This window comes from Kingella sp. (in: b-proteobacteria), from assembly GCF_030527935.1.
Classification (GTDB): Bacteria; Pseudomonadota; Gammaproteobacteria; order Burkholderiales; family Neisseriaceae; genus Kingella_B.
Window position 1 is genome coordinate 1 of record NZ_JAUMZV010000001.1, and the last position, 110,029, is coordinate 110,029.

128 protein-coding genes and 2 tRNA genes (1 of these 130 cut by a window edge) are annotated in these 110,029 nt (G+C 53.6%); 83 read left to right on the top strand and 47 right to left on the bottom strand.

The features are described 5' to 3' along the window. Positions 1-34: 34 nt before the first annotated feature. Entirely contained in the window at positions 35-235 is a 201-nt protein-coding gene (locus tag Q4A85_RS00005; RefSeq protein WP_303106880.1) for a hypothetical protein, read from the bottom strand. Here Q4A85_RS00005 and Q4A85_RS00010 point away from each other — a divergent pair. Together Q4A85_RS00010 and hemB are read left to right on the top strand one after the other, a co-directional pair. Beyond that, complete coding sequence (locus Q4A85_RS00010; RefSeq protein WP_303106881.1) at positions 210-572, top strand: hypothetical protein; 363 nt, start codon at positions 210-212, stop codon at positions 570-572. The two genes, Q4A85_RS00005 and Q4A85_RS00010, sit on opposite strands and share 26 nt — an antisense overlap. Positions 573-688: 116 nt before the next feature. After that, positions 689-1,696, top strand: a complete 1,008-nt coding sequence (gene hemB, locus Q4A85_RS00015) for a porphobilinogen synthase (RefSeq protein WP_303106882.1) — start codon at positions 689-691, stop codon at positions 1,694-1,696. Between the two features lie 508 nt (positions 1,697-2,204). Here hemB and Q4A85_RS00020 read toward each other — a convergent pair. Further along, on the bottom strand, positions 2,205-3,695 hold the full coding sequence (locus tag Q4A85_RS00020; protein ID WP_303106883.1) for a YifB family Mg chelatase-like AAA ATPase: 1,491 nt from the start codon (positions 3,693-3,695) through the stop codon (positions 2,205-2,207). A gap of 497 nt (positions 3,696-4,192) precedes the next feature. On the opposite strand from Q4A85_RS00020, the gene Q4A85_RS00025 reads away from it, so the two are divergent. The 9 genes from Q4A85_RS00025 (at position 4,193) to Q4A85_RS00065 (ending at position 12,625) form a co-directional block, all read left to right on the top strand. After that, positions 4,193-5,221, top strand: coding sequence for an SPOR domain-containing protein (locus Q4A85_RS00025; RefSeq protein ID WP_303106884.1), 1,029 nt, complete (start codon positions 4,193-4,195; stop codon positions 5,219-5,221). 19 nt (positions 5,222-5,240) lie between these two features. Further along, positions 5,241-5,951 carry a thiol:disulfide interchange protein DsbA/DsbL gene (locus Q4A85_RS00030; RefSeq protein ID WP_303106885.1) on the top strand — a complete coding sequence of 237 codons (711 nt, stop codon included), beginning with the start codon at positions 5,241-5,243 and terminating at the stop codon, positions 5,949-5,951. Between the two features lie 267 nt (positions 5,952-6,218). After that, positions 6,219-6,383 carry a GNAT family N-acetyltransferase gene (locus Q4A85_RS00035; RefSeq protein WP_303106886.1) on the top strand — a complete coding sequence of 55 codons (165 nt, stop codon included), beginning with the start codon at positions 6,219-6,221 and terminating at the stop codon, positions 6,381-6,383. Positions 6,384-6,505: 122 nt separating this feature from the next. After that, positions 6,506-9,130, top strand: a complete 2,625-nt coding sequence (gene alaS, locus Q4A85_RS00040; protein WP_303106887.1) for an alanine--tRNA ligase — start codon at positions 6,506-6,508, stop codon at positions 9,128-9,130. Positions 9,131-9,205: 75 nt separating this feature from the next. Beyond that, the gene (locus Q4A85_RS00045) at positions 9,206-10,105 is read left to right on the top strand and encodes a hypothetical protein (RefSeq protein WP_303106888.1); all 900 of its coding nucleotides are present in this window, start codon (positions 9,206-9,208) and stop codon (positions 10,103-10,105) included. Positions 10,106-10,107: 2 nt separating this feature from the next. After that, complete coding sequence (locus Q4A85_RS00050; protein WP_303106889.1) at positions 10,108-10,563, top strand: hypothetical protein; 456 nt, start codon at positions 10,108-10,110, stop codon at positions 10,561-10,563. A gap of 249 nt (positions 10,564-10,812) precedes the next feature. Continuing rightward, positions 10,813-11,049, top strand: coding sequence for a DUF6429 family protein (locus tag Q4A85_RS00055; RefSeq protein ID WP_303106890.1), 237 nt, complete (start codon positions 10,813-10,815; stop codon positions 11,047-11,049). 408 nt (positions 11,050-11,457) lie between these two features. After that, positions 11,458-12,330 (top strand): alpha/beta hydrolase, encoded by an 873-nt coding sequence (locus tag Q4A85_RS00060; protein WP_303106891.1) that lies wholly within the window; start codon positions 11,458-11,460, stop codon positions 12,328-12,330. Then, positions 12,314-12,625, top strand: a complete 312-nt coding sequence (locus Q4A85_RS00065; RefSeq protein ID WP_303106892.1) for a hypothetical protein — start codon at positions 12,314-12,316, stop codon at positions 12,623-12,625. Before Q4A85_RS00060 ends, Q4A85_RS00065 begins: the two co-directional genes overlap by 17 nt. Here Q4A85_RS00065 and Q4A85_RS00070 read toward each other — a convergent pair. Beyond that, on the bottom strand, positions 12,622-12,843 hold the full coding sequence (locus Q4A85_RS00070; RefSeq protein ID WP_303106893.1) for a DUF1653 domain-containing protein: 222 nt from the start codon (positions 12,841-12,843) through the stop codon (positions 12,622-12,624). The genes Q4A85_RS00065 and Q4A85_RS00070 overlap by 4 nt on opposite strands. Positions 12,844-13,038: 195 nt before the next feature. Here Q4A85_RS00070 and rsmI point away from each other — a divergent pair, with 195 nt between their 5' ends. After that, positions 13,039-13,908, top strand: a complete 870-nt coding sequence (gene rsmI / locus Q4A85_RS00075) for a 16S rRNA (cytidine(1402)-2'-O)-methyltransferase (protein WP_303107094.1) — start codon at positions 13,039-13,041, stop codon at positions 13,906-13,908. Between the two features lie 208 nt (positions 13,909-14,116). On the opposite strand, the gene murJ is transcribed toward rsmI, so the two are convergent. After that, positions 14,117-15,601 (bottom strand): murein biosynthesis integral membrane protein MurJ, encoded by a 1,485-nt coding sequence (gene murJ, locus Q4A85_RS00080; RefSeq protein WP_303106894.1) that lies wholly within the window; start codon positions 15,599-15,601, stop codon positions 14,117-14,119. A 123-nt stretch (positions 15,602-15,724) separates the two neighbouring features. Then, entirely contained in the window at positions 15,725-15,865 is a 141-nt protein-coding gene (locus Q4A85_RS00085; protein WP_303106895.1) for a hypothetical protein, read from the bottom strand. Between the two features lie 53 nt (positions 15,866-15,918). On the opposite strand from Q4A85_RS00085, the gene pyrH reads away from it, so the two are divergent. From pyrH to frr, 3 genes are all read left to right on the top strand, one after another. Next, a complete protein-coding gene (gene pyrH / locus Q4A85_RS00090; RefSeq protein WP_303106896.1) occupies positions 15,919-16,635 on the top strand; it encodes a UMP kinase in 717 nt (238 codons plus the stop codon). Between the two features lie 61 nt (positions 16,636-16,696). Next, on the top strand, positions 16,697-17,011 hold the full coding sequence (locus Q4A85_RS00095; RefSeq protein ID WP_303106897.1) for a DUF2185 domain-containing protein: 315 nt from the start codon (positions 16,697-16,699) through the stop codon (positions 17,009-17,011). A 76-nt stretch (positions 17,012-17,087) separates the two neighbouring features. Further along, positions 17,088-17,645: a ribosome recycling factor gene (gene frr, locus Q4A85_RS00100; protein WP_303106898.1), complete on the top strand. Its 558-nt coding sequence runs from the start codon at positions 17,088-17,090 to the stop codon at positions 17,643-17,645. A 76-nt stretch (positions 17,646-17,721) separates the two neighbouring features. On the opposite strand, the gene ribBA is transcribed toward frr, so the two are convergent. The 3 genes from ribBA to Q4A85_RS00115 all read right to left on the bottom strand — a co-directional run bounded on the left by ribBA (position 17,722) and on the right by Q4A85_RS00115 (position 20,873). Continuing rightward, positions 17,722-18,816, bottom strand: a complete 1,095-nt coding sequence (ribBA, locus tag Q4A85_RS00105; RefSeq protein WP_303106900.1) for a bifunctional 3,4-dihydroxy-2-butanone-4-phosphate synthase/GTP cyclohydrolase II — start codon at positions 18,814-18,816, stop codon at positions 17,722-17,724. A gap of 258 nt (positions 18,817-19,074) precedes the next feature. Beyond that, entirely contained in the window at positions 19,075-19,365 is a 291-nt protein-coding gene (locus tag Q4A85_RS00110) for a hypothetical protein (RefSeq protein WP_303106901.1), read from the bottom strand. Positions 19,366-19,463: 98 nt separating this feature from the next. Beyond that, positions 19,464-20,873, bottom strand: a complete 1,410-nt coding sequence (locus Q4A85_RS00115; protein WP_303106902.1) for a leucyl aminopeptidase — start codon at positions 20,871-20,873, stop codon at positions 19,464-19,466. A gap of 71 nt (positions 20,874-20,944) precedes the next feature. On the opposite strand from Q4A85_RS00115, the gene Q4A85_RS00120 reads away from it, so the two are divergent. Together Q4A85_RS00120 and Q4A85_RS00125 are read left to right on the top strand one after the other, a co-directional pair. Further along, on the top strand, positions 20,945-21,088 hold the full coding sequence (locus Q4A85_RS00120) for a hypothetical protein (protein ID WP_303106903.1): 144 nt from the start codon (positions 20,945-20,947) through the stop codon (positions 21,086-21,088). A 68-nt stretch (positions 21,089-21,156) separates the two neighbouring features. Beyond that, positions 21,157-22,116, top strand: coding sequence for a beta-ketoacyl-ACP synthase III (locus Q4A85_RS00125; RefSeq protein WP_303106904.1), 960 nt, complete (start codon positions 21,157-21,159; stop codon positions 22,114-22,116). A gap of 658 nt (positions 22,117-22,774) precedes the next feature. On the opposite strand, the gene hscA is transcribed toward Q4A85_RS00125, so the two are convergent. Further along, positions 22,775-24,631 carry a Fe-S protein assembly chaperone HscA gene (gene hscA, locus Q4A85_RS00130; RefSeq protein WP_303106905.1) on the bottom strand — a complete coding sequence of 619 codons (1,857 nt, stop codon included), beginning with the start codon at positions 24,629-24,631 and terminating at the stop codon, positions 22,775-22,777. Positions 24,632-24,942: 311 nt separating this feature from the next. Between hscA and Q4A85_RS00135 the strand changes: the two genes are divergently transcribed. After that, on the top strand, positions 24,943-26,154 hold the full coding sequence (locus Q4A85_RS00135; protein WP_303106907.1) for a hypothetical protein: 1,212 nt from the start codon (positions 24,943-24,945) through the stop codon (positions 26,152-26,154). Positions 26,155-26,233: 79 nt separating this feature from the next. Here the strand turns inward: Q4A85_RS00135 and Q4A85_RS00140 are convergent, their stop codons facing one another. The 7 genes from Q4A85_RS00140 to Q4A85_RS00170 all read right to left on the bottom strand — a co-directional run bounded on the left by Q4A85_RS00140 (position 26,234) and on the right by Q4A85_RS00170 (position 30,894). Beyond that, positions 26,234-27,118 carry an ABC transporter permease subunit gene (locus Q4A85_RS00140; RefSeq protein ID WP_303106908.1) on the bottom strand — a complete coding sequence of 295 codons (885 nt, stop codon included), beginning with the start codon at positions 27,116-27,118 and terminating at the stop codon, positions 26,234-26,236. After that, complete coding sequence (locus Q4A85_RS00145) at positions 27,115-28,071, bottom strand: ABC transporter permease subunit (protein WP_303106909.1); 957 nt, start codon at positions 28,069-28,071, stop codon at positions 27,115-27,117. The genes Q4A85_RS00140 and Q4A85_RS00145 overlap by 4 nt, the downstream gene beginning before the upstream one ends. A 15-nt stretch (positions 28,072-28,086) precedes the next feature. Further along, on the bottom strand, positions 28,087-29,196 hold the full coding sequence (locus Q4A85_RS00150) for an ABC transporter ATP-binding protein (RefSeq protein ID WP_303106910.1): 1,110 nt from the start codon (positions 29,194-29,196) through the stop codon (positions 28,087-28,089). A gap of 297 nt (positions 29,197-29,493) precedes the next feature. Beyond that, positions 29,494-29,832, bottom strand: coding sequence for an accessory factor UbiK family protein (locus tag Q4A85_RS00155; RefSeq protein ID WP_303106911.1), 339 nt, complete (start codon positions 29,830-29,832; stop codon positions 29,494-29,496). A 70-nt stretch (positions 29,833-29,902) separates the two neighbouring features. Beyond that, positions 29,903-30,598, bottom strand: coding sequence for a Sir2 family NAD-dependent protein deacetylase (locus Q4A85_RS00160; protein WP_303107095.1), 696 nt, complete (start codon positions 30,596-30,598; stop codon positions 29,903-29,905). A gap of 141 nt (positions 30,599-30,739) precedes the next feature. Then, positions 30,740-30,811: transfer RNA gene (locus Q4A85_RS00165), tRNA-Glu, on the bottom strand. A gap of 6 nt (positions 30,812-30,817) precedes the next feature. Next, positions 30,818-30,894, bottom strand: a tRNA-Arg gene (locus Q4A85_RS00170). Between the two features lie 109 nt (positions 30,895-31,003). Here Q4A85_RS00170 and Q4A85_RS00175 point away from each other — a divergent pair. Further along, positions 31,004-32,380: a 3'-5' exonuclease family protein gene (locus Q4A85_RS00175; RefSeq protein WP_303106913.1), complete on the top strand. Its 1,377-nt coding sequence runs from the start codon at positions 31,004-31,006 to the stop codon at positions 32,378-32,380. A 140-nt stretch (positions 32,381-32,520) separates the two neighbouring features. Further along, a complete protein-coding gene (locus tag Q4A85_RS00180; RefSeq protein WP_303106915.1) occupies positions 32,521-32,832 on the top strand; it encodes a YqjD family protein in 312 nt (103 codons plus the stop codon). 11 nt (positions 32,833-32,843) lie between these two features. On the opposite strand, the gene Q4A85_RS00185 is transcribed toward Q4A85_RS00180, so the two are convergent. Next, positions 32,844-33,005 carry a hypothetical protein gene (locus Q4A85_RS00185; RefSeq protein ID WP_303106917.1) on the bottom strand — a complete coding sequence of 54 codons (162 nt, stop codon included), beginning with the start codon at positions 33,003-33,005 and terminating at the stop codon, positions 32,844-32,846. Between the two features lie 10 nt (positions 33,006-33,015). Between Q4A85_RS00185 and Q4A85_RS00190 the strand changes: the two genes are divergently transcribed. The 12 genes from Q4A85_RS00190 to Q4A85_RS00245 all read left to right on the top strand — a co-directional run bounded on the left by Q4A85_RS00190 (position 33,016) and on the right by Q4A85_RS00245 (position 43,536). After that, a complete protein-coding gene (locus Q4A85_RS00190; RefSeq protein WP_303106918.1) occupies positions 33,016-33,240 on the top strand; it encodes a hypothetical protein in 225 nt (74 codons plus the stop codon). 247 nt (positions 33,241-33,487) lie between these two features. After that, positions 33,488-33,928: a phage holin family protein gene (locus Q4A85_RS00195; protein ID WP_303106919.1), complete on the top strand. Its 441-nt coding sequence runs from the start codon at positions 33,488-33,490 to the stop codon at positions 33,926-33,928. Beyond that, on the top strand, positions 33,918-34,208 hold the full coding sequence (locus tag Q4A85_RS00200; protein WP_303106920.1) for a hypothetical protein: 291 nt from the start codon (positions 33,918-33,920) through the stop codon (positions 34,206-34,208). Before Q4A85_RS00195 ends, Q4A85_RS00200 begins: the two co-directional genes overlap by 11 nt. Before the next feature lie 471 nt (positions 34,209-34,679). After that, positions 34,680-35,630, top strand: coding sequence for a D-glycero-beta-D-manno-heptose-7-phosphate kinase (gene rfaE1 / locus Q4A85_RS00205; protein WP_303106921.1), 951 nt, complete (start codon positions 34,680-34,682; stop codon positions 35,628-35,630). A gap of 258 nt (positions 35,631-35,888) precedes the next feature. Next, the gene (locus Q4A85_RS00210) at positions 35,889-36,179 is read left to right on the top strand and encodes a hypothetical protein (RefSeq protein WP_303106922.1); all 291 of its coding nucleotides are present in this window, start codon (positions 35,889-35,891) and stop codon (positions 36,177-36,179) included. Positions 36,180-36,185: 6 nt separating this feature from the next. Next, positions 36,186-36,320: a hypothetical protein gene (locus tag Q4A85_RS00215; protein WP_303106923.1), complete on the top strand. Its 135-nt coding sequence runs from the start codon at positions 36,186-36,188 to the stop codon at positions 36,318-36,320. A gap of 87 nt (positions 36,321-36,407) precedes the next feature. Further along, entirely contained in the window at positions 36,408-37,409 is a 1,002-nt protein-coding gene (gene rfaD / locus Q4A85_RS00220) for an ADP-glyceromanno-heptose 6-epimerase (protein WP_303106924.1), read from the top strand. A gap of 408 nt (positions 37,410-37,817) precedes the next feature. Then, the gene (locus Q4A85_RS00225; RefSeq protein ID WP_303106925.1) at positions 37,818-40,142 is read left to right on the top strand and encodes an MMPL family transporter; all 2,325 of its coding nucleotides are present in this window, start codon (positions 37,818-37,820) and stop codon (positions 40,140-40,142) included. Between the two features lie 221 nt (positions 40,143-40,363). Next, positions 40,364-41,608 carry an NAD(P)/FAD-dependent oxidoreductase gene (locus Q4A85_RS00230; RefSeq protein ID WP_303106926.1) on the top strand — a complete coding sequence of 415 codons (1,245 nt, stop codon included), beginning with the start codon at positions 40,364-40,366 and terminating at the stop codon, positions 41,606-41,608. 27 nt (positions 41,609-41,635) lie between these two features. After that, a complete protein-coding gene (locus Q4A85_RS00235) occupies positions 41,636-41,770 on the top strand; it encodes a hypothetical protein (protein WP_303106928.1) in 135 nt (44 codons plus the stop codon). A gap of 23 nt (positions 41,771-41,793) precedes the next feature. After that, positions 41,794-42,324 (top strand): hypothetical protein, encoded by a 531-nt coding sequence (locus Q4A85_RS00240; protein ID WP_303106930.1) that lies wholly within the window; start codon positions 41,794-41,796, stop codon positions 42,322-42,324. A 3-nt stretch (positions 42,325-42,327) separates the two neighbouring features. Next, positions 42,328-43,536: a beta-ketoacyl-ACP synthase gene (locus Q4A85_RS00245; RefSeq protein WP_303106931.1), complete on the top strand. Its 1,209-nt coding sequence runs from the start codon at positions 42,328-42,330 to the stop codon at positions 43,534-43,536. A gap of 69 nt (positions 43,537-43,605) precedes the next feature. Here the strand turns inward: Q4A85_RS00245 and Q4A85_RS00250 are convergent, their stop codons facing one another. The 7 genes from Q4A85_RS00250 to Q4A85_RS00280 form a co-directional block, all read right to left on the bottom strand. Beyond that, a complete protein-coding gene (locus tag Q4A85_RS00250) occupies positions 43,606-43,842 on the bottom strand; it encodes a hypothetical protein (protein WP_303106933.1) in 237 nt (78 codons plus the stop codon). 24 nt (positions 43,843-43,866) lie between these two features. After that, entirely contained in the window at positions 43,867-44,403 is a 537-nt protein-coding gene (locus Q4A85_RS00255) for a hypothetical protein (protein ID WP_303107096.1), read from the bottom strand. A gap of 238 nt (positions 44,404-44,641) precedes the next feature. Beyond that, positions 44,642-44,989, bottom strand: coding sequence for a hypothetical protein (locus Q4A85_RS00260; protein WP_303106934.1), 348 nt, complete (start codon positions 44,987-44,989; stop codon positions 44,642-44,644). Between the two features lie 161 nt (positions 44,990-45,150). Further along, positions 45,151-45,432, bottom strand: coding sequence for an acyl carrier protein (locus Q4A85_RS00265; RefSeq protein ID WP_303106935.1), 282 nt, complete (start codon positions 45,430-45,432; stop codon positions 45,151-45,153). A 9-nt stretch (positions 45,433-45,441) separates the two neighbouring features. Continuing rightward, positions 45,442-45,708 (bottom strand): phosphopantetheine-binding protein, encoded by a 267-nt coding sequence (locus Q4A85_RS00270; protein WP_303106936.1) that lies wholly within the window; start codon positions 45,706-45,708, stop codon positions 45,442-45,444. Next, positions 45,705-46,463: a 1-acyl-sn-glycerol-3-phosphate acyltransferase gene (locus tag Q4A85_RS00275; RefSeq protein ID WP_303106937.1), complete on the bottom strand. Its 759-nt coding sequence runs from the start codon at positions 46,461-46,463 to the stop codon at positions 45,705-45,707. The genes Q4A85_RS00270 and Q4A85_RS00275 overlap by 4 nt, the downstream gene beginning before the upstream one ends. Further along, the gene (locus Q4A85_RS00280; protein ID WP_303106938.1) at positions 46,460-47,200 is read right to left on the bottom strand and encodes a beta-ketoacyl synthase chain length factor; all 741 of its coding nucleotides are present in this window, start codon (positions 47,198-47,200) and stop codon (positions 46,460-46,462) included. The genes Q4A85_RS00275 and Q4A85_RS00280 overlap by 4 nt, the downstream gene beginning before the upstream one ends. Before the next feature lie 109 nt (positions 47,201-47,309). On the opposite strand from Q4A85_RS00280, the gene Q4A85_RS00285 reads away from it, so the two are divergent. From Q4A85_RS00285 to Q4A85_RS00300, 4 genes are all read left to right on the top strand, one after another. Further along, entirely contained in the window at positions 47,310-47,795 is a 486-nt protein-coding gene (locus Q4A85_RS00285) for a thioester dehydrase (RefSeq protein WP_303106939.1), read from the top strand. A 219-nt stretch (positions 47,796-48,014) separates the two neighbouring features. Next, complete coding sequence (gene fabG, locus Q4A85_RS00290; RefSeq protein ID WP_303106941.1) at positions 48,015-48,743, top strand: 3-oxoacyl-ACP reductase FabG; 729 nt, start codon at positions 48,015-48,017, stop codon at positions 48,741-48,743. Then, entirely contained in the window at positions 48,743-49,996 is a 1,254-nt protein-coding gene (locus Q4A85_RS00295; protein WP_303106942.1) for a beta-ketoacyl-ACP synthase, read from the top strand. Before fabG ends, Q4A85_RS00295 begins: the two co-directional genes overlap by 1 nt. A 354-nt stretch (positions 49,997-50,350) precedes the next feature. Continuing rightward, positions 50,351-50,557: a hypothetical protein gene (locus tag Q4A85_RS00300; protein WP_303106943.1), complete on the top strand. Its 207-nt coding sequence runs from the start codon at positions 50,351-50,353 to the stop codon at positions 50,555-50,557. 51 nt (positions 50,558-50,608) lie between these two features. Here the strand turns inward: Q4A85_RS00300 and Q4A85_RS00305 are convergent, their stop codons facing one another. Further along, a complete protein-coding gene (locus Q4A85_RS00305; protein ID WP_303106944.1) occupies positions 50,609-51,247 on the bottom strand; it encodes a 4'-phosphopantetheinyl transferase superfamily protein in 639 nt (212 codons plus the stop codon). A gap of 57 nt (positions 51,248-51,304) precedes the next feature. Further along, positions 51,305-51,838: a hypothetical protein gene (locus tag Q4A85_RS00310; protein WP_303106945.1), complete on the bottom strand. Its 534-nt coding sequence runs from the start codon at positions 51,836-51,838 to the stop codon at positions 51,305-51,307. Between the two features lie 364 nt (positions 51,839-52,202). Between Q4A85_RS00310 and Q4A85_RS00315 the strand changes: the two genes are divergently transcribed. The 6 genes from Q4A85_RS00315 to Q4A85_RS00340 all read left to right on the top strand — a co-directional run bounded on the left by Q4A85_RS00315 (position 52,203) and on the right by Q4A85_RS00340 (position 58,379). Continuing rightward, positions 52,203-53,855 carry an AMP-binding protein gene (locus Q4A85_RS00315; protein ID WP_303106946.1) on the top strand — a complete coding sequence of 551 codons (1,653 nt, stop codon included), beginning with the start codon at positions 52,203-52,205 and terminating at the stop codon, positions 53,853-53,855. A gap of 336 nt (positions 53,856-54,191) precedes the next feature. Further along, the gene (locus Q4A85_RS00320; protein WP_303106947.1) at positions 54,192-55,283 is read left to right on the top strand and encodes a methyltransferase; all 1,092 of its coding nucleotides are present in this window, start codon (positions 54,192-54,194) and stop codon (positions 55,281-55,283) included. Then, positions 55,280-55,999, top strand: a complete 720-nt coding sequence (locus Q4A85_RS00325; protein WP_303106949.1) for a glycosyltransferase family 2 protein — start codon at positions 55,280-55,282, stop codon at positions 55,997-55,999. The genes Q4A85_RS00320 and Q4A85_RS00325 overlap by 4 nt, the downstream gene beginning before the upstream one ends. Continuing rightward, a complete protein-coding gene (locus Q4A85_RS00330) occupies positions 55,996-56,988 on the top strand; it encodes a glycosyl transferase family 2 (protein WP_303107098.1) in 993 nt (330 codons plus the stop codon). The genes Q4A85_RS00325 and Q4A85_RS00330 overlap by 4 nt, the downstream gene beginning before the upstream one ends. 189 nt (positions 56,989-57,177) lie before the next feature. Beyond that, positions 57,178-57,615 carry a thioesterase family protein gene (locus Q4A85_RS00335; protein WP_303106951.1) on the top strand — a complete coding sequence of 146 codons (438 nt, stop codon included), beginning with the start codon at positions 57,178-57,180 and terminating at the stop codon, positions 57,613-57,615. Positions 57,616-57,788: 173 nt separating this feature from the next. Then, the gene (locus Q4A85_RS00340; protein ID WP_303106952.1) at positions 57,789-58,379 is read left to right on the top strand and encodes an outer membrane lipoprotein carrier protein LolA; all 591 of its coding nucleotides are present in this window, start codon (positions 57,789-57,791) and stop codon (positions 58,377-58,379) included. Between the two features lie 86 nt (positions 58,380-58,465). Here the strand turns inward: Q4A85_RS00340 and Q4A85_RS00345 are convergent, their stop codons facing one another. Further along, positions 58,466-58,609, bottom strand: a complete 144-nt coding sequence (locus tag Q4A85_RS00345; RefSeq protein WP_303106953.1) for a hypothetical protein — start codon at positions 58,607-58,609, stop codon at positions 58,466-58,468. 404 nt (positions 58,610-59,013) lie between these two features. On the opposite strand from Q4A85_RS00345, the gene Q4A85_RS00350 reads away from it, so the two are divergent. The 7 genes from Q4A85_RS00350 (at position 59,014) to Q4A85_RS00380 (ending at position 66,213) form a co-directional block, all read left to right on the top strand. Further along, positions 59,014-59,928 (top strand): dialkylrecorsinol condensing enzyme, encoded by a 915-nt coding sequence (locus tag Q4A85_RS00350; protein WP_303106954.1) that lies wholly within the window; start codon positions 59,014-59,016, stop codon positions 59,926-59,928. Positions 59,929-60,028: 100 nt separating this feature from the next. Next, positions 60,029-61,171: a beta-ketoacyl-ACP synthase III gene (locus Q4A85_RS00355; RefSeq protein ID WP_303106956.1), complete on the top strand. Its 1,143-nt coding sequence runs from the start codon at positions 60,029-60,031 to the stop codon at positions 61,169-61,171. A 165-nt stretch (positions 61,172-61,336) separates the two neighbouring features. Continuing rightward, positions 61,337-62,113: a DUF3800 domain-containing protein gene (locus tag Q4A85_RS00360; RefSeq protein WP_303106957.1), complete on the top strand. Its 777-nt coding sequence runs from the start codon at positions 61,337-61,339 to the stop codon at positions 62,111-62,113. Positions 62,114-62,125: 12 nt separating this feature from the next. Beyond that, positions 62,126-62,518: a hypothetical protein gene (locus Q4A85_RS00365; protein ID WP_303106959.1), complete on the top strand. Its 393-nt coding sequence runs from the start codon at positions 62,126-62,128 to the stop codon at positions 62,516-62,518. A gap of 293 nt (positions 62,519-62,811) precedes the next feature. Further along, positions 62,812-63,810, top strand: coding sequence for a BtrH N-terminal domain-containing protein (locus tag Q4A85_RS00370; RefSeq protein WP_303106961.1), 999 nt, complete (start codon positions 62,812-62,814; stop codon positions 63,808-63,810). Positions 63,811-63,867: 57 nt separating this feature from the next. After that, positions 63,868-64,761 carry an ABC transporter ATP-binding protein gene (locus Q4A85_RS00375; RefSeq protein WP_303106963.1) on the top strand — a complete coding sequence of 298 codons (894 nt, stop codon included), beginning with the start codon at positions 63,868-63,870 and terminating at the stop codon, positions 64,759-64,761. A 201-nt stretch (positions 64,762-64,962) separates the two neighbouring features. Further along, positions 64,963-66,213 (top strand): ABC transporter permease, encoded by a 1,251-nt coding sequence (locus tag Q4A85_RS00380; RefSeq protein WP_303107100.1) that lies wholly within the window; start codon positions 64,963-64,965, stop codon positions 66,211-66,213. Between the two features lie 26 nt (positions 66,214-66,239). Here Q4A85_RS00380 and Q4A85_RS00385 read toward each other — a convergent pair whose 3' ends face one another. Beyond that, positions 66,240-66,869 carry a nitroreductase family protein gene (locus Q4A85_RS00385; RefSeq protein ID WP_303106964.1) on the bottom strand — a complete coding sequence of 210 codons (630 nt, stop codon included), beginning with the start codon at positions 66,867-66,869 and terminating at the stop codon, positions 66,240-66,242. A 150-nt stretch (positions 66,870-67,019) separates the two neighbouring features. Here Q4A85_RS00385 and Q4A85_RS00390 point away from each other — a divergent pair, with 150 nt between their 5' ends. From Q4A85_RS00390 to Q4A85_RS00420, 7 genes are all read left to right on the top strand, one after another. Further along, positions 67,020-67,343, top strand: a complete 324-nt coding sequence (locus Q4A85_RS00390; RefSeq protein ID WP_303106966.1) for a helix-turn-helix domain-containing protein — start codon at positions 67,020-67,022, stop codon at positions 67,341-67,343. Between the two features lie 86 nt (positions 67,344-67,429). Beyond that, a complete protein-coding gene (locus Q4A85_RS00395) occupies positions 67,430-67,720 on the top strand; it encodes an acyl carrier protein (protein ID WP_303106968.1) in 291 nt (96 codons plus the stop codon). Next, the gene (locus tag Q4A85_RS00400) at positions 67,717-68,754 is read left to right on the top strand and encodes a beta-ketoacyl synthase N-terminal-like domain-containing protein (protein WP_303106970.1); all 1,038 of its coding nucleotides are present in this window, start codon (positions 67,717-67,719) and stop codon (positions 68,752-68,754) included. The genes Q4A85_RS00395 and Q4A85_RS00400 overlap by 4 nt, the downstream gene beginning before the upstream one ends. Beyond that, complete coding sequence (locus Q4A85_RS00405) at positions 68,736-69,461, top strand: hypothetical protein (protein ID WP_303106971.1); 726 nt, start codon at positions 68,736-68,738, stop codon at positions 69,459-69,461. The genes Q4A85_RS00400 and Q4A85_RS00405 overlap by 19 nt, the downstream gene beginning before the upstream one ends. A 140-nt stretch (positions 69,462-69,601) precedes the next feature. Continuing rightward, positions 69,602-69,973 carry a hypothetical protein gene (locus Q4A85_RS00410; protein ID WP_303106972.1) on the top strand — a complete coding sequence of 124 codons (372 nt, stop codon included), beginning with the start codon at positions 69,602-69,604 and terminating at the stop codon, positions 69,971-69,973. Positions 69,974-69,993: 20 nt separating this feature from the next. Beyond that, on the top strand, positions 69,994-70,194 hold the full coding sequence (locus Q4A85_RS00415; protein ID WP_303106973.1) for a hypothetical protein: 201 nt from the start codon (positions 69,994-69,996) through the stop codon (positions 70,192-70,194). 83 nt (positions 70,195-70,277) lie between these two features. Beyond that, positions 70,278-70,712 carry a hypothetical protein gene (locus tag Q4A85_RS00420; protein ID WP_303106974.1) on the top strand — a complete coding sequence of 145 codons (435 nt, stop codon included), beginning with the start codon at positions 70,278-70,280 and terminating at the stop codon, positions 70,710-70,712. A 128-nt stretch (positions 70,713-70,840) separates the two neighbouring features. Here the strand turns inward: Q4A85_RS00420 and Q4A85_RS00425 are convergent, their stop codons facing one another. The 6 genes from Q4A85_RS00425 to Q4A85_RS00450 form a co-directional block, all read right to left on the bottom strand. Beyond that, a complete protein-coding gene (locus Q4A85_RS00425; protein WP_303106975.1) occupies positions 70,841-71,113 on the bottom strand; it encodes a hypothetical protein in 273 nt (90 codons plus the stop codon). A gap of 69 nt (positions 71,114-71,182) precedes the next feature. Continuing rightward, the gene (locus Q4A85_RS00430) at positions 71,183-71,365 is read right to left on the bottom strand and encodes a hypothetical protein (protein WP_303106976.1); all 183 of its coding nucleotides are present in this window, start codon (positions 71,363-71,365) and stop codon (positions 71,183-71,185) included. A gap of 141 nt (positions 71,366-71,506) precedes the next feature. Continuing rightward, positions 71,507-72,181 (bottom strand): methionine ABC transporter permease, encoded by a 675-nt coding sequence (locus Q4A85_RS00435; protein WP_303106978.1) that lies wholly within the window; start codon positions 72,179-72,181, stop codon positions 71,507-71,509. 161 nt (positions 72,182-72,342) lie between these two features. Further along, positions 72,343-72,624, bottom strand: coding sequence for a hypothetical protein (locus Q4A85_RS00440; RefSeq protein ID WP_303106979.1), 282 nt, complete (start codon positions 72,622-72,624; stop codon positions 72,343-72,345). 29 nt (positions 72,625-72,653) lie between these two features. Next, positions 72,654-73,205: a hypothetical protein gene (locus Q4A85_RS00445; protein WP_303106981.1), complete on the bottom strand. Its 552-nt coding sequence runs from the start codon at positions 73,203-73,205 to the stop codon at positions 72,654-72,656. 118 nt (positions 73,206-73,323) lie between these two features. Beyond that, the gene (locus Q4A85_RS00450; protein WP_303106982.1) at positions 73,324-74,061 is read right to left on the bottom strand and encodes a methionine ABC transporter ATP-binding protein; all 738 of its coding nucleotides are present in this window, start codon (positions 74,059-74,061) and stop codon (positions 73,324-73,326) included. 373 nt (positions 74,062-74,434) lie between these two features. Here Q4A85_RS00450 and Q4A85_RS00455 point away from each other — a divergent pair, with 373 nt between their 5' ends. The 4 genes from Q4A85_RS00455 to trpA all read left to right on the top strand — a co-directional run bounded on the left by Q4A85_RS00455 (position 74,435) and on the right by trpA (position 78,559). Beyond that, a complete protein-coding gene (locus Q4A85_RS00455) occupies positions 74,435-75,184 on the top strand; it encodes a glutathione peroxidase (RefSeq protein ID WP_303106983.1) in 750 nt (249 codons plus the stop codon). Positions 75,185-75,419: 235 nt separating this feature from the next. Then, positions 75,420-75,857, top strand: a complete 438-nt coding sequence (gene dtd, locus Q4A85_RS00460) for a D-aminoacyl-tRNA deacylase (RefSeq protein WP_303106984.1) — start codon at positions 75,420-75,422, stop codon at positions 75,855-75,857. Between the two features lie 298 nt (positions 75,858-76,155). After that, a complete protein-coding gene (pyk, locus tag Q4A85_RS00465) occupies positions 76,156-77,628 on the top strand; it encodes a pyruvate kinase (RefSeq protein ID WP_303106985.1) in 1,473 nt (490 codons plus the stop codon). Positions 77,629-77,776: 148 nt separating this feature from the next. Beyond that, complete coding sequence (trpA, locus tag Q4A85_RS00470; RefSeq protein WP_303106986.1) at positions 77,777-78,559, top strand: tryptophan synthase subunit alpha; 783 nt, start codon at positions 77,777-77,779, stop codon at positions 78,557-78,559. A 467-nt stretch (positions 78,560-79,026) separates the two neighbouring features. On the opposite strand, the gene Q4A85_RS00475 is transcribed toward trpA, so the two are convergent. From Q4A85_RS00475 to minC, 4 genes are all read right to left on the bottom strand, one after another. Beyond that, a complete protein-coding gene (locus Q4A85_RS00475; protein WP_303106988.1) occupies positions 79,027-79,944 on the bottom strand; it encodes a hydrogen peroxide-inducible genes activator in 918 nt (305 codons plus the stop codon). Then, positions 79,941-80,243: a cell division topological specificity factor MinE gene (gene minE, locus Q4A85_RS00480; protein WP_303106990.1), complete on the bottom strand. Its 303-nt coding sequence runs from the start codon at positions 80,241-80,243 to the stop codon at positions 79,941-79,943. Before minE ends, Q4A85_RS00475 begins: the two co-directional genes overlap by 4 nt. 3 nt (positions 80,244-80,246) lie before the next feature. Then, positions 80,247-81,059 carry a septum site-determining protein MinD gene (gene minD / locus Q4A85_RS00485; RefSeq protein ID WP_303106992.1) on the bottom strand — a complete coding sequence of 271 codons (813 nt, stop codon included), beginning with the start codon at positions 81,057-81,059 and terminating at the stop codon, positions 80,247-80,249. Positions 81,060-81,384: 325 nt separating this feature from the next. Further along, entirely contained in the window at positions 81,385-82,308 is a 924-nt protein-coding gene (gene minC, locus Q4A85_RS00490; protein WP_303106993.1) for a septum site-determining protein MinC, read from the bottom strand. A gap of 174 nt (positions 82,309-82,482) precedes the next feature. On the opposite strand from minC, the gene Q4A85_RS00495 reads away from it, so the two are divergent. Both Q4A85_RS00495 and Q4A85_RS00500 read left to right on the top strand, forming a co-directional pair. Beyond that, entirely contained in the window at positions 82,483-83,625 is a 1,143-nt protein-coding gene (locus Q4A85_RS00495; RefSeq protein WP_303106994.1) for an extracellular solute-binding protein, read from the top strand. 128 nt (positions 83,626-83,753) lie between these two features. Then, on the top strand, positions 83,754-84,290 hold the full coding sequence (locus tag Q4A85_RS00500) for a TIGR00645 family protein (protein ID WP_303106995.1): 537 nt from the start codon (positions 83,754-83,756) through the stop codon (positions 84,288-84,290). 206 nt (positions 84,291-84,496) lie between these two features. Here the strand turns inward: Q4A85_RS00500 and Q4A85_RS00505 are convergent, their stop codons facing one another. The 9 genes from Q4A85_RS00505 to cysK all read right to left on the bottom strand — a co-directional run bounded on the left by Q4A85_RS00505 (position 84,497) and on the right by cysK (position 91,537). Then, a complete protein-coding gene (locus Q4A85_RS00505; protein ID WP_303106996.1) occupies positions 84,497-84,679 on the bottom strand; it encodes a hypothetical protein in 183 nt (60 codons plus the stop codon). Beyond that, complete coding sequence (locus tag Q4A85_RS00510; protein ID WP_303106997.1) at positions 84,679-85,899, bottom strand: NAD(P)/FAD-dependent oxidoreductase; 1,221 nt, start codon at positions 85,897-85,899, stop codon at positions 84,679-84,681. The genes Q4A85_RS00505 and Q4A85_RS00510 overlap by 1 nt, the downstream gene beginning before the upstream one ends. A gap of 332 nt (positions 85,900-86,231) precedes the next feature. Beyond that, entirely contained in the window at positions 86,232-87,014 is a 783-nt protein-coding gene (yaaA, locus tag Q4A85_RS00515; protein ID WP_303106999.1) for a peroxide stress protein YaaA, read from the bottom strand. Between the two features lie 240 nt (positions 87,015-87,254). Further along, a complete protein-coding gene (locus tag Q4A85_RS00520) occupies positions 87,255-87,380 on the bottom strand; it encodes a hypothetical protein (RefSeq protein ID WP_303107000.1) in 126 nt (41 codons plus the stop codon). Beyond that, entirely contained in the window at positions 87,367-88,785 is a 1,419-nt protein-coding gene (locus Q4A85_RS00525) for an ATP-binding protein (protein WP_303107102.1), read from the bottom strand. Before Q4A85_RS00525 ends, Q4A85_RS00520 begins: the two co-directional genes overlap by 14 nt. Before the next feature lie 134 nt (positions 88,786-88,919). Continuing rightward, positions 88,920-89,396, bottom strand: coding sequence for a transcription elongation factor GreA (gene greA / locus Q4A85_RS00530; protein WP_303107001.1), 477 nt, complete (start codon positions 89,394-89,396; stop codon positions 88,920-88,922). A gap of 175 nt (positions 89,397-89,571) precedes the next feature. Further along, positions 89,572-90,036: a hypothetical protein gene (locus tag Q4A85_RS00535; RefSeq protein WP_303107002.1), complete on the bottom strand. Its 465-nt coding sequence runs from the start codon at positions 90,034-90,036 to the stop codon at positions 89,572-89,574. A gap of 264 nt (positions 90,037-90,300) precedes the next feature. Then, entirely contained in the window at positions 90,301-90,426 is a 126-nt protein-coding gene (locus Q4A85_RS00540; protein WP_303107004.1) for a hypothetical protein, read from the bottom strand. Positions 90,427-90,604: 178 nt separating this feature from the next. Next, positions 90,605-91,537, bottom strand: a complete 933-nt coding sequence (cysK, locus tag Q4A85_RS00545) for a cysteine synthase A (protein ID WP_303107006.1) — start codon at positions 91,535-91,537, stop codon at positions 90,605-90,607. 201 nt (positions 91,538-91,738) lie between these two features. On the opposite strand from cysK, the gene Q4A85_RS00550 reads away from it, so the two are divergent. From Q4A85_RS00550 to Q4A85_RS00650, 21 genes are all read left to right on the top strand, one after another. Further along, on the top strand, positions 91,739-92,221 hold the full coding sequence (locus tag Q4A85_RS00550; RefSeq protein ID WP_368500158.1) for a DUF2069 domain-containing protein: 483 nt from the start codon (positions 91,739-91,741) through the stop codon (positions 92,219-92,221). 17 nt (positions 92,222-92,238) lie between these two features. Beyond that, positions 92,239-94,119 (top strand): PglL family O-oligosaccharyltransferase, encoded by a 1,881-nt coding sequence (locus Q4A85_RS00555; protein WP_303107007.1) that lies wholly within the window; start codon positions 92,239-92,241, stop codon positions 94,117-94,119. A gap of 119 nt (positions 94,120-94,238) precedes the next feature. Further along, positions 94,239-94,829, top strand: a complete 591-nt coding sequence (locus tag Q4A85_RS00560; RefSeq protein WP_303107008.1) for a plasmid pRiA4b ORF-3 family protein — start codon at positions 94,239-94,241, stop codon at positions 94,827-94,829. 13 nt (positions 94,830-94,842) lie between these two features. Next, entirely contained in the window at positions 94,843-95,631 is a 789-nt protein-coding gene (locus Q4A85_RS00565; protein WP_303107010.1) for a hypothetical protein, read from the top strand. Next, a complete protein-coding gene (locus Q4A85_RS00570) occupies positions 95,631-98,552 on the top strand; it encodes a hypothetical protein (protein WP_303107011.1) in 2,922 nt (973 codons plus the stop codon). Before Q4A85_RS00565 ends, Q4A85_RS00570 begins: the two co-directional genes overlap by 1 nt. Further along, a complete protein-coding gene (locus Q4A85_RS00575; protein ID WP_303107012.1) occupies positions 98,549-99,922 on the top strand; it encodes a hypothetical protein in 1,374 nt (457 codons plus the stop codon). The genes Q4A85_RS00570 and Q4A85_RS00575 overlap by 4 nt, the downstream gene beginning before the upstream one ends. Beyond that, entirely contained in the window at positions 99,915-100,487 is a 573-nt protein-coding gene (locus Q4A85_RS00580; RefSeq protein ID WP_303107013.1) for a hypothetical protein, read from the top strand. Before Q4A85_RS00575 ends, Q4A85_RS00580 begins: the two co-directional genes overlap by 8 nt. 102 nt (positions 100,488-100,589) lie before the next feature. After that, a complete protein-coding gene (locus tag Q4A85_RS00585; protein WP_303107015.1) occupies positions 100,590-100,925 on the top strand; it encodes a DUF4298 domain-containing protein in 336 nt (111 codons plus the stop codon). 143 nt (positions 100,926-101,068) lie between these two features. After that, positions 101,069-102,172, top strand: a complete 1,104-nt coding sequence (recA, locus tag Q4A85_RS00590) for a recombinase RecA (RefSeq protein ID WP_303107016.1) — start codon at positions 101,069-101,071, stop codon at positions 102,170-102,172. A gap of 207 nt (positions 102,173-102,379) precedes the next feature. Continuing rightward, positions 102,380-102,679, top strand: coding sequence for a hypothetical protein (locus Q4A85_RS00595; protein WP_303107017.1), 300 nt, complete (start codon positions 102,380-102,382; stop codon positions 102,677-102,679). Positions 102,680-102,683: 4 nt separating this feature from the next. Further along, on the top strand, positions 102,684-102,944 hold the full coding sequence (locus tag Q4A85_RS00600; RefSeq protein ID WP_303107018.1) for a hypothetical protein: 261 nt from the start codon (positions 102,684-102,686) through the stop codon (positions 102,942-102,944). Continuing rightward, positions 102,941-104,473 carry a replication initiation factor domain-containing protein gene (locus tag Q4A85_RS00605; protein WP_303107019.1) on the top strand — a complete coding sequence of 511 codons (1,533 nt, stop codon included), beginning with the start codon at positions 102,941-102,943 and terminating at the stop codon, positions 104,471-104,473. The genes Q4A85_RS00600 and Q4A85_RS00605 overlap by 4 nt, the downstream gene beginning before the upstream one ends. Positions 104,474-104,497: 24 nt before the next feature. Continuing rightward, positions 104,498-104,818 carry a hypothetical protein gene (locus Q4A85_RS00610; protein ID WP_303107021.1) on the top strand — a complete coding sequence of 107 codons (321 nt, stop codon included), beginning with the start codon at positions 104,498-104,500 and terminating at the stop codon, positions 104,816-104,818. A gap of 93 nt (positions 104,819-104,911) precedes the next feature. After that, complete coding sequence (locus Q4A85_RS00615) at positions 104,912-105,235, top strand: hypothetical protein (protein ID WP_303107023.1); 324 nt, start codon at positions 104,912-104,914, stop codon at positions 105,233-105,235. A 201-nt stretch (positions 105,236-105,436) separates the two neighbouring features. Next, a complete protein-coding gene (locus Q4A85_RS00620) occupies positions 105,437-105,679 on the top strand; it encodes a hypothetical protein (RefSeq protein WP_303107025.1) in 243 nt (80 codons plus the stop codon). Between the two features lie 18 nt (positions 105,680-105,697). Then, positions 105,698-106,009: a hypothetical protein gene (locus Q4A85_RS00625; RefSeq protein WP_303107026.1), complete on the top strand. Its 312-nt coding sequence runs from the start codon at positions 105,698-105,700 to the stop codon at positions 106,007-106,009. Positions 106,010-106,137: 128 nt separating this feature from the next. Next, positions 106,138-106,467: a hypothetical protein gene (locus Q4A85_RS00630; protein WP_303107027.1), complete on the top strand. Its 330-nt coding sequence runs from the start codon at positions 106,138-106,140 to the stop codon at positions 106,465-106,467. Continuing rightward, the gene (locus tag Q4A85_RS00635) at positions 106,464-107,885 is read left to right on the top strand and encodes an IgG-binding virulence factor TspB family protein (protein ID WP_303107028.1); all 1,422 of its coding nucleotides are present in this window, start codon (positions 106,464-106,466) and stop codon (positions 107,883-107,885) included. Before Q4A85_RS00630 ends, Q4A85_RS00635 begins: the two co-directional genes overlap by 4 nt. Before the next feature lie 35 nt (positions 107,886-107,920). Further along, positions 107,921-108,187, top strand: a complete 267-nt coding sequence (locus tag Q4A85_RS00640) for a DUF2523 domain-containing protein (RefSeq protein WP_303107105.1) — start codon at positions 107,921-107,923, stop codon at positions 108,185-108,187. 21 nt (positions 108,188-108,208) lie between these two features. Further along, a complete protein-coding gene (locus Q4A85_RS00645; protein ID WP_303107030.1) occupies positions 108,209-109,357 on the top strand; it encodes a zonular occludens toxin domain-containing protein in 1,149 nt (382 codons plus the stop codon). Positions 109,358-109,610: 253 nt separating this feature from the next. Beyond that, on the top strand, positions 109,611-110,029 hold the 5' portion of the coding sequence (locus Q4A85_RS00650; protein WP_303107032.1) for an IS110 family transposase. It continues 553 nt past the right edge of the window; 419 of the gene's 972 nt are visible here — the first part of the coding sequence; the start codon lies at positions 109,611-109,613; its stop codon lies beyond the right edge, outside the window.

A 110,029-nucleotide genomic window follows, 5' to 3' on the forward strand; every position in this document is an offset into this window, starting at 1 on the left:
GAAATTCTAACTTAATGTGAATTTCCTGAGTTATCTAGGACAGCCCCAAAAATAATGAACCGCTGATAGGCAGCCTGAAAACAGATTTCAGGCTGCTTTTGATTAAAGCCGTATAAGCAGCCTGAAACCTTTGCCAAACCCGCAACCGATGGAGCGTCAGCGGCTCGCCGACATCTTGGCAAATCATCCAGTTCTTTTGAATACACCATTTGGCGACGAGCCGTCGCCGCTCCATTTTAGATTTCAGGCTGCCCATGCACACCACCTGCACCCATTGCCACACCACCTTTACCCTTTCCGACGAAGCGCAAGACTTCGTTGTCCGAATGCAATCCACAGGCTTGCAACTGGTGATGATTGGATGCCCACATTGCCAGCAGAACACAGGCTACACAGAAAACCCCAATCTCACCGCCTCGCCTGATGATGGCTTTCGCCAGCTCTGCCCCAAACCCGATTGCGGCAGCATTGTGTGCCATGTGTTTAACGACACAGAAGATTTTTACGGCTGCGGCGAATGCGGCAATATTTGGGCAACGCTACCCGATTTTCAGGCTGCCCAATCGCGTTAGGCAGCCTTATCCATTTGTCCAAATCTTTGATTTGGATACAAATGGTTATACCGAAGCGCAACGCGCAAGGTTGAAAACGCCCCCTAATCCAATCAACAAACAAAGGAAACGAAAAAATGAACTTCCCCCCACGCCAAGCCCCCATCAGCCGTATGCGCCGTATGCGCCGCGACGATTTCAGCCGCCGCCTGATGCGCGAGCACACGCTCACGCCCGATGATTTGATTTACCCCGTGTTTGTGCTAGAAGGGCAAAACCGCGAAGAAGCCATCGCATCCATGCCCAAAATCAAACGCCAAAGCATTGATTTATTGCTAAAAACCGCCGACCGCGCTTGCCAGCTGGACATTCCCATGCTCGCGCTGTTTCCCGTGGTTACGCAAAACAAAACCGCCGATGCCCGTGAAGCCTACAACCCCGCAGGTTTGGTGCAAACCGCCGTCCGCGCCCTGCGCCGCGAATTTCCCGAGCTGGGCATCATGACCGATGTCGCGCTAGACCCCTACACACTCAGCGGGCAAGATGGCTTAACCGATGCCACAGGCTATGTGCTCAACGATGAAACGATAGAAGTGCTGGTTAAACAAGCATTAAGCCACGCCGAAGCAGGCGCGCAAGTGGTCGCCCCATCCGACATGATGGACGGGCGCATCGCCGCCATCCGCGTTGCGCTGGAAAACGCAGGACACATCCACACGCGCATCATGGCGTATTCCGCCAAATACGCTTCCGCGTTCTACGGCCCGTTCCGCGACGCGGTGGGCAGCGCGGGCAACTTGGGCAAATCGTCCAAAGAGCAGTATCAGCAAGACCCCGCCAACAGCAACGAAGCCTTGCACGAAGTGGCGTTGGATATTATGGAAGGCGCGGATATGGTAATGGTGAAACCGGGTTTGCCGTATTTGGACGTGGTGCGCCGCGTGAAGGACGAATTTGGCGTGCCCACTTTTGCCTACCAAGTGTCGGGCGAATACGCCATGCTGCAATCGGCGATAGACAACGGCTTTTTGGACGGCGACAAAGTGATTTTGGAAAGCCTGCTCGCGTTTAAACGCGCAGGCGCAGATGGGATTTTGACCTATTACGCGATGGAAGCGGCGGAACAGTTGGCGCGGTTGAAATAGCCTGTTGCGGCGGGCGATATAAAGGCAGCCTGAAAGCGTGGCGAAATGCTTTTCAGGCTGCCTTTTGGTGTGTTTGTTATCAGGCGATTTTGTTGTCAAGCGTGTTATCCCGCGTTGCCATTCAGGCATTTTTGCCCAGCGTTTCAATCCATGCAAAGTACCATTTTCAGGCTGCCTTTTAATATAGGCAGCCTGAAATCCATCTGCCCCTTTCAGGCTGCCCATTGCCTATTTTTTGCCAGAGCAGGCGTTTCGCCGCCTACCACGAGCAGGGGCAAGCCCCTGACCCCGTGTAGCCACACCATTCAAGCAATGATTAAGGCAGCCTGAAACCCAATCCATCCAGTCAAAGACGATGTTATAAAAAGCACGCTAGCTTGTTGGCAACAACCAGCATAGATAAACCATTCAGCAACCTGTTCCTTCCCACGCTGGCGGGGGAAGGCTAGGATGGGGGTGGCTGTTTAACCTACTCCCCCGCCCTACTCTCCCCATTTTTCAGGCTGCCCTAAATCGCTCGCCGAAAACCAATCGCCTTTAAAACATGACCGCGCGTTACCCCATCATCGCCCGCCAAATCCGCCAGCGTGCGCGACACGCGCAAAATGCGGTGGAAGCTACGCGCCGATAGCGACAATTTTTCCAGCATCTGCGCCAAAGCCTGCTTGGCTTCATCGTCAATCCGCGCCAGCGTGTCCAATTCGCTGGGCAACAATTTGGCGTTGGTTTTGCCCTGCCGCTGATATTGGATTTCGCGCGCGCGTATCACCCGCTGGCGCACGCTCGCACTGCTTTCGCCCGCTTGGTTGCTGGTCAAATCGGCGGCGGGCAACACAGGCACTTCAATGGTCAAATCAATGCGGTCCAGCAGCGGACCCGAAATCTTATCGCGGTAGCGTTTCACCGCATCGGGCGTGCAGCGACAAGGCTTGGTGGGATGCCCCAAATAGCCACAGGGGCAAGGGTTCATGGCGGCAACCAGTTGAAACTTCGCGGGATAGGTTACTTGGCGCGTGGCGCGGGAAATATGAATCTGCCCGCTTTCCAACGGGTCGCGCAGCATTTCCAACACCTTGCGGTCAAACTCAGGCAGCTCGTCCAAAAACAACACGCCATGCGTTGCCAGCGATATTTCCCCCGGCCGCGGGTCTGAACCGCCGCCCACCAGCGCGGCAGAGCTGGCGGAGTTGTGCACCATCCGCATCGGGCGTTCGCGGCTAAAATCGTGCGCGTGCTGCGGCAGCAGCGAACGCAACGCCCACACTTCAATCTGCTCATCGGCGGTGAGCGGCGGCAAAATAGTAGGCAACCGCTGCGCCAGCATGGATTTGCCTGTGCCGGGCGGTCCTACCATCAGCAAGCTGTGCCCGCCCGCCGCCGCAATTTCCAACGCCAGCCGCGCCGTGTGCTGCCCTTTCACGTCTTTCAAATCCAGCGCGTTTGCGGTTTCAGGCTGCCTATGCTGGCTTTGCGCCCGCGATAGCGGTTCAAGGCGATTCAAATGCGCCGCCACCGCGTTCAGGCTGCCTGCGCCATAGGCTTCAATATTCGGCATCATGGCAACTTGCTCCGCATTGTCTTCGGGCAACACAAACGCCCGCCCCGCTTGCTGCCCCTGCCACGCCATCGCCAACGCGCCGCGAATCGGGCGCAAACTGCCCGACAACGCCAATTCGCCCGCAAACTCATACCGCGCCAAATCATCAGGGTTCACCTGCCCGCTCGCCGCCAAAATGCCAATCGCAATCGGCAAATCAAACCGCCCCGACTCCTTGGGCAAATCGGCAGGCGCAAGGTTTACCGTGATTTTTTGCGCAGGAAAAGCAAAGCCGCTTTGCAAAATCGCCGCCCGCACACGGTCGCGACTTTCTTTCACTTCGGTATCGGGCAGCCCCACAATATTAAACTGCGGCAAGCCGTTGGCAAGATGCGTTTCCACTTCCACCAACGGCGCATCCATGCCGCTTAACGCGCGGCTGTTTACCACGGAAAAAGTCATAATGCTCTGTAAAGAAAAGGTTAAACGGCGGATTTTAAGCCATTTGCCTACGCGATTGGCGGAAAATTTGTGCGTTATCCGTTTTCAGGCTGCATTTGTGAACATACATAATTTGGTGGCGTCCTAAAAAGTATGCTGACTTGATTATGGTTGATAGCAAGCAGTATTGGGTAAAAACTCCGCAATCTGTTCTCTCTCCCGCCAGCGGGGGAAGGAACAGTAGTGCAGCATACTTTTTAGGACACTACCCATAATTTAACCCCTAAGCACGCCAAATGCGCTTAAAAAATAACGGATAAACAGCACATTTTTTGCTACAATGCGCAGCTATTTTCTCATTCAGGCAGCCTTATCCATTTGTCCAAATCTTTGATTTGGGTATAATAAGTAAGCATCTAAATCTTTGATTTAGCCATGCGAACTTATGCAGAGCTAAATGGTTATACCGCAGCGCAACGCACAAGGTTGAAAACCCCACCCTGCACACAAGGAATTTTATGCACGCAAAACATCAACAAGGCAAAGGCTTATTCAGCTTTATGGCAGGCTCAATCGCCGCATTGATTGCCATTGCAGGCGTATTGATTACCTTAAACCACAACAAAGAGCGCGATTTCAAAAATCCCGCCACCAGCAAGCAACAACCCGCCAGCCAAAACGACCAAACCGAAGTGCTGCTGCCCAGCAACGTGCCCGCCAGCGCAGCGAAGCAAGCCAACAATTCGCGCAGCATCGCGCCCATTATTGAAGAAGACGAACCTATCGTCGCTTCCACCCCGCGCACGCGCCCTGCCAAAAAACGTCCCGAGCCCGAAATCATCCCAGACGATGAAGAACCCATTGTAAACAAAGACAAATCCACCAAACCCGAAGCCGCCCGCCGCGCGCCCGATATGATGGACGACCCCGTGTTAGGCGACCTAACCGACAACGACACCCCGCGCGACACCAAACCGCGCAAACCCGCCGAAAGCAAAGCCAACGACAATCGGCAGCCTGAAAAAGCCAAACTCAGTGAAGCCGAAAAACGCCGTCGCCAGCAAGAAGACATCGCCGACCGCAACGCCAAGCCCACCGCCGAGCAAATTCTCAACAGCGGCAGCATAGAAAAAGCCCGTGAAGTCGCCCGCCAAGAAGCGCAAGCCAAACGCGCCAAACAACGCGCCGAAGAAGCCAACGCTAAATCCGCCGCCAGCAAAACCGACAACGCGCCCGCCCAAGCCAAAGAAAGCAAAGCCGATAAACCTACCGCGCCAAACAGCAAAGCCAGCAGCGAAACCCAATCCACCAAAGCCGACACCAGCCGCACCACCGTGCAAGCGGGCGCATACAACACCCGCCAAGCCGCCGAAGCGCAACGCGCCAAACTCGCGCTGATGGGCGTAAACACCCAAATCGTGGAAGTGCAAAGCAACGGTAAAACGCTCTATCGCGTGCAAACGCGCGGCATGGACAGCAAACGCGCCAACCAAGTGCGCGAAACCTTGCAGCAAAACGGCGTAAACAGCATCCCTCGCAAACAATAACTTCACCTAAGGAAAAACCATGAAAGCAACCTTGAAAACCACCGTATTTGCCGCCTTTTTAGCCTTGGCAACCGCCCTGCCCGCTTCCGCCGCCACCGAAGGCGTGGACTACGAAGTGGTGAAAACCGAAGTTGCCCCTTTGCAAAAAGACAAAATTGAAGTAACCGAATTTTTTGCCTACTGGTGTCCGCATTGCAAAGACCTTGAACCCATTATTTTGAAACACGCCAAAACGTTCAAAAAAGACACCGTGTTGCGCACCGAGCACATCGTGTGGGACGACGAGCGCGATTTTGGCTTTGCCCGCCTTGCCGCTGCGGTCAAACAAGCGGGCTTGCGCGACCAAGCCGACCCTGTGATTTTTGAAGCCTTTGCTTCGCAACGCATTGATTTGGGAAAAGATGCCATTTTGCGCGAATGGCTGCCCGCCCAATCGGCGTTTGACGGCAAAAAAGTATTGGCTGCCTACGATTCGTTCAGCAACAAAAACATGGCAGAACAAATGAAAACGTGGACGAATCAATACGAAATCACAGGCACGCCCACCGTTATCGTGGGAGGTAAATACAAAGTGAACTTCCAGCAAACAGGCTTTGACGCAGGCATGAAAGTCATCGACGAATTGGTGCAAAAAGTGCGCGATGAGCGTGGCATGAAAGCCCCCGAAGCCGCCAAACCTGTTCGTAGCTTGGGCGCACGCTTTATCAACAAAGTCGCCAAAGCCAAATAAGCCGCCGATTAAGGCAGCCTGAAAATGAATGCCCTCTGTTCGCAAGCGTTATCGCGCCTGATAAAACGGCGATGCTTGTGAACATGGGGTTTCTTATTTTCAGACTGCCTTACCATGTTCCATCATCCCACGCCATAGGTAGCCTGAAAGCGGAAAAACCGTTTTCAGGCTGCCTTAATCCTATTCCCACCATGCAAACAAAAACGCCCAAAATGAACTTCACCGTCAAACCCTTCCCCGAACTCACCACCGCCGAACTCCACTGCCATGGATTACGCCCGAGCCCATTTCCCGCAATGCAGCGTGTACGCCCAAGCGCAAACCTATCTGCACGATTTCTACGTCTCGTTTGGCTTTATCGCCCAATCCGAATCGTATTTGGAAGACAACATTCCGCATATGGATATGCTATTGCCCGCCGTGCAATCATAGCGATGAAGCAAAAATTGCAGTAAAATTAACACGCTTTCAGGCTGCCTTACGCCCTGTTTCAGCAGGTTTCAGGCAGCCTGAAAACCATTTTCAACCCATTCATTCTTGGAAAAGACCACACCATGAAAACCTCCGAACTGCGCCAAAAATTCCTGCAATTTTTCCAATCCAAAGGCCACCAAATCGTCCGCTCTTCCAGCCTCGTGCCGCACGACGACCCGACGCTGCTGTTTACCAACGCCGGTATGAACCAGTTTAAAGACGTGTTCCTCGGCTTCGACAAACGCGCCTACAACCGCGCTACTACCGCGCAAAAATGCGTACGCGCAGGCGGCAAACACAACGACTTGGAAAACGTCGGTTACACCGCCCGCCACCACACCTTCTTTGAAATGATGGGCAACTTCTCCTTCGGCGACTACTTCAAACGCGATGCCATCCATTTCGCTTGGGAATTCCTCACTTCCCCCGAATGGCTGAACATCCCAAAAGAAAAACTCTTGGCGACTGTATATGCCGAAGACGACGAAGCCTACAACATCTGGCTGAACGAAATCGGTATGCCTGCCGAGCGCATCGTCCGCATCGGCGACAACAAAGGCGCGAAATACGCGTCCGACAACTTCTGGCAGATGGGCGACACTGGCCCGTGCGGTCCGTGTTCCGAAATTTTCTACGACCACGGCGAAGAAATCTGGGGCGGCATTCCCGGCAGCCCTGAAGAAGACGGCGACCGCTGGATTGAAATTTGGAACTGCGTGTTCATGCAATTCAACCGCGACGAGCAAGGCAATATGAACCCGCTGCCCAAGCCGTCCGTCGATACCGGCATGGGCTTGGAGCGCATGGCGGCCGTCATGCAACATGTTCACAGCAACTACGAAATCGACCTGTTCCAAGACCTGCTCAAAGCCGTTGCCCGCGAAACCGGCGCGCCGTTCAGCATGGACGAGCCGAGCCTGAAAGTCGTTGCCGACCACATCCGCTCCTGCTCCTTCCTGATTGCCGACGGCGTGATGCCGTCCAACGAAGGCCGCGGCTATGTACTGCGCCGCATCATCCGCCGCGCCGTGCGCCACGGTTACAAACTCGGTCAGAAACAGGCGTTTTTCTACAAGCTCGTGCCTGATTTGGTCAAAGCGATGGGCGAAGCGTATCCCGAGTTGAAAGAGAAACAAGCCCAAATCGAAGAAGCCCTGAAAAACGAAGAAAGCCGCTTCGCTGAAACTTTGGAAAAAGGCATGGGCTTATTGGAAAACGCCCTTTCAGGCAGCCTGAAAACCTTAAACGGCGAAATCATCTTCAAACTCTACGATACCTACGGATTCCCCTACGACCTGACTGCCGACATCTGCCGCGAACGCGGAGTAGAAATGGACGAAGAAGGCTTCAACCGCGAAATGGAAGCCCAACGCACCCGTGCCCGCGCTGCGCAAAACTTCAAAGCCAACGCGCAACTGGACTACACAGGCGCGGACACCGAGTTTACCGGCTACGAAAAACGCAGCCAAGACACCAAAATCATCGCCTTATACAAAGGCAGCGAAGCCGTGGACGAACTCCAAGCAGGCGAAGCAGGCGTGGTCGTTTTGGAACAAACCCCGTTCTACGCCGAAAGCGGCGGTCAAGTCGGCGACGTAGGTTTCATCTTTGCAGGCGAAAACCGCTTCCGCGTTGAAGACACGCAGAAAATCAAAGCCGCCGTACACGGACAATTCGGCGCAGTCGTTTCAGGCAGCCTGAAAGTAGGCGATGCCGTATCTGCCGAAATCGACAACGACATCCGCGACAGTATCATGCGCAACCACAGCGTTACCCACCTGATGCACAAAGCCCTGCGCGATGTTTTGGGCACACACGTCGAACAAAAAGGCAGCCTGCAAAACGCCGAGTTGACCCGCTTCGACATCTCCCACCCGCAAGGCATCAGCGCGGAAGAAATCGCCGAAGTCGAACGCCGCGTCAACACCGCGATTATTGCCAACGTGCCCGTCAAAGTGGAAACCATGTCCATTGAAGACGCGCAAAAATCCGGTGCCATGATGCTCTTCGGCGAAAAATACGGCGACTTCGTCCGCGTCATCACCATGGGCGACTACTCCACCGAATTGTGCGGCGGCACCCACATCGCCCGCACCGGCGACATCGGCTTCTTCAAAATCATCAGCGAAGGCGGCATCGCCGCAGGCATCCGCCGCGTAGAAGCCATCACCGGCCTTGCCGCGCTGGCATGGGTGCAAAACCAAGAAAGTTTGATGAAAAACATCATCTTTGAGACCAAAGCCCAAACCGAAAAAGACGTACTCGCCAAAATCCAAGCCAACGCCACAAACACCAAAGCCTTGGAAAAAGAGTTGGCAAAAGCCAAAGCCGAACTCGCCGTCCACGCAGGTGCCAAACTTTTGGACAACGCCAAAGACTTGGGCGCAGCCAAACTCGTCGCCGCCCAAATCGAAGCCGACGCAGCCGCCCTGCGCGAAATCGTTACCGATTTAACCGGCAAATCCGACAACGCCGTGATTCTTTTGGCGGCAGTGAACGACGGCAAAGTCTCCCTGTGCACCGGCGTATCCAAAGCCCTGAGCGGAAAAGTGAAAGCCGGCGATTTGGTCAAATTCGCCGCCGAACAAGTCGGTGGCAAAGGCGGTGGCAGACCGGATTTGGCACAGGCCGGGGGGACGGATGCTTCCCAAGTCGGCGCAATGCTGGATTCGGCAGAAGGCTGGGTTAGAGAGAAGCTAGCTTAATTCTTTGATTAAATAAGAAAGGTCGTCTGAATTATTTCAGACGACCTCTGTTATAAATTGTTTGAAGGTAAGTAAATGCGTATTAGAAAAGGTCGTTATTTCCTTAGTCGAGTTGTAAAAATCAATCTTTCTCAGGAAGAATTGATGGATGCGATTTGCCATCCTGCAATTATTAGAGTTGGAAAATATAACTGGACAATAACGGATATGGTAGATAAAAGAGATGATGAATCTTTACCTTTTATTTATGGTAAACTAGTTAAGTATGCTGATGATACTCAGGACGTGGTTGATGAATATAATCACACACAAGACCAGTCGATAACAGCAAACCTTGTCAAGGCATCCTCTCCATTTGTTTATTTATCTGAATTTTCTGGATTGTGTTTTTTGCACGTATATAACGATATAGAATCCGAAACATTTCCTCGTAGATTTAAGAGAATCATAGAGGATTCCCGTAAGTTAAAATATAATGATCTATTAATAGAGTGCGATGTGGATGCAATTTCTGATTATGCCTCTTTCTTTAATAAAATAATACTAATTAAAAAAATTACTCAAATTGAAGCTACTGTATCCCCTCCTAATCCTTTATTTGGTAGAATTTGGAAAAGTTTAAACGATACTTTGAAAGAAAGGAATACAAGTACACTTAGAATTAATGAGGAAAGCGAAAAAAGAGAAGGGTTGAAAACAAATCTTCACAATTTGGTTAATAGTATAGAAGAAAATAATATATCTAATTGCAAACAAGAAGTTGCATTGACTGATGCTGCTATTCTTATGGCTGCAGATGGTTATGGTAGAGGAAAGGTTGCAGGGGAAGGTGAGAATGGAGAAATGATAGAGGTAAGGACTAAAGATGCACAAAAAAGTTTTCTATTTGAAAAGAATCCATCCCCAAATTTCTTAGCAAGAAAAGCTAATGAAGAATTTATGAAAGTTAGTGAAGAAAGAAAAATGGAGCATTAAATTTGAAAGAATTTATTAGAATATTTTTTATTAGTTTTGAATTTCTTACAATTTTATTCAGTATATTTGCATATATATTTCTTGGGGGAGTCTTAGAGAATTTGTTAAAAATGATAGCATTAAACGAAGATATGCTTAAATATATTTTGCCCATTCCAGTTGCAATATTTTGCTGGATTTTTAAAGATGGAGGAAAATTTCTCTTTCGAGATACAGAGTATGCAAAAATATTGGTTCACTTAGACGAATATAAAAAATTAAAAATATGTTTTTATGTTGGCTTTATTTATGCGGTATCTTCGTTAATAATATGTATTATTTCTGCAGTAACTTATCAAAAGACAGCATTGCATACAATAGCTTTTTGTTGCGGTGTGCTAGTTTTATCAATTGTTGCAATTAGCTTTTATCTCGCTCAGGGGGAGATAAAAGACATTTTTGTTAAAAACTCTTCATAATTGCGCATAAGATTGTTTTGCTAAATCAACGAACTCACAGCAAGTGTGGTTTTGAGTAAGCATAGCCTGCATTCCCACCAACCGCGTGTGTAGCTACGCCACACATCCTACCGATGAATCACAAGAAACTGAAAATTAATGTGTAGGGTGTGTGCGATATGCACGCACGCGGTTGGTGCCGTTACCGAATCGGCACTGCATCCTTCCACATCCCAACCCCATCAATCCAAATCAAGAAAGCCCTAACCCATGCCCTACAACCGCAAAAAAATGGAAAACGCCCTGCTTGCCCTAATCGGCGCATTGGAATTTGAAGACGGCCGTTTTTGGAAAGGCTACGATTTTGACCTGCTCAATAGCCTGCACGAACAAGGATTAATCAGCCAGCCTTGGGGCAAAGCCAAATCCGCCTATCTCACCCCAGAGGGTTTGGAAAAAGCCAAAGCCTTGGCAGCGGAAATGTTTGGCGGGGAATCGGATTTGTAGCAAGGTTGTGCGGGCATTGGCTTTATGTTTCCTGTGTCCGAAGGCAGCCTGAAAATCCTTGGGCATACGTCCGCCCCGTAAAAATCGGTATGGCGTGTGCCTGTGGTCAATGTGCATGGCGGATGTGTTTGTAGGGTGGGCACTTGTTGCCCACGCGTTTTCAGGCTGCCTTGGGATGTGGGACACGTGGGCAACGAGTGCCCACCCTACGGGAAACGGCGTTGCGCGTATCAATTGTTAAGTGCGTTGGTCATAGATTAATCCGGTTTGTTTTGCAGGCTGGATACCTTCTGGATACCTTGGCTGTGAGCAAATTGAAGGCAGCCTGAAAACCAAATTTGGCTTTTCAGGCTGCCCTTTTCCGCTAAAATCTCCATTTCAAACACACGCACCCAAAAGGAAAACTTTATGGACTACCCCGCCCAACCCCAATCCGCCTACACCCAACCCGCCCCCGCCAAATCCCCACCCGCCGACATCACCCGCCCCGCCAACCCCGCCATACTCACCGCCCCCCACACCCGCTACACCTTCCACACCCTCAATCTCCCCCGCGCCAACGGCGCAATCCAACGCATCTTTGTCGGCATTCCCCACACCCCACCGCCCCCGCAAGGCTACCCCGCCATCTACGCCCTAGACGGCAACGCCCTGCTAGAACTGCTCACCCCGCAAACCCTCAGCCAATACCGTCAGCCCCCCGTATTCGTACTCATCGGCTACCCCACCGAGCAACGCTTTGACACCGCCCGCCGCGCCTACGACTACACCCCGCCCAACGCAGACGGCAAACCCATGCCCGACCCACTCACCGCAGGGCGGCAAAACGGCGGCGCACCCGACCTGCTCCACTTCATCGCCACCCAAATCCGCCCCCGCGTCGCCCAACTCGCCCCCACCAACCCCGCCCAACAAACCCTCTGGGGGCACTCCTACGGCGCACTCTTCGTGCTCTACACCCTATTTGAACGCCCCGAACTATTCAGCCACTACATCGCCGCCGACCCCTCCCTTTGGTGGCACAACGGACTGATGCAACACTACGCCAACCGCGCCCGCATCGCCCCCGGCCGCCACCTGATTATCCAAAAAAGCGGCGCAGGCATACCCCAAAAAACCAACCCCGCCCACACCAGCAACGTCCCCGCCGATGCCGCCCAACAGCTCGCCGCACAACTCAACCAACGCGGCATCGCCACCGAATACCACAGCCACCCCCACCAAACCCACGGCGGCCTGCTCACCCAATCATTCCAAGAGTTGCTTGGTAGCATCAAATAACACCAAAGGCAGCCTGAAAACAAGATTTCCCCATTTTCAGGCTGCCTTTCATCCCATCTCGCCCCCCCTAAAAGAAGGCAGCCTGAAACCGCATCACACGTTTCAAGCTGCCTATCCCTATTTTTTTGCCAGACCACGCCGCGCATCGCGGCGTACCCACGCGGGGAACATTTGCCGCCGCCCCGCCCTTCCCGCCCGCGCCCCAAGCATTCCACCACAACCCAACAACAAAGGCAGCCTGAAAACGATGAACCCCATTTTCAGGCTGCCTTTTATCGCGCCACACCGCCGCTAATCCACCGCCTTCACCAGCGCAAACCGCGCCACACTGCCATCCGCCGTTGCTACGGTTTCGCTAAACATCGCCAGCGGGCGCACCCACACGCCGTAATCGCCGTATAACGCGCGATACACCGCCAGCAGCTCTTCGTTTTCGCTGTGGCGGGCGATGTGGAGCAGTTGGTAAAGGTTGCCTTTGTAGTGGCGGTAGATACCGAGTGGTGGCGTGGTCATGGCTTGCCTTTCGTTGGGGCGTTGTTGGGATGCGGATTATAGCGCGGATGGGTTTCAGGCTGCCTTAAAATCCTCCAACCACAAGCCAGCCTAACCCCATTTAGCGTTACAATCCGCCTTTCTTTGTTCCCCCGTTTTCAGGCTGCCTTGATGCACCGGACACCAGCCCAAGGCAGCCTGAAACCCCATCCCGCCATGCAAAAACACTTCCAAAAAGCCCAAGACACCCTTGCCCCCAGCACGCTTTACATCGTTGCCACGCCGATTGGCAACCTTGCCGACATCACCCTGCGCGCCCTTGCCGTGCTGCAACGCGCCGATTTGATTTGCGCCGAAGACACGCGCGTGTCCGCCCAGCTTTTGTCGGCTTACGGCATCCAAGCCAAGCTGATTTCCGTGCGCGAACACAACGAGCAGCAGATGGCGGGCAAAATCATCACCGCGCTGGCGGATGGGCAAATCGTGGCGCAGATTTCTGATGCAGGCACGCCCGCCGTGTGCGACCCTGGGGCGAAACTGGTGGCGCGGGTGCGCGACGCGGGCTATAAAACCGTGCCCGTGGTGGGCGCATCCGCCGTGATGGGTGCGTTGAGCGTGGCGGGCATCGCCGAGCCAAACTTCTATTTCCACGGCTTTTTGCCGTCCAAATCCAGCGAACGCGCCAAACTGTTCGCCGCGTGGCAAGCCGCTGATTACCCCATCATCGCCTTTGAAACGCCGCATCGCATCGCCGATACGCTCGCCGACATGGCAACCGCTTTTGCCCAACGCCCGATGATGTTGGCGCGCGAAATCAGCAAAACTTTTGAAACGTTTTTAACAGGCAGCGTCAGCGAAATTCAGGCTGCCTTGGCTGCCGACAGCAACCAATCGCGCGGCGAAATGGTGCTGGTGATTCACCCCGCGCCGCCGCAAAAACACGACACGCCGCCCGAAGCCGCGCAAAACGTGATGCGGATTTTGGCAGGTGAATTGCCTACCAAACAAGCCGCCGAACTTGCCGCTAAAATCACGGGGGAGAATAAAAAAGCGTTGTATAACTTGGCGTTGGCGTGGAAAGAATAATTAGGCAAACTTGACGCGATGTCCGAGGCAGCCTGAAACGCCAAATGTAGGGTAGGCAACTGGCTTGCCCACCTTGTTTTGCGATGGACTGCGTGGGCAAACCAGTTGCCCGCCCTACACACAAAGGCAGCCTGAAACCACTTGCCCAACAAAAAACACGTTACGCCCATCGCCTAACGTGTTTTTTATTTTCAGGCTGCCCAATCCCCTACTCCACTTCCCGCCGTCTAAACTCACGCGGTCTCACCCCCAGCACCCCCAGCGTGCCAAAATACAAGCCCACCGCCAGCAGCATCAGCCCCGCCAGCACCAGCGCACGCATCCCGCCGCCCAGCGCAGCCCAATCCACAGGAAACGCCGCCTGCACGCTCCATAATCCCCCCGCCATCACCGCCAGCGCAATCGCCAGCCGCCGCAAAAACCGCTTCCATGCCAACTGCGGCACATACACTTCATGCAAGCGCAGCATGGTAAACAGCAGCCCCGCATTCACCACCTGCCCCAAAGCCACCGCCAACGCCAGCCCAACATGCTGCCACTTCCACACCAAAATCAAATTAAACAACTGCGTGCACAGCAGCGAAATCACCGCCACCTTCGCAGGCGTTTTCACATTTTTGCGCGCATAAAACGCAGGCGCAAAAATCTTCACCAACATCATCGCAGGCAAGCCCACCGCCGCCGCCACCAGCGCATTCTGAATCATCCACGCATCATGCGCCGACACTTCCCGATACATAAACAACGTCGCCACCAGCGGAAACCCCGCCACCATCAGCCCCACCGCCGCAGGCAAAATCAACAGCAAACACAAGCGCAGCCCCCAATCCACCAGAGCCGAAAACTCCGCCGCATTGTTCGCCGCCGCGTGTTTAGACAAACTCGGCAGCAAAATCGTCCCCAACGCCGCCCCCACCACGCCCGAAGGCAGCTCAATCAAACGGTCAGAATAATACAGCCACGACACGCTGCCTACCGCCAAATAAGACGCAAAAGTCGTGTTAATCACCAGCGAAATCTGCGCCACCGAAGAGCCAATAATTGACGGCAACATCTGCTTCATCACCCGCCCAACCGCCGCATCGCCAAAGCGCAGCTTAGGCAGCCTGAAAAAGCCCAATTTGTACAACCACGGCAGCTGAAAGCCCAACTGCAACAGCCCGCCCACCAACACCGCCCAAGCCATAGCCATAATCGGCGGCGTAAAAAACGGCGTAAAAAACAGCGCAAACACAATAAACGACACGTTCAGCAACACAGGCGTAAACGCAGGAATGGAAAATTTATTATAAGTATTCAATATACTGCCCACAAAAGACGACAGCGAAATCAACAAAATATAAGGAAAAATAATCGGCAACAGCTTAACCGCAATCTCAAAGCGCGTGCCATCCTGCGCAAAACCGCTCGCCGTTGCCCAAATCACCACAGGCGCGGCAAACACACCCACCGCCGTGATGATAAACAGCGCAAACGTGAGCATCCCCGCAACGTGTTGCACAAACAATCGCGTCTCTTCATCCGATTTGTTCTGCTTATAATCCGCCAGCATCGGCACAAACGCCTGCGAAAACGCGCCTTCGGCAAAAATACGGCGCAACAAATTGGGCAACCGAAACGCTACCACAAACGCATCCATCGCCGCCCCCGCGCCAAAATACCGCGCCACAATCGCATCACGCAAAAAACCCATAATGCGCGACAGCATCGTCATGCTGCTTAACCGCGCCAAAACCGCTAATAAATTCATGTTTACTTTCTTGTTTGAATTGGATGGCAGCCTGAAAACCTAAAATCTGTTTGCTAAAACCTGTTTTCAGGCTGCCTTATCGCCCAAATCGCGTGCACGAAAATCCGCGCAGTTTACCGCAAAACCCCATTTCAGGCAGCCTGAAAGCGCGTATAATCCGCGCCGTTTGCCTGCGCCCAGCGCAAGCATCCGTGTTCGCCGCAGCATTCCCATCCGAACACGCTCCCAACTCTCCAACGCTCCCAGATAAGGCAATCAACATGGCAACCACTCAATACAAACGCATTCTGCTCAAACTCTCAGGCGAATCGCTGATGGGCAACGACCCCTTTGGCATCAACCGCGACACCATTATGGCCATCGTGCGCCAAGTAAAAGAAATCACCGATTTAGGCGTGCAAGTAGGCATCGTGGTGGGCGGCGGCAATATTTTTCGCGGCGTATCCGCCCAAGCAGGCAGCATGGATAGAGCCACCGCCGACTATATGGGCATGATGGCGACCGTGATGAACGCGCTGGCGTTGAAAGACGCATTTGAAAGCATCGGCGCAAAAGCCCGCGTGCAATCTGCCCTATCCATGCAGCAAATCGCCGAAACCTACGCCCGCCCCAAAGCCATCCAATATTTAGAAGAACACAAAATCGTTATCTTCGCCGCAGGCACAGGCAACCCTTTCTTTACCACCGACACCGCCGCCGCCTTGCGTGGCGCAGAAATGGGCTGCGAAGTGATGCTCAAAGCCACCAACGTGGATGGCGTGTACACCGCCGACCCAAAAAAAGACCCCACCGCCACGCGCTATAAAAACGTAACCTTTAACGAAGCGATTGAGAAAAAGCTCAAAGTGATGGACACCACCGCGTTTACGCTGTGCCAAGAGCGCAATCTCAATATTGTGGTGTTCAGCATCCACAAAGCAGGCGCACTCAAACGCGTGATTTTGGGCGAAGACGAAGGCACGCTGGTGCATAATTGATTGCCGTAAAACCGTTTTCAGGCTGCCTATCTCGCTGATTTAGGCAGCCTGAAATAACACCATGACCCAATACCATCTGCACAACCAATACTGCTTTATCAGCCGCCGCGTGTGGAATGACGGCGACCCCATTGGCTACCTTTACCTCGAGCCGCCCGACAACGAACGCGACAGCGGCTGGCGCATTTTTGCGGGCGACGAAAGCGATGAATACGTCAATAACCCCGACAACATCGCCTATCTCACGCTGCTTGCCGCCCTGCAACGAGACCACAGCTTGATGCCCCTGCTGGACTGCCCACCGCCTTGCGCTTTTGCCCGCAACGAGCAGGGCGAATTTGAAGCTGAAGCCTTTGCCCCGCCCGAAAGCGAATAAGCCCTAAGGCAGCCTGAAAATAGCCAGCCAACTCTGCTATAATCCGCCCTTTATTCAACTCCCTACGGAATACGATATGATTAACGACATCCAAAAATCTGCCGAAAACAAAATGCAACGCTCGCTGGAAGTGTTGAAAGAAAACCTTGCCAAAGTTCGCACAGGTCGCGCCCACACAGGCTTGCTTGACCAAGTGGAAGTGGACTACTACGGCAGTGCCGTACCCGTGAGCCAAGTGGCGAATGTAACCTTGCTGGATGCGCGCACCATCGGCGTGAAAGTGTATGAAAGCAATATGGCGGCGGCGGTGGAAAAAGCCATCCGCGATTCCAATTTGGGGCTTAACCCCGCTGCGATGGGCGATGTGATTCGCGTGCCGATGCCGATGCTCACGGAAGAACGCCGCAAAGATTTGATTAAAGTGGTGCGCGGCGAAGCGGAAGATGGGCGCGTGTCCATTCGCAACGTGCGCCGCGATGCGAATGACCACATCAAAAAATTGCTGAAAGACAAGGAGATTTCCGAAGACGAAGCGCGTCGTGGCGAAGAAGCCATCCAAAAATTGACTGATAAAGCGATTGCCGAAGTGGATAAAATCTTGGCAGCCAAGGAAGAAGATTTGATGGCGATTTAATCGGCAAACAGCAAAAAGGCAGCCTGAAAGCGAGTTTAAAGCGATTTCAGGCTGCCTTTTATGCTGCGGTTAAATATTACGCGCTGGGCTGTTCTTCAAACGCCACCACTTCCAGCCCAAACCCTGTGAGCCCGTTCATCACCGATGGCTTGCCCAGCACGCGCATTTTGCGCACGTTTAGGCTGGCGAGCATTTGCGCACCGATACCGTAGGTTTTTCTGTCCCATTTTTGCACGAGCTGGCTGTTTTTCGGCAGCGTGCGTTCCAGCAGGGCTGCGCCGTCTTCGGTGCGGTGCAGCAGGATAATCACGCCGCTTGGAGCAGCCTGAACGCGGGCTAGGGCTTGCGGCAGCGTCCATGAATGGTTGGGGTCGGGCTGGATAAAATCCAGCGCGGAAAAGGGTTCGTGCACGCGCACTACGGTCTCGGCGGCGTTTTCAGGCTGCCCTTTCACCAGCGCAAGGTGGGTGTCGCCGTTGAGCTTGTCCACATAAACGTGTTGGCGAAAATCGCCCCATGGGGTGTGCACCAGCGTGTCGCCCATTTCTTCCAGCAGGCTTTCGGTGCGGCTGCGGTATTCAATCAAGTCGGCAATCGTGCCGATTTTTAGCCCGTGTTGCTCGGCAAATTGCAGCAGCTCAGGCATCCGCGCCATTGTGCCGTCGTCGTTCAAAATTTCGCAAATCGCGCCTGCGCCAATTAGCCCTGCCATATTGGCTAAATCCACGGCGGCTTCGGTGTGCCCCGCGCGAATCAGCACGCCGCCTTTTTGCGCGCGCAGCGGGAAAATATGCCCCGGTTGCACGATGTCTTGCGGCTGCACATGGGGCGACACGGCGGTTTGGATGGTGAGCGCGCGGTCGGCGGCGGAAATGCCCGTGGTGGTGCCTTGCGCGGCTTCTATGGAGACGGTGAAGTTGGTGCCGTATTGCGTACCGTTTTGCTGGGTCATCATTGGCAAGCCAAGCTTGTCCACAAGGGCGTTTTCCATCGGCAGGCACACCAAGCCGCGCGCGTGTTTAATCATAAAATTGATGGCTTCGGGCGTTACAAACTGCGCCGCCATCACAAGGTCGCCTTCGTTTTCGCGGTCTTCGGCATCGGTGATGATGACCATTTTGCCTGCTTTGATGTCGGCGATGATTTCGGGGATGGGAGAGATTTGTGCCATGATGGTTCCTTTGCTGTGGTGGGGTTGCGGGGTGGCATTGTACGCTTTTTGCGGGGGGATTGCTTTACGTTTGTTTACAGAATAGGCAGCCTGAAAAGGGGGGTTACTCCATTTCAGGCTGCCTTTTGTTGTGGGATAAATAAAGCCGTTGCTGATTTAATCGGCGCGTAGAACGTGTGAACGGGTGTGCATATCATGAAACGGTGCTAAACGGTGCGTGAGCCACACACACCACGTCAATATATTTCAGGCTGCCTTTTAAGCACGGCTTTTGTACCACATCCCCAGCGCATAGCAGATGATGCCTGCGCTGCCGAGCAGAGCGAACAGGATGCCTTTTTTGCGGGCGTTGGGGCAATACCAATACACGCTTAGGCTGAATGTGAAAAACAGGCTGATGGCAATCCACAGCATTTGGCGCGGCTGCTTTTGATAGCGGTTGAGCGTGTAGGTTTCGCTGAGCATGATGTAAAGCTGCCACAGCGCGGCGATGGCGATCAGCGGGATGGCGATAAGGATAAACAGGGCGGCAAGGTCTAGGTGGGTCATGGTGGGGTGATGTGAACAAGATTAAGGCAGACTGAAAACAGCAAATCAAGTAAACACGGTTTTCAGGCTGCCTTTTGATGTTGAAATAATGGCGATGTTTATTGCGCCTGATTACTCAAATACTGCAACAGCAATGCCACAGGTCGCCCTGTCGCGCCTTTTTGTGCGCCCGATTTCCATGCCGTGCCTGCGATGTCCAAATGCGCCCATTTGTAGTTTTCGGCAAAGTGCGCCAAGAAAGTGGCGGCAGTGATGGTGCCAGCGGGGCGGCCGCCGATGTTTTGCAAATCGGCAAAATTGGATTTGAGCTGTTCTTTGTATTCGGCAAACAGCGGCAACTGCCATGCTTTGTCGTTGCTTTCGCGGGCGGCGGCCAGCAGCGCGTCCACCAAATCTTGGTCGTTGCCCATCACGCCGCTGGCAACGTGTCCCAGCGCGATGATGCACGCGCCTGTGAGCGTGGCGGCATCAATCACGGCTTGCGGCTTGAAGTTTTGTTCCACATAAGTGAGCGCGTCGCACAGCACCAGCCGCCCTTCGGCATCGGTGTTCAGGTTTTCAATGGTGGTGCCGTTCATGGCTTTGACCACGTCGCCTGGTTTGGACGCGCCGCCATCAGGCATATTTTCGCAAGTGGCGACCACGGTTACCAAGTTAATCGGCAGCTTGGCTTTGGCGGCGGCGATAAACGTGCCAATCATCGCCGCCGCGCCGCACATATCGTATTTCATCTCGTCCATGCCTTCGCCCGGTTTCAACGAAATGCCGCCGCTGTCAAAAGTTAAGCCCTTGCCCACCAACACAATCGGCTGTGCCGCTTTATCCGCCGCGCCAAAATAGCGCAGTTCCAACAGCTTCGGCTCTTCTTTGCTGCCTTTAGCCACGCCCCAAAAGGACGGCATATTTTCGCGGATGTAATCGCCGCCCAAAATTTTGGCTTCCGCGCCCACAGCCTGCGCTTCGCGGGCAGCGGTTTCGGCAAGATAAGTGGGCGTGCAGATGTTTGAGCCTGTGTTGCCCAAGTCTTTGCATAGGTTCACGCCGTATAACAAGGCTTCGGCGCGGGTTAAGGCAGCCTGAATTTCATCGCCGTGCGCGGTGTGCACAAACTGCACTTGCGCGAGCTTGGCGGGGTTGGCTTCTTTTTTGAAGCGGTCAAAGCGATACACGGCTTCGCCCACCGCCGCCACCAGCGCAGCCACCACGCGCGGCGCGTTTTGGGCGCAGAACGGGCTTAAATCCACCGCCACAGCATCTTGCTTTTGCGCCCATGCCGCCGCTTCTTTGGCGGCTTTTTGCAAGGTTTCGGTGTTCAAATCGGCAAAGCGCAGCACGGCAACGCTTTTCAGGCTGCCTGCCACGGGCAATTTGGCTTCGGCAAAGCTGTCTTTCTCGTCCAAGCTGTTGCACAACAATTGCGCGGTTTCATCGTGAAGCTGGCTGGCTTCGGTGCAAACAAACAATTGCGCCGCTTCGGGCAGCGCGGCGGGGAATAGAGAGAATTGCATGGTATTTCCTTTGCGGATGGTTGGAAAAGCGCAGATTATACGCGCGGGGCGGGCTGCGTAGCAAAGCAGGGTTGCCAAGCTGCGCATTTTCAGGCTGCCTAACTGCGGGCGCAAACCTTAGGCAGCCTGAAACGCCAACCCGCGCCCCTACGGCTTGCTTGCAAGCCGTGCACATGGCAAATATTCAAGCCGCCCAGCCCGCTATGCAAACATAGGCAAACTAAATTGAGCAAACCGTCAAGATTGCATACAATGCCGCCATTTTTTCCACCGCGAGAGCACTATGAAACACGCCAAAATACTCGGCACAGGCAGCTACCTGCCCGCCCACCGCGTCAGCAACGAAGAACTTGCCCAGCGCGTTGATACGTCAGACGAATGGATTACCACGCGCACAGGCATCAAAGCCCGCCACATCGCCGCCGATAACGAAAAAACCAGCGATTTAGCCCACACCGCCGCCCTGCGCGCGTTGGATGATGCGGGCATCGCCGCCAGCGAGATTGATTTAATCATCGTTGCCACCGCCACGCCCGATATGCAGTTCCCCGCCGCTGCCACCATTGTGCAGCAAAAATTGGGCGTTTCAGGCTGCCCTGCGTTTGATGTGCAAGCTGTGTGCGCGGGCTTTGTTTACGCGATGGCAACCGCCGATGCCTACATCAAAAGCGGCATGGCAAAGAAAGCGTTGGTGATTGGCGCGGACACGTTCAGCCGCATCATGGATTGGAGCGACCGCCGCACCTGCGTGCTGTTTGGCGACGGTGCGGGCGCGGTGGTGCTGGGCGCGAGCGATGAAATCGGCATCATCCACAGCAAGCTGCACGCCGATGGCAACTATTTATCGCTGTTGAACACGCCTGCGCAAATCGCCAACGGCGCAGTCTGTGGCACGCCGTTTTTGCAAATGGACGGGCAAGGCGTGTTTAAATTTGCCGTGAAACAGCTTGCCGCCGTTGCCGATGAAGTGTTGCACGAAGCGGGCTACACCGCCGAGCAAGTGGATTGGCTGGTGCCGCACCAAGCCAACAAGCGCATCATTGATGCCACCGCCAAACATCTGGGCTTGCCCGAAGAAAAAATCATCCTGACCGTGCAAGAACACGCCAACACTTCCGCCGCGTCCATCCCGCTCGCGCTGGACGTGGGCATTAAAGACGGACGCATCCAACGCGGGCAGCATCTGATGATAGAAGGCATCGGCGGCGGCTTTGCTTGGGGGGCGATGTTGATTCGGTATTAGAACCTGTATTCACTATTTTCAAAGGCATCTTTAATGCCCTAAAAACGCGGCTACCGCGCTAAAAATGCTCGCAAGGTGTCCAACCTTGCTGTGCTTTTTGCCTTGTATCCGCGCTTTTATGCCATCAAATCTGCCTATGAAAATAGTGAATACAGGTTCTTAGCCCGCTGACTATCGTGGCAACGCGATGGATTGGGTTGAACGGCTTTCAGGCTGCCTTTATTGTGCTAAGGCAGCCTGAAATTATTTGGGCAACGCGATGGAGCGTCGGCGGCTCGCCGACATTTTGCTAACACTAGCCCGCGCAAGCTGATTTATTCCGCCATTTGGCGACGAGCCGTCGCTGCCCCATGTTGGGTTTCAGGCTGCCTTTATTGTGCTAAGGCAGCCTGAAAACGTATGTCGTGTGCCTTTTCAGGCTGCCTAAACGCGAGGGTGTATAGTTGATGCAGCCTGAAACAGCAAACCGCGCTCCCTACGGCTTGCTTGCAAGCCGTGCTCTGGCAAAATATTAGGCAGCCTGAAACCCGTGCTAATCCGTTTTTAGGAATTTGCCAACCGCGTGCGCAGCAAAGCTGCACACCCTACTTGTGCTGTTTTTATTATATTAAGGCAGCCTGAAAACGAGAAACCGCTCTTTCAGGCTGCCTATCCATTGCTACAAGCTCTCCACGCTCACGCCTTGCAGGGCGCGTTGGATATTGCGGTTCATGCGCTGGGCGGCGAACTCGTCTGTGCTGTGCGATAGGGTTTGCACGGCGGCGCGGATGTCGGCGGCAGGGGCGGTGGGCAGCAGCGCGGTGAGTGCGTTCATTTGGGCGTGGATTTGCGCGGTTTGCTCGGCGGTGAGCAAGTCGCCGTCCAGTTCCAGCGCGGCGGCAACGGCATCTAGCAGGCTTTGCGCTTCTACGCGGGCTTCGGCGCGGGCGCGTTCGGCGGCATCGGCGCTGGCGTTTGCCATGCTGTCGCGCAGCATTTGCATGATGGTGTCATCGTCCAAGCCGTAGGACGGTTTGACTTCTATCTGCGCTTGCACGCCTGTGGTTTGTTCGCGGGCGGATACGGATAGCAAGCCGTCTGCGTCCACTTGAAAGGTTACGCGAATCCGCGCTGCGCCTGCGGTCATGGGCGGTATGCCACGCAGGGTGAATTTTGCCAAGCTGCGGCAGTCGGCGACCATTTCGCGCTCGCCTTGCACAACGTGAATGGCCATGGCGGTTTGCCCGTCTTTAAAGGTGGTGAAGTCTTGGGCGCGGGCGGTGGGCAGGGTGCTGTTGCGCGGGATAATTTTTTCTGCCAAGCCGCCGTAGGTTTCTAAGCCGAGCGATAGCGGGGTTACGTCCAGCAGCAGCCAGTCGTTGTCGCTTTTGTTGCCTGCGAGAATATTGGCTTGCATGGCTGCGCCGAGTGCGACGACTTGGTCGGGGTTCAGGTTGGTGAGCGGGGTTTGCCCGAAAAAGTTGGCGACGGCTTGCTGCACATGCAGCATTCGGGTTGCGCCACCGACCATAATCACGCCTTTGACTTCGCCTTTGCTGATGCCTGCGTCTTTTAGCGCTTGTTTGACGGGTTCTAGGGTTTTGGCGACCAGATGCTGCGTGAGCGCGTGAAATTCGCTGCGGGTGATAACGGCATCAAGGGTTTTGCCACTTTGCAAGGCAGCCTGAATGCGGGTTTCAGGCTGCCTGCTTAATGTTTCTTTGGCTTCGCGCACCAAGCCGAGCAGAAGCTGCGCATCGCGTTCATCGGTGATGGAAAGTTGGTTGTTTTCAACAATATGGCAAAACAGGCGGTGGTCAAAATCGTCGCCGCCGAGCGCGGAGTTGCCGCCTGTGGCTTTGACTTCAAACAAGCCTTGGCTTAATTGCAAAATGGATACGTCAAACGTGCCGCCGCCCAAGTCGTACACGACAAACGTGCCTGCTGCGCCGTTGTCCAAACCGTAGGCAATGGCAGCGGCGGTGGGTTCATTAAGCAGGCGCAGCACGTTGAGCCCTGCCAGCCGCGCGGCATCTTTGGTGGCTTGGCGTTGCGCGTCATCAAAATAGGCGGGCACGGTAATGACTGCGCCCACCAGTTCGCCGCCTAAGCTGGCTTCGGCGCGGCTTTTCAGGCTGCCTAAGATGTCGGCGGAGATGTCTATCGGGGTTTTTTTGCCGTGTTTGGTGTGCAATTCGATGATTTTGTCGTTGTCAGCAAAGCGATAGGGCAGATGCGCTGCGTCAATTTCGGGCAGCTTGCGCCCGATAAGCCGCTTGGCGGACGAGATGGTGTTGTGCGGGTCTATTTTTTGCGCGTCCAGCGCGGCTTTGCCGATGGCTTTGCCACCATTTTCCAAATAGCGCACCACCGATGGCAGCGACACCGCACCTGTTTCATCGGGCAGGCACACGGCTGCGCCGCTGCGCACAGTGGCGACTAGGCTGTTGGTGGTGCCAAGGTCTATGCCGATGGCAAGGCGGTGTTGATGCGGCGCGGCGGCGCGGTTGGGTTCGGCGATTTGCAGGAGTGCCATGATGTGTTCCTTTTGGGTGTGTGTGATGGGGAGGTATTTTAGAACCTGTATCCACTATTTGCATAGGTAGATTGATAACATAAAAGCACGGATACAAGGCAAAAAGCACAGTAAGGTTGAACACCTTGCGCGCATTTTTAACGCGGCAGCCGTGCTTTTAGGGCATTAAAGATGCCTATGCAAATAGTGGATACAGGTTCTTAACATTGTTGAGTGATATTGTTGGGAATAGGCGCGGGCGCGGGCTTATTTTCAGGCAGCCTGAAAAGCATTAAGATAACCCTTTTTATTGTTAAGAAAGGTTTAATGACATGAAAATCATCCTGAAAAGCGCATTGGCAGGCGCGGTTGCGCTGGCGTTAAGCGCGTGTGGCAGTATGCAGGCTGCGCCAAGCAAGCCTGCCGATTTGTATCGCCACGGTATGCAGCGGCAGTTTAAGCAAGACACGCAATACAACCTATCGGGCAAGGCGACTTTTGCGCTTTATGAAACCGAGCAATCGCGCCAGATGCGCCATGAAAACATTGAGAGCAACGTGAAATGGGAAGCGGACTGGGCAGCAACGCACGACAAAAAACCATTAAGCGCGGCAGAACAAAACAAAATTCGTCAAAAATCGCAAAAAGATCGAGAAAGAAGCGACAAAATAGCGTACACGCTGTTTAACGCCGTATCGGTTCACTACACAGGCGCGGTGGATTTGCCACGCGGCAAAATAGAATTTGTGCCCGAGTTGCGCTATGAAACGCGCAACGTATTAGGCAGCCTGAAAATACCGATGCAACTAGACATCAAAGCGCAGGCGGCGTATGCTGACTTAGGCGCATTTGAGCCCAGCCTACCGTTAGCCGATTCGGCGTTGTCTGCCGACAAGCCGATTGTGCGTTTCAAGCTGCCTAAGCAATGGCAAAACAAAATCCCCTTTGCCGATGTATGGCACGCGCTGCCCAAAGCCGTGGACGAAAGTACCAAAGCATTGGGCAATGATGCCTTTACTGCCCTGCCCCTAAACGACACCGCCCGCAAAATTGGCGCGCGCCATCGCATCGCGTTGCATTCCAACAGCAAGCAAAGCGTGGAAAGCACCAAAGTGTTATTCCAAAGCCTGCAACAACAACTGCGCGAGCAAGGCAAGCCCAGCAACGCCAGCATCAGCCAAGCCGATTACGACAAATTTATCGCCAGCCTAGATGCCATCAGCAGCGCAATGCAAGGCATGACCACAGCCATCGCCGATAAACAGCCGCCCGTTGAATACGAGTTTTACTACGACGGCAAAGGCAGGCTGTTGGCATATTTCGCCACCATGCAAATGGAAAATCTCGGCGGCTTGATGGGGCATGGCTTGCGCATCAAAATGGAAGTCTATAACCACTACACCCGCACGCCCCAATTCACCCTGCAAGCCAACGATGCCAACACGGTGGATTTTGAGCAAGCCTTCCCACAGCTAGCCAAAGAATGGAACGCGCTTCCCGCGCTGAATGCGGGTGATAAAGGCGATGGCAACGGCAAAAAATAACCCGTCGCCCATCCACACAAAAAGGCAGCCTGAAAACGAGCTTTCCCGTTTTCAGGCTGCCTTTAATCGTTTACAAAGCCTACGCGCTTTCCAACGCTTTCTGTTCCGCCTTATACGCCGCTTGCATTTCACGCTCGCGCTTGGTGGCTTGGCGCAGCATAAAATAATTCACCACAATCACCAGCGTGCCAATCACCGCGATAAAAATCGTTGCCAGCACATTCATTTTCGGGTCTAGCCCCAAGCGGATTTTGGAGAAAATCACCTGTGGCAGCGTAGAAGACCCCGGTCCCGACAAGAACGACGTAATCACCACATCATCCAGCGACAGCGTAACCCCGAGCAAAAAGCCCGAAGCAATAGCAGGCGCAATCAGTGGCAAGGTAATCACAAAAAAGATTTTCATCGGGCGCGCGCCCAAATCCATTGCCGCTTCTTCTAGCGATTGGTCCAGCTCCGCCAAGCGCGAGCGGATGACCACGGTAATATACGCCATGCACAGCGTGGTATGCCCCAAGAAAATGGTGAAAAAACCACGGTCTAGCCACGTTATATCGCTGTGCAGCCAGCCTTGCAGCACGGTTTGCACCTGAATAATCAGCAGCAGCATGGATAACCCCGTAATCACATCGGGCATCACCATCGGTGCGGAAATCAAGCCTGCAAACAGCGTGCTGCCGCGAAAACGTTTAATCCGCGCCATCGCGTAACCCGCCATTGTGCCCAGCGTTACCGCCGCAAACGAAGCGCACACCGCAATTTTTAACGACAGCCAAGCCGCGCTCAAAATTTGCTGGTCTTGCAGCAAGCGGGCATACCATTTGGTTGAAAATCCGCCCCACACCGTTACCAGCTTGGAATCGTTAAACGAATAAATCACCAAAATAAACAACGGAATATACAAAAACAGCAAGCCCGCAATCAACGCCAGCTTCAAAAAAGGCGAAATTTTGCTTTTCATCATTTGCTTCCTTTTGCGTCTTCGCGGTTGGTGAAATATTGTTCCAGCGCAATCGGCACCACCAACACCAGCACCATTACCACCGCAATCGCCGCCGCCAAAGGCCAGTTGGCTTGGTCAGAGAACGCTTGCCACAACACTTTACCAATCATCAAGTTATCAGGCCCGCCCACCAATTCGGGAATCACATACTCACCCATGGATGGGATGAACACCAGCATAGAACCCGCGATGATGCCCGATTTAGACAGCGGCAGCGTTACCGTGAAAAAGGCTTTGATGGGGTGTGCGCCCAAGTCGGCAGCGGCTTCCAGCAAGCGGTTATCCAGTTTCACCAGTTGGGTGTAAAGCGGCAAAATCATAAACGGCAAATAAGCATACACCATCACCAACACCAGCGAGAAACTGTTGTAAAACAGCTCCATAGGCTCGCTGATGATGCTCCATTTAAGCAGATAAGTGTTGATGATGCCATTGGTGCTCAACAGCCCCATCCATGCGTACACGCGCAGCAGGAACGATGTCCAAAAGGGCAGCATAATCAGCAGCAGCAAGGTGTTGCGAATAGACGGATTGGCGCGGGAAATGGCATACGCCATCGGGTAGCCAATCAGCAGGCAAATCAGCGTGGTCATCAGCGCAGTTTTGATGGACAGCCAATAAGTCAGCACATAAATATTGCTGCCTGATTCGCTGGCAAAGGGGTTAAGCACATCCCAAAGCGATGGCCAAAAATCCACAAAAATCTCTTGATAATTTTTGGTGAAAATTTGCAACGCGCCTTTTTCGTCAAACAGCGGGGTGAACGGGGGGATGGTGTAGGTTTGGTCGGCGAAGCTGATTTTGAACACGATGGCAAAGGTGAGCAAAACCAACACAAACAGCCATGTGAACGGTACGCCGATGACAAATCGCGCCCCTGGGCGTTTACGGCGTTTGATGTTTACGGAAGACATTTTCAGGCTGCCTTTTTAACGGGTTAATGGAGTAGGCTGGTTTTCGGGCCAATCCAAATACACTTCGTCGCCCCATGTGGGCGGTTCAATACCGCGCACATACCAATACGGCGCAGGCACTTGGCTTTTGATGATGCGCCCGTTTTCCATTTGCACATGATAAATGGCGAAGCTGCCCAAATAGGCGATTTCTTTTACCTTGCCCCGTGCCCAGTTGTGCGTGTCGCGGTGGGCGGGTTTTTCTTTGTGCAAATCAATGTCTTCGGGGCGGATGGAAATCCAAATGGTTTGCCCGTCTTCGGCTTCGAATTTTTGGTCGGTATAAACTTTGGCGGGCAATTCGGGGCAGTCTATAAGCGCGTGGGCTTCGTCTTTGTGTACCAGCTTGCCTTCAAAAATGTTGGTTTCGCCGATAAATTCGGCGGTGAAGCGGCTGTTGGGGTAGTCGTACACATCGGCGGGCGTGCCCACTTGTTGCAATTCGCCGTGCGACATAATCGCTACGCGGCTTGCCATGGTCATGGCTTCTTCTTGGTCGTGCGTTACCATGATGCAGGTTACGCCTACTTTTTCCAGCGTGTTCACCAATTCAAATTGGGTTTGCTGGCGCAGTTTTTTGTCTAACGCGCCAAGGGGTTCGTCCAGCAGCAACAGTTTGGGGCGTTTGGATAGACTGCGGGCTAGGGCAACGCGCTGTTGTTGCCCGCCTGATAGCTGATGGGGCTTGCGCTTGGCGTATTGCGGCATTTGCACCAAGCGCAGCATTTCGTCCACACGGGCTTGGATTTCTTCTTTGGGTAGTTTGTCTTGTTTTAAGCCAAAGGCGATGTTTTGCTCTACCGTCATGTGGGGAAACAGGGCATAGCTTTGGAACATCATGTTGATGGGGCGGTCGTAGGGGGCGAGTTTGGTGATGTCTTGCCCATCTAGAATGATTTGCCCTTCGGATGGGGTTTCCATGCCTGCGAGCATCCGCAATAGGGTGGATTTGCCGCTGCCTGAGCTGCCAAGCAGGGCGAAGATTTCGTGCTTGTGAATATCCAAATTAAGATAATTGACAGCGATGTTGTCGCCAAATTTTTTTGCCAAGCCTTTGATTTGTAGATAGGGTTGGGTGCTGGTCATGAGCAATACTCCGTTTGATAAGAGAAACAGGCTGTTTGATTGCTTTGGACAGGCTTTGGAGCTGTTTAGCGGCGTTCGGGCAGCAGAAAATGGGTTAGATTTTTGAAAAAACGCGCGATTGTAGTAGAGTGAAGCGCGGGGGGCAAGGGAAAATGTGGGGTTGTTTGTGTAAAGTGGGGTGGTGGGTTTTCGGGCTGCCTTGGTGGGTAGTTAGACAAAGTTTTAGGCAGCCTGAAAATGGGTTTCAGGCTGCCTTTTGATGTGTGCTTGCGGTTTTTCTTGTGGCTATTTTTGTGATTATTTTGTTCTGCGTTTGTTTGTGGTTTTTTGGGGATTTTGTTCGGCAGTTTCTGCGGTTTCGGCAGTTTCCGCTTCGTTGCTTTCGGCTGCGTCAGTTTGCGGGGCAAGCTGCGCTTCTAGCTGGGCTAATCGGGCTTCTAGCTCGGTGAGCTTCACGCGGGTTTTAATCAGGATTTGCTGCTGGATGTCGTATTCTTCGCGCGTTACCAAATCCATTTTGTTGAACGCGCTGCCGAGCATGGCTTTGGCGTTTTTTTCAAAATCTTTGGCGGGGCTGTTGGCAAGGGTTTCGCTGATTTTGCTGGCAGCTTCTTCAAAAAGTTGTTTGGCAATCATGGGATGCTTTCGGGGTGGGGTTGATGGAAAGGGGATTTTAATGGTTCTAAGGCAGCCTGAAAACGGTGAATTACGATGAATAGCAGTCAATCAAATGTTGGCACAACGCGGGCACGCCTGTGGCAGCGGTTTGGCGGATGATTTCCACTTGCGCCGATTGGGTGTTTTGCGGGTTGGGGTCTAGCACGATGATGCGGGCATCGGGGCGGGCGTAGTAGGCAAGGGTGTTGGCGGGATAGACTTGCAGCGATGTGCCGATAATCAGGAACACATCGGCTTGGCGCACGATGGCGGCGGCATCGTCCAGCTGCGGCACGCTTTCGCCAAACCACACAATATGCGGGCGCATGGGGTTGCCGCGTGGGTCTTTGTCGTGCAGCGTTTGGTCTTGCGTGCAGGGGATGATGTAGTCGGGGTGGGCGGTGCTGCGGGCTTGGTTAAGCTGCCCATGCAGATGCAGCACGTTGCGGCTGCCTGCGCGTTCGTGCAGGTCGTCCACGTTTTGCGTGATGATGTGAACGGGGAAATGCTGTTGCAGCTGGGCAAGGGCGATGTGGGCGGCGTTGGGCTGCGCGGCGGCGGCTTGGGCGCGGCGTTGGTTGTAAAAATCCAGCACCAACTGCGGATTGCGCTCCCACGCTTCGGGCGTGCATACGTCTTCAATGCGGTGGTTTGCCCATAAGCCGTTGCTGTCGCGGAAGGTGGCAAGCCCGCTTTCTGCGCTGATGCCTGCGCCTGTTAGGATGGCGATGGTGGGTTTCTTCATCATTGTGCTCATTCGTTTGGTTACGGCGTTTCAGGCTGCCTGATGGCGCAAAACCGCCCTGCTTCTATTCGCTAAATAGGGTTTCAGTCAGCCTGAAAGCATTAAACCCCTTGCTCCATCAAGCAAGGGGTTGAATCTTAGCACGCCCAGGGGGAATCGAACCCCCGTTACCGCCGTGAAAGGGCGATGTCCTAACCGCTAGACGATGGGCGCGGCGTTTGGCGCACCCGGAGCGATTCGAACGCCCGACCCTTTGGTTCGTAGCCAAATACTCTATCCAACTGAGCTACGGGTGCAGCAAAGACGCGGATTGTAGGCAGTTTGGACAATGCCGTCAAGCTGCGGGGGCGAAATTTTTGCGAAAATCGTATAATCGCGGCTTTTTTGTATTTATAAAGTAACCCGATGTCTGATGCTGATTTATCTTTGCTGGCGGATTTCTTCCGTGCGCTGCCCATGCCTGTGGTGATTTTGGATTTGGAAACCACAGGCGGGCATTTTTATGCCGACCGCATCACGGAACTGGCGTTCTTGCATTTTTGGCAGGGCAACATCACGGCGGTGCAGCAACTGATTCAGCCGAATATGCCGATTAGCGATTTTGTGCGCGATTTAACAGGCATTTCAGATGAGATGTTGCACGGGCAGCCCACGTTTGCGCAATTTGCGCCGCAGGTGTTGCCGCTGCTGCGTGGCAGTTTGCTGATTGCGCACAATAGCCGCTTTGACTACACTTTTTTGCGGCATGAATGCAGGCGCAATGGTTTGACTTTTGCCACGGCGGGGCTGTGCAGCGTGCAGTTGTCGCGCAAGCTGTATCCCGAATTTTTTAAGCATAATTTGGACAGCATCATTGAACGGCATGGCTTGGCGGTGGCGAGCCGCCATCGGGCGATGAGCGATGTGTGGGCGGTGGCGGAATATTTGCAACTGGCGTTGTGCGAGAAAGGCGCGCCGATGCTGGGGCAACTGATGCAGCAGTTAGCCAACCCGCCAATGCTGCCTGAAAACTTGCCTGCGGGGCTGTTTCAGGCTGCTTCTGCTTTGCCCGATGAGCATGGCGTGTCGGTGTGGTGTAATGCGGCGGACGAAGTGGTAGCGGTGCGCACGCATATTCAGGCGTATCGGGAAGTGGCGGCGTTGCTGCGGCGCGGCGGCGGTGCGCTGGCGCAAGCGGTGCGCTTGGAATTTGTGCCCACGCTGGGCGAATTGCACAGCGTGGCGGTGAAAGGCAGCGTGTTTTATCGCAACCAGCTTGCGCCAATGGATGGCATTGTGCGCCATACGATTAAGGTAGAAAGCGTTTCAGGCTGCCTGAAAACGCGCGTGCGCCCGTTAAAAGCGGGCTTTTTGGCTGAACCGCCGCATGGCTTGTTTGCCAACCCCAAAGCGGCGAAACGTGCGCTGGCAGCGTGGGCGAAAAAGTTTGCGCTTTGCCCCACGCTGCTGGGCATTTTGCCCGATGAGTTGCCCAAAGGCACGCCCTGCCCTGTTTCGCTGGTGGGCAAGTGTTCCGCCGCTTGCGAAACGGGCGATTTGGACGCGCATAATCGGGCGGTGGCGGCGGCGTTGCCGTTTTTGCCGCTGATGGATTGGTCGCGCACGCCACGAGTGGATGTTACCGAGCGCGATGGGCTATCGGGACAGGAAGTGGCGTTGCGCTGCGACAGCGGCGCGGTGTGGCTGCCCGAGCAGGTGTGGTTTTGCGATAAGGAAGTGCTGGCGGTGATGAAGCGGAAGTTTAAGGCGCAGAAAGGGCGCGGGGAGGTTAGGGCAGCCTGAAAAGGCAGCCTGAAATGCTGTTTGGCAAGACTCAATGCTTTGCTTATTTGGGTAAAGTTGCTTGTATGGCTTAACGCGATTGCCTTAATATGCGCCCAGCGTTGCCGCGTTGGCATCGTGTAAACACAAGGAGTCATACGATGAAATCTGATTTTGAAGCGCAAAAACAAGCCTTGCTGGGCGAAATCCGCACCGTGTTAAACGAAGTGGAAAACTTGTATCAATCGGGCGTGGAGCGCAGCACGGAAGAAACGCAGGCGTTGAAAACCCGCTTGCAAGCGCGTTTGGGCACGGCGCAGGAAAAATTGCAACACTTGGAAACCCGCGCGGTGGAACAAGTGAAACACCATGCGCAACGCGCGGATGAATACATCAACGAAAAACCGTATTACGCGATGGGCTTTGCGGCGTTGGCGGGCTTGGTGGTGGGCGTGTTGTTGAACCGCAAATAAGCGATGCGTTTTCAGGCTGCCGCTGTGTGCGCCGCCTTGTAAACACACAATAGAAACAGCGCAATCAACCCGTATTCATCACGCATGAATACGGGTTCTGCATAAATTGGCGTAAGATTGCCACCATCATTTTCAGGCTGCCTAACCGCATCAGGCAGCCTGAAATGGGTCAATTGATTTGACGTGGCGTATGGCGGCAAGGACATCGCCGCGTTAAACAAAGAGTTGGGCTATAAAGCAGGCACGGAATTTGAACCATCTGATAACTGGGGCTTTGCCCAAGGCGACTTGCTGTTTGAGTTTCAGCACGATTGGGGCAAGCATACGATTATCATCCCAGCGGCGAAGCTGCGCGGCATCATCAAACCGCAATTTTTGTGCGAGATGGATGACTTTCGGGCGGAATAGTGGATTACGGTTTTCAGTCTGCCTTGGTTAGGTTAGAGGCAGCCTGAAACCTAAAAATGGAGCGGCGACGGCTCGTCGCCAAATGGTGTATTCAACAGAGTTTTACGAGTTAGCCAAATGTCGGCGAGCCGCCGACGCTCCACCAATTGCAGGTTTTGCAAAGATTTCAGACTGCCTTTGCACTATGAGGCAGCCTGAAACCGATAGCAAACACCGAATAATTTAAACAACATAAAGGCAGCCTGAAATGGGTATCAAACAAGATTTAGCCACATTAAAAACCGTGGCTGCGCAAGGCAGCGAATTGTTGCTGCTGCGGCTGCGCGTGTTGCAAATGGATGTCAACGAGCAGATGCGCGGCGTGTTGATGATTGCTGCGCTGATTGCTGCGGCGGCGGTGCTGCTGCTGGTGATGCTGGTGGCGGTGCTGCTGGGACTGAATGTGGTACTGACGGCGCAGGCGAAGATGTGGCTGTTTTTTGGCGTGGCAGCGGCGAGCGTGCCTGCGATGTGGCTGTTGCTGTGGCGCATTCCACGCATTTGGCAGCGCAACACGGCGCAGATACAGCAAACGCTTGCCGCCTTGCAACAAGACTTGGCAGCACTTTCAGGCAGCCTGAAAGCAGGCGAAGCGGACGCGGATAGCAACCAATCCCAACCCACAGGAGCATCGCGCGATGTTGAGTAAACAAGAACAACGAGAATTGTTGCTGCTGCAATGCGATTTAGCCCGCGCCAAACTGCGCTACACGCAGCAACAAGCGGCGCAACGCAAGCAGGCAGCGCAGGCAAAATCGGGTGGCGTAGCTTGGCAACTGGCGGATGTGGCGGGCGAGGTGGTGCGCCATTCGGATGGCTTGAAGCTGGCGATGTTGCCCGCCAAATGGAACCATCGCGCGGCGGTGTTGCTGGGGCTGATGGCGTTGGAATGGGCGGAACGCTGGGCAACGGGCAAGCGCGGGAAATAGCGGAAAGCGGGTTTCAGGCTGCTGGATGGCATAAGACAGCCTGAAAACCAAAAAAAACGCCTGAAAACGGCATTAGATTTCAGGCTGCCTACCAAATGGCAAAGACCGCGTGCGTGGCAAAGCCACACACCCTACCTATGCAGGCTACGCTTGCTAAAAGTGGAACAGCAACATGGACAGCTGGCTCTGGGCACGTCAAAGCTACTAATAATGCGACTGAATCATCTCAATCACAAGCAACACGAGCTCAACCAAAAAGACCTACACCAAGAGAATCAGAAATTCATGTAGGTAAAACTCTGCCGCCAAATGCATATGCACAAGTAAGTTATTTGAATGGTAAAGAAGTTCCTTATGGTACAAAAGGCAGCCTGAAAACGGCTAAACCACGTTTCAGGCTGCCCAACCTTTGCCCATCCCCACCCCGCGCGGTACAATCCCCACCCTATTTCCTTGTTCTCGGAGCGCAAAATGCCCAACTTGATGCCCGCCCTATCCCGTTTCCAGGCTGCCAAAGTGCTGGTGGCAGGCGATGTGATGCTAGACCAATATTGGTTTGGCGATGTATCGCGCATTTCGCCCGAAGCCCCCGTGCCCGTTGCCAAAATTGGGCAAACCGAGCATCGCGCGGGCGGTGCGGCGAATGTGGCGCGCAATATCGCCGCGCTGGGCGGGCAGGTTGCGCTATTGGCGGTGGTGGGCGAAGATGAAGCCGCCGATAGCCTTGCCCATCTGCTTGCGCAGGACAACATCGCCAACCATTTGATTCGCAGCCACGATGCGCCCACCACGCTTAAACTGCGCGTTTTGTCGCGCAATCAACAGCTTATCCGTTTGGATTTTGAAAAAATGCCCGATTTAGGCAGCCTGAAAAGCGTGCAGCAACGCTATGCCGAGTTGGTTGCGCAATACGATGCCGTGATTTTGTCGGACTACGGCAAAGGCGTGTTGCACGAAGTCGCCGCCATGATTGCCGCCGCCCGCGCCGCTGGCAAGCCTGTGTTAATCGACCCAAAAGGCGCGGATTTCAGCAAATATGCGGGTGCCACGCTGCTCACGCCCAACCGCGCCGAATTGCGCGAAGCCGCTGGCGGCTGGGAAAACGAAGCGGGCTTAACCGCCAAAGCGCAAGGTTTGCGCGAAACACTGGGCTTGGATGCGCTGCTGGTAACGCGCAGCGAAGAAGGCATGACGCTTTACCGCGCCGATGGGCAAACCCACCAGCCTACCCGCGCCCAAGAAGTGTATGACGTATCGGGCGCGGGCGACACCGTGATTGCCGCGATGGGGCTATGCCTTGCCGCTGGCTACACACTGCCCGAAGCCATGCACACGGCAAATGCGGCGGCGGGCGTGGTGGTTGCCAAGCTGGGCACGGCGGTGTGTTCGTTTGCCGAGTTGGAACAGGCGTTGGCGGCGTAAATTCTATTTTAGAACCTGTATTCACTATTTTCATAGGCAGATTTGATGGCATAAAAGCGTGGATACAAGGCAAAAAGCACAGCAAGGTTGGACACCTTGCGCGCATTTTTAACGCGGTAGCCGCGTTTTTAGGGCATAAAAGATGACTATGAAAATAGTGAATACAGGTTCTTAGTTTCGCAGAAGCCCGTAAACTCGCTTTCAGGCTGCCTTGTTATCACGCCCCAAAGGCAGCCTGAAACCCCAAAACATCCCATCATGAAACCTGCTTATCTTTTTCTACTACTCTCCGCGCTGGGCACTTGCGCCTACCACATCGGACAAAAATCGCTGAACAACGAACACGCCAATCCCATGCTGATGCTGAATTTAATCTACGGCGCGGCATGGCTGATGACGCTGCTGCTGATGCCGCTGTTTGGCGAAGCCCGCGCCGCCGATGCCACCACGCTGCTGGGCGGCTGGAAAATTTGGCTGGTGGCGGGTGGCACGATGATTATTGAGCTGGGCTTTTTGCTGACGTATCACGCGGGCGGCGCGGTGCAATAGTCGGGCATGGCGGTGGCGGGCATGGCAGCGTTGATGCTTGCGCCCACGGGCATGCTGCTGTTTGGCGAGCCGTTTTCGTGGCACAAGGCGTTGGGCGTGGTGCTGACGTTAAGCGGGCTGGCGTTGATTGCGCATAAATAGGCAGCCTGAAAACCATAAGGCAGCCTGAAATAGCCAACCCCCGTTTTCAGGCTGCCTAACCATCTTTATTTATCAAGGAGTAACCCCATGACCATCATCGTAACAGGCGCAGCAGGCTTTATCGGCAGCAACATCGTCAAAGCCCTGAACCAGCGCGGCGAAACCAACATCATCGCCGTGGACAACCTAACCAACGGACACAAATTCCGCAACCTAGCCGATTGCGACATCGCGCATTATCTGGACAAACACGAATTTATCCGCCAAGTGCGCGAACACCTGCTGCCACACGACATCCGCGCCGTGTTCCACCAAGGCGCGTGCAGCAACACCATGGAACACAACGGGCAATACATGATGGAAAACAACTACCAATACAGCCTAGATTTGCTGGATTGGTGTCAAGACGAGCGCATCCCGCTGCTTTACGCCAGCAGCGCAGCAGTGTATGGCAAAGGCGAAGACTTCCGCGAAGAGCGCGCGCTGGAAAAACCGCTCAACGTGTATGGCTACTCCAAATTCCTGTTTGACCAAGTGGTTCGCCAGCGCATCGCGCAGGGCTTAACCGCCCAAGTGGTCGGCTTTCGCTATTTCAACGTTTACGGCATGCGCGAGCAACACAAAGGGCGCATGGCATCCGTCGCCTTTCACCATTTCAACCAATACCGCCGCCAAGGCTATGTAAACCTGTTTGGCGCATACGAAAACTACGGCAACGGCGAGCACAGCCGCGATTTCATCAGCGTGGAAGACGTTGCCAAAGTTAATCTCTATTTTTGGGACAACCCCGCCCAATCAGGCATTTTCAACTTGGGCACAGGGCGCAGCCAGCCGTTTAACGACCTTGCCGCCGCCACCGTAAACGCCTGCCGCGCCGCCGAAGGCAAGCCCACATTGTCATTAGAACAACTGGTAGAACAACAACTTATCCGCTACATCCCCTTCCCCGAAGACTTGGTGGGCAAATACCAATCGTTCACCCAAGCCGACACCAGCAAGCTGCGCGCCGCAGGCTATGCCGATGATTTTTACACCGTAGAACAAGGCGTAGCACGTTATGTGGCTTGGCTGCTGGAAAATGCAGAATAGGCAGCCTGAAAGCGAGTTTACGAGCTTCTGCGAAGCGAAAATGGGTTTTAGGCTAAGACCTTTGCAAAACCTAAAAATGCCACAAGAAATAGTCAATGCTCCGTCATTCCCGCGTAGGCGGGAATCTTGGTAGAGTTTGTGCAATGAATTGTTTCTGCGAAAATTTCTGAATATCAAACAAGATTCCCGCCTGCGCGGGAATGACGGCATTTCTTATTTTTCAGGCTGCCGCTGGGGGTTTTGCAAAAGTTTCAGGCTGCCTTTGTATGATTGGGCGGGATGAGCAACGGTTATCTTGCTTAAATCAGCCCAACTATTCAGCAACACCATTCGCGCCTAAACGCCCATCATCAGGCAGCCTGAAACACCCATTTCAGGCTGCACTCCCCATCTCTCCTTCTCCCCACCATGCTACTCCGCCATCTCTACACACTCTTCACCCTACTGCTCTGCCTGTTTCTCGCCTACACCGTTGCCACCCGCAACTGGCTGCAAACCGACCTGACCGCCCTGCTCCCCGCCGAGCAGCAGCCCGACGCGCTGCTGGTTGCCGCCGATAAAGCAGGCGAAGCGCAGCTCAATGAGCAGATTGTCTTGCTCGCTGGCAGCGCGAATGCGGAACACGCTTTTCAGGCTGCCGATGCGATTGCGGCGAAATGGCGCGAAAGCGGCGTGTTTGAGTCGGTGGACAGCAGCATCACGCCCGATTTGGACAGCGTGCGCGCCGATATGCAGCGTCTGGCGTTGGCAACGCTGCCGCAGGAGCAGGCGAATCTGTTGACGGACAATCCCAAGCAGTATTTCCAAGCCCGCGCCGAAGATGCGGCGAACCCGTTTGCCGCCGTCTCGCCCTTGTCGCTGGAACAGGACTGGCTGGGCTTCGGGCGGTTTGTGGCAGCAAAAGCCAATCCGCAGAGCCGTTTGCAGTGGAATATGGACAACGGCATGTTGTTCACCGAAGCGGACGGCAAAACGTGGGTGTGGCTGCGCGGCCGTCTGAAAACGGGCAATAACTTTTCGGGCAACGACCGCCTGCTGCCGCTGATAAACAACAGCCGCGCCATCGCGCAACAGCACGGCGCGGAAACGCTTGCGGCGGGCGGTGCGCTGTTTGCCGCCGCGTCCAAATCCGCCGCCGAAGCGGAAAGCCAAACCATGAGCTTGTTCGGCACGCTGGCAACGTTCGCGCTGCTGCTGTGGGTGTTCCGCAGCCTGCGCGTGTTCTGGCTGGCGTTGCCGCTGGCGGCGGGCATGCTCACGGGGCTGGCGGCGGCGTTGGCGGTGTTCGGCGAAGTGCATATTTTGACGATTGTGATTGGCACGAGCTTGGTCGGCATGCTGGTGGATTTTCCGCTGCATTGGCTTGCGCCGTCCGTATTCGGCGCAAACAGGCTTTCAGACGACCTTTCGGCAAAATGGTCGTCTGAAAGCGCGATGAAACACGTTCTGCCCAGCTTTGCCGTGAGCCTGACGATTACCGTGTTGGGCTACGCGCTGCTGTGGCTCACGCCGCTTGCCGTGTTGCGCCAAACCGCCGTGTTCTCGGGCTTCGCGCTCTTGGGCGCGTTCGGCGCAACCGTGTTGTGGCTGCCGCCGCTGTTTCGCCGTTATCAGGCAAAAACCGTGCCGTTTACGGGTTTGACGGAAAGCCTGCTCCGCCTGCAAGGTCGTCTGAACAAGCGTCTGCACAAACGCGGCTGGCTGGTATTGGGCGGCATATTCTTGGCGGCGGGCTTGTGGCGCAGCGACTGGCGCGACGACATCCGCCAATGGGTCAATATGCCGCCCGAAATGCTGGCGCAAGTGCAGCGCATCGGCGAATTGAGCGGCACCGATTTCGGCGGCCGCTACATCGTTGCCGAAGCCGACAGCGAAGACGCGCTGCTGGCCAAAAACGCCGAACTCAACCGCGCCCTGCAACCGCTCATCGTCCAAGGCAAACTCGGCGGCACGCAGTCGCTGGACCAATTTGTGATGCCCGTATCCGAACAGGAAAAACTGCAAAACCGCCTGCGCGAACTCGCCAAGCAGCCTGAAAATTGGCAGCCGCTTGCCGACATCGGCATACCGCGCCAAACCCTGCGCCAAGCCCTGAACCAAGCCGCCGACACACCGCCACTTATGCTTTCAGGCAGCCTGAAAACCCAGCTCGCCCAAGCATGGCAGCCGCTGTATTTGGGCGAAGTGGAACGCGGACGCTACGCCGCCGTCGTGCGCCTGAACGGCGTAAGCGACGAAGCCGCCGTCCGCGCCGCCGCGCAAAGCGTTTCGGGCACACATTGGGCAGACAAACGCGCCCATCTCAACGACCTATTCCACCACACGCGCAACCAAGCCGCATGGCTCAAACTCGCGTCCTACGCGCTGGCATGGCTGCTCTTGTGGCAGATGTTCGGCGCAAAACGCGGCAGCAAAATCCTTGCCGTGCCGCTCGCTGCCGCCGTCTGCACCGTTGCCGCGCTCGGCTGGCTGGGCATACCCGTGAGCCTGTTCGCCATGTTCGGGTTGCTGCTCGTTTCCGCCATTGGCGCGGACTACGCCGTCTATGCGCTCACCGCCAAACACCCCGCCAACGCACGGCTGGGCGGAATGCTGCTCGCTGCCGCCACGACTGCCATTTCCTTTGCCCTGCTTGCATTGAGCAGCACGCCCGCCGTCGCCGCATTCGGGCTGACGGTAACCATCGGCGTGGGGTTTAATCTCTGGCTGGCAGGGGCGTTGTTGGAGGATTGATGCAAAAGATCGTCTGAAAGCGGTAAATGCATCTTTCAGACGGTCTTTCAGTCTGCTTTTTTCATTGAAGTAAAGCAAATCGGGCATTATCCGTGCATCAATACCCAACCCACTCAACAAAAAGCAGCCTGAAACCCCATTCCCCCATTTTCAGGCTGCCTTGCAAGATCCTATAATTACGCCTTTATGCCAAACCATTTATCTGCGAAAGGAGTTTCATTATGTCCCACCCCCAATTTGATGTTGCCGTTATCGGCGCAGGCCCGTCAGGCTCGGTGGCTTCCGCGCTGCTGCACAAGCAAGGCTTTAAAGTATGCGTGCTGGAAAAACAGCATTTTCCGCGCTTCGTCATCGGCGAGAGCTTGCTGCCGTACTGCATGGAAATGCTGGAAGAAGCGGGCTTTGCCGATGCCGTACGCGCCGAAAAAGGCTTTCAGTTTAAAAACGGCGCGGCGTTCGCATGGGGCAGCCGCCGCACCGCGTTTGATTTCACCGACAAATTCACCGCCGGGCCGGGCACGGTGTTCCAAGTGCGCCGCGAAGTGTTTGACAAAATCCTGATAGACGAAGCCGCCAAACAGGGCGTTCAAGTGCGCTTCGGGCACGGCGTAACCGCGTTTGACAACAGCGGCGACACCGCGCGTTTGAACGTGGCAACCGACACAGGCGAACAATACGAACTCACCGCCCGCTTTGTTTTAGATGCCAGCGGCTACGGGCGCGTGCTGCCGCGCCTGCTGGACTTGGAAACCCCGTCCCACCTGCCCCCGCGCATGGCGCATTTCACCCGCATCACCGACAACATCGCCGCCGATGCGGATTTTGACCGCAACAAAATCCTGATTACCACCCACCCGCAGCACCGCGACGTGTGGTTTTGGACAATCCCATTCGGCGACAACACCTGCTCGCTCGGCGTGGTCGGCACGCCCGACAAACTCGCGGGCGAACCCGAAGCCGTGTTGAAAAAAATGGTTGCCGACTGCCCCAATCTCGTTGGATTGTTTCAACATTCCGAATGGGAAAACGGCTTCCCCTACCGCAGCATCCAAGGCTATTCCGCCAACGTCAAAGCCCTTTACGGCAAACATTTCGCACTCTTGGGCAACGCCGCCGAGTTTCTTGACCCCGTGTTCTCATCGGGCGTAACCATCGCGCTGCACTCCGCCAAACTCGCCGCCGACCTGCTCGCCCGACAGCTCAAAGGCGGCGCGGCAGACTGGCAGACCGAGTTCGCCGAACCGCTGATGGTGGGCGTAAACGCCTTCCGCACCTATGTGGACGGCTGGTACGACAACCGTTTCCAAAACGTGGTGTACGCCCCCAACCGCGCCCCCGAAATCAGCCGCATGATTTCCGCCATTCTCGCAGGCTATGCGTGGGATACGGAAAACCCGTTTGTCGCAAAATCGGAACAGCGGCTGAACACGCTGGCGGAGGTGGTGGGGGATTTAGCGTTTGAGTAAGCAGTAAAGAGTTTCAGGCTGCCTTTCATGTCATCTGAAAGGCAGCCTGAAAACGCATCAGCCCAATTATTTTGCCAGCGCACGGCTTGCAAGCAAGCCGTAGGAAACGCGAAGCAACCATTTCAGGCTGCCGCCATCCATTCCCGCGTTCAGGCAGCCTGAAACCCCCAACCCAAAGGAACCCCATGCGCCTTATCCCGATAACCGCAACCCTGCTCGCCCTTGCCGCCTGTACCACATTGCCACACCCGCAAACCCTGCCCGCGCTGCCGCAGCAGGCGCAATGGTTCAAATTGGAGCAGACCGATGCCGCAGGGCAAGCCGTGCAGACCAGCCTGTTGGCGGTGGAGCAGCTTTCAGACGGCATCCGCTTTGTGCAGACCGACGCGCTCGGCGCGCCCGTGTCGCGGCAGACCGTTACCCCGCGCGGCTGGAAAAACGACGGCTTTATCATGCCCAACGCCCGCTCGCGCCACCTGTTTGCCGCGCTTTTGCCGCTGATTGCCGCCGACCGCGCCGAAACGCTGTATCCCGATGTGCAACAGACGCAGCCTGAAACGTCGTCTGAAAGCCGCCAGACCTTCTGCCCCACAGGCAGCAGCGCACTATTCCGTTACCGCAACCGCGATTTGTGGTGCGTGGCGCACAGCGGCAGCCGCTTTGACATCTCGTTCCCCGACCAAACCCGCTGGACAGTCCAACCCATTGAAGAATAAACCATGAGCACCCCCGTTTACCTGACCCGCCCCGCCGTAACCAGCGCACTCGGCAGCGGACTGCAAACCCATATTGATGCGCTGCTCAATCCGAGTGCCGGCAGCCCGCTGACGTTTTCCGCGCAATGGGTGCGCGGCAAAAATTATGCGTTCGGTGTAGTCAATGAACCTTTACGCGGTTTTTCAGACGACCTCCCCGCCGAACACCGCAGCCGCAACAACCAATTACTCTGGCACGCCCTCGCGCAAATCGAGCCCGACATTCGCGCCGCCGTTGCCCGCTACGGTAGCCACCGCGTCGCCGTGGTCATCGGCACGTCCACCAGCGGCGCAGACGAAAATATCCCGCTGTTTGAACACGTCTCCCACGGCGGCGTCTGGGCGGACAAACCGTTTAACCAATTGCAGCACACCATGGGCGCGCCCGCCGAATTTGTCGCCGAAGTGTACGGCCTGCAAGGCTTGCGCTACACCGTCTCCACCGCCTGCACCTCGGGCGCGCGCGCCTTAATCAGCGCGGCGCGGCTGTTACGCGCCAACCTTGCCGATGCCGTGATTTGCGGTGGCGCAGACACCCTGTCGCCCTTAACCATCAACGGCTTCGCTTCGTTGGAAGTGTTGTCGGACGGCATCGCCAACCCCTTTTCCGCCCGCCGCAACGGCATCAACATCGGCGAAGCCGCCGCCGCATTCGTCATGACCCGCGATGCCGATTTCGGCGGCGCAATGCAGCTTCTCGGCTACGGCGCAAGCAGCGATGCCTACCATATGTCGTCCCCCCGCCCCGATGGCTTGGGCGCGGCACAAGCGTTTCAGGCTGCCTTCGACCACGCCCGACTCAGCCCGCAAGACATCGGCTGGATAAACCTGCACGGCACCGGCACGCGCCACAACGACAGCATGGAAAGCCGCGCCGTCGCCCAAGTGTTTGGCAGCCGAACGCCCTGCACCTCCACCAAACCGAGCACAGGACACACCCTCGGCGCAGCAGGCGCACTCGAAGCCGCATTCGCATGGGGCGTGGCAAGCCGCGAAACCAACCCGCAAGGCAAGCTCCCGCCGCAGCTCTGGGACGGCACCCCCGACCCCGAACTGCCCGCCATCGCCCTGACTGATGAAAACAGCGTATGGCAAAACGAACGGTGGATTGCGGCGAGTTCGTCGTTTGCATTCGGCGGGAGCAATGCGGTGTTGATTATCGGCGAGCCGTAAACGGCGTGAAAAAGGCAGCCTGAAAACGGGGGAATACGTTTTCAGGCTGCCTGTGTTATGACTGCTTCATCAAGATTGAGTACGCTCAAACCATTCCTGCTCCAACTCCCATTCCGCTAGCGCAATCAATTTATCCGTAACCCGCCTATCTAAGCCGAAATTTTCTTGAAACATCTGTTGCAGTTGCCGAGCAGCAATATCCCGCTCTTTGGCGTTTTGCAGCATCACCTTGATAAAACGAACCATTTTTTCAATCTTGTCGTCCGACACATGGTCTAAGGATTTTACTTCCCGCTTGCTACACATGGGCATTATTCCTTTTTAATGGCTTCACACTTTCAACACCAGCTTGCGGTAAATCCATTCCCCCGCAAACAGCAGCCCCATCAGGATATACGACACAATACCCGTGTAAACCGCCCACCAGTCGTAGTGTTGCCATAATGCCAACACGGCGGCGGTGATGCCGTTAAACACAAAAAAGCCGCACCAAATCTGCGTTACCCGCCGCGTGTGGCGCACGCCCTCGGGCGGCAGGTCGGGATGTTGCAGGCGGGCGAGGCGTTCAATCACGGTTTGCTTGGCAAACAGGCTGCCGCCGAACACGGCGAGCATCAGCGCGTTGACGGCAACAGGATACCAATACATCGAATCAGGCAGCCTGAAAACCAAAACGGCGGCGAAAAACGCGGCGAGCAACAGCGCAACCGCCCGCTGCCCCGCCGTTTGCGGCATGGCGGCGCGTATCAGCCACAGGACGCACATGGCGGCGGCGAGCCAGAAAAACGCGCCGTTTTCGCGCCCGTAGTACCACAAAAGCGGGTAGGCGAGACTGGCTAGGGTGAGCAGAATTTTGGCGGCGGTCATGGTGGGAATGGAAATGTTTAGGCAGCCTGAAAACGAGTGAAAGTTAGAACCTGTATTCACTATTTTCATAGGCAGATTTGATGACATAAAAGCGCGGATACAAGGCAAAAAGCGCAGCAAGGTTGGGCACCTTGCGCGCATTTTTAACGCGGTAGCCGCGTTTTTAGGGCATTAAAGATACCTATGAAAATCGTGAATACAGGTTCTTAAACACGTTTTCAGGCTGCCTTTGTGCCAATTAGCAACGACCTGCTGCTCTCAACAAATCATTGCATTGCCCTGTTCTACGCAATGCGGCTTTGGCTGCGTTGCCCGAACACAGCGCGTCCGAAGTCGTCGCACCTATCATGGTAACGGAGTTGGTTACATAGCATTGGGTGGCGCGTCCGCCCACGGTCGCAGTAAAGTGAATGGTTATGCCTTCATTTCTACGGTTGCTGATGGTTACTTTGTCGGGGCTCGTGCCCAAAGTAAACGCAGCGCGTTCGCGTAGCTTCGCATCGGAAACGGTAGCATTATTGACCCCCGAGCAAGCGGTTAAAGTAAGCGCAGCGGCTAGGGTGATGATGGATAAACGAATATTCATAAAATGCCTTTCTTTTGGCTGGTTAAAAAAACAAAATCAGTCGGTTTGCTGGCACAGCAGGCAGCCTGAAAACTGTCCGACACAATTTGCGCTTCACCGAAATTGTTTCGCCCATTTGGGTTTCGTTGAAGCCTTGGGTTTTCAGGCTGCCTAAACATTATTCAGCGTTCTGTGCCGCTGTCGGCAGCCTGAACTTTCAACACTGCCTGCACCACGTCGTTCACGGTGCGCACGTTGCGGAAGTCTTCGGCGTTGAGCTTACGGCCGGTTTCGCGTTTGATGCGGTCGATCAAATCAATCGCGTCGATGCTGTCGATTTCCAAGTCTTCGTAAAGATTGGTGTCGGGCTGGATGCGCTCGGGTTCGATTTCAAACAAATGAACCAGCGTGTCGGCAAGCAGGGTGCGGATTTCGGCTTCGCTTAGGATTTTTTGTTCGCTCATCACTGCTCCTTATGCCTGCGCCTGACGGCTTCTGACAAATTCCGCCAGCGTTTTGACGTTGGCGAAGTTGTCGCGCAGGTTGTCTTTTTCGCCGTCGAGCTGGAAGCCGAAGATTTTTTGCACCGCCAATCCCAGTTCCAGCGCGTCCACGGAATCCAGCCCCAAGCCGTCGTCGCCAAAGAGCGCGTCTTCGCTGCCGATGTCGTCGGGCGTGATGTCTTCCAGCGCGAGGCTGTCGATGATGAGTTGTTTGATTTGGTGTTCTAAGTCGTTCATGTGGTTTTCCTTGTGAAATAGTCTTGCAGGTATTCGTTGAGCCGTCTGGCGGCGATGGGTAAGGGTTTTTCGGCGAGCCAGTCTTGCGGGTTGATGTCGTCGCCGACGGTGATTTCGTAATGGATTTTGCGCGGCGGGATTTTGTACCACGGCTGCCCTTTTTTGAAGTTGGGCGGGTTCATTTTGATGACTACGGGCGTAATCACTTTTGCGCTGCGCAAGCCGATGGAAACCGCGCCACGGTGCATTTTGACCTGTCCGTCCCAGCCTGTGCGCGTGCCTTCGGGGAAAATCAGCAGGCTTTGTCCGCTTTGGAACACGGCTTCGATTTCTTCCAGCATTTCCATGCTTTCGTCGTTGGGAATATAGCCTGCGGCGCGGATTTGGCTGCTCATGCTGGGGTTGTGCACCAAGTCTTTTTTCACCAGCACATTCGGGTCGGGCGCGTGGCTGACGAGCAGCACCACATCTAATAAAGACGGGTGGTTGGCAAGAATCAACTGCCCGCCGCGCCCGAGTTTTTCTGCGCCGTGGAAGGTTACCGTCAACACGCCCGACCATTGCAGATAGCCGACAAAAAACCGCCACACGCGCCCTATCATGCGCCGGGCGGCAAGCTGGCGCGGCACATCGCCGTGCGTGGATTTGAGCGTGTAGGGCAGCAGGGCGATTTTGAACAGCACACCTGCCACGCCGAACAGGATAAAGCCCAGCAGCGTAGCAAAAAAGCGGCGGCAGTAATCCAAACGGTTCATGCGCGTTTTTCCCACAGCCAGCGGCGGTTTGCGTATTGCCGCGTGTGTTTCAGGCTGCCCGAAAGCAGAAAGCGTATCCAGTCCAACGCGCCGAAATAGTTTTCAGACGGCCTTTCGCTGTCGTCTGTTTGCAAAGTGAGGCGGAAATCGTCGCCGCGCTCGATGACCATCGCCAGCGCGTAGGCAAAGGGCGCGCGTTCGGCGGCAACGGCGTATTCGGTTTTCAAAGGGTCGTCCGCCACCACCAGCAACACGCGCTCGATGCCGTCTGAAAACAGCGACACGGCTTCTGCCAAAGCGGTTTCCAAACCGTCCGCGCCCGTTGCCAGCGCGGTGTTTTCCTGCATTTCGCCGCGCTGGATTGCCCACTGCCCCGCCAGCGCGTTGTGCACCGATAAGCCGAACGATGTCGGCGACACGGTGTGCGTTTTCAACAGCTCGGGCCACAATTCAAAGCTGCGGTTCGTCTCGCCGTCATGCGAAGCGTAAACCAAAGGGCAGCCTGAAAACCGCTCCGCCAAATCCCAAGCCGCTTCGCACACCAGCCGCGCCGCCGCGCCCAACCGCCGCCGCTGCATCGCAGGCAGAAATGCCAGCTCGGGTTTGTGTTCGGGCAGGTTTTCCGTTTTCAGGCTGCCTTGCGCCCAACCACGCCACTGTTCCGCCGTAGCAAGGCGGTTGGAAGCGGCGTGCCATGCGGCGATGTTGAAAGAGAAAGTGCAGATTGTGGAAATCATGGCTTGGCTCTGCGGCGGGAAAAGGCGTGCATTTTAACCGAAATTAACACCTTATGAAACTGCGGGCGCATTGGTATAATCCCGTTTTTTCAAACCACATCAAGCCGATATGCACCGCCTTACCTGCCCCATAGAACACCCTGCCTTTCTGCTGCCGCACAGCGGACACATGGTTTTAATCGACCGCGTAACCGAACACCGCGCCGATTTCGTGCGTGTAGAAGCCCATATCGGCAGCAAACACATTCTGTTGCAAAACGGCACGCTGCCCGCCACGATGGGCATGGAAATCATGGCGCAAGCAATCGGCGCGTTTGCCGGCATACAGGCGATTAGCGCAGGCGAAGAAGTGAAACTCGGTTTTCTGCTGGGCACGCGCAAACTCAATCTGTTTGCCGATTCTATCCCAGTCGGCACAACACTCGCCGCCACCGCCCACCTTTCCACCCAAGACCCCAGCGGCATGGGCGTGTTTGACTGCGAACTGCGCTGGACAGACGCGCCCGACGATGTGCGCGATACGCTGCCGCAAGACGGGCTGCTGGCGCAGGCGGCGTTGAATGTTTATAGTCCGAAAGATGCGCGGGCGGTTTGAATATTGGGTTTCAGGCTGCCTTTTTGATTTTCAGACGGCATCAGAGGCAGCCTGAAAAGCCGTCTGAAACCCATGAAACCCAGCGGGTAGGTCGGGCATTTATGCCCAACAAATCTCGGCAAATGTGAAAAACGTCGGGCATGAATGCCCGACCTACAAGTTTTCAGACGGCCTTAAAAGGCAGCCTGAAACCCCAATCCCTTTATCTTTGGAAACACTATGAACAAAACCATCCTAATCACAGGCTCAAACCGTGGCATCGGCAAAGCCGTCGCACTTGCCCTTGCCCAAGACGGCTTTGACATTGCCGTGCACTGCCGCAGCCGCCGAGACGAAGCGCAAGCGGTTGCCGCGCAAATCCGCGAAATCGGCAGACAAGCGCGTGTGTTGCAGTTTGACGTATCCGACCGCGCCGCCTGCCGCGACGTGTTAACCGCCGATGTGGAAGCGCACGGCGCGTATTACGGTGTGGTGCTGAACGCGGGTTTGACGCGCGATGCCGCCTTTCCTGCGTTTTCAGACGACGATTGGGACAGCGTTTTGCGTACCAATCTGGACGGTTTTTACAACGTGCTGCACCCCGTTATCATGCCGATGATACGCCGCCGCCAAGATGGGCGGATTGTATGCATGGCTTCGGTGTCGGGCATCACGGGCAATCGCGGGCAGGTCAATTACAGCGCGTCCAAAGCAGGCATTATCGGCGCGGCAAAGGCGTTGGCGGTGGAGTTGGCAAAACGAAAAATCACGGTGAACTGCGTTGCGCCGGGTTTGATTGACACGGAAATCGTGGATGAAAACGTGCCTGTGGACGAAATCTTAAAAGCCGTGCCTGCCGCGCGAATGGGTACGCCCGAAGAAGTCGCCCATGCGGTTCGTTTTCTGATGGACGAAAAAGCGGCGTATATCACGCGCCAAGTGATTGCGGTGAACGGAGGATTGTGCTGATGGAAACCAGACGCGTTGTGATAACAGGCATCGGCGGCCTTACCGCATTCGGGCGCGACTGGCAGAGCATTCAGGCTGCCTTTCGTGCCGAAAAAAACGCCGTGCAATACATGGACTGGCAGGCGCGTTTTCCCGAATTGGAAGCGCAACTGGGCGCGCCGCTGCCCGATTACGCGCCGCCTGCACATTGGACGCGCAAACAGCTCCGCAGCATGGGGCGCGTGTCGCAATTGTGCGTGGACGCGGCGGAACAGGCGTTAAGCGACGCAGGCTTGCTCGGCGACGACCGCATTAAAGACGGGCGTATGGGCGTAGCCTGCGGCTCATCGGTTGGCAGCACCAAAGACATCGGCGACATGGGCGCACTGCTGCTCACCGGCACATCGCGCAATTTTAACGCCAACACTTATGTGCGCATGATGCCGCACACCACTGCCGCCAATATCGGCATTTTTTTCGGATTAACAGGGCGGATTATTCCCACGTCCAGCGCGTGTTCATCAGGCAGCCAAGCCATCGGCTACGCCTACGAAGCCATCAAATACGGGCTGATTGACACCATGCTGGCAGGCGGCGGCGAAGAGTTCTGCCCTTCGGAAGTGTATGTGTTTGATTCGCTCTACGCCGCAAGCCGCCGCAACGGCGAACCCGAACGCACGCCGCGCCCGTATGATGCCGCCCGCGACGGCTTGGTCATCGGCGAAGGCGCGGGCATCATGGTGTTGGAATCGCTGGAACACGCGAGGGCGCGCGGCGCGAAAATCTACGCCGAAATCATCGGCTACGGCGCAAACAGCGATGGCAGCCACGTTACCCAGCCGCAAAAAGACACCATGCAGCAATGTATGGAACTTGCGCTCAAAGACGCAGGCATACGCGCCGAACAGGTCGGCTATGTGAGCGGACACGGCACGGCCACCGAAAAAGGCGACATCGCCGAAACGCTCGCCACCGAAGCCGTGTTCGGCTTTGTGCCGATGAGTTCGCAAAAAAGCTATCTCGGGCATACGCTGGGCGCGTGCGGCGCGCTGGAAGCATGGTTTGCCGTGGAAATGATGAACAGCGGCTGGTTCGCCCCCACCGTAAATCTGGACAACATCGACCCGCGCTGCGGCAAAGTGGACTACATCACAAGCGGCGGGCGCGAAATTGCAACGGATTATGTGGTCAGCAACAATTTTGCCTTCGGCGGCGTGAATACTTCGCTGGTGTTGAAACGGTGGCGGGGGAATAGCGGTTTCAGGCTGCCTTAAACCCAAAGGCAGCCTGAAAACAAGCAAAGCAGAATGGCGAAGCTAAAAATCAGAAATGCCATCATTCCCGCGCAGGTTAGAAATACCCTTATCGTTCTACAAAGATTTCAGGCTACCTAAACGCGGGAGCGTATGCCCAAGCAGCCTGAAAATGCTTCAAACCCATTTTCAGGCTGCCTAATCTTAGAACCTGTATTCACTATTTCCATAGGCAGATTTTATGAAATAAAAACGTGGCTGCCGCGTTAAAAATGCTCGCAAGGTGTCCAACCTTGCTGCGCTTTTTGCCTTGTATCCGCGCTTTTATTTCATAAAATCTGCCTATGGAAATAATGAATACAGGTTCTTAATCTTTTGCCAGGCCACGCCGCGCATCGCGGCGTACCCACGCGGAGAATATTTACCGCCGCTCCACTATTCCCGCCCGCGCCCCAAGCGTGCAACGCGCAACCCAACCATTGCCCCGCCACCAAAGGCAGCCTGAAACCTTTGCTCAGCCTGCAACCAATGGAGCGGCGGCGGCTCGCCGACATCTTGGTAAACCAGCAATGCTATGTTTAATAAGCCATTTGGCGGCGAGCCGCCGCTCCATTTTCGGTTTCAAGCTGCCTTTCAACACTCAGGCAGCCTGAAATCCACCCGCACCCCTTCCCCGCGCCAAACACACGCCACCACCAGCCCGCCCGTCAGCACCCGCTCCACGCCCTGCCAGCCGCTTTGCCCGTCCACGCGCCAGCCTGCCCTTTTGCCGCCGATGATTTCATAGCCCACGCGCGGCATATCGGCGGGAAAGTCCAAGCCCGCCGCTTTAATCAGGGCTTCTTTACTGCACCATAATCGGTAAAACGTTTCAGGCTGCCTTTCGCGCCCGCGCAAGTAGTTGCGCTCGGCGTCGTTGCCAATCCATGCGCTTACCGCGGCGAAATCGCGCGGTTTCATGGTTTCTATGTCCACGCCCGCCGCGATGGGTTCGCTGGCGCATAGCACCACCGCGTTGCCCGCGCTGTGGCTGAGCGACACGATGGGCAGCGTTGCCCGCTGTTTTAACGCGCGGCTCACTCGCCAATCCAGCCGTATTTCCAGTTGCGGCGATTGCGCCACGCGGCGGGCATCGGCGGGGCTGAGCAAGGCGCGATTGTATTCGTGGGCGATTTGGGGCGTGCCGATTAGGCAAATCAAGTCGGTCATCGTGTTAAGGCGTGCGCCAATAGGCAGCCTGAAACCTTTGCAAAACCTAAGTAGGTCGGGCATTGATTGCAGCCTAAAAACGGTTTACAAAAAACCACCGTCAAGCGGTGGTTGCGCGGTTTAGTGGTAGCTGCCTTTGAGCACAACGTAGCTGTGGAATGTGCCCACGTGGCATTCGTATTCGCTGCCACCTTTGGTTTGGCGGTCGTAAAAGCTCACAAGACGCACACCGTGTTTGCGGTGGCGGGCAGCGGTGGATTGGAAGCGTCTAACGGCGTTTAAGAACGCACGTTGGCAGGTTGCGTCCACCGATTTGCCTGTGGCGTTGGCACTTTGGCGCGACACATTGGTTGCACCGCTGGTACTGCCGTAGGACACGCGAATGCTGGGGTCTAGCACTTCGTGGGCTTCGGCGGAGTTGAGCACGGCAGAAGCCTTGCACATATAGGCATCGTTTTTGCCTTTGCCCACCGCAGAGCCAATGCTGCGGCAAATGGTGCCACCGCTAGGTTGCGTGGCGGCGCGATGTTCAACTTGCGGCGCGGGGCGGCTGGGTTCGGGCTCGGCGGGGGCAGCAGGTTCGCCTTTGGACGCGCAAGCAGACAGGGCAACCACGGCAGAGAGCAGCAAAACGCGGGAAATACGGACAGTCATCATCGTCTCCTAATAAATGTTAATGTTGGTAAAAGAATAGATTTTAGCGTATCTGTTTGTATCTGTATATCAATTCATCTTGCGCCATAGATTTAAGAACCTGTATTCACTATTTTCATAGGCAGATTTGATGACATAAAAGCGCGGATACAAGGCAAAAAGCGCAGCAAGGTTGGATACCTTGCGCGCATTTTTAACGCGGTAGCCGCGTTTTTAGGGCATGAAAGATGCCTATGAAAATAGTGAATGCAGGTTCTAAGTTTGCCTTTATTTACCGAACGCCCTACAATTTTCGCCCGCTGCCGCTTCTTGCCTATAAAGGCAGCCTGAAATCCCTTCCCCCAATCATTCCAAGCCACTACCCATGCACCCGCTCACCCAAATCCTATCCCCTGCCCTGCCGCCCACCGACCTAATCGCCGCCCAGCCCAACTGGACGCGCGCCGATTTCAACCGCGCCGTTTTCCAGCTTTCAGGCAGCTTGAAAACGCACAACGTGCAAGCCGCCGCGCTGTGGTTTGACGATGCCGCGCTGTTTGCCTGCGCCGTGCTGGCAGCGTGGCACGCGGGCGCACGGGTGTTGCTGCTGCCAAACACCGCGCAGGAAAACATCGCATGGGGCGAAACGGCAGACGTATTCCTAACCGATAATCTCGTCCACCCGCAAGCATGGCATCTGCCCACCCTGCTCGCGCCAAGGCAGCCTGAAAACGCTGGGCTGCCTGAAAACTGGGCAATCCCCGCCGACGCCCAAGCCCATTTGAAAACATCGGGTTCAAGCGGCAACGCGCAAATCATCGTCAAAACCGCCGCGCAAATGCAAGCCGAAGCCCTTGCCCTTGCCGCCGCCCTGCCCTTTAACCACGCAGGCGCAACCGCAGTTGGCAGCGTGTCGCCGCAGCATTTATACGGCTTCACCTTCCGCTTCGCCCTATCGCTCACGCTCGGCTGGGTTATCGCCCGCGCCCAAGCCAGCTACCCCGAGCATCTGCTCGCCGCCACCCACGGCAAAACCGTGTGGATTGCCAGCCCCGCCGTGCTCAATCGCTTAGAAAACGGGCGCGACTGGGCAGCCGCAGCAGCGAACATTGCAGGCATTATTTCATCGGGCGGCGCATTGCCCGAAGCCACCGCCGCCCAACTCGCCGCCCACGCCAGCCGCCCCTACGAAATCTACGGCAGCACCGAAACAGGCATCATCGCTTCGCGGCGCGGCGGCGAAGTGTGGCAGCCGTTTAGCGGCGTATCGTTCGGGCAAGATGCAGACGGCGCATTGTGGGCGCAATCGCCGTGGGCAACGCGCGTGCAAACGGCAGATTTGATTGAACCGCAAGCGGGCGGATTTCTGCTACTGGGGCGCAAAGACCGCATCATCAAGCTGGAAGACAAGCGCGTCTCGCTCACGCAACTGGAACACAGCCTGCTGCAACACGAATGGCTGGCAGACGCGCATTGCGCCCTGCACCACCGCCGCGTGGCAGCGTGGGCAGCGTTAAACGAAGCGGGCATCGTCGCGCTGCGCGAACAGGGGCGCGCCGCCGTTGCCGATGCGCTCAAACGCCACCTTGCCGCCACGCAAGACAAAACCGCGCTGCCGCGCTACTGGCGTTTTGCCGCCGCCCTGCCGCGCAACGCGCAAGCCAAAATCGCCGCCGCCGATTTTCAGGCTGCCTTTACCACGCCGCAAACCGCACCGCAATGGCAAGAAACCGCGCCAAATGTGTTTACAGGGCGCGTGCCGTTGGATTTGGTGTATTTTGGCGGGCATTTCGCTACGTTTCCGCTGGTGCCGGGGGTGGTGGAACTGCAATGGGTGCGCGATTTGGCGGCGCGGTTTGACTGGGGCAGGCAAAGTGTTGCGCGCGTGGAAGCGTTGAAGTATCAGCAGTTTGTGCGCCCGCATGATGAGATTGTGCTGACGTTGCACCATGATGCGGCGAAAAATAAGCTGGCGTTTACCATCACGAGCAACGGCAATGCCTGCGCTTCGGGGCGGCTGGTGTTTCAGGCTGCCTGATTGGATTGCGCGGATTGTTTGGGCGCGGGCAGGATGAATAGGCAGCCTGAAAACGTATCCTGCGTGCTTTATCATGCGATGCTGTTTCAGGCTGCCTGAAACCTGAATAGAGTGGCAACGGCCCATCGCCCAATAACGCAGCAGATAGGGCTTTACTGATTAGCAAGATGTCGGCGAGCCGCCAACACTCCATTGGTAGCAGATTAGGCAACGGTTTCAGGCTGCCTGAAACGCCCCCCGCGCCCCCTACGGCTTGCTTGCAAGCCGTGTCCTAGCCAAACAACCATTTCAGGCTGCCTTACCCCCACACCCCCCAACCCCAAAAAGGACCCACCCATGAACCTATCCCCCCATCTCGCCGACCGCTACACCCAAGAACACCAAACCGCCAACCAAGCGCAACGCTTGGCGCAGGAAATCGCCTTTGCGCCGATTGTGTTTCAAGTGTCGCGGCTGATGCTCAAATACGGCATTTTGGCGCAGCTTAGCCACGCGCATCACGGCTTAACCCGCGCCCAAATCGCGCAGGCGGCAAACATCAGCGATTACGCCGCGCAAGTGCTGCTGGAAGCGTCGCTGTCTATCGGCACGGTGCTCATGCGCGATGACCGCTTTTTTATCAGCAAAGCAGGCTGGTTTTTGCTCAACGACAAAATGGCGCGGGTGAACTTGGATTTTGTGCAAGAAATTTGCTATCAAGGTATGTTTGATTTAGATGCCACGCTGCAATCGGGCAAACCCGAAGGGCTTAAAGTGTTTGGCGATTGGGCGACCATTTACGAAGGCTTGTCATCGCTGCCGTCCGCCTCGCAGGAAAAATGGCTGGCATTTGACCACCATTATTCCGACAGCGCGTTTCAGGCTGCCTTAAACATCGTCTTCGCCCAGCCCGTGCAACGGCTGCTAGACGTGGGCGGCAACACAGGGCGATGGGCGTTGCAATGCGTGGCGCACAACCCCGATGTGCACATCACCATTATGGATTTGCCCCAGCAGCTCGCCTTGATGCGCGAAGCCGTGCGCGGCAAAACGGGCGCAGAGCGCATTCACGCCCACCCTGCCAATCTGCTAGACGACCAAGCTCCCTTCCCCGCAGGCTTTGATGCCATTTGGATGAGCCAATTTTTAGATTGCTTTTCCAACGAGCAAGCCACCCGCATTCTGCGCCGCGCCGCCCAAGCCATGAGCGAGCACGCCAGCTTGTTTATTTTAGAACCGCTGTGGGACAGACAACGCTACGAAACCGCCGCCTATTGCCTAACGCTCACCAGCGTCTATTTCACCGCCATGGCAAACGGCAACAGCAAAATTTTCCATTCCGAAGACCTGCTGCGCTGTATAGAACAAGCAGGCTTGGCGGTTGCCGAGATTACAGACGGCATCGGCTTGGGACACAGCATGCTGCGCTGCGTGAAAGCCAAACCATGAAAACACTCGCCCTCATCCCGCACTACAACCACCCCACCACAGTGGGCAGCGTAGCCCACACCCTGCGCGGCTTTGGCTTAGACGTGTTGATTGTGGACGACGGCTCGCGCCCAGACTGCCGCCCCCTGCTGCAAGGTTTGCGCGGCGATGGCATACACGTTCTCTTCCGCCCGCGCAACGGCGGCAAAGGCGCGGCGGTGAAAACAGGGCTGCAATACGCCGCCATCGGTGGCTACACCCATGTGTTGCAAGTAGATGCCGATGGGCAACACCATCTTGCCGACACGCCCCAATTCATCGCCGCCGCGCAAAGGCAGCCTGAAAACGTTATCTGCGGCGAACCGCAATACGGCGATGACGCGCCCAAAGCGCGGCTTTACGGACGCAAAATCACCGACTTCTGGAATATGCTGCACACCGCATCGCGCGACATCAAAGACGGCATGTGCGGCTTTCGGCTTTATCCACTCGCCCCCACCATCGCCATCGTGCGCGAAGAACCGCTGGGCGACCGCATGGATTTTGACACCGAAATCCTTGTGCGCCTGTATTGGCGCGGCATCAAGCCCGTGTGGATTCCCACCCCCGTGCGCTACGCCCAAGACGGCGTGTCGCATTTTCGCGCCCTAGCCGACAATCTGCTCATCAGCAAAATGCACGCGCGGCTATGCTGCACCATGCTGTGGCGGCGCATCACAGGCAGCCTGAAACCATGAAACCGCTGCAACACAACCATTGGGCCGCCCAGCCCGAACGCGGCAACCGCCTATTTCTCGCGCTCACCACGCTAATGGTGCGCCACCTGCCCGCATGGCTGCTCAACCCCAGCATCGCACTCATCGTGTGCTATTTCTACGCCACCGCCCCCCGCGCTCGCCGCCATATCCGCCGCTATCAAGCCCGCCTACGCGCCGCCTATCCCGCCGCAAAACTCCCCCGCATGGCCGCCTTTCGCCAATTCACCGCCTTTGGCGCAGCCATTTGCGACCGCTTTGCCGTGTGGCAGCGCAAAATCCGCTACAAAGACTTAATCATCGAAGACCCCGACAACGTGTACGCTCTCGTGCAACAGCGCGGGCGCGGGCAAATTTTCGCCTGCTCACACATCGGCAACACCGAAGTCTGCCGCGCCTTGGTGTCGCACAACCAAGGCTTCAAACTCAACGTACTCGTGCACAGCCAACACGCCCAAGCCTTTAACGAAGCCCTGCACAAAGCAGGCGCAGCGCGGATTCAGCTTATCCAAGTAACCGATTTAGATGCCGCCCTGATGCTGGAACTCAACCGCCGCATAGACGCAGGCGAATGGCTCGCCATCGCCGCCGACCGCGTGCCCGTGCGCGGCGAAAAAACCGTTGCCGTCCATTTCTTAGGGCACACCGCCGAGCTGCCACAAGGCGCATGGCTACTCGCCGCCCTGCTCAAAACCCAAATCAACACCCTGTTTTGCATCAAACAAAACGGACGCTATCATTTAAAATTGCGCCGCTTCGCCGATACCGCCAGCTGGACGCGCAGCAACCGCCCCGTCCAAGTCGCCGCCACCGCGCAACAATTTGCCGACATCATGGCGCAAGAATGTGCCACCAACCCGCTGCAATGGTTTAATTTTTATGATTTTTGGGGCGATGAAGCAGGCTGCATAGCGAAGCAGAGTGGCGAAGCTAAAACAAGGCAGCCTGAAAACGTTGCAAACCCAAAATGAAACAAGAAATCGCTAAATTGCCGTCATTCCCGCGCAGGCGGGAATCTTGGTTAAACTTCAACAACAGATTGTTTTAATTAAATTTCCAAATATCAAACAAGATTCCCGCCTGCGCGGGAATGACGGCATTTCTTAATTTTCAGGCTGCCTTAACAGTCTTTGCACCATTCCCAAATCAGAAAGCACCCCATGAAAAAACACATCTACTGCCACCACAGCCACGAGCTAGAAATCCCCTTTTTTGACGTAGATGCCATGCACATCGTCTGGCATGGCAACTATGTCAAATACCTAGAAGTCGCCCGCTGCGCCTTTCTCGCCAGCATCGGCTACGACTACAACGAAATGGCACGCCAAGGCTACGGCTGGCCCATCGTCAAAATGGATTTCAAATACATACGCCCCGCCCAGTTCGGGCAACACATTCGCATAGACATGGACATCGTAGAAATTGAAAGCTGCCTACGCATAGACTACACCCTGCGCGATGTCGCCACAGGCGAAAAACTCACCCGCGCCAGCACCACCCAAGCCGCCGTTGCCATCGCCACAAGCGAAATGCAATTCCAAACCCCCGCCAGCTGGCTTGCCGCCGTGTGCCAACACCCCACGTTTCAGGCAGCCTGAAACGTGGAAAATTGTGTCTTCAACCTTGCGCGTTGCGCTGCGGTATCTCCCTTTGGCGTTGCATAAGTTCACATAGCTAAATCAAAGATTTAGATGCTTACTTATACCCAAATCAAAGATTTGGACAAAGGGGCAAGGCTGCCTTACCCCATTATTCAACAAGGAAACCCCACATGAAAAAATACCTTCTCGCCCTAGTCATTGCCCTAACTACCCCCGTCCTATGGGCATTCTCCCTTGCCGACTTAACGCAAACCCTGCAAAAGCCCGCCAACGTGCAAGGCGCGTTTACCCAGCAGCGTTATCTCAAATCGCTTACCAAGCCCATGACCACCAGCGGCGCGTTCACCCTTGTGCCGAAAAAAGGGCTGCTCTGGCAAATGCAAAAACCATTTGACACCACCCTGCGCGTGCGCGCCGACGGCATCATGCAATGGACAGGCAGCGCGTGGACGAACCCCAACGCCAACAAGCTCGGGCAAAATCGCCAAATCCAGCTTTTTCTGGACTTGCTCGGCGGCAACACGCAAGGGCTGGAAAAACAATTTAACCTAAGCCTAAGCGGCACCGCGCAACAATGGACGCTGCAACTCACCCCCAAAACCGCCATCACGCGCCAAATTTTCACCCGCATAGACATCAGCGGCGACAGTGTTGTCCGCAAAATTGAGCTGCACGAAAAACAAGGCGACCGCACCGTGATGCAATTTAGCCAAATCCAAACCAGCAAACCGCTGGGCGAATTTGCCAAAAGCGCGTTGTAAGAACCCAAAGGCAGCCTGAAAACCCTTTTCCCTTTTTCAGGCTGCCTTTTAACGTTTTTTTATTCCCAGAGCAGGCGTTTCGCCGCCTACCACGAGCAGGGGCAAGCCCCTGCACCCCGCCGCCGCATCAACTCTTGCTGCATAAACTCAACCCATAGAGTGGACAATCCATTGCCCCCCGCCCACAAAGGCAGCCTGAAAATTTTGTAAAACCTAAGTAGGTCAGGCATTTATGCCCGACGTTTTTATGTGTCCGTGTTTTTCGGGCATAAATGCCCGACCTACCGATAAGCAACAGCCCGTAGGGCGGGCAATTTATTGCCCACCAAAATGTTCACAATCATGCTAAGCAAGCACTTGCCCCCCATCTCAAAGGCAGCCTGAAAACCCTTTTTCCCCTTTTCAGGCTGCCTTAGAACCTGTATTCACGGTTTTCATAGGCATCTTTTATGACATAAAGCGCGGATACAAGGCAAAAAGCACAGCAAGGTTGGACACCTTGCGCGCATTTTTAACGCAGTAGCCGTGTTTTTGGGGCATAAAAGATGCCTATGAAAACCGTGAATACAGGTTCTTAGATTTTAAAAAACCAATACAAAAGCTATAATTGCGCGTTTTATCATTGCCTTTCGCCATGACCGCCTCCAAAGTTCTCATCGTTTACTACTCCCAAACAGGGCAGCTTGCCACGCTTGCACAGCAATTCGCCGCCCCGCTGCAACAGGCAGGCATCACGGTGGATTGCGTGCCGCTTGTGCCGCAGCAGCCCTATCCGTTTCCGTGGCGGTTCTGGCATTTTTTTGACACGTTTCCCGAATCCGCACATCTGAAACCCGCGCCCATCAATCCGCCGCAGATTCCGCACAACGATTACGATGTGGTTGTGATTGCCTACACCGTGTGGTTTCTCGCGCCATCGCAGCCTGTTACCGCCTTTTTGCAGCGCGAAGACACGCGCCGCCTGCTCGCGGGCAAGCCCGTAGTTACGCTTATCGGCTGCCGCAATATGTGGCTGTCGGCACAGGAAAAAATGAAAACACTGCTGGCGGCGAACGGCGCGAAACTCATCGGCAATATCGTCAAAACCGATGCCTGCGGCACGGCGGCGAGTTTCGTTACCACGCCCGCATGGCTGCTGTCGGGCGACAAACACTATTTCAAAAACCTGCCTGCTGCCGGAATTGCCGAACACGAATTGATGGACGGCGCACGTTTCGGCGCAAAATTGCGCGACGCGCTGTCGTCTGAAACGCCGCTTGATGAGACGCTGTTTCAAAATATGGGCGCGGCGCGGGTAGATGAAAAACTGATTTTCAGCGAAAAAGCCGCCAGCCGCAGTTTTTACCTGTGGGGCAGGCTACTGATGGCGGCAGGGCGCGTGTCGCCCGTGCTGCGCCGCGTGCTGCTGGCGGTTTATATCGCGTTTTTGGTTACGCTGATTCTGACCGTTATCCCCGTCAGCATTGTGCTGAAAAAACTGCTGCACCCGCTGTTGAAAAACCGCCTTGCCCAAGCCAAACGCTATTACGCCGCGCCGTCGGGCGAATAAATCCGTTTCAGGCTGCCTTAACATACAGGCAAGCCTGAAAATAATATAACCCCTGCCGCATCATTTCAGGCAGCCTGAAAACCCTTACCCACACACCACCATGTCCAACGAAGTCTATCTCACCCGCGCCGCCGCCTTTCTGCCCAACGAGCCCGTATCCAACGACCAAATGGAAGCCGTGCTCGGCATGGCGGGCGGCATTCCCTCGCGCGTGCGCCGCATGATTTTGCGCTCCAACGGCATCACCTCGCGCCACTACGCGATAGACCCCGCCACCCGTACCGCCACCCACACCAACGCCGAACTCGCCGCCGAAGCCCTGCGCCGCCTGTTTGCCGCCGCGCCCGAAGCGTGTGATTCAGGCTGCCTTGCCTGCGCCACGTCCTACCCCGACCAAACCATGCCGGGGCACGGCGTGATGGTACACGGTTTGAGCGGTATGCCGCCGTGCGAAACCGTGTCGCTGGCGGGCGTGTGCGTGGCGGGCATGGCGGCAATGAAATACGCCTACCAAGCCGTGAAATCGGGCGAACACGCCGCCGCTGTTGCCACCGCTTCGGAAAACGCTTCCGCCGTGATGTGCGGCAAAAATTTCCAAAGCGAAACCGACCTGAAAAAACTGGAACACGCCACGCCCGAAATCGGCTTTGAAAAAGACTTTTTACGCTGGATGCTCTCGGACGGCGCAGGCGCGGTGCTGCTCGCCGACCGCCCCGTTGCAGGCAGCCTGAATTTCAAAATCCATTGGATAGAAATGCTGTCCTACGCCAACGAAATGCCGCCCTGTATGTATGCAGGCGCAGAAATCCGCAACGGCGCGTTCCACGGCTGGAAAACCGCCGATGCCGCCGAACACGCCCGCAGCAGCATGATGGCAGTGAAGCAAGACGTGAAACTGCTCAACGAACACATTATCGCCTATACCGTAGAAAAACCGCTCGCGCACATCATCGCCAAACGTCGTCTGAAAGCCGAAGATATCGACTGGTTTCTGCCGCATTACTCATCGGGCTTTTTCCGCGACAAAGTCGCCGCAGGACTCGCCAACGCAGGCTTGCCGATACCGCAGGAAAAATGGTTCACCAACCTTGCCGAAAAAGGCAACACAGGTTCGGCTTCCATTTACATTATTCTAGAAGAGTTTATGCGCACTTTCGCGCTGCAAAACGGTCAGAAAGTATTGTGCTACATACCCGAGAGTGGGCGGTTTTCTACTTGTTTTATGCTGCTGGAAGCGGTGTAGCCAGCTTGCTTTCAGGCTGCCTATCCTTTAAAATGGCGCACATTAAGCCGAGAGTGCTGACCTTTATTTGCAGAACGTTGGGCGATTGACCCACTCGGCTTACCACATTCATTTCACAGCCCTTTGCAGCTATGCAGGGGCTGTTTTATTAGGGAAAAATCAAAAATGTATTTGCTCTATGCCGATGAATCGGGTTCTATTGACGACCCGAACGGCGATTTTTTCGTATTGGCAGGCATCAGTATTTTTGAACGCCAAACTCACTGGTTAGACCAAAAAATAGAAACCGTAGCGCAACGCTTCAACGCCCGCTTTGCCAGCGGGAAATGCGAGTTTCACGGCAGCCCCATGCATTCAGGCAGAGACGGTTGGAAAACCGCCGCTACGCCTGCCGAACGCGCTCAGGCGGTTGCCGATATTTTGCATTTGTTGTCGCATTCGCAATCTCAAATCCGCATCTTTGCATCGGTGATTGAAAAACGGCTGTTTGCCGACAAATCAAAAATTATCCCCACCGCGTTTCAAGATATAGCCTTTTCCTTTGATACTTCGCTGCGAAACATTTATTACAAACACAACAACGCCCAACGCGGCTTGGTCTTATTTGACAAAAGCACGTCCGAGCGCATGATACAAGAGCTGTCTTACAGCTATAAGCATTTGGGTTCGTCAGACGACAAACTGCGTAATTTCGCCGAAGTGCCTGTAGTTGTGGATTCGCAAGCCACGCGGCTGATACAAATGGCGGATTTATTTGCCTATTGGCTGTACCGTTATTACCAAAGCAACGACAATCGCGGATTCAACATCATTCAACCGCATATTTGGCGCAACGGCGCGGAAATATTGGGCTTGCACGAACATATTTCTGATGAAACGCGCCAGCGTTTGACCCATGCAGACGACTGCGGTTTTCCGTTTCCCGCGCCCAACCCCATTTAAGGCAGCCTGAACATGGACATAAACGACATTCCCCAAGACCAAAGCGCAAGCTACGGCGGACACAAAAAAATCATCTACGGCACGCAGGGCGGGCATTACCAAGCAGCTACCAGCAGCGGCTGGGACACCGAAGCCTACGCCACCGCGCTTGCCGTGCAGGAATTGGACGCGCAAACCGAAGCCGCCCGCGCTGCCGTGTTGCGCGGCGAATTTTCCCCGTTGTATTACCAAATGTTCCGCGCCCGACACGACATCGCCAGCCTTGCCACCGCCGCAGGCTTTTGGCAATGGCAGACGCGTCGCCATCTGCACCCTGCCGTGTTCGCCAAACTGCCCGAGCGCGTGTTGCAGCAATACGCCGACGCACTCAATATCAGCGTGGCGCAGTTGAAAAGCACCGATTGAACGTTAAACGCCGTTTCAGGCTGCCTGAAAATCATGCTTGCCTTATTGTTGCTGACGACAAGCAGCATTGGTTAAAAATTCTGAAACCTGTTCCTTCTCCCGCTGGCGGGGGAAGGCTAGGAAGGGGTGGTAGGTCAAACAGCCACCCCCACCCTAACCCTCCCCCGCCAGCGGGTGAGGGAATGGGGTACAGCATACTTTGTATGAACGCCGCCCAACCAGTTTCAGGCTGCCTCCATTATTTATTGTTTTACCCAAGCTGCCGCCCGAAACCACAGAAAGCCCCTTTATCTATGACCGATTTCCCTCACCAGCACACCGCCCATTGCGAAAGCGGCGTGATGTCCACTCTGCTGCAATACCACGGCTACCCGCTCAACGAAGCCATGATATTCGGCATCGCCCACGCGCTCACCTTTGTGTGGCTGCCCGTAGTCAAACTCAACGGCATGCCGCTGGTTTCCTACCGCACCCCGCCGCGCAGCATCATCAAACGCACCTGCCGCGCACTCGGCTTGAAACTCAGCGTGCAGAAATTCGCCCGCGCCGACGACGGCAAAACCGCGCTGGACAACGCCCTTGCATCGGGCAAACTGGTGGGGCTGCAAACTTCCGTGTACTGGCTGCCCTACTTCCCCGAGCAGATGCGCTTTCATTTCAACGCCCACAACCTGCTGGTGTACGGCAGAGACGGCGATGATTATTTAATCAGCGACCCCGTGTTTGAAAGCGTGCAACGCTGCCCGAGCGAAGATTTGCAGCGCGCCCGCTTCGCCAAAGGCGCGCTTGCCGCCAAAGGCATGATGTACACGCTGAAAGTGCCAAGGCAGCCTGAAAACGCCGCCGCCGAACTGCCCGCCGTTATCCGCCGCGCCATCGGCAAAAACGCCCGCCAAATGCTCGCGCCCGTGTTTTTTGTCGGCGTAAAAGGCATACGCACCGTTGCCCAAAACATTGAAAAGCTGCCTGAAAAACACGATGAAAAATACCAAAAACTGTTTCTCGGACATTTAGTGCGTATGCAGGAAGAAATCGGCACGGGCGGTGCAGGCTTCCGCTACATCTACGCCTATTTTTTGGAACAGGCGGCGCAAATCTGCGGTGAACCTGCTTTTCAGGCTGCTTCCGAAACCATGACCGCCATCGGCGACGCATGGCGGCAGTTCGCCGCGATGTGCGTGAAACAGTGCAAAAAGCCCGCGCCAGACGGCTGCGCCAAAATCGCCGCTTTTTTGCGCGGGATTGCCGATAAAGAAGAAGCCTTGTGGCGCGATTTAAAACAAATGAAATAAAACAAAAAGGTCGTCTGAAACGTTCAGACGACCTTTGCCGATAATCCTTCCATTTTTATGATTCAAATCCAATCTCTCTCCCACCGCTACCCCCGCGCTGACAAGCCCGCGCTGGATAATGTCTCGTTTGACATCGCCGACGGCGAATGCGTGGGGCTGCTCGGGCACAACGGCGCGGGCAAGACCACGCTGATGTCGCTGTTGGCGGGTTTGCAGCGCGTGCAAAGCGGCGCAATTCTGTTTGACGGCAAGCCGCTGCACCGCCTCTCCCGCGCCGAGCGGCAGAAAATCGGGCTGGTGCCGCAGGATTTTGCGTTTTATCCGCAGCTTACGGTGTGGGACAACCTGCTGTTTTTCGCTGCTTTATACAAAATGCGCGACCAAGGTCGTCTGAAAGATTTGCTGGCACAGGCGGGCTTGCAGGAACACGCGCACAAAGCCGCCAAGCATCTGTCGGGCGGTTTGAAACGCCGCCTGAATTTCGCCATCGGGCTGGTGAACGCGCCGACTTTGGTGTTTTTGGACGAGATTACCGTGGGCATAGACCCGCAGTCGCGCCGCTTTATTTTGGACAGCGTGGCGGATTTGACGCGGCAGGGGGTAACGGTGGTTTACACTTCGCACTATCTGCCTGAAATAGAACAGCTTTGCAGCAAAATCGCGCTGCTGCAACACGGGCGGCTGGTGTATCAGGGCAGCCTGAACGCGCTGTTGGACGCGCAGGCGCAGACGGTGCGCTTTGTTACCGAGCCGCCGCTGTCGTCTGAAACCCTTGCCGCGCTACAAGCCGCGCCGCTGGATAATCGCGGCATGATGCAGACCGCGCACGATGCGGCGGCGGTGTATGCGGCGTTGCAAAACAGCGGCGCGAAGATTTGCTACTTCCAGCAGGGACACGGCTCGCTGGAAGCGTTTTATTTGGACTTTTTGCGCCGCGAAACGGAAACATAAAATCAGGCAGCCTGAAACCTTTGCAAAACCCCTAACAGCAGCCTGAAACACAAGAACTGCCGTCATTCCCGCGCAGGCGGGAATCTTGTTTGATATTCAAAAATCATTTTAAAAACAATTTGTTGCAAAAATCCAACCAAGATTCCCGCCAGCGTGGGAATGACGGCGACAATATTGCCGAATCACCGACAGGACTTTCCCATGATTGCCGCGTCTTTAATCAAAGAACTGAAACTACTCAGCCGCGACCTGCACGGCTTGGCTGTGCTGTTCGTGATGCCGATTACCTTTATGCTGATTATGTCGCTGGCTCTGAGCCGCGATGCCGACCCACACGAAGGCAGCCGCATCGCGCTGGTAGGCGTTTCAGACGACATCATCAACAAACCGTTCGCCGCCGCGCTGGAACAGGACGGCATCCGCGTAACGCTGATGCAGCCTGAAAAGCTCGCCGAAGCCAAAAACGGCCTGCACGACAAGCGTTTCCAACTGGTTTTGCACAATCCCAACCGCGTTTCAGACGACCTTGCCGACAGCAAACCCTTGCAGATTTACATTGCCCCCGATACCGAGCCGTCTTGGCTGGCGGCGGTGAAAGGCGTGCTGCGCCAGCATTACACCGAAACGCGCATCAACGCCTATTTTGACGGCAGCGGCATCAAAATTGACAACAAAAAACTGCCGCAAACCGTGCGCCGAGAAATCCAGAAAAAAGTAGATGAAAAAAACACCGAACAGCTTGACGCGGTCAGCGCGTTTTTACACCGCCCGATGCTGGAAGAACACTATTTGAGCGCGGGCAGCGGCGCGGTCGCCAAGCCCAACGCCGTGCAGCACAGCGTGCCCGCTTGGCTGATTTTCGGTATGTTTTTCATTATGATACCGCTGTCTAACGTGATGGCTTTGGAGCGGCAGACCAACACGATTACGCGGCTGCGGCTGGCGCGGGCGGGCGCGGCGGGGCTGATAGCCGCCAAACTCGTGCCGTATTTTCTGATTAACCAATTGCAGTTTGCAGGTATGCTGCTGCTCGGGCGTTACCTGCTGCCTGAAATCGGCGTCAGCGCGCTGGTGCTGAACGGCAGCCTTGCGCTCTACGCGCTGCTGTCCGCCGCCGTTTCCGCCGCCGCGCTCGGCTACGCGCTGCTGGTCAGCGTGTGTGCCAAATCCACCGAACACGCCGTGGTGCTGGGTGGCGGCGGCATTATCCTGATGGCGGCACTCGGCGGCATCATGGTGCCAGCCCATGTGATGCCCGAAACCATGCAGCAGCTCACTTGGGTGTCGCCGATGGCATGGGGCTTAAAAGCGTTTCAAGCCCTGCTGCTCAACCGCAGCGGCCTGCATGGCATCGCGCCCTATCTCGCGCTGCTGGCGGGGTTTGCAGCCGTGTCGCTGGCGGCGGCGGTGTGGGTGTATCACAGGCAGTTGCGCACGCAGGTGCGGTTTTAGGCAGCCTGAAAATCAATTCGTGATTATTACTCAGGCGACCTGTTCCATGCCGACACAGCCACTGCACTTTGCCGCAGCGTGCGATGCCCAACCTGCTTACCCTTGCCAACCGCAATCAGCATCACATCAAGATAGCGTTCGGGCAAATTTAAAATTTGGCGCATTTCATCACGGCGATAACCCGCCATCGGCACAGTCTGCCAACCAGCGGATTCGGCAGTAAGCATAAACGACATCGCCCACAAACCGCAGTCAAGCGCAAGGCTGCGCTGAATATCGGTTTCAGCAAACGGCTGGTAAAAACCCATCGCAGCCTGAACCAGGAAATCACGAATAACTGCATCAAAACAACCATCTTCAAATTCTTCCTGATGAATACGGCGCAAATTGGATTCGCCATAGGCTTCACGGTCGCCAAGTAACACCAGCACGGCAGACGCAGTCAATATCTGCTCCTGCCCGTAAGCAATGGGCAATAGGCGTTTGCGTATGACAGGGTCAGTCAACACCATCACGCGCCACGGCTGGGCATTGTTGCTGCTGGGCGCGTAATTGGCTTGGTTAATCAACGTTTCCAACTCAACGCGGGTAATGGATACGGCAGGGTCAAAATGACGGGTAGAGCGGCGGTTTTGCAACAGGGTTTGCAGGTTCACGGTTTATCCTTTGTCGTTGAAAACCGTTATACTACCGTTTTTAAAATCAAATAAAAACAAGGAACTAAAATGTGCGATAAGCACCTTTCGGTAAGTTTTCAAACAAAATAGGAACTTGCAACAACAATGTTTTCTGCAATTGAATTAACAATGAAACTGGTGGGCGGGAAATGGAAATGCCTGATACTTTATTATCTCGGCGGCGGCGCACACCGCACACGCGATTTACTGGAAAAATTGAACGGTATCAGCCAAAAAGTGCTGACCGAACAACTGCGCCAACTTGAAGCCGATGGTTTGATTGAGCGTGAAGTATTTGCCGAAGTGCCGCCGCGCGTGGAATACCGCCTAAGCACAGAAGGACAAACGTTTCTACCTGTGCTTTATACCTTGTGTAACTGGGGCAAAGATTATGGCTTGCGCCATGATTACGAAATCAGTCCTTGTCCGCAGCCAGTTGATTTGACAATGTAGCTTGCGTTATCTTCCATCATCTGCCCGCCCCTTTTTCAGGCAGCCTGAAAGGTCGTCTGAAACCCCAAAAGAAAAAAGTCCCCACCATGCCCTACACCTTCACCCTAGCCCCCGAAGCCCTAGAAACCGAATTAAAAAAACTCATCTTGCAGGAAGCCGACAAAACCGATGCGCTTGACCTGCCCGACTTTTCAGACGACCTGATGCTGTTCGGTGATGTCAGCCCCATCGGCTTGGATTCGCTGGACGCGCTGCAAATCAGCGTGGCGTTGCAGCAGCATTTTAAAGTGCGTTTGCAGGGCGACCGCATGGTGCGCAAACACATGATGTGCGTGCGCGATTTGGCGGCGTTTGTCCGCGCGGAGCACGGCGCATGACTTGGCTGTGCGGCGCGGCGGCAACGTGCGCGGCAAACCCGCAGCGCGGTTTCAGGCAGCCTGAAACGCTGGATTTTGTCTTTCTCAACCAGTCGCAACGCGCCAAATACTACCGCGCCTTTGCGCCCGACAGCCTTTCCCGCGCCCAGCTTGCCGACACCGCCGAGCAGCATTTGCGCCGCGCCGCTGAAAACGCGCTCTGGCAGCCTGAAAGCTGGCACACCGCGCCCGTGTTTGTCGCCTCCAGCGCGTATCTGATTTCCGAATACGAAAACCGCCGCCTGTCGGGCGAGCCGCCGCCCGAAAACCACCTGCTGCACCTTTCAGACGACCTTGTCCGCCGCAGCGGCAACCGCAGCATCTTCAACACCGCCACCGCCTGCACTTCTGCCGCCCACGCGCTGATGCAGGCGCACCGCTTTTTGTCGCACGGCTTGGCGGAACGCGCCTTTGTGCTGGGCATAGAAAACCTGAACCGCCTGACGCTGCTGCATTTTCACAGCTTGGGCTTGTTCGCGGACGAATACCGCCCGTTCGGCGGCAACGGTTTGATTTTGGGCGAAGGCGTGGCAGCTTTGGCACTCTCCGCCGCCGCGCCGCAACAAGGCAGCCTGAAACTCATCGCCACCGCCGCCAACACAGGCAGCGAACTGGTGCAAAGCGATGTGGAAAAACAAACCCAGCTTATCCGCCGCGTCTTGGAGCAAGCCCATCTCGCCCCGCGCGACATCGCTTTCGTCAAAACCCACGGCATCGGCACGGCAGACACCGACACCGCCGAGCTTGCCGTGCTAAACCGCGTTTTCGGCATACCGCCGCCGCTGGTTGCCTTCAAACCGCAAATCGGGCACACGCTCGGCGCAAGTGCCGCGCTGGAAACCGCCCTGCTCGCCCAAGCCCTGCACAGCCGCACACTTGCCGACACCGGCGGGCGCGCAATCCCCCTTTCAGACGACCTTTACTGCCTTGCCCACCATTTCGGTTTCGGCGGCAGCAACACCGCAAGCATCTGGCAATGGAAACCATCGATTTAAACGTCCGCATTACCGCCGCCGCCCGTTTTGACACCAATGCGGCAACGCCTGTCAAACAGCTCAAAGCCGCGCTGCAACAGCAAAGCGGCACAGACCCGCGCCGTCTCAGCCGCCTGAGCTTAATCGCCGCGCTCGGCGCAAACCTGCTCAAACACAGCCGCCCCATCGCGCCAAACTGCGCCGTTTACGCCGCCGCACCGTTTTCATCGCCATCGGTGTTTGAAAAAATGGCGGACAACGTGCTGAACCACGCCGCCGCCATGCCTTTTGACTTCATCGCCAACCTGCACAACGCACCCGCCTTCCACGCCGCGCAAACGCTGGGCAGCCACGTCGCAACCGTGTTTATCCCCGCGCACAGGCAAAACCCGTTTTACCCTCTGCTCGCCGCCGCCCTGTCGCTCGACGCAGACGGACAAGCCGCAGTCGGCTGGTGCTACGAACACCAGCACGAACACCGCAGCACCGCAGAAGGCAGCGTCTGGCTGCTGCTGGAACACGGCATGGAGCGCGGCACGGCGGTGCGGGTGCAGCGCAATCGCGCGGCGATAAGCGGCGAAAGCATGACGCAATCGGACGGATATTATTGGCAAGCCGTGTGCGACTGGCTGGATAGGCAGCCTGAAAACGAGAGCGTACTGAATGCGGGCGATTGGGATTTACTGGTTGATGCGGCAGATTGGGCGGTGGTACGGGAAAGTGTTTGAGCAAGCAAAAGGCAGCCTGAAATGGGGGGGTATTTTCAGGCTGCCTGCCAAAATGAAAGCCAAAAACCATACGAACTTTAATCACCATTGCTTCCTGCTACGAAAAAGAAATAACAGGCATCAACCACTCTTACCATGCCGTGTTCAAAAAAACGTCTTTTTCAAATCCAGACGATGAAAAACGGTTCAACCATTTCTTCCAGCAAAACCAAGCCATTTTTGCCAGACAATTATTCAATGGCTTTATCCCATTTGATTGTTCATCGCAAAAAGGGCAAATCACCCTATTCCCGGCGCAAAAAGGGCTAAAAGAAATAGATTTCTTGCGCATTTGCCCAAGAAAAGCAGGTATTTGGGTCGCCCTATCCGAAAAAGCATGGTGCATCTTGGCAAAATTTAATCTGCCGCCTACTCATCGCATACCCGTTCGCGTTGATGGGTTTTGCGCAGCAATATTATTTGATTGGCTTTCCTATGATAACGACCGATGCCATAGACTTTACGCCATCTGAATTTATCCACATCAGCAGTCGTGAAATCGTGCGCTACGACAATCATCAAGCGTAATTTATTTGATATTGCGCCCAGCAAAATCGTTATTCGCGGGTATGGCTATGATGTGCTGAATATGGCGACGCTTTATGAGTTGAGTGTCGCGCCTGAAATCATTAAAGAATTTACAGCGCATGGCTGCGTGGGTATCACCAAGCGAAATGCGGTGTTGGTTGAATAGCAAGGGATTTTGTACTATTCTGGGTTTTCAGGCTGCCTAAACGTGGCTGGTGTTATGATGCGCATTTTTTGGAATGGAACACGATGACCAAACAAAACAAATGGCTGCTGGCGGCGGCGTTGCTGCTGGTGTTTGCGGGGCTAAAAGTGGCGATGCTGGGCTGGTGGCAAAGTAGGCAGCCTGAAAATGGGGCGGCGGCGGTGCAATGCGATGTGTTGGCGGCAGGTTGCCCGTTTTTGCAGGGGGCGACGCTGCGGCTGCGTGGTTTAACCAGCACCAAATCGGCGTTTACCATAGAAGCGGTGGGCGTGCCCAGTGGCGTGCAATCGCTGTCGGCTTCGTTTCGCATGGATGGCATGGAGATGGGGTTTAACCGTTTTGATTTGGCGAAACAGGGGGATGGAAGCTGGCGGGCGGAACGGGTGTATTTGCCGCTGTGCACGGCGGGGCGGCATGATTGGGTGGTGGTGTGGCAGGCGGATGGGGCTGGGTTTCAGGCGGGGTTTCAAACGCAGTAGCGGGGGCGCAAAAAATAGGATAGGCAGCCTGCGGAGTGTAGCGGAGTTGCGAAGCTAAAAGGGTTAAGCGTTTTAGCTTCGCAGAAGCGCGTAAACTCGCTTTCAGGCTGCCTAATCTATTGCCTAATCTATTGTTTTATCCGGCATGCGGCATTGGGAAACGCCGCCACCACGAGCTGCGCCAGTTTATCGGGCAAGCCAATAAACAGCGTGCAAGTACTGTCCCAGCAAACGATTTCAAACAGGGCTTGCGGATGCTGCGGCTGGGCGTTTGGCTGCCAAAAATCGGGGCTTCCGGCATCAGGCAAAATGCTCAAATCTATTTCGGCATCGGGCGCAAAGGCGGAAAACACGCCCCAAATGTATTGCTCATACGGATGCTCGCGTAGCCAACGTTCCAATTCTGCGCCAACAAAAACGGATGGGTCGGCAAAAGTATTGTCGTCATTGCGTTCAATGTGGTTTACCAGCTAGCGATGCTGTCGGCAGGTTTCCCAGCCCAAAATTTCCATCATCCCATGCATATTGGTGTAATAACGGATGCTGGGTTCGCTCTCCAAAATCAGGTTGTGCGTGGCTTGCTGCGGCAAGGGGTTGGCAAGCGCGTAGGGCGATGGCGTGGCGGGAATGGCTGGGCCGCGAATAAGGTGCATGATTTTTTGATGCCAAGCGGCATCGGCTGAAATTTCGTTTTCAGGCTGCTATGATGTCATTTGTTTACTCCTTATTCTGTTTACTCAAATAGGCAGCCTGAAACGCTTAACCCCGCTTTCAGGCTGCCTATTGCGCATGGCTTACCGTTTGTTCAACTTCGCCGATAGCCAGTTGCCCGTGCTTTGGATAATCACCACCATCACGGTCAGCAACACCACCACCGCCGCCATCACATCGGGCATATAGCGTTGATGCCCATAGCGAATGCCCAAGTTGCCGATGCCGCCGCCGCCAATTAAGCCCGAAGCCGCGCTTTCGCCCAAAATGGCAATCATCAAAATGGTGATGCTCAACACCAAACCCGAACGCGCTTCGGACAGCAATACTTTAAAAATAATCGTGCGCGGCGATGCACCCATTGCTTGCGCCGCTTCCACCACGCCGCGCGGCACTTCTTTCAGGTTTTGCTCCACCAGCCGCGCAAAATAAAAACTGGCGGCAATGCTGAGCGACACGCTGGCGGCGAACGGCCCAAACGATGTGCCCACAATGGCGCGGGTGAGCGGCATCACCACAATCATCAAAATCACAAACGGAAACGAGCGCATAAAGCTCACCAGCGTGCCAAGAATGCGATGCACGGGGCGGTTGGCAAAAATTTGCCCGTGCGCGGTGGTGTACAGCCAAATGCCGAGCAGCCCGCCCACAATAATGCCCGCGGCGGACGACACGCTTATCATAATCAGCGTTTCGCCAATGGCTTGGTAGAACTCGGGGAGCAGGGATTTTAGGTTGTCTAGTGGGGATGGGTTCATGGTTTGAGGTCTCTTGGGTTATGTTTACAGGATAGGCAGCCTGAAAATCTATCGTAAAATCTTTTTCTCGTGCAGATATTTCACCAATTCATCATCTAGCACTTCATCAAAATCGCCAGTAAAGCGGTATCCGTTATAGGGGTCATATTCCACGATGTTTTTCAAGAATTTTGCAAAATCGCTATTTTTCTCAGCCAATTCGTAAGCCGTGGTGTAGTGTCTATTTTTTCTTTGAACTGCGCGGGCGATAGAATTTGGCTTTGGGCAATGTTTTGCGCGTCTAAATGGATGATGCCAATGCCGAAACTTTGGCTTAACTTTTGCAGCGCATCCACAAAGCCTTCATCTTGTGCCATGTCTAATGCCACCAAATAGCCTTCATTTGCCCAGCTTGAATTGCTGACGGCTTGGAAAAAGCATTCTTTACAGTTGCCAAAATCCAAACGAATTTTCAGTTCAAACGAAAATAACTTTACTTTAATGGCAAGCGGTCAAATTTTTTGATGAAATTGAGCAGGGCTTCGTTTTCAAAATCAGTATATTCAAAATTCACAGCAACCATATCGGGATGCAACCATGCGTCTGCGCCTTTTTGGTTTTTCTTACTGCGTTCGTGAAAAATGGTGTAAGACAGCGCAGAAAAGGTGGGGCTGCTGTATAAAAATTTGCACAACAAGGGATGCAAATCGAGTTCGTGAAAATGGGTTTGGGGCGTAGTAACGCTGGGGGCGGAAATACTGGGGGCAATAACAGGTTGCGCCGTGGCTTTTAGCACGAAATATTTGGGGCGATGGCCTTGTGTTGTAATTGGGCTATCCGCTTTTTTTGCACGTTCATATAAAAGCGCACCTACCGTGCTCCACGGTGTTTTGCCTAATGACGACACGCCTTGTTGTGCGTCGTAAAACGGAAGCTGTTGGTAAAGCTGGTTTTGCTCAATGTATTGCCAAATCTCGGATGCAGTGGCTGGGCGATTAAGTTCGGTTAGGGCTTGCAGGGCAATAGTGAAATAAGTGGGTTTCATAAGGCAGCCTGAAAAAGGTAAACGGTTGCTGGGGTGGATATTCATGCCTCAATATAGTTTTCAGGCTGCCTTATGTATGCCACCCAAGGCAGCCTGAAACCACAGCAGGCATACCACCCTAATCATCGCGCAACAATTCGCGTCCAATTTCCGACTGCGCCAAAATCACGCCGTCTCGCACATCCGCCACTTCCAACAGCTTGCCCAGATGCAGCAGCGCGGTGCGGTGGCACAGCTTGCGAATCACGCTCATCTCGTGGGTAACGATAACAATGGTTACTTGAAAGCGCGTGTTGATGTCTTGCAGGCAGCCCAGCACGCTGCGGGTGGTAATCGGGTCAAGCGCGGAAGTGGGTTCGTCTGCCAAAATCACTTTCGGGTTGGGCGCAAGCGCACGCGCAATGCCCACGCGCTGTTTTTGTCCGCCAGAAAGCTGGGCGGGATAATGCTGGGCGCGTGCGGTTAAATCCACAATTTCCAAGCATTCTTGCACGCGCTGGGTGATTTTTGCCGCGTCCCAGCCTGCAATTTCCAGCGGAAACGCCACGTTTTCGGCAACGGTGCGGTTGCTCAACAGGTTAAATTGCTGGAACACCATGCCGATGTTTTGCCGCGCTTGGCGCAGTTGCGCTTCGCTCATGGCGGTTAAATCTTGGTTATCAATCAACACTTTTCCTGTATCGGGGCGTTCCAGCAGGTTAATCAGGCGCAACAGCGTGGATTTGCCCGCGCCCGAGTAGCCCATCAGTCCAAAAATTTCGCCTTGATTGATGTGTAGGCTGGTGGGTTCAACGGCGGTGAACCAGCCTTTATCGCGCGTTTGGTATTTTTTGGAAACGTTGTCCAGCGTAATCATTTGGTTGTCTTTCAGAAATCAAAGCCCGTTGCACACAAACGGTACAACGGGCGTGGAAGAGTTTACACGTTTAGCTGTTTGCACCCGCAAGCTGTGTCAAATCGGTGTTTGGCGTATCAAATTAAGGTTAAGGAATGTAACGATTATTGCGGATAGTGTCAAAGCATTTTTGTTGCTATCAGTTATGCTTTTCAGGCTGCCTAATTGGTATCGCTGGGATGCAGCCTGAAAAGCGTTTGTAAAGCCCAGCCAAATATAGCGTGGCGTAATTTTCGTTATTGCGATTATAAATTGCGCCGTCTTCAAAAAAAAATATATAATTCGTCGCGTCAATAAATCAAATTTATCAACCAAACCTTAATTGGAGTTTGAAATGTCTGTGCAAATCAAAACTGCTGCCGAACTAAAAGGCAAAAACGTCCCATCTGTTGTATTCCACACTCGCCAAGACGATGCTTGGGTGGATGTTTCTACCGATGACTTGTTCAAAGGAAAAACCGTTGCCGTGTTCTCCTTGCCCGGTGCGTTTACGCCCACTTGCTCTTCCACTCACTTGCCACGTTACAACGAATTGGCTGCCGAGTTCAAAAAACGCGGCGTGGACAGCATTGTGTGCATTTCTGTGAATGATACGTTTGTGATGAACGCTTGGTTGGCCGACCAAGAAGCGGAAAATATCACCGTTGTGCCCGATGGCAACGGCGAGTTCACCAAAGGCATGGGCATGCTGGTGAGCAAAGAGCAACTGGGCTTTGGCGACCGCTCTTGGCGTTATTCTATGCTGGTGAAAGACGGCAAAATTGAAAAAATGTTTATTGAGCCCGTTAAAGACGGCGACCCGTTTGAAGTGTCCGATGCCGACACCATGCTGAAATACATTGACCCTAAATGGGAACCGCACGAGTCTGTTTCCATCATTACCAAACCGGGCTGCCCATTCTGCGCCAAAGCCAAAGCCTTGCTGAAAGAAAAAGGCTATGCGTTTGAAGAAATCGTGTTGGGCCGTGATGCTTCCATCACTTCCGTGCGCGCGATTACCGGCAAAGCGACTGCGCCGCAAGTGTTTATCGGCGGCAAATACATCGGAGGCTGCGACGATTTGGAAGCGTATTTGGCTAAATAATCTGGCTTTATAGGTTCTAACTTTCAAGCGGCACGACAGTTTTCTCCTCCTTTTCTGGCGTGCCCCCCGAGCAAATCTCTCCGTTAGGTTGTTCGGGCAGCTTAATTGTTTGAGTTAAGCTGCCCGAACAACCTTTTTTGTGTTTAGGCAGCCTGAAACCGCGTTACTCTGTTTCAGGCTGCCTTATCATTTCCGCTATAATAGACAGCCTGAAAACCTTTTAACGAGCTATTCCATGATTGCCTTAATCCAAAGAGTTACCCAAGCCAGCGTTGCCGTTGCAGGCGAAACCGTTGGCAAAATTGACCACGGCTTGCTGGTGCTGCTGGGCGTTCAACACGGCGACACGCCAGCCATAGCCGATAAACTGCTGCACAAAGTGCTGTCTTACCGCGTGTTTGCCGATGAAGCGCAGCGCATGAATTTAAATGTGCAACAAGCAGGCGGGCAGCTTTTGATTGTGTCGCAGTTCACGCTTGCCGCGCACACGCAAAAGGGCTTGCGCCCCGATTTTGCCGGCGCGGCGAAACCCGATGCAGCGCAGGAATTGTATGACTACTTTTGCGCCCAATCTGCCGCGCGCATTGCCACGCAAACGGGTATGTTTGCGGCGGATATGCATGTGTCGCTGGTGAACGATGGACCTGTTACGTTTTGGTTGCAAGTGTCGTAAACAGGGCGGCAAGTGGCGTATGGGTTTGTTTGCTGCTGTTATGCTGTTTTAGCTTCGCTACGCAGGCTGCCTTGGTGATTATCCATAGGCAGCCTGAAACGTTGTTATCACGCTCAAATTGGTTTGCATCCATTGCTGCCATCACAACAAAATGCTTTTCAGGCTGCCTTATCCACCCACCCCCAAAGGCAGCCTGAAACCACGCTGTAATCTTCTTTCAAAAACGCCGCTAAAAGCAAAAAGCCCCGCTGGAAACACGGTATAATCGCCGTTTTTCAAGCAATACAAGGAATGGATTATGCCAGCCATCAAACGAGATTTAACGCGCATTCGCCACAACACCAAAATCGTGGCAACGCTGGGACCGGGTAGCAACAATGTGGATTTGTTGCGCGATATGATTAGCATCGGCGGCGTGCACGTGGTGCGCTTTAATTTTAGCCACGGCACGCCCGAGTTTCACGAAGAAAACGCCCGCATTGTGCGCGAAGCAGCGCGGCAGGCGGGCTTGGAAGTGGCGATTATGGCGGATTTGCAAGGGCCGAAAATCCGCGTGTCTAAAATCGCAGGCGGCAGCATTCAAGTGGAAGCAGGCGAAACCTTGCTGTTTGACGCGGCGTTGGAAGGCGAAGGCAGCCGCGAGCGCGTGGGCTTGGATTACCGCGAGCTGCCCAACGATGTGAAAACAGGCGATGTGCTGCTGCTGGACGATGGTTTGCTCACCGTTACCGTGGAAAAAGTTGTCGGCAGCGAAATCCACACCATCTGCAACAACAGCCACACGCTCAAATCCAACAAGGGCATCAACAAGCAAGGCGGCGGTTTGAGCGCGGGCGCGTTCACCGAAAAAGATTTCCGCGATTTGAAAACGGCGGTGAAGATTGGCTGCGATTATTTGGCGGTGAGCTTTGTGAAAAACGGCGAAGATATGCACATTGCCCGCCGCGCGGTTGCCGAAGAGTGCGAAAAATTGGGCTTGCCGATTCAACCAGGCTTGGTATCCAAAATTGAGCGCATTGAAGCGATTGAAAATTTGGACGAAATTATTTTGGCATCAGACGGCATTATGGTGGCGCGGGGCGATTTGGCGGTGGAAGTGGGTAACGCTGCTGTGCCTGCGCTGCAAAAACGCATGATTAAACGCGCGCGCGAATTGCGCCGTTTCAGCATCACGGCAACGCAAATGATGGAATCGATGATTACCAACCCTGTGCCCACCCGCGCCGAAGTGAGCGATGTGGCGAACGCGGTGTTGGACGGCACAGATGCGGTGATGTGCTCGGCGGAAACGGCTGTGGGCGCGTATCCTTTTGAAACCGTGCGCCAAATGGCGTTGATTTGCGCGGCGGCGGAGAAAGAGCAAGACACGCTGGTGGGCGTGGACGAAAGTGCCGTTACCGAAACAGGCGAAATCACCCACGCGGTCGCCAGCGCGGCGGTTTATGTTGCCAAACAGGTGCACGCCAAGGCGATTGTTGCGCTCACCGAAAGCGGTTCGTCTGCGTTTCATGTGAGCCGTTATGGCATTTTGATTCCGATTTACGCGCTCACGCCCAGCGAAAAAGCGCAACGGCGCATGGCGATGTATCGCGGCGTGCGTCCGCTCAATTTGACCACCAGCAAAGACCACGAAACCGCGTTTGCCGAAGTGGAAGCCCTGCTGCTTGAACGCGGTGTGTTCCAAGTGGGCGAGCAATATGTGATTACCAGCGGGCGGCGGATGCGCGAAACGGGCAGCACCAATTCACTGGAAGTGCGGGTGGTGCACTAACGCAGCGATAAAAGGCAGCCTGAAACCTATTAGGCTGCCTTTGTTATGACCTTGCCAAGCGCACATCAAGGCAGCCTGAAAACACGTTAACTCGTTTTCAGGCTGCTATAATCCCCCTTCCCTATTCACATCCACAGAAAGCCCCACCATGAGCCGCATCGCTTCCACTTTCGCCCAACTGGGCAGCCAAAAAGCCCTGATTGCCTACATCACCGCAGGCGACCCCAATCTCGCCACCACACTCGCCATGATGCACAGCATGGCAGCCAACGGCGCAGACATCATAGAGCTGGGCATCCCCTTTTCCGACCCAATGGCAGACGGCCCCACCATCCAACGCGCAGTAGAACGTGCCCTAGCGCAACACGTTTCCCTGCGCGATGTGCTGGCGGTGGTCAAACAATTTCGCCAAAGCAACGCGCACACGCCCATTGTGCTGATGGGCTACTTAAACCCCGTACACACAATGGGCTACGAAGCCTTTGCCCAAGCCGCTGCCGAAGCGGGCGTGGACGGCGTGCTCACGGTGGACGACCCCATTGAAACCATTGCCCCGCTCCAAACCGCCCTTGCGCAGCGCGATATAGACAACATTTTTCTGGTTGCCCCCACCACCAGCGAAGCGCGGATGCAAGCCATCGCCCAGCACGCCAGCGGCTTTGTGTACTACGTTTCGCTCAAAGGCGTAACAGGCTCGGCGCAGCTTGATACAAACGAAGTCGCCGCCAAAATCGCCGTGCTGCGCCAACACATCAAGCTGCCGATTGGCGTGGGCTTTGGCATCAGCGATGCCGAAAGTGCCGCCAAAATCGCCGCCGTTGCCGATGCCGTGATTGTGGGCAGCCGCATCGTAAAAGAAGTGGAAACGCATCAGGGCAACGAAGCGCAAGCGGTGGGCGCGTTGGTGCGTGAACTCAAAGCCGCGATTTAAATCGTCTGCACAACATTTATCTGCACGACATTTATCTACACTACGCCAAGGCAGCCTGAAACCGAGTTAAATCGTTTTTCAGGCTGCCTTTATCGCGCAATTTTGCAGAACGGCGATGGCTTGTCGTCGCCAGATGGTGCGAAGTGTGTAAACGTGTTCACGCATCGCTTGGCAAAGCCTGAAACCTTTGCAAAACCTGTAACCGATGGAGCGTCGGCGGCTCGCCGACATCTTGGCAAATCATAATGCGCTGTTTAATAAATGTTGGCAACGAGCCGTCGCCGCTCCATTTTAGGTTTCAGGCTGTCATTGGGGGTTTCGCAAAGGCTTCAGCCTAATAACGCGCGGCAAAACCAACGCAAAGGCAGCCTGAAAACGAGCGAAGCGAGTTTCAGCGAAGCTAAAACAGCATCTTAAAAATCGTTTTCAGGCTGCCTATTTCTGTTCGCAAGCATCAAGCCGCAACATCAATCTACAAACGAAACCCCCGTCAGCTGCGCCAACTTCACCGCTTCGGCAATCGCCGCCAACGCCTGCGGGCGCACAAAGTTGCGCCGATACGCCAGCACAATGCGGCGGCTGGGCGCGGGCGATTCAAACGGCACAATGGAAAACAGCAAATGGTCGTTGTCCGTGAGCGCGGTGGAAGGCAACACGCTGATGCCCAAGCCGCTGGCAACCATGTGGCGAATCGTATTCAGCGAGCTGCCTTGCAGCGTGTTCGCCAAGCCCGCCACGCGCTGTTTTGCCGCCAATTCGCTGCACGAACCTAACACTTGGTCGCGCATGCAGTTGCCTTCGGTGAGCAGCAACACATTTTCTTCGGTGATGTCTTTGGTGGAAACCGCGTCCAGCTCTTCAAAGCGATGCCCCTTGGGCACAATCACAAAAAACGGCTCGTCATACAGCGGAATCGTTTCCACGCCTGTTTCCGCGTACGGCTCGGCGACTACAATCGCATCCACATCGGCGCGTTTGAGCATTTCGGTGAGCGCGGCGGTGTAGTTCTCTTCCAGCATCAGCGGCATTTTGGGCGCAACTTGGCGCATGGATAAAATCAGCTTGGGCAGCAAATACGGCGCAACGGTAAAAATCAAACCCAGCTTAAAATTGCCTTCCAACTGGCTTTGCTCTTCGTTTGCCAAATAGCGAATCACTTCCGCTTCATCCAGCACGCGCCGCGCCTGCGTCACAATGCGCGCGCCTGAATTGGTGGCCATCACTTCGTTGCTGCTGCGGTCAAACAGCGACAAGCCCAGCTCTTCTTCCAGCTTTTTGATGGCGATGGAAAGCGTGGGTTGGCTCACATGGCAACGTTGCGCGGCGCGTCCAAAATGCTTTTCCTGCGCCACGGCAACAATGTAGCGTAGCTCGGTTAAAGTCATGCTTTGTCCTTTTGTTTTTCAGGCTGCCCATCTTCGGGCTTGGTTTCGGGCAGCGTGATGTTTAACGCCAACATTTCCACGCCGTCTTGCTCTTCGCGCGTGATGTTGATGTCGTCCAATTTAATCTTCACATATTTAGACAACACTTCCATCAATTCTTTTTGCAGCGTGGGCAAATAATCAGGCGTTCTGGCGGTCTCGCGGTTGGCACGCTCTTGCGTGATGATGATTTGCAAACGGTCGCGCGCCACCGCCGCGCTTTGCGGTTTTCTGCCAAACAAACGGTCTATCAACGACATGGCTTATCTCCCAAAAATTTTCTGGAAGAAGCCTTTTTTCTCGGCTTCCAAGAAACGGATTTCGCGGTTTTCGCCCAGCAAACGCGCCACCACATCTTGATACGCCTGCGCCGCAATCGCATCGTTTTGATGGATAACAGGCTCGCCCGCGTTAGACGCTTGCAACACATTTTGCGATTCGGGAATCACGCCAATCAACGGAATGCGCAAAATATCCTGAATATCTTGCACCGACAGCATCTCGCCTTTTTCCACACGCTCGGGCGAATAGCGCGTAATCAGCAAATGCTCTTTCACCGCTTCGCCGCGCTCGGCTTTGCGCGATTTGCTTTGCAAAATACCCAAAATGCGGTCGGAATCGCGCACGGAAGATACTTCGGGGTTGGTGGTGATAATCGCTTCATCGGCAAAATACAACGCCATCAACGCGCCTGTTTCAATGCCTGCGGGCGAATCGCACACCACAAATTCAAAGTTCAAATTGGTAACCAATTCTTTCAACACTTTGCCCACGCCTTCTTTGGTGAGCGCGTCTTTATCGCGGGTTTGCGAAGCGGGCAGAATGAACAGGTTTTCGCAATGCTTGTCTTTAATCAGGGCTTGGATGGCGGTTGCTTCACCTTGAATCACGTTAATCAGGTCGTACACCACGCGGCGTTCGCAGCCCATAATCAAATCCAGATTGCGCAGACCTACGTCAAAATCAATCACACAGGTTTTGTGTCCTTGCAACGCCAAACCTGTTGCGATGCTGGCGGATGTGGTGGTTTTGCCCACGCCGCCTTTGCCTGATGTAACCACAATAATTTTTGCCACTTGAATACTCTCTTTCAGATTAAATGGTGAATGGGAAAAGGATAGGCAGCCTGAAAAGGGGGGCTTTTAGGCAGCCTGAAAAACAATTTCTGATGGTGTTCTAAAAAAGTATGTTGCACAGGGGTGGCTGTTTAATCCACCTACCACCCTCCATCCTAACCTTCCCCGCTAGCGGGGGAAGGAACAGATTGCAGAGTTTTTAATCAATACTGTTTGCCTTAACAATAATTAAGTCAGCATCCTTATTTAGGATACCACCCAATTTTTCAATTTAAGGCAGCCTGAAAACTATCGCCCATCCCACTTTCAGGCTGCTTGTGTATTTTTAATTCGCGTTAATCGCCAAAATCGCTAAACGCTCATCGTCTTGCAATTCGATCTGCACCGCCTTTTTGTGCAAAGACGGTGGCAAATCCTGTTCAAACACGCGGTAAATCCCCGCGATGGACACCAATTCCGCCTGCATGGATTGCAAGAAAATCCGCGCCGTTGTATCGCCCGATTCGCCCGCCAGCGCACGCCCGCGCATCGGCGCGTACACATGGATATTGCCATCGGCGATAATCTCCGCGCCTTCGCTTACCATACCCAGCACCACCAAATCCGCCTGCTCGGCATACACCTGCTGCCCCGTGCGCACGGGCGATGTAACGACTACGGTTTTACGCGCGGTTTGTATGGTTTCAGGCTGCCTTGGGCTGGCTTCTGCGGCTGGTGGTTCGGATGGTTCGGCAGCGGGTTCTGTCGTGTGTTCGCTGTGTTCTGCGATGGGTTCGGCTTGGTCAGCATGGTCTGCGTTTTCAGGCTGCTGATTATTTTCAGGCTGCCTTGGGTCTGTCGTTTCGTTTTCCGATTGTTCCGCCGCCGCATCATCAGCCTTGTTTACCTGATTGGCAGCCGCATCAGCAAGCGCGTCCGCATCCTTTTCAGGCTGCCGATGGGTTTTCTTGCCGCTATCCAGCCACAGCAAACCCGCTGCCTTTGCCGCTTCCGACCAATCTTTCTTGCCATGCTTCAACGCCACCACGCGCATATCACGCGCCGCAAACGCCGCCACCAACGCCGCAAAATCCAGCTCATCCGCCCGATTTATCCGCGTGGCATCCAAAATAAACGGCATATTGGCAAACTTGGCATACTGCGCGGCTTTTTCGTCCAGCAGCGCGGTCATCGCCGCCAAATCTGCCGTAAACAAACGCAGCGTCAAGGCTTCCAAGCGAGCGGATTTCAAATCAAAGGCTGATTTCATGGTTTTGATTGTTTTATTCAATTAAGTTCGCAAGTTTACCGCGTTAGACAATATTACACAACCAATAGACAGCCTGAAACACCATCACCCAAATCAAAACCGATTGAATTTTAAAAACAATGCCTTTACAATGCCGCTTCCTTTTTTAACCACTTTTAACGAGAAGATAAGATAATGAAAAAAACCCTGTTAAGCACCGTGCTATTGTTCGCCTTGGCAGCCTGCGGCGGCGAAAACAACAACGCCCCAGCGCAAAACACCAACGCATCGGGCGCAGCCCCAACAGCCAGCGCAGGAGAAACCAACGCGCTTAATATCTACAACTGGTCAAACTATGTGGACGAATCCACCGTTGAAGATTTCAAAAAAGCCAACAACCTAGATTTAACCTACGACCTATACGAAAACAACGAAACCCTTGAAGCCAAAATGCTCACAGGCAAATCTGGCTACGATTTAGGCGTGCCCGGTATCGCATTCTTGCCCCGCCAAATCAAAGCGGGTGCTTATCAGAAAATTGACAAATCGCTTATCCCCAACTACAAAAACATTGACCCTGCCTTGCTGAAACTCTTGGAGCAAGCCGACCCTGGTAACGAATACGCCGTTCCCTATTTTTCAGGCGTAAACACCTTGGCGATTACCGCCAAAGGCAAAGAATTGCTCGGCGGCAAATTGCCCGAAAACGGCTGGGATTTGATGTTTAAACCCGAATACACGCATAAACTCAAATCTTGCGGCATCGCGCTGTGGGACACACCCAGCGAAATGTTCCCCATCGTGTTGAATTATTTGGGCAAAGACCCCAAAGGCACCAACCCCGCCGATATTGAAGCCGCAGCCGCCGTGTTGCAAGCCATTCGCCCCGATGTGAAACGGTTTAGCGCATCGTATATTGACGAATTAGCGCGCGGCGATATTTGCTTGGTGGCTGGCAACGGTGGCGATTTGAACCTTGCCAAAGCCCGCAGCGAAGAAGTGAAAAACAACGTGGGCATTGAAGTGCTCACCCCAAAAGGCATGGGCTTTTGGGTGGAATCTTGGGTCATCCCCAAAGATGCGAAAAACGTTGTCAACGCGCATAAATACATCAACTACACGCTAGACCCCGAAGTGGCGGCGAAAAACGGACACGCGGTAACCTTTGCCCCCGCCAGCTTGCCTGCGCGTGAAAAAATGGACAAAAAATTGGTGGAAACCCGCTCCATTTTCCCCACCGCGCAAGATATGGCTGATGGTTTTGTGATGCCGCAAATGTCGGACGAAGCGAAAAAACAAACCACCGCGCTGTGGCAAAAATTGAAAATGAGCAAATAACGTTGTTCTATCTTGGCAACTGTATAGGCAGCCTGAAAACGGGAATATGGGTTTTCAGGCTGCCTAATATGTGTTTACGGCAGCCTGAAAACCTATCTTCATTTACTCTTAACCTTGTAAACAAAAATATGAACACATCCATCTCTACCCAACCGCCCCGCCGCAATTTGCTTGCTGCGTTGATTTTCGCAAGCCGTTGGCTGCAACTGCCTATTTATTTGGGCTTGATTGTGGTGCAGGCGATTTATTCGTATAAATTTATCAAGCTGCTTTGGGGCTTAATCACCCATCTAAACACCATGGACGAATCCACCATGATGCTGGCGGTGTTGAATTTGATTGATGTGGTGATGATTGCCAATTTGCTGGTGATGGTGCTGATTGGCGGCTACGAGACGTTCGTGTCGCGCTTGAATGTGGACGACCACCCCGACCAGCCTGAATGGCTGAACCATGTGAATGCTTCGGTGTTGAAAGTGAAGCTGTCGATGGCGATTATCAGCATTTCGTCGATTCATTTGCTGCAAACATTTATCAACGCGGGGCGGCTGTCTGAAAATCAGATGATGTGGCAGTTGCTGCTGCATTTGGCGTTTTTGCTGTCGGCGATTGCGATGGCGTGGACGGATAAAATTGTGTATGGTACGTCGCATCAGGCGCATTGATTGGGGTGTGTATAGGCAGCCTGAAACCTTTGCAAAACTCTAACAGCAGCCTGAAACACAAGAAATGCCGTCATTCCCGCGTAGGCGGGAATCTTGTTTGATATTCAGAAATAATTGTAAAAACAAACCGTTGTTTAAGTTTAACCAAGATTCCCACCTACGCGGGAATGACGGAGAATTTACTGTTTCTTGTTTTATTTTAGGCTTTACAAAGGTTTCAGGCTGCCTTTTATGATGGCTGAATGGGACTGCGGATGGTTGGGTTGCGGTGGGGTGCAGGGGCTTGCCCCTGCTCGTGGTAGGCGGCGAAACGCCTGCTCTGGGAAAAATAGATAAAGGCAGCCTGAAAGTGGAAACGATACTTTCAGGCTGCCTTTTATGCTTGGCACTAGGCGATTTGCGCATCGCGCACATAGGGGTTGCTGCTGTCCCATGCGTAGCCTGCGAGCACGGCGCAGAGCATTTCGCGCGATTCGGGGCTGTGCGATGGGTTGAACACCCAGTCTTGCAGCGAGCCGTTGTACCAGTTGTCTATGCTGGTTTTGAATACTTGTGCGCCGTAGGCTTGGCGGCTGGCGTAGTCGCTTTGCCAATCTACTTTTTCGCCGTCAAATTGGCGGGTGAGCGCTTCTACGGCGAGTTTGGCGGAATACATCGCGCTGCTGATGCCTGATGAGAACACGGGATCTAGAAAGCCTGCTGCGTTGCCGATCAGGGCGAAGCCGTTGCCGTGGTTGTCTTTTACGCCTGCGGAATAGGATGGGATGTAGTGATAGGGGAAGCCGTTGTCCCAGTTGGCTTGGGGCATGATTTTTTGAAACAAGGGGACTTCGCTGAAATATTTTTTCAGCAATTCGGATGCGCCCAGCAGTTTGCCTGCTTCGTCTTCGGCGCGTTTGAAGTATTGGGCTTGCCCCACTAGCCCTACGGAGCTGCGTTGGTTGTCTAGTGGAATCAACCACATCCATATATCGCGGTGTTGGGGGTGGACGGCGATAAGGTTTTTGTTGCGGTCAAATTTGGGGTGGGTTATGCAGTCGTTGATTTGGGTGTGATAGACGTTGTGTTGGGTGATGCCTTGGGTGATTTCCCAGCCGAGCAGGCGGGGCACGGCGCGGAAGTAGCCACTGGCATCAAACACGAAGCGGGCGTGCAGGTCGTATTGGATGCCGCTGTTTTGTTGGATTTTGAGTTGGATGGGCTCGGTGCTGTTGTTCATGCTGATGACGGCTTCGCCGAAGTGAACGTCTGCGCCGTGTTGCTGGGCTTGCAGGATAAGGATGTGGTCAAAACGGGCGCGGTCCACTTGCAGGGCGAAGTTTTTGCCTTTGCCGTGTTTGTGGCGAAAATCAAAGGCGGTGTAGTGGTTTTGATAGGTGAAGGCGATGCCGTTTTTGAGCTGGAAGGGTTCGTTTTCTATGACGTGCAGCACGCCTGCTTCTTCCAACACGTCCATGCCCAGCGGCAATAGGCTTTCGCCGACCACATAGCGGGGGAAGTGTTGTTTTTCTATGACGCAGACGCTGAATCCTTGTTGCCGCAGCAATAAGGCGGCGATTGAGCCTGCCGGCCCTGCGCCGATGATGACGACATCGTATTGTTTTGCCATGATTTCGTTGCCTTTTTTGGGGCGATTTTAGGGATTGGGGGGATTAACGAATTTTAGCATTGATTAACGTTTTCAGGCTGCCTATTGGGCTGCGGCTGTGGGGGATTGAGTGATGGGCGCAACAGTAGGCAGCCTGAAAATAACACGAGTAGAGTGTGTGGCTTTGCCACTCACCATTTAAGCCATGCTAAACGGTGCGCGAGCAAGCTCACACACTCTACTCGCTGATTACTTGATTTGTTTCACTATAAAGCGCAGGGTTGGGGCTTCGCTTGTTTTCAGGCTGCCTTGGGTTGTTGGTGTGTTTATAGCTAATGTGGTTTTCAGGCTGCCTACACCCTATCCTGCGCGCGGCGTTGAAACACCCATTCGTGGTCGTTGGAAGCGGCGGCGTGGTATTGGTAGCCGTCTAGGTCAAAATTTTTGAGCTGTTCGGAGTTTTCAATGGCGTTTTGCGCGGCGTAGCGCACCATTAAGCCGCGTGCGCGTTTGGCGTAGAAGCTGATAATTTTGTATTTGCCGTCTTTTTCGTCTTGAAAAATGGGGGTGATGATGCGGGCGTTGAGTTTTTTGGGGTGGATGGCTTTGAAGTATTCTTGCGATGCTAGGTTGATGACGATGTTGTCTTCGGCGCATTGCAGCGTGTTGTTGAGCCGCTCGGTGATGATGTCGCCCCAAAATTCGTAGAGATTTTTGCCGCGTGGGTTGGCTAGGGCGGTGCCCATTTCTAGGCGATAGGGTTGCATTAAATCCAGCGGGCGCAGGATGCCGTATAGCCCCGATAGGATGCGCACGTGGTTGTGGATGTAGCTGATGTGTTCTTCGGCTAGGCTGCGCGGGGCAATGCCGTCATACACGTCGCCGTTGAACAGATACAGCGCGAGTTTGGCGTTGTCGGGGGTGAAAGGGGGTTGCCAGTTTTGGTTGCGCTCGGCGTTGAGCAGGGCGATTTTGTCGGAAACGTGCATCAGCGTGGCAATTTCTTGCGGGGCGAGTTGGCGCAGGGTGTGCATCAGTTCTTGGGCGTGGTTGAGCAGCGGCGGGGTGGAATAGAATTTAGGGGTGAACTCGTGGCTTTCGTTGAGATTTTTGGCGGGGGAAAGCAGGAAGTACATGGTGTTCCTTTCGGGATTTGTGGGTTATTGTTTGATGGGCGTTTCAGGCTGCCTTACTTGGTGTGATAGGCAGCCTGAAATCTTTGTAAAACCTAAAATAAAACAAAAATGGTCAATTCTCCGTCATTCCCGCGTAGGCGGGAATCTTGGTTGAACTCACACAATATATTGTTTTTACATACATTTCCGAATATCAGACAAGATTCCCGCCTACGCGGGAATGACGGCATTTCTTATTTTTCAGGCTGCTGCTAGGGTTTGCACAGGTTTCAGTCTGAAATCTTTATAAAACCTGTAATCAATGGAGCATTGGCGACAAGCCGCCACCATTCCATTTTTGGTTTCAGGCTGCCTAATGCTCGCCATCAGCGTGGTCGGAGTGGTCTTTTTTATGCGTTTTTTGTTTGGCGAGCTTGGGCAGGATAAAGTGTATTTTCAAGCCGTTGGGCTGCACGTTTTCGGCGATGAGTTTGCCGTGGTGTTGCTCGGCGATGTGTTTGGTAATCGCCAGCCCCAAGCCTGTGCCCGATGTGTTGTTGCTGCTGTCGGCGCGGTAAAACGCAGTAAAGATGTGCGGCAACTGTTCGGGTTTGATGCCCGGTCCGTTGTCAATAATCACGATGTGAATATTGCGGCGGTCTTCGTGCAGGATAACGCGGATGGTGCTGCCTTGCGGGCTGTATTTCATGGCATTGCGGATAACGTTATCAAACGCGCGATACAGATAGCTTTCGTTGGCTTCTAGCTTAGTGGTGTCTTTCAGGCTGCCTGTATCCAGCAACAGGGTGTCGTTGTTTTGCGCGGCAACGTCTTGGCTGTCTTCAATAAGCTGTTGAATAAATGGAACAATTGCCAACGGTTCTTTTTCCATTGGGATGTTGGCGGTTTCCAGCCGCGAGAGCGTGAGCAACTCGCCCACAAGGTCGTCCATGCGGGTGAGCTCGTTTTCCAACCGCGTGATGTATTCGACTTGCTTTTCGGGGCGAGCTTGAATCAGCCCCACAATCGCTTGCATACGGGCAAGTGGCGAGCGCATTTCGTGGGAAACGTGGTGCAGCAGATGGCGTTCTTTGGCAACGAGTTGTTGCAACTGCGCCGCCATTTTGTCAAATTGAATGCCCAAGTTGGAAAGCTCGTCTTTGCGGTCATCAAGCTGTTGCGACACGCGGGCATCCAATTCGCCCGCAGCCAAGCGGTTCATACCGTGCTCCAAAATGCGAATGGGCTTGGAAATATTGCTGGCAAGGATATACGCCAGCAGCAAGCCGACAACCAGCACGCCGCCAAACACGATAAATTCATGCCACACGGGGGCGATGGGCAAACCCGGAATCATAAAGGTGGGCAGGCGTTCTATGCGCGGTTTGTCAAAATTGCGAATGAAAAATAGGTATTCTTCGCCGTAGGGGTCAAGATAAATAAGCGATTGATTGGATGATGGGTTTTTGATGGCAAAATCGTAGGCGTGGGTGATTTCATCGGCGGGGATGGTGCGATTGAGAATGTCTGCCCCCGTGCTGCCTGTGATGATGTAGATATTTTGTGCGGCAGGCATTTGCCAGCGTTGCAACAGCTCGCGCGTGGCTTGCGTGCCTTGGGTTTGAAAGGTTACCAGCGCGTTGGCGAGCAAAGCGGTTTCCATGTTGCGGGCTTGCTGGCTGTGGGTTTCGGACAGGCGATTTTGGATGACCCAAAAGGCAAAGCTGGCAACAAAAATGCCGCAAATGATGACCATGCAAAAGGTGGCGAAAATGCGTTGAAAGAGTTTCATGGCGATGGTTGGGCTGATTGGTTTATGGGCGGAATTATATAGGCAGCCTGAAAATGCCAAAAGCCCTTGCGGGCAAACAAGGGCTGAGCGGATAACCATTTTCAGGCTGCTTTTGAGTTGGACAATGGACGGTTCTAAATATATTGCACCGTCAAAATATCATACTCGCGCACGCCGCTGGGGGCTTGCACTTCGGCAACGTCGCCTTCTTCCTTGCCAATCATGGCGCGGGCGATGGGCGAGTTCACCGAAATTTTGCCTGTTTTGATGTCGGCTTCATCGTCGCCCACGATTTGATAAGTGGCTTCTTCGTCCGTTTCTAAATCGGACACGGTTACGGTTGCGCCAAACACGATTTTGCCTTCGGCGTGGATTTCGGTGGGGTCAATGATTTGCGCGTGCGACAGCTTGCTTTCTAGCTCGGCGATGCGCCCTTCAATAAAGCCTTGGCGGTCTTTGGCGGCTTCGTATTCGGCGTTTTCGGACAAATCGCCGTGCGAGCGCGCCTCAGCGATGGCGGCAATGACTTCGGGGCGGGCAACGCTTTTGAGCTGTTGTAATTCAGCTTTGAGCTTTTCTGCGCCTGCAACGGTTAAAGGGATTTTTTGCATATTGGGCTACTCCGATGAGATTTTTGCTTTTCAGGCTGCCTTGGGGAACGCGATAAGGCAGCCTGAAAACGTATTTTGTTAATAAAATTTTGCTAATAAATAAAAAGGCAAGCCACATTTGGATAATGCGGCTTGCGGGGTAAATCTGTGGGGCGCATTGTACCAAATGCGCGATTTATTGCAATGGTTTCATATCCATAAATTCCAACAGGAAGTTGGTGAACGCAGGGTTGTTGGGTTTTTCGTGCATGGACGACCAACGTTGTTGCCAGCCTTTGAGCGCGTTTTCCACATAGGCGCGTTGCTGCTGCGCGGTGATGCTGCCGCGTTGGTTGTCCACAGCGGAGCGCAGATACACTTCATACACGCTGTCGTCCACATTATTATGCCCCACCAAATCTAGGCGGAAGCGGTTTAAATGCTGCGCGGCTTGCACTTTGGTGAGCTTGCCTTCGCGCACTTGTGAGCCAAGGCGATTGGCTTCGGCGCGGATTTTTGCTACATCGGAATAATGACTGGATTTGAGCTTGAAGCCTGCGGAAGAAACGCTGTTGGATGGCGTGCTCACGCTGTTAAATCCGCTTTGGCACGCGCTTAACGCGATGGCGAGTAGGCTTAATGCGAAGGCTTTTTTTATCATGGCGATGCTCCGAGTTAAGTTTTGTTGGCGTGGAATATTAACCTATTTTTGCAATGGCGCAAAGTTTTGCGGGCGATGTTGCATGGCTAAACAGCTTTCAGGCTGCCTTTGGCGGGGGCAATATAGGCAGCCTGAAACCTAAGAACCTGTATTCACTATTTCCATAGACATCTTTTATGCCCTAAAAACGTGGCTACTGCGTTAAAAATGCTCGCAAGGTGTCCAACCTTGCTGTGCTTTTTGCCTTGTATCCGCGCTTTTATTTCATAAAATCTGCCTATGGAAATAGTGAATACAGGTTCTAAAATTGGAGCGGCGACGGCTCGTCGCCCAAATGTTTAATGGAATTTTACTGGTTGGCAAGATGTCGGCGAGCCGCCGACGTTCCATCGCTTGCTGGTTTTGCCAAGATTTCAGTTTGAAAAGATTATGACAGGTTAAATCGCCTTGCCCCATTGCACAACCCAAAGGCAGCCTGAAACCAGTAAAGCACGTTTTCAGGCTGCCTTTGAACTTGGCTATTTATGGATAAACCATTTATAGATAAACCATTTATGGATAAAGCGCATTACGCCAAATCGGCATAAAGTGCGGTAGAAAGATAGCGTTCGCCAAAATCAGGCAACACGGTAACAATCAATTTGCCTGCGTTTTCGGGTTTTTTCGCCAATTCCAACGCTGCCCATGCGGCTGCGCCTGATGAAATGCCTGCCAAGATGCCTTCTTTTTCGGCAAGGGCGCGGGCGGTGGCGAGCGCGTCTTCGTTGGTTACGGTCAGCACGTTGCCATAGATTTGGGTGTTCAAAATGCTGGGCACAAAGCCTGCGCCCAAGCCTTGAATCACATGCGCGCCTTTTTCGCCGCCGCTTAACACGGGCGAATTGGCGGGTTCTACGGCGTAGATTTGCACGTTGGGATTGCGCGCTTTCAACACTTCGCCCACGCCTGTGAGCGTGCCGCCTGTGCCCACGCCTGCTAGGAAGATGTCCACTTTGCCATCGGTGTCGCGCCAGATTTCTTCGGCGGTGGTTTGGCGGTGGATTTCGGGGTTGGCGGGGTTGTCAAACTGGCGGGGCATGAAGTGGGTGTCGGGGTTGTTTTTCACCAATTCTTCGGCTTTGGCGATTGCGCCGCTCATGCCTTCGGCGGCGGGGGTTAGGATGAGTTCCGCGCCGTAAGCCCGCAGCAGCATTCTGCGCTCTTTGCTCATGCTTTCGGGCATGATGATGACGAGTTTGTAGCCTTTGGCGGCGCACACCATCGCCAAGCCAATGCCTGTGTTGCCTGATGTGGCTTCCACGATGGTGCTGCCTGCTTTGATTTTGCCTGTTTTCTCGGCGTTTTCCACCATTGCAATGGCGATGCGGTCTTTCACGCTGCCTGCGGGGTTAAAAAATTCCAGCTTCACCGCCACGCGGGCAGGCAAGCCTTGCGTTAGGTGGTTAAGCTGAACAAGCGGCGTGTTGCCGATTAGGGCGTTGATGTTTGCTGCGATGGCCATGATTGCGTCCTTTGGTTGGTTTTGCAAAATTGCGATTGGGCTATGTTACGGGGGAATAGGGGGAAAATAAAAGAATTTCTGTTACTTTGTTTTATAACTGGGCGATATAATACTGCGCTTTTTTTGGCTATATTATTCGGTCGGCGGTCGGGTTCTCAAATCCGGCATTTGTTTGGCTGATTTAGGCAGCCTGAAAATGGTTTGCACGATTGCTGTATGCTTTTCAGGCTGCCTACTATTATTGCCTGCCGATATTCGCTCGCATTATTTCACACAAGGCAGCCTGAAAACGATTTCATCCAATTATTTCGTTTCAGGCTGCCGCAACAAGGTCTCGTTATGAACAATCGCCCGCTCTATTCTCTTTGGTCTGCGCAAGCCGCTTGGTGCGCGTTGATTGCGCTCACGCTGCTGTGGGATTGGGCGTTTGCGCCGTTGCACACGGGGCGGGCGTTGCTGCTGATTAAGCTGTTGCCCCTGCTGCTGCCGTTGCGCGGGATTTTGCGCGGGCGGGTGTACACCTATCAATATGGTTCTATGCTGATTTTGGCGTATTTTTGCGAGAGCGTGATGCGTTGGTTTGACCCCACGCCGTTAAGCCGTGCGCTGGCGGGTGTGGAAACCGCGCTTTCGGTGGTGTTTTTTGTGTGTTGTTTGTTGTATTTAAAACAGTTTAAAAATTAAAAAGAAGGATTAGGCGCATGGATGTGTCTCAACGCAATGCTTTGTTTGCCCGCGAAACGCTGCCGCTGTGGCTGGGCTTGTTTTTGATTGTGGTGGCGGTGCCGTTTTCCATTATGCGTGTTGGGCCGTTGCCCAGCTTTTTTTTGGAAGCGGGGTCGCTGCTGGGCTGTTTGGCTTTGCTGGCTTTGACTTTGTTTTCAGGCTGCCTGAAAGCCCGCCCGCCCGCTGCATCGTATTATTTTATGGCATTGGCGGTGTTTTGGGCGGCGCAAGCACGCATCATGCAGCTTGCTTATGTTGGCATGAGCGACATGGCGGCGTGGACGTTTGCCATACTGGCGTTGCTGTGCTGGGCGTGTCGCGGCTGGATGGTGCGTTTGGGCACGGAGCGGGCGGTGTCTATTTTGGCGGGGGTGCTGCTGCTCGGCGCGGTGCTGCAAGCGGCGGTGGGCTGGCTGCAATATGCGGATTTGGCGGGCAAGTTTCACGGCGTGCTGATGTATCGCAAGGGCATTGTGGAAGGGCAGCTTGCCCAGCGCAATCATTTTGCCCATTATTTGATGTGGGGCGTTCTGGCGGCGGGTTGGCTTTGGGCGCAACGGCGTTTGGCGTGGTTTGTTGCTGTGCCGTTGATGCTGTTTGTGGCGGCGACCATGGGCTTAACAGGCTCGCGCACGATTTTTGGCTATGTGCTGGCGATGCTGATGTTGTTGCCGCTGTATCGCCTGTTTTCAGGCTGCCTAAGCACGCGCACGGTGTGGGGCTTGGGCTTGGCGGCGGCGCTGGTGCTGCTGGGGCAATTTGCCGTTGAGCCTGTGTTGGATTTATTCCGCGAAGGCACAATTACCAGCGCAGCAGACCGCATCAGCAGCGGCTCGCAAATCGCAGGCTCGGGGCGCGGCTACGAATGGCAAAAAGCGTGGCAAATCTTCCTATCTGCGCCGTGGTTTGGCTATGGCTGGGGCAGCTATCCGCTGTATGGCTTCTTAACCAATGTTTACCCCACCACCTTCCGCCCCTACGAAACCGATGTGCTGTTTACCCATAGCCACAATTCTTTTCTCAACCTGCTTGCCGAAATGGGCATCGTAGGCACAGCCTTGGTTTTATTGGGCATGGTTTGGGCGATTCGCGGCTGTTTTCAACGGCAAAACGCGCCCGCAGGCGTGTTTATGCTTGCGCTTATCGCTGTTTCATTGGTGCACAGCACGCTGGAATATCCGCTTTGGTACATCTATTTGCTCAGCATTTTCGCCCTGTTTCTCGGCTTTGCGCCTGCATCCGCCAAAGCATCCGCCCAGCCTGCATTAGGCAGCCTGAAAATCATCTACGCCGCCACCGCCTCGGCAACCGTGCTATTGAGCGCAGGCATTGTGTACATGGCAACCGTGTATCAAGATTTGCGCCAATTCTCCGATGGCAGCAATGATGCCGTGCAGCAAGCCAAAAACATCGCAGGCTTGCAACGCATCGCCCGCCACAACGCCATGCTGCGCTACTACGCCCATTTTCAGCTCATCAGCCATTTTGACCCCAGCAGCGCAACCGTGCCGCAATGGGCAGCAGAAGCCGCCCAATCGCTGCAATACCGACCCTATGCCAACGCCCAACGCTACGCCTTCGCCGCCTACCGCGCAGGCAACATTCAGGCTGCCCGCGATTGGATGATGCTGATGTATCACTACTACCCCACCAAATTCTCCGCCTATTCCAGCCCGATTATGGAAAGCCCGTATTACCCGCAGCTGCAAGCCGATTTCACCGCCCAATGCCGCGCCTACTACGCCAGCGTAGAGCAAATCCCCATTTGCGCCCAAGCCAAGCCAGCCAAGCCCGAGATTGAAGATGTGTTGCACAATATGCGAGCGATGCGCGGTAGCCGCGCTTTTAGGGCATAAAAGATGCCTATGAGAATAGTGAATACAGGTTCTAAGATTTTCAATCCCCTTAATTCATCAAAATCACAAATAAATTTGGGATAATCATTATTTCCACCCCCGTTTTTAAGGAAACCATCATGGCAAAAAGAAAGCCTGCAGCCTTGGTGTATCAACTGCATATCCGTTTAATGGATTCGCAGCCTGATATTTGGCGCAGACTATTAGTGCCCGCCCATTTTGATTTGCAAGATTTGCACTACGTTATCCAAAACGCTTTTGAATGGAATCACGAACATTTATTCCAATTCTGCCAAAACGCTCCTTGGGGATATGCCATATATCCCCCCAAGGATGAAGATGGGCTAATTGTTGAACCCGATGACAACGGCGAATACCCACCCGCCCCGCCATTAAGCGAAGTGTTAAAAGTGGGCGAAAGCCTGTTTTATGTTTACGATTTTGGCGGCAATTGGGAGCACGAAATCTATTGCGAAGCCCTGATGGTTAAGCCACCCAAAACGCGCCTGCCTTGTTGTATTGATGGCGCAAACCAAGCCGCATTTGAAAATTGCGGCGGCGTGTATGGCTATGCCCACATCCTAGAAATATTGTCCAACCGCGATAATTCCGACTATAAAGAAGCATTAGCCGAGCTCACTGAGTATTACACCAAGCGGATTTTAAAATACGACCCCACCGCCTTTGACCCGAAAAAAGTAAAACTTTAACTGCTGCCCAACCATGCACCGCCTTTTTCCCTACCTTGAAAAAATCCATCGTGGCAAACCCATTAATTATCCCGTTTTTGCCAAGCTCTGCCGCCAAGAAAAAGTGTTCGGCTTAGACAAAATATTCAAAGCTGAACACGAAAGCGGGCAGCGGTATCGGGTGCAAATTCTCGATGACAACCAGTTCAACGAACTGCTGCTGCGTTTTGCCGACAGCGGCAGCCGTGTGGCGGCGGCGCAGGCGGGCGACAGCCATCGGGAAAACACGGGCGCGTCGTATCTGCTGCGGCGTTCTGCGCCCTTGTGGCAGCCTGAATTGGTGTGGCTGCCCGCAGACGGGGCAACGCCTGCTGCGGCGGCTCGGTCGGCGGTGGTGTTGGAAAATCTGGAAAATTTTTATCATTTGGACAAAATGTCTGCGCTGCTACGCCGATGGCAGCCTGAAAACGATTTTACGGCGGCAGACTGGCTGTTTGGCGCGGGCAACCAAATCAGCAATGCGCTGAACCGCGCGTATCTGGTGCAGTATGGCGCGATGTATTGCCTGTTTGACTGGGACATCGGCGGTTTGCAGATTTTCCGCAACCTGCAAACCATGCTGCCCCAAACCGCCGTGCGTTTTGTTTTGCCGCCCGAGCCTGCGGAATATTTAATGAAGTCAAACCGTCTGCTTAATACGCAGCAGCGCAGTAAGCTGGCGGACTTGGGCGGAATGTCGCCTGAAACCGACCGCCTGATTGCGGCAATGCGACGCACGGGCAGGAGTTTGGAGCAGGAAATTTATTTGATTGAGGAGCCATAATGCAAACTTTATTTGAGTATTTTTCCGAGCGTTTTGTGTTGAAAAAACTGGTGTTTGTAAACAGCGCGGGGCATTGTTTTACCGAGATTGACATCGACCGCCATCTGGCGGTGTTCGGGCAGAACAACAAGGGCAAAACTTCAATACTCAACGCGCTGAAACTGTTTCTGCTGCCCGAGGAAAACCTGAAAGACTGCAAAAATAAGTTTGCTTTCCGCGATTCCAAAGGCGGTTTTTACAGCGGCGGCGAGAGCCACCGCCATTATTTTCCCGACGATTTTTCCTTTATCGTGCTGGAAGCCGCAAACCGCCACGGCGTGTTTTGCCAAATCCTGTATCGCAACAAAAACGAGCATGGCTACGGGCGTGTGCTGCTGGCACAACCGTTTGATGAAATAAGATATTTGTTTTGGAACACGCAAAGCAGCCTGAATGACGGCTTGGGCGAAAAAGCCGCCGATGCTTCGCTGAAAACGATGTTGGACACGCTGAAAAAACTGGGCGGCGAGACGGTGGCGGACAAAAAAGACATCCGCCAAAAGCTGTTTAACGAGGGCGAATACAGCATCGAGGAAGGTCAGTTTTGCATTTTGCCGTTTGCAGGCGGCGGAAACGAGCGCGAAATCAAAGCATTCCGCAATCTGTTCCAGCTTGCCTACGACATTGGTGCGAATGAAAAACGCACGCTGCCCGATGCGGCGGCTGCGGTGTTGGAGGGCGAAAAACAACGGGCAAACGAGCGTTTGGACAGCGATTTGCAGGACATTTTGTCCGAAGAAAAAGAATTAATTGCCGAACGCGATTATTTGCAAGATTGTGCCAACCAGCAGGCAAACTGGCACAGCCTATACCAATTACGCGAGAGTACGCAGCGGCAGGCATTGGCAGCGGCGCAGGGTTATACCGATTTTGCGGCGGCACTGTTGCAGGCGCAGCAGAATGCGGGCGGCGAAATGCGGCAGTTGCAGGCGCGCAAGCAAACGCTGTTGGAAGCGAAAACCGCCGCCGAAAACCGCAAAGGCAGCCTGAAAACGGAAAAAGACAAACAGTCGGGCATATTGGGTGAGCGGGAACAGCATTATCAAAAAGCCAAAGAAACGGTAAACCGTGCCACCGCCGTGTGCGAGCGTTATCCCAATTGGACGCTGGACAAAATCAAAGAAACGCTGGATGCGGAAAAACGCCGTTTGCAGCAGCAATCCGAAAGCCTGCAAAGCATAGAAACCGCGCGGCGGGATTTTCAGGCTGCCTTACAACGGCGCAAGCAGGCGGAAACGGATATCAAAAAGATTGAAAACCAGCTGGCGCAAAACCGCGACTGCCTGCCCGATTTTCTGCCCGATGCGCACAGCCGCAATGTGTTGGGCAGCCTGAACGCCAATTTCAACACCTTGTCGGTGCAGCCCGATGCCGAAGCAAAACAGCGTATTAGCGAGTTTGCCGCGCTGTTTGCCGAGCAAAACGGCGGGCTGGCTTTTTTGGGCGAAACCATGCCGAAAACGCCGTTTCAGGTTTACAACAAAGCGCAACAGCAGGAATTGCTGCAACAGAATTTGAGTGAAGCAAAGCAGCGTTACGAAACCGCCAACCAAAAAATGGACACTTTATCCGCCGCGCTTTCGGGCAGCCCTGAAAATCTGGCTGCTGAACAAAAAGCCTGCCAGCGCGAACTGGCGCGGGTGGAAGACGAACTCAAACTCATCATGCTGTGGGACAGCAATCAGGCGCAATGCGAAGATACATGTCGTCTGAAAGACGAAACGGCGGCACGTTTGGAAGAATTATCGCTGCAATACGACAGCGCGGCGCAGGCGGCGGATACTGCCAAACAAGAGTTTGACGAGCATTTGGCGTTGCTGTACGAAGTGGAAGAGCGGCACAAAAACCATCGGCGGCTGCAAGAGCGGCTGAACGCCTGCCAACAGCAGCGCGGCAGCGAATTGGGCGGATTGTCTGCTACTTTGCTGCCCGAGCCGTGCCAAGCGGCAGAAGGCAGCCTGAAAGCGGTGGAAACCGCGTTTGCCGAGTGGCGCAGGCTGCAAACCGAGCGCGATGCGCTGTTGCAGCAGATGCTGAAATCGGGCGTGTTGCGCGATGGGCAGTTTGTTGATTTTTCGTATAAAACCGAGTTCGTGCCTGATGAGTTTGACAACTGCTACACCGCCCTGCAAACCCTGTACAACAATCTGGAATCCGAGCAGCGCAATTTTGACCACCGTCTTGCCGCCCACACCAAACACGCGCTGATTCGTGTGCAGGAATTGGAAGATGCCGCCAAGCAAATCCGCGAATTTGAACGCGAAATCAATCAGGAATTTTGTAACCACCGCATTTCCGATTTGGAAGAAATCCGCGTCTCTTTCAGGCTGCATCCGAATTTTGAACAGCTTTTAAACAAGCTGGGCAATATTGACCGCGTTTCGGGCAATGGTTTGGACAAAAATTTCTACGAGCTTATCCGCCAGTTTACCCAAGCGTTTTTTGACAATAACAGCGGCCGCAGCACGCTGGATATGGCGGGCATTATTCAGGAGGTCGGCTACACCTGCCGCAAAAAGGGCGAAGACAAGGCCACCTCCACCAGCCAATCCACCGGCACCAACACCATGATTAACTGCCTGCTGTTTTCCACCCTGCTCAACCGCCTGATGCGCCGTTCCACCGCGCTGACCATGCCGCTGGTGTTGGACGAAATGGACAAATTGGACGGCGAAAACCTATCCGAGTTTGTCAAAATTGCCGAAAAGCATCATTTTGCCGTATTCGGCACCTGCCCCGATCTCACGCCCAAAGTGATGGCGGCGGTGAGCAATTATCTGAATTTGGAATATTTTTCCGCCGAATACCCCTACAACGCCCGCAACACCATTCTCTACCACAGCGGCGCGGAACGGTTGATAACTGACGGAGACGCGCCATGAAAGTAAACGCCGATGCCGTGCTGCTGATGCTGATTCAGCGCAAAGCGTTCTTTTTCAGGCTGCTGGACGAAATGGACAAGCACCACGACACCCTGCCGCTGCCGTTTTACAAACAAGCGTTTTTCCACGAGTTGAACCAGATTTCAGACGGCCTCGAACGCGAAAAATTCCAAAACGCGATGCAGCCTGAAAACCTGTATGACGCGGGTTTGCTGGTGAGTTTGGACCATCACGCAGGCAGCCTGAAATGGCAGGGCTTCGTCAGCGAAATGTTCCGCCACCTTGACCGCGCCCGCCTGCGCCGCCTGACCGACCCCGAGCTGCAACAGTTCCGCGAGCGCATTTTTTCGCTGGCAGACAAATTGTCCGCATTGGAAAACCAAGTCGGCAGCGCGCAATGGAACGACACCGTGCGCCCTGCTTTTGACACGCTGCACGAAATCCACGCCCGCATCCGCGAAAACACCGAATCGCTGCGCCACCGCGCCGAACACCTTGCCGAAATCGTGGACGGCAGCGACCTTGCCGATGCCGCCGACAGCGAAAAAAGCCGCGCCGCGCTCGATGAAATCGGCAGCATCTACCGCCGCAGCATCCTGCCGTTGTTAGAATTTCTCAACCAAGACGAAGACATCAAAGACGGCAAAACCCCAATGGGCGGCATCGATGCTATTGCCGATTTGTTTTCGCGTACCGGTCAGCACGCCCACGCCCGCCGCGTGCTGCTGGTTAAAAACGGCATCCGCAGCTTCTATAAAGACATCTACCGCATCAGGCAGGATATGGAACGCTATGTGCGCCAAAGCGAAACCATGCGCCGCCAGTACGATGCCGTCGAAACCTTGTACAACCGCCTGCGCCAAGCCGTTGGAACGCTGCAAGACGGCAGACTGCGTGGCAGCAAAATCTCGTTTCAGGCTGCCTTGTCGCACCCCTTTCCCCATTTTGTCCTGCACAAACCCCATTACGACAAACCCATCAACTGGCAGCAGGGCAGCGAAGCGGCGCGGTTTGCCGAACACCTGCGCGTGCAGCTTGACCGCACCGAGCCGCCCCAAACCAATATCCGCGTAGCAAGGCAGCCTGAAAACAGCATACAGGCATTAAAACAGCGGCAGCACGAAAGCCGTCTGAAACAGCTTGTCCGCCAATACCGCGTGCCCGTTTCAGACGACCTGCACCGCAGCCTGCACGATTATCTGCAACACCGCCTGCCCGACTACACCTTGGCCGATTTGTCCAACGCATTAAGCTGGCTGCGCATCCTACACCACGTCCGCCCCGTGCCCGTATTTGGGCTGAAAAGCCTACATCACCGCCACCAAACCCTGCACTACCACGCACTCAGCAACGAGGTCAGACATGATTGATACCAAACGCAGCCAACAAATCTACGACATCCTTATCAACGGCAAAATCCTCAACCGCCGCCGCTACGACCCGATACGCAACAGTTTTGCCGAAGACGAACTGTTCCAAGAACTCTCGTCCCAATATGAAAGCGAAAACGGCTACCGTGCCCTGTATCAGCGCATCGGCTGCGAACTCGTGCTGCGCCCCGACTACGCCTACCTCAAAGAACACAGCGCAGAAGACGACAAAAGCAGCCAAACCGCCACCGCCATCCAAGCCCTGCTCACCGTAATGGCGAAAACCGCCCTGTCGCGCAATTACCGCTTTGAGCTGCTCACCGCCGCCGAAGCAGGATTCAGACGCGAACTGGCCGAAGCCGCCGACCAAGACCCCGAAATGCGCCGCATCCTCGCCGCCTGCCACTGCAACAACGCACCGCTGTGGAACGAAATCAACCGCCTGCTGCTGCGCCGCAATATCGTTTTTGAAAACGCACGCGGCAATTTTGTGCTGACCGATGCAGGGCGGGATTTTTTTGAAGAATTGTTTGCCCAAGCGGAAAATGCTGCGCCATTAGAATAAATCAACAATCAGCGAGTAGGGTGTGTGAGCTTGCTCACGCACCGTTTAGCAATGCTTCATAGTGCGCGACTCATACCGTTTTATTTTTAAGAAAGAAAACCCATGAACCTTACCCTCGAACAAGCCCAACAGCGCATCAACGAAATCCAAACTCTCTACCGCCAATGGCTGCAACTTTTGCCACAGCTTGAAGCCGCGCAACAGCAATGGCAGCAGGCGGCGCAGATTATGGCAGAGCTGGACAAGTTTTATGCCACCGAATATATGGAATACATGGATGCTGTGGCAGATGGTTTGCCCGTGTCGCTGCGCACCGAAGGCGAATACAGCGTGTTGAGCGAAGACGCGCTGTTTGACGCGTTCGCCGACTACACCCGCCTTGCGTGGCAGCAGCTGCGCGATGCCACCGCCGCGCTTGACCCTGAAAACCGCGTGTAAGGCAGCCTGAAACCGTACAAACCGCACAGCCAAACGAAACAACAAAGCAAAAACAACACCATCATACAATCCCATTTCAGGCAGCCTGAAAACTATGCGATAATCCGCCCCCATTCCAAACCTATTCAACAAGAGACACAATCATGGCAGAAAAAAAATCCGACAAAAACACCGATAAACCAGTTGACAAAGCCACCGCGCTCAAAGCCGCCCTTGCCCAAATTGAAAAAAGTTTCGGCAAAGGCGCGATTATGAAAATGGACGGCAGCACCCCGCAAGAAGAGCTGCAAGTCATCTCCACAGGCTCGCTGGGACTTGACCTTGCCCTAGGCGTAGGCGGCTTGCCACGCGGGCGCATCGTAGAAATTTTTGGCCCAGAATCATCAGGCAAAACCACGCTTTGCCTAGAAACCATCGCCCAATGCCAAAAAATGGGCGGTGTGTGCGCCTTTATTGATGCCGAAAACGCCTTTGACCCCGTTTACGCCCGCAAACTCGGCGTAAAAGTGGAAGATTTGATGGTGTCACAGCCCGACACGGGCGAACAAGGGCTAGAAATCTGCGATATGCTGGTGCGTTCAGGCGGCGTGGACATGGTGGTGATTGACTCCGTTGCCGCGCTGGTACCCGAAGCTGAAATTGAGGGCGACATGGGCGACAGCCACGTTGGCTTGCAAGCCCGCCTGATGAGCCAAGCCCTGCGCAAGCTCACAGGACACATCAAAAAAACCAACACGCTGGTGGTGTTCATCAACCAACTCCGCATGAAAATTGGCGTGATGTTTGGCAACCCTGAAACCACCACAGGCGGCAACGCGCTGAAATTCTATTCATCTGTGCGCATAGACATTCGCGGCACAACGCAAATCAAACCCGCAGGCAAAGACAAAGATAAAGACGAAATGCCCATCGGCAAAGAAACCAAAGTGAAAGTGGTGAAAAACAAAGTTGCGCCACCTTTCCGCACCGCCGAATTTGACATCCTTTACGGCGAGGGCATCAGCTGGGAGGGCGAATTGATTGATTTGGGCGACAAATACGGCATCATTGAAAAATCAGGCGCATGGTACAGTTACAACGGCAACAAAATCGGACAAGGCAAAGAAAACGTGCGCATCTGGTTGAAAGAAAACCCAGAAATCGCCAACGAAATCGCCGCTAAAATCCGCGCCGAAGGCTTGGTGAACCCCATCATCACCGAAGGCGTGTTGGATGAAACCGATGGCGAAATGCCTGACGAAGAATAATCGGCAAAGTTAGATAGCTAGATAGGCAGCCTGAAAACAAGATAGTGCGTTTTAGCTACGCTGAAACTCACTTCGCTCGTTTTCAGGCTGCCTTGTATATTTGAAGCTCCACAAGGGGCATCATATCTGACAGTATCTTAGGCAACAAGCCATTATACACCGCAAGGCTGATAGCCCCTTACTTAAACGAGTTAAGGGGCTTTTATCATGTATGAAGACAGCGCAAGAAGATACAGAAACAAAGACGATGCAAGAGTAGTTGAAATTGACTTGCAAATTATTGTTGATGAATATAGAAAAAAAGTGGAGTTGTTAGAAAAGCTAATAGCTAAAAATTCACACAACTTGACAGCATATTCAACATGGGGCTTAGAAAACGATATTTTATTAGTTATTCATCTACTTATTGACCAAAGCCTAGTGGATAACCACTATTTCAAACAACTAGAAGCACTAAAAGACAAAGTATATGCCATTAAAGCCAAGCTAGCAGGAAACGAAAGGTAATGCTATGAACATTGACCTATCCATCCAAATCAAACGCAACGCCGAAAACCAAAACTACCAGCTAAACATGCTGGTAATTAACCCAAGAAACACAGGCGTAATGGAAACCAATATTTGTCAAACACTCGCCGAAGTTTGCGAAAAAATCGCCCAATTTGAAGCCAAGCATCTAAACGTTTTTGAGCACGCGATTGAGTACGAAAAAACCGACTGGCGGCAACTTGCAAGGCAAAACCAACAAAATGCAAAGAGAGCAGCAAAATGAACACCTGCGAAATTACCCAAAACCAACAAGGCACATTTGATTTATACATCAACGGTCAATTCATCCGCAGCTACACACGCAAAGCCGATGCAAAACGCGGATTTTCACGTCTAGCCAAACAAAGCACAGAAACAACAGAAGTTTCAGATACAGCGGCAAGCGTTTGCGACGGCGAGGCAGCAAACAGCCGTCAGGCGGTTGCGGACACGCAGGCGCAAAACGCCCCCGCTAGTAACACGGGGGGACAAACTGGCGCAGCTCGTGAAGCGGCGGACAAAGGCAGCAACGCCAAAAAGTCCACCCTACGCGCCCACAGTACCAAAACAAGTCAGTTCGTCATGGTAAACGGCAAACTCAAAGAAATTCCACTACGGCAAGGCAACGAAACCGCAGCCCATATAGACACACTCACCTTCACCTTTACCCAAGATGTACTGGTTGAACCCGATTTACCCATAGACGACCAACACCCCGACAACATTCAGCAACTTGCCGTAAAACTTTCCGAACTTATGCAAACCCTAATGGGTTTCGGCATCTATCAACAAAAAAACGGCATCAACGGCTACAAATATAGCTTTGTCATGGGCACAAACACAGCCAAGTACGGCGTAATCGCTTTTGGCGGTCTCAATCAAAAAGACAGCGTCATGATACACCTATATGGCGACGGCTTAACCGCAGCCCAAGACGGCTGGGAAAACCGCCTATATAGCTGGCTAGAAGTATTCGCCCCCTTTGCCAAAATCACCCGCATAGACTTAGCCCACGACTTCATCAACGGCGAATTCACCCCCGACCAAGCCAAAATCGCATGGGAAAGCGGCGGTTTTGACAACAAAGGACAACACCCAAGAGCAAGGCTACACGGCTACGACTGGCTAGACGACAAACGCACAGGCAAAACCTTTTACGTAGGCACACCCAACAGCAGCCGCATGGTGCGCGTTTACGACAAAGGTTGTGAACAAGGCGACAACAGCAGCCCATGGGTGCGCTTTGAATTACAGCTCCGCAACCGAGATTACATCATCCCACATGATATTTTAATCAGCGCAGGCAGCTACCTAACCGCCGCCTATCCCATCTGCCAAGACCTATTCAGTCGGTTTCGCGAACAACTCAAAAAAGCCGAGCGCATCAAAAAAACCGAAATGATTAACCTAGAACACGTTTTAAAGTACGCAAGCCAAGCATGCAGCCCCTGTATTAACGCACTGGAACAGTTTGGCTTTGACGACGAAGAAATCAAAGTTTTGCTGAAAGGGGGCAAAACCAAACTCCCCAAACGCCTAGGCGCAGACAAACACGACTGCCGCCAAGCCAACGTCCAATACATCCACCAAATGAAAACCATAGCCCAACAGCACAATACCGAAGTGCAAAGTTACATGAAAGAAATAAGCGAAAGAGAACGGCAAGCAAAATTCCATCAACGAATGGACAAGCTAGCCGAACAAGCCAAGCTATTCCGAATGCAGCAAGCCTTTGATAACAGCTGGCAGGCAGCATGGCATAAACAACTTTAACCAACCGCCAAGAAAGGGCAACCCATGAAAACACAACTTCGCAAAGTTAAATTCAACAAAGGCACAGTAGAAGGTTCAGGACAAGAATATGACTACACACGCATTTACGTAGAAATTCCTGTCTACGAACAGCAACAAAAAGAGTTTGGCGTAGATGTTTTAGAGCTGGAATACGGCACAGAAGCCGACCACATCAAACTCGCCCACCTACGCGGCAAACTTCCCTGTCCCGTAGAAGTAGAGTTTACGCCGGTTAAAAAAGGCAACGGCATGATAAACGTCGTAACCAAGCTAGAAATACTGGGTCAAGCAGCCATGAGTAGCCAAGACAAAGCCAAAGGCTAGCATTTCAGGCAGCCTAAAAGTTTATCGCGTGCAGGGCGGTCGCGCGAATAAAAGCCCCACTAACCGCCCACTTCTTAAAAATAGGTCAATGCCATGAGTGATTATTCAGATTATTCAAGCGATGAGCTCCTAAGTATTCGTGATTCTTTATTGGCAGAAGCCGATGAATTGCTTGAACAACTAATTCTACTTAAAGGACAAAATGCAGACTCTCAACAGATTGATGATGTAACAACGCAGATGTACGACAAAATGACTGCGGCTCAAGATGTGGAAGATGAAATGTATTCTAGGGGAGATTTAGAACATGAGTATGATGAAGCATTAGATGACGAAGAATTTAGAGAACAGCTTATTGATTTAGGCTTAATTGATGAAGATTACGACGGTGATTATTCAGAGTTCTATCCAGATTAGAAAAGCAGAAAAGGAAATACCATGAGCATGAAACAACCTATCCCATTTTGGTTTAAATGCTGTGTTGTCGCTTTAATTATTTGCCTTATAGGGTTATTTACATCTGCCTATTACCTATTTGGGTAATTGCACGGATGAAGTAATCAGGTTTCAGGCTGCCTGAAAAATAAAAGCCTTTTATTAACTTTCAAGGAGTTCATCATGAACCTAATCCAAAAAGCCAAAGGCGCAGTAACAAATAAACGCGCCTTACTCACGGCAGCAATGGCAACCCCAATGCTCGCTTTTGCCGATAACGATATCTCATCAATCGGCACAACCGCAGCAACCGAAATTGCCAAATTTGCCGTGATGATTACCGCAATCGGCACAGCCGTATTGTCTGTAATCGTTTTGATTCAAGGCTTCCGCATGGCATTCCGCATGACCAAAACTGCGAGCTAAATTAAAGGGGGCTACTGAATGGGTTACAGAATTGGCTACCAATGCTTCGTCAGCAGCGAAGCAGCGCATGACTATCTACTCAGTCAGCAGCCCCCAACCATAACCGCAGAAGGCTTACTCATTCGCCCCGTAAAACAAGGGCAAGATTGGTACTTAAACGGTCAAAAAATCCAATTAAGTTTCCCCGAATGCAGTTTGGAAGAACAAGTAATGCTAGGAGCAGAACTTGCCGCCCCAATTATCGGAATTGTATCCCTGATATTTCTGTTCAGGCAGGTATACAGCCTAATCCGCAGCATGAGCGAACAAGACGAGAAACCCCATGATTGACATATGGACGCTATACAGCTTTTTTGCCCTAATGCTGATATTGAAGCTATTCATCTAGCAAAAGCGCAATGAGCGTGTTACATTCAACCCTTTAACAACAGCAGCGAAAGGCTGCAAAAGGGTTTGAAATGTTTAAAGAAATGCTGATTATGATTGCTGCGGCAATAGCTGGAAACTGGTTATGGAAAAACAAAATTTTTTCAGATTGGAGTATTGGGCAACAAATCGGTTTGCTTATTTTTCTTTTTGTTGCATATATAGTTTTAAATGTAATTTTTGAAAATTTTGAAACGCATTCATCAAATGAAAATGATGACAACGATATATTTTTTGACAATGCCCCTAATCCCGCTCCGCCGCCAACAAACCCACCCACTTCCGAACAAATAGAATTTGTGGAATTTATGAAACAGCGGCGAGAAAAGGAAAGAGAAAAAAGTGTAGTCCGTAGAGAATGAAAAAACTATTTTTAGCCTGTGCCCTTATCCCTTGCATCGCCCTTGCCGATAGCGGTTTTAACCAAAATGGATTAAAAACCGTTGTAAGAGATGGACACTATACTTTTGAATACGATAGAACACGAGATGTTACTGGGCTAGCCCATAAACTGCGCGGTAGTCAATTTCAAGGTAGTACAACACTTCCCGCTGTGGTGGTTGGCAGCAATGGCGCACAATCCGCAGATGCTATCCCTGCGGCATATCGGGTAGTAACTGACAAAAGAAAGGTATTTGCTAGCTTATTATCCAAAGCTAGGGCAGCGGGACCGTATATTGCTAAAAAAGGTGTTGGTTTTTTGGGTGGTGCTGTGAGATTTGGCTTATATTCATTAGCCTATGAGTTAGTTAAACACGCCATCTTTGGTTCAAAATTCTCATGGAACAACGAACGCAACGATTTTGTCCGTCCCGCCGACGACAACACCTATGTTGTTGTTGCTACAAAAGTAATAGGTTCATCAACTGTTGGACTAGCCGTTACTTCTCACGAATTAGATAATATCTGTAATAAAATGGAAGGTGGATGTAATTTGATTGATTATCCGAAAGGTTTAGATGCTGCAATGGCAGCAGCTAATAACTATTGTAAAGGCATAACTTTTAAAGGAAGCGATGATGTTATTCATAATTTTGAAAGAATGGGTAGCTGGGGTGGTCGTTGTTATTCAGAAAAATACAATACAGTTTCTAATCTTGGTGTAGCGATCTACAAGTACGTGGACTACGTCCCCATGACGCTAGACGAATTCATTGAAGAAGGCACACCCGAAGCCACCGCAGCCCCTGACGAATGGGTACGTACATCAGAAGTAAAACCCGACGGGGAGCCTAAAATAATGGTAACAGACGGCACAGTCGCCCAATCCCGCCCCTACACCGACCCCGCAGACGGCAAAGCCAAACAAAGCAAATGGACGTTCAATAGCGACGGTTCAGTCAAAGAAGAAATAACCAACCGCCCTGATTTAACCCCCGATAGCCCCCAAGCTCCAAAATTAGATCCTAGCCAAGTTCCCGACAAAAAAACCGACAACCCCGACAAAAAGACGCAACCCGCATCCCAACCTGCGCCGATAGATTTGTGCAAAGAACATCCCGATATTCTCGCGTGTGATACCGTTCCCGACAAACCCACGACAACAGATACAGAGTTTGATATTCCCAAAGAAGAAATCCCACTCAAATTTACACCTGACAACGTCTTTCCAACGGATGGCGTATGTCCCGTTCCTGTGCAATTTCAGGCATTCGGTTCAACCTTTGGATTTAGCTTACAACCAGCGTGCGATTTAGCCAGTATGCTACGTCCAATGATTATTGCGTTTGCTTGGCTCGTTGCCGCATTTTTTTGCGCGCGCACTATTCGTGAAAGTTAGGGGGAAATATGAAATTTCTAGCTGCTCTAATACCCATGTTGTTAAGTGGCTTGGGTACACTCGCTGGCAGAATCATAGCGGCGTTTGGCTTATCGGCTGTAACCTATGTAGGTTTAGAAGCGTTGATTTCAGGATTCAAAGAAAGCATCGCCGCGTCTGTACAAGGCGTTCCTGCTGGTCTATTACAAATCTTTTATATTTCAGGCGGTGGCACGGTGCTCAATATCTTTCTAGGCTGCCTAACCTTTATTTTAACGTTTAAGACATTAACCAAGTTGATGCCAACAGGCAAAAAAGGCTAGCGAAGCGATAAAGGAAAGGCAATGGCACAAATTGTTCTGGTAACAGGTAAACCAAGAATTGGTAAAACAGCCTTTGTTGTAGAAATGCTGATGTTTGATGATTATTACAAAGGTCGCAAACTATTTAGCAATATCAATGGGCTAGAAATACCACACCATAAACCACCTGAAGGACATAGCTGGGAAGATTTAAACGTATGGCTACAATGGAAAGAGAATATTGGCTCTGTTGTTGTATTTGACGAAGTACAAAATTTATTTCCTGCTCGCCCTGCTGGCAGCAAGATGCCTGATAAAGTAGCTTGGCTTAATGTACACGGGCATTCGGCGATTGATTTAATTTTGATTACCCAATCGCCGAAAATCATAGACATCAACCTGCGTGAAGTAGTCGGTAAACACATTCATATCGCCGCTAACAAAATGGGGGGATTAACGCGTTTAGAGTGGAATGAAGTCGCATTAAATCCTACTGCCCAAGCAAAGAATGCGTTATCTAGTAGCCATAAAATCCGCGAAGAAGTCTTTCAGTATTACAAATCAGCAGAAGCCCATACAGGGCACGGTCATGTTAAATCACGCTGGTATTATGTGATTATTGCCATGCTTATTTTTATCCCGTTTATCTTTGGTTTAGTAGGTTTTATGGGTTATCGCATGTATCAAGGCTATAAAGTCAAAGCGGGTATGGTAGCTGAAAACAGCGATAACCAAAGCGCATCTAGCCCCGCCACGCTTACAGGCAACATAGAGAATTTAAAACAAAATGCTATTTCACAAGTCAATCAAGGCGCAGATTTAAATCCTGATATGTTTGTACCCACTTTGGCAGAGCGTCCAGAATCAAAACCGCTTTACAACAGTGTCCGCCAAGTCAAGCAATATGAGCGCATCGCCGCGTGTATCAAAGGCGGAAAAACAGGTTGTACCTGCTATTCTGATCAAGCAACCAAGCTAAAAGAAATCAGCAAAGAATTATGTTTAGATTATGTAGAAAACGGCTTGCCGTTCGATCCTTTCCGTGAGCCAATGCAACAAAACACATACGCGCAAAACAAAAGCATAGGGCAGCCTGAAAACGCATCCAGCAATCAAATCTTGGAATTGGACGGCAAGCCTTTACCCAGTTTAACCGCAGGGCGTTCAGAAAGGCTTGCCGTAATACAATAGCTAAATAATAAACTAATATAAAATACACATAAAATATATAGTTCATAAAAATATAATGAAATATGCAATTAGCTAAAAGATAGTATTTTGTGTTGCTTTTACGTTTCCCACCCAGTAAAATTTAAAACTGCACGACACCCGCAAAGCTGCCTTGGTTAAGCCATGACAAAAGATTGGTGCGTGCAGTTTTTCTTTTGACACAAAACATAACAGTATCATTGGCAAAAAGCCATCATTGCAAGGATTGCAAAACATGCACTATCTAGGATTAGACATTTCAAAGAACACAATAGATGTTTATTCAGATGCCGGCGGTCATTTCAAAATTGACAATACCATGCAAGGCATTCAAGAACTATTAGCGCATCTACAAACAAACGGATTAAATCAAAAAAATACACAAATCTGCTGCGAAGCAACAAACGTTTATTATTTACTTGTTGCCACAACACTACATCAGAATGGCTATGCTGTTTCCGTGGTCAATCCACTTGCCATAAAAGGCTACGCCAAAATGAAGCTAAAACGCATCAAGACAGATAAGCAAGATTCAAAACTGATTGCAGAATTTGCCAAAAAAGAAAATCCACCAACATGGCAACCCAATAACGAAGCCAGAACAGCCATACAATCACTTCATCGCAGAACGGAGCAGCTAAATGGCTTACTCGT

Excerpts from the sequence above, each read along its gene's own strand:
- Q4A85_RS00005 (WP_303106880.1), bottom strand. The coding sequence starts at position 235 with ATGGAGCGGCGACGGCTCGTCGCCAAATGGTGTATTCAAAAGAACTGG.
- hemB (WP_303106882.1), top strand. The coding sequence starts at position 689 with ATGAACTTCCCCCCACGCCAAGCCCCCATCAGCCGTATGCGCCGTATG.
- Q4A85_RS00020 (WP_303106883.1), bottom strand. The coding sequence starts at position 3,695 with ATGACTTTTTCCGTGGTAAACAGCCGCGCGTTAAGCGGCATGGATGCG.
- Q4A85_RS00025 (WP_303106884.1), top strand. The coding sequence starts at position 4,193 with ATGCACGCAAAACATCAACAAGGCAAAGGCTTATTCAGCTTTATGGCA.
- Q4A85_RS00030 (WP_303106885.1), top strand. The coding sequence starts at position 5,241 with ATGAAAGCAACCTTGAAAACCACCGTATTTGCCGCCTTTTTAGCCTTG.
- Q4A85_RS00035 (WP_303106886.1), top strand. The coding sequence starts at position 6,219 with ATGGATTACGCCCGAGCCCATTTCCCGCAATGCAGCGTGTACGCCCAA.
- alaS (WP_303106887.1), top strand. The coding sequence starts at position 6,506 with ATGAAAACCTCCGAACTGCGCCAAAAATTCCTGCAATTTTTCCAATCC.
- Q4A85_RS00045 (WP_303106888.1), top strand. The coding sequence starts at position 9,206 with ATGCGTATTAGAAAAGGTCGTTATTTCCTTAGTCGAGTTGTAAAAATC.
- Q4A85_RS00055 (WP_303106890.1), top strand. The coding sequence starts at position 10,813 with ATGCCCTACAACCGCAAAAAAATGGAAAACGCCCTGCTTGCCCTAATC.
- Q4A85_RS00060 (WP_303106891.1), top strand. The coding sequence starts at position 11,458 with ATGGACTACCCCGCCCAACCCCAATCCGCCTACACCCAACCCGCCCCC.
- Q4A85_RS00070 (WP_303106893.1), bottom strand. The coding sequence starts at position 12,843 with ATGACCACGCCACCACTCGGTATCTACCGCCACTACAAAGGCAACCTT.
- rsmI (WP_303107094.1), top strand. The coding sequence starts at position 13,039 with ATGCAAAAACACTTCCAAAAAGCCCAAGACACCCTTGCCCCCAGCACG.
- murJ (WP_303106894.1), bottom strand. The coding sequence starts at position 15,601 with ATGGGTTTTTTGCGTGATGCGATTGTGGCGCGGTATTTTGGCGCGGGG.
- Q4A85_RS00085 (WP_303106895.1), bottom strand. The coding sequence starts at position 15,865 with ATGCTGCGGCGAACACGGATGCTTGCGCTGGGCGCAGGCAAACGGCGC.
- pyrH (WP_303106896.1), top strand. The coding sequence starts at position 15,919 with ATGGCAACCACTCAATACAAACGCATTCTGCTCAAACTCTCAGGCGAA.
- Q4A85_RS00095 (WP_303106897.1), top strand. The coding sequence starts at position 16,697 with ATGACCCAATACCATCTGCACAACCAATACTGCTTTATCAGCCGCCGC.
- frr (WP_303106898.1), top strand. The coding sequence starts at position 17,088 with ATGATTAACGACATCCAAAAATCTGCCGAAAACAAAATGCAACGCTCG.
- ribBA (WP_303106900.1), bottom strand. The coding sequence starts at position 18,816 with ATGGCACAAATCTCTCCCATCCCCGAAATCATCGCCGACATCAAAGCA.
- Q4A85_RS00110 (WP_303106901.1), bottom strand. The coding sequence starts at position 19,365 with ATGACCCACCTAGACCTTGCCGCCCTGTTTATCCTTATCGCCATCCCG.
- Q4A85_RS00115 (WP_303106902.1), bottom strand. The coding sequence starts at position 20,873 with ATGCAATTCTCTCTATTCCCCGCCGCGCTGCCCGAAGCGGCGCAATTG.
- Q4A85_RS00125 (WP_303106904.1), top strand. The coding sequence starts at position 21,157 with ATGAAACACGCCAAAATACTCGGCACAGGCAGCTACCTGCCCGCCCAC.
- hscA (WP_303106905.1), bottom strand. The coding sequence starts at position 24,631 with ATGGCACTCCTGCAAATCGCCGAACCCAACCGCGCCGCCGCGCCGCAT.
- Q4A85_RS00135 (WP_303106907.1), top strand. The coding sequence starts at position 24,943 with ATGAAAATCATCCTGAAAAGCGCATTGGCAGGCGCGGTTGCGCTGGCG.
- Q4A85_RS00140 (WP_303106908.1), bottom strand. The coding sequence starts at position 27,118 with ATGATGAAAAGCAAAATTTCGCCTTTTTTGAAGCTGGCGTTGATTGCG.
- Q4A85_RS00145 (WP_303106909.1), bottom strand. The coding sequence starts at position 28,071 with ATGTCTTCCGTAAACATCAAACGCCGTAAACGCCCAGGGGCGCGATTT.
- Q4A85_RS00150 (WP_303106910.1), bottom strand. The coding sequence starts at position 29,196 with ATGACCAGCACCCAACCCTATCTACAAATCAAAGGCTTGGCAAAAAAA.
- Q4A85_RS00155 (WP_303106911.1), bottom strand. The coding sequence starts at position 29,832 with ATGATTGCCAAACAACTTTTTGAAGAAGCTGCCAGCAAAATCAGCGAA.
- Q4A85_RS00160 (WP_303107095.1), bottom strand. The coding sequence starts at position 30,598 with ATGAAGAAACCCACCATCGCCATCCTAACAGGCGCAGGCATCAGCGCA.
- Q4A85_RS00175 (WP_303106913.1), top strand. The coding sequence starts at position 31,004 with ATGTCTGATGCTGATTTATCTTTGCTGGCGGATTTCTTCCGTGCGCTG.
- Q4A85_RS00180 (WP_303106915.1), top strand. The coding sequence starts at position 32,521 with ATGAAATCTGATTTTGAAGCGCAAAAACAAGCCTTGCTGGGCGAAATC.
- Q4A85_RS00195 (WP_303106919.1), top strand. The coding sequence starts at position 33,488 with ATGGGTATCAAACAAGATTTAGCCACATTAAAAACCGTGGCTGCGCAA.
- Q4A85_RS00200 (WP_303106920.1), top strand. The coding sequence starts at position 33,918 with ATGTTGAGTAAACAAGAACAACGAGAATTGTTGCTGCTGCAATGCGAT.
- rfaE1 (WP_303106921.1), top strand. The coding sequence starts at position 34,680 with ATGCCCAACTTGATGCCCGCCCTATCCCGTTTCCAGGCTGCCAAAGTG.
- Q4A85_RS00210 (WP_303106922.1), top strand. The coding sequence starts at position 35,889 with ATGAAACCTGCTTATCTTTTTCTACTACTCTCCGCGCTGGGCACTTGC.
- Q4A85_RS00215 (WP_303106923.1), top strand. The coding sequence starts at position 36,186 with ATGGCGGTGGCGGGCATGGCAGCGTTGATGCTTGCGCCCACGGGCATG.
- rfaD (WP_303106924.1), top strand. The coding sequence starts at position 36,408 with ATGACCATCATCGTAACAGGCGCAGCAGGCTTTATCGGCAGCAACATC.
- Q4A85_RS00225 (WP_303106925.1), top strand. The coding sequence starts at position 37,818 with ATGCTACTCCGCCATCTCTACACACTCTTCACCCTACTGCTCTGCCTG.
- Q4A85_RS00230 (WP_303106926.1), top strand. The coding sequence starts at position 40,364 with ATGTCCCACCCCCAATTTGATGTTGCCGTTATCGGCGCAGGCCCGTCA.
- Q4A85_RS00235 (WP_303106928.1), top strand. The coding sequence starts at position 41,636 with ATGTCATCTGAAAGGCAGCCTGAAAACGCATCAGCCCAATTATTTTGC.
- Q4A85_RS00240 (WP_303106930.1), top strand. The coding sequence starts at position 41,794 with ATGCGCCTTATCCCGATAACCGCAACCCTGCTCGCCCTTGCCGCCTGT.
- Q4A85_RS00245 (WP_303106931.1), top strand. The coding sequence starts at position 42,328 with ATGAGCACCCCCGTTTACCTGACCCGCCCCGCCGTAACCAGCGCACTC.
- Q4A85_RS00250 (WP_303106933.1), bottom strand. The coding sequence starts at position 43,842 with ATGTGTAGCAAGCGGGAAGTAAAATCCTTAGACCATGTGTCGGACGAC.
- Q4A85_RS00255 (WP_303107096.1), bottom strand. The coding sequence starts at position 44,403 with ATGACCGCCGCCAAAATTCTGCTCACCCTAGCCAGTCTCGCCTACCCG.
- Q4A85_RS00260 (WP_303106934.1), bottom strand. The coding sequence starts at position 44,989 with ATGAATATTCGTTTATCCATCATCACCCTAGCCGCTGCGCTTACTTTA.
- Q4A85_RS00265 (WP_303106935.1), bottom strand. The coding sequence starts at position 45,432 with ATGAGCGAACAAAAAATCCTAAGCGAAGCCGAAATCCGCACCCTGCTT.
- Q4A85_RS00270 (WP_303106936.1), bottom strand. The coding sequence starts at position 45,708 with ATGAACGACTTAGAACACCAAATCAAACAACTCATCATCGACAGCCTC.
- Q4A85_RS00275 (WP_303106937.1), bottom strand. The coding sequence starts at position 46,463 with ATGAACCGTTTGGATTACTGCCGCCGCTTTTTTGCTACGCTGCTGGGC.
- Q4A85_RS00280 (WP_303106938.1), bottom strand. The coding sequence starts at position 47,200 with ATGATTTCCACAATCTGCACTTTCTCTTTCAACATCGCCGCATGGCAC.
- Q4A85_RS00285 (WP_303106939.1), top strand. The coding sequence starts at position 47,310 with ATGCACCGCCTTACCTGCCCCATAGAACACCCTGCCTTTCTGCTGCCG.
- fabG (WP_303106941.1), top strand. The coding sequence starts at position 48,015 with ATGAACAAAACCATCCTAATCACAGGCTCAAACCGTGGCATCGGCAAA.
- Q4A85_RS00295 (WP_303106942.1), top strand. The coding sequence starts at position 48,743 with ATGGAAACCAGACGCGTTGTGATAACAGGCATCGGCGGCCTTACCGCA.
- Q4A85_RS00305 (WP_303106944.1), bottom strand. The coding sequence starts at position 51,247 with ATGCCCGACCTACTTAGGTTTTGCAAAGGTTTCAGGCTGCCTATTGGC.
- Q4A85_RS00310 (WP_303106945.1), bottom strand. The coding sequence starts at position 51,838 with ATGACTGTCCGTATTTCCCGCGTTTTGCTGCTCTCTGCCGTGGTTGCC.
- Q4A85_RS00315 (WP_303106946.1), top strand. The coding sequence starts at position 52,203 with ATGCACCCGCTCACCCAAATCCTATCCCCTGCCCTGCCGCCCACCGAC.
- Q4A85_RS00320 (WP_303106947.1), top strand. The coding sequence starts at position 54,192 with ATGAACCTATCCCCCCATCTCGCCGACCGCTACACCCAAGAACACCAA.
- Q4A85_RS00325 (WP_303106949.1), top strand. The coding sequence starts at position 55,280 with ATGAAAACACTCGCCCTCATCCCGCACTACAACCACCCCACCACAGTG.
- Q4A85_RS00330 (WP_303107098.1), top strand. The coding sequence starts at position 55,996 with ATGAAACCGCTGCAACACAACCATTGGGCCGCCCAGCCCGAACGCGGC.
- Q4A85_RS00335 (WP_303106951.1), top strand. The coding sequence starts at position 57,178 with ATGAAAAAACACATCTACTGCCACCACAGCCACGAGCTAGAAATCCCC.
- Q4A85_RS00340 (WP_303106952.1), top strand. The coding sequence starts at position 57,789 with ATGAAAAAATACCTTCTCGCCCTAGTCATTGCCCTAACTACCCCCGTC.
- Q4A85_RS00345 (WP_303106953.1), bottom strand. The coding sequence starts at position 58,609 with ATGCCTGACCTACTTAGGTTTTACAAAATTTTCAGGCTGCCTTTGTGG.
- Q4A85_RS00350 (WP_303106954.1), top strand. The coding sequence starts at position 59,014 with ATGACCGCCTCCAAAGTTCTCATCGTTTACTACTCCCAAACAGGGCAG.
- Q4A85_RS00355 (WP_303106956.1), top strand. The coding sequence starts at position 60,029 with ATGTCCAACGAAGTCTATCTCACCCGCGCCGCCGCCTTTCTGCCCAAC.
- Q4A85_RS00360 (WP_303106957.1), top strand. The coding sequence starts at position 61,337 with ATGTATTTGCTCTATGCCGATGAATCGGGTTCTATTGACGACCCGAAC.
- Q4A85_RS00365 (WP_303106959.1), top strand. The coding sequence starts at position 62,126 with ATGGACATAAACGACATTCCCCAAGACCAAAGCGCAAGCTACGGCGGA.
- Q4A85_RS00370 (WP_303106961.1), top strand. The coding sequence starts at position 62,812 with ATGACCGATTTCCCTCACCAGCACACCGCCCATTGCGAAAGCGGCGTG.
- Q4A85_RS00375 (WP_303106963.1), top strand. The coding sequence starts at position 63,868 with ATGATTCAAATCCAATCTCTCTCCCACCGCTACCCCCGCGCTGACAAG.
- Q4A85_RS00380 (WP_303107100.1), top strand. The coding sequence starts at position 64,963 with ATGATTGCCGCGTCTTTAATCAAAGAACTGAAACTACTCAGCCGCGAC.
- Q4A85_RS00390 (WP_303106966.1), top strand. The coding sequence starts at position 67,020 with ATGAAACTGGTGGGCGGGAAATGGAAATGCCTGATACTTTATTATCTC.
- Q4A85_RS00395 (WP_303106968.1), top strand. The coding sequence starts at position 67,430 with ATGCCCTACACCTTCACCCTAGCCCCCGAAGCCCTAGAAACCGAATTA.
- Q4A85_RS00400 (WP_303106970.1), top strand. The coding sequence starts at position 67,717 with ATGACTTGGCTGTGCGGCGCGGCGGCAACGTGCGCGGCAAACCCGCAG.
- Q4A85_RS00405 (WP_303106971.1), top strand. The coding sequence starts at position 68,736 with ATGGAAACCATCGATTTAAACGTCCGCATTACCGCCGCCGCCCGTTTT.
- Q4A85_RS00420 (WP_303106974.1), top strand. The coding sequence starts at position 70,278 with ATGACCAAACAAAACAAATGGCTGCTGGCGGCGGCGTTGCTGCTGGTG.
- Q4A85_RS00430 (WP_303106976.1), bottom strand. The coding sequence starts at position 71,365 with ATGCACCTTATTCGCGGCCCAGCCATTCCCGCCACGCCATCGCCCTAC.
- Q4A85_RS00435 (WP_303106978.1), bottom strand. The coding sequence starts at position 72,181 with ATGAACCCATCCCCACTAGACAACCTAAAATCCCTGCTCCCCGAGTTC.
- Q4A85_RS00445 (WP_303106981.1), bottom strand. The coding sequence starts at position 73,205 with ATGAAACCCACTTATTTCACTATTGCCCTGCAAGCCCTAACCGAACTT.
- Q4A85_RS00450 (WP_303106982.1), bottom strand. The coding sequence starts at position 74,061 with ATGATTACGCTGGACAACGTTTCCAAAAAATACCAAACGCGCGATAAA.
- Q4A85_RS00455 (WP_303106983.1), top strand. The coding sequence starts at position 74,435 with ATGTCTGTGCAAATCAAAACTGCTGCCGAACTAAAAGGCAAAAACGTC.
- dtd (WP_303106984.1), top strand. The coding sequence starts at position 75,420 with ATGATTGCCTTAATCCAAAGAGTTACCCAAGCCAGCGTTGCCGTTGCA.
- pyk (WP_303106985.1), top strand. The coding sequence starts at position 76,156 with ATGCCAGCCATCAAACGAGATTTAACGCGCATTCGCCACAACACCAAA.
- trpA (WP_303106986.1), top strand. The coding sequence starts at position 77,777 with ATGAGCCGCATCGCTTCCACTTTCGCCCAACTGGGCAGCCAAAAAGCC.
- Q4A85_RS00475 (WP_303106988.1), bottom strand. The coding sequence starts at position 79,944 with ATGACTTTAACCGAGCTACGCTACATTGTTGCCGTGGCGCAGGAAAAG.
- minE (WP_303106990.1), bottom strand. The coding sequence starts at position 80,243 with ATGTCGTTGATAGACCGTTTGTTTGGCAGAAAACCGCAAAGCGCGGCG.
- minC (WP_303106993.1), bottom strand. The coding sequence starts at position 82,308 with ATGAAATCAGCCTTTGATTTGAAATCCGCTCGCTTGGAAGCCTTGACG.
- Q4A85_RS00495 (WP_303106994.1), top strand. The coding sequence starts at position 82,483 with ATGAAAAAAACCCTGTTAAGCACCGTGCTATTGTTCGCCTTGGCAGCC.
- Q4A85_RS00500 (WP_303106995.1), top strand. The coding sequence starts at position 83,754 with ATGAACACATCCATCTCTACCCAACCGCCCCGCCGCAATTTGCTTGCT.
- Q4A85_RS00510 (WP_303106997.1), bottom strand. The coding sequence starts at position 85,899 with ATGGCAAAACAATACGATGTCGTCATCATCGGCGCAGGGCCGGCAGGC.
- yaaA (WP_303106999.1), bottom strand. The coding sequence starts at position 87,014 with ATGTACTTCCTGCTTTCCCCCGCCAAAAATCTCAACGAAAGCCACGAG.
- Q4A85_RS00520 (WP_303107000.1), bottom strand. The coding sequence starts at position 87,380 with ATGGCGAGCATTAGGCAGCCTGAAACCAAAAATGGAATGGTGGCGGCT.
- Q4A85_RS00525 (WP_303107102.1), bottom strand. The coding sequence starts at position 88,785 with ATGAAACTCTTTCAACGCATTTTCGCCACCTTTTGCATGGTCATCATT.
- greA (WP_303107001.1), bottom strand. The coding sequence starts at position 89,396 with ATGCAAAAAATCCCTTTAACCGTTGCAGGCGCAGAAAAGCTCAAAGCT.
- Q4A85_RS00535 (WP_303107002.1), bottom strand. The coding sequence starts at position 90,036 with ATGATAAAAAAAGCCTTCGCATTAAGCCTACTCGCCATCGCGTTAAGC.
- Q4A85_RS00540 (WP_303107004.1), bottom strand. The coding sequence starts at position 90,426 with ATGGAACGTCGGCGGCTCGCCGACATCTTGCCAACCAGTAAAATTCCA.
- cysK (WP_303107006.1), bottom strand. The coding sequence starts at position 91,537 with ATGGCCATCGCAGCAAACATCAACGCCCTAATCGGCAACACGCCGCTT.
- Q4A85_RS00555 (WP_303107007.1), top strand. The coding sequence starts at position 92,239 with ATGGATGTGTCTCAACGCAATGCTTTGTTTGCCCGCGAAACGCTGCCG.
- Q4A85_RS00560 (WP_303107008.1), top strand. The coding sequence starts at position 94,239 with ATGGCAAAAAGAAAGCCTGCAGCCTTGGTGTATCAACTGCATATCCGT.
- Q4A85_RS00565 (WP_303107010.1), top strand. The coding sequence starts at position 94,843 with ATGCACCGCCTTTTTCCCTACCTTGAAAAAATCCATCGTGGCAAACCC.
- Q4A85_RS00570 (WP_303107011.1), top strand. The coding sequence starts at position 95,631 with ATGCAAACTTTATTTGAGTATTTTTCCGAGCGTTTTGTGTTGAAAAAA.
- Q4A85_RS00575 (WP_303107012.1), top strand. The coding sequence starts at position 98,549 with ATGAAAGTAAACGCCGATGCCGTGCTGCTGATGCTGATTCAGCGCAAA.
- Q4A85_RS00580 (WP_303107013.1), top strand. The coding sequence starts at position 99,915 with ATGATTGATACCAAACGCAGCCAACAAATCTACGACATCCTTATCAAC.
- Q4A85_RS00585 (WP_303107015.1), top strand. The coding sequence starts at position 100,590 with ATGAACCTTACCCTCGAACAAGCCCAACAGCGCATCAACGAAATCCAA.
- recA (WP_303107016.1), top strand. The coding sequence starts at position 101,069 with ATGGCAGAAAAAAAATCCGACAAAAACACCGATAAACCAGTTGACAAA.
- Q4A85_RS00595 (WP_303107017.1), top strand. The coding sequence starts at position 102,380 with ATGTATGAAGACAGCGCAAGAAGATACAGAAACAAAGACGATGCAAGA.
- Q4A85_RS00600 (WP_303107018.1), top strand. The coding sequence starts at position 102,684 with ATGAACATTGACCTATCCATCCAAATCAAACGCAACGCCGAAAACCAA.
- Q4A85_RS00605 (WP_303107019.1), top strand. The coding sequence starts at position 102,941 with ATGAACACCTGCGAAATTACCCAAAACCAACAAGGCACATTTGATTTA.
- Q4A85_RS00610 (WP_303107021.1), top strand. The coding sequence starts at position 104,498 with ATGAAAACACAACTTCGCAAAGTTAAATTCAACAAAGGCACAGTAGAA.
- Q4A85_RS00615 (WP_303107023.1), top strand. The coding sequence starts at position 104,912 with ATGAGTGATTATTCAGATTATTCAAGCGATGAGCTCCTAAGTATTCGT.
- Q4A85_RS00620 (WP_303107025.1), top strand. The coding sequence starts at position 105,437 with ATGAACCTAATCCAAAAAGCCAAAGGCGCAGTAACAAATAAACGCGCC.
- Q4A85_RS00625 (WP_303107026.1), top strand. The coding sequence starts at position 105,698 with ATGGGTTACAGAATTGGCTACCAATGCTTCGTCAGCAGCGAAGCAGCG.
- Q4A85_RS00630 (WP_303107027.1), top strand. The coding sequence starts at position 106,138 with ATGTTTAAAGAAATGCTGATTATGATTGCTGCGGCAATAGCTGGAAAC.
- Q4A85_RS00635 (WP_303107028.1), top strand. The coding sequence starts at position 106,464 with ATGAAAAAACTATTTTTAGCCTGTGCCCTTATCCCTTGCATCGCCCTT.
- Q4A85_RS00640 (WP_303107105.1), top strand. The coding sequence starts at position 107,921 with ATGTTGTTAAGTGGCTTGGGTACACTCGCTGGCAGAATCATAGCGGCG.
- Q4A85_RS00645 (WP_303107030.1), top strand. The coding sequence starts at position 108,209 with ATGGCACAAATTGTTCTGGTAACAGGTAAACCAAGAATTGGTAAAACA.